The sequence below is a fragment of the Citrobacter sp. CK202 genome (assembly GCF_030333225.1).
Classification (GTDB): Bacteria; Pseudomonadota; Gammaproteobacteria; order Enterobacterales; family Enterobacteriaceae; genus Citrobacter_B; species Citrobacter_B koseri.
The window spans coordinates 512,158-627,500 of sequence record NZ_JAOWGI010000025.1; the positions used below are offsets into that span (position 1 = coordinate 512,158).

The 115,343-nt window shown below is 55.0% G+C and carries 108 protein-coding genes, 6 tRNA genes and 1 pseudogene (2 of these 115 only partly in view); 44 read left to right on the top strand and 71 right to left on the bottom strand.

The features are described from left to right. The 3 genes from OGX84_RS11905 to OGX84_RS22820 all read right to left on the bottom strand — a co-directional run. Positions 1-3, bottom strand: partial view of a BglG family transcription antiterminator gene (locus tag OGX84_RS11905; protein ID WP_112001791.1) — the start only. Its footprint begins 1,545 nt before the window's first position; 3 of the gene's 1,548 nt are visible here — the first part of the coding sequence; its start codon is at positions 1-3; the stop codon falls past the left edge of the window. 87 nt (positions 4-90) lie between these two features. Continuing rightward, complete coding sequence (locus OGX84_RS11910; RefSeq protein ID WP_024130137.1) at positions 91-1,329, bottom strand: Nramp family divalent metal transporter; 1,239 nt, start codon at positions 1,327-1,329, stop codon at positions 91-93. Then, entirely contained in the window at positions 1,310-1,399 is a 90-nt protein-coding gene (locus OGX84_RS22820) for a hypothetical protein (RefSeq protein ID WP_418222348.1), read from the bottom strand. The genes OGX84_RS11910 and OGX84_RS22820 overlap by 20 nt, the downstream gene beginning before the upstream one ends. 275 nt (positions 1,400-1,674) lie before the next feature. Between OGX84_RS22820 and nupC the strand changes: the two genes are divergently transcribed. Further along, on the top strand, positions 1,675-2,862 hold the full coding sequence (nupC, locus tag OGX84_RS11915; RefSeq protein WP_012131386.1) for a nucleoside permease NupC: 1,188 nt from the start codon (positions 1,675-1,677) through the stop codon (positions 2,860-2,862). Positions 2,863-2,939: 77 nt separating this feature from the next. On the opposite strand, the gene OGX84_RS11920 is transcribed toward nupC, so the two are convergent. The 3 genes from OGX84_RS11920 to OGX84_RS11930 all read right to left on the bottom strand — a co-directional run bounded on the left by OGX84_RS11920 (position 2,940) and on the right by OGX84_RS11930 (position 5,539). Continuing rightward, a complete protein-coding gene (locus OGX84_RS11920) occupies positions 2,940-5,138 on the bottom strand; it encodes a bifunctional diguanylate cyclase/phosphodiesterase (protein WP_112001790.1) in 2,199 nt (732 codons plus the stop codon). A 210-nt stretch (positions 5,139-5,348) separates the two neighbouring features. Next, a tRNA-Ala gene (locus OGX84_RS11925) sits at positions 5,349-5,424 on the bottom strand. A 39-nt stretch (positions 5,425-5,463) separates the two neighbouring features. Beyond that, a tRNA-Ala gene (locus tag OGX84_RS11930) sits at positions 5,464-5,539 on the bottom strand. 221 nt (positions 5,540-5,760) lie between these two features. Between OGX84_RS11930 and OGX84_RS11935 the strand changes: the two genes are divergently transcribed. Together OGX84_RS11935 and OGX84_RS11940 are read left to right on the top strand one after the other, a co-directional pair. Then, complete coding sequence (locus OGX84_RS11935; RefSeq protein ID WP_012131384.1) at positions 5,761-6,123, top strand: YfeC-like transcriptional regulator; 363 nt, start codon at positions 5,761-5,763, stop codon at positions 6,121-6,123. 1 nt (position 6,124) lies between these two features. Further along, positions 6,125-6,514 carry a MerR family transcriptional regulator gene (locus OGX84_RS11940; RefSeq protein WP_012131383.1) on the top strand — a complete coding sequence of 130 codons (390 nt, stop codon included), beginning with the start codon at positions 6,125-6,127 and terminating at the stop codon, positions 6,512-6,514. 76 nt (positions 6,515-6,590) lie between these two features. Here OGX84_RS11940 and gltX read toward each other — a convergent pair whose 3' ends face one another. After that, positions 6,591-8,006 (bottom strand): glutamate--tRNA ligase, encoded by a 1,416-nt coding sequence (gene gltX, locus OGX84_RS11945; protein ID WP_047462188.1) that lies wholly within the window; start codon positions 8,004-8,006, stop codon positions 6,591-6,593. A gap of 259 nt (positions 8,007-8,265) precedes the next feature. Between gltX and OGX84_RS11950 the strand changes: the two genes are divergently transcribed. From OGX84_RS11950 to OGX84_RS11965, 4 genes are all read left to right on the top strand, one after another. Further along, positions 8,266-8,341: transfer RNA gene (locus OGX84_RS11950), tRNA-Val, on the top strand. Positions 8,342-8,385: 44 nt separating this feature from the next. Further along, a tRNA-Val gene (locus OGX84_RS11955) sits at positions 8,386-8,461 on the top strand. 46 nt (positions 8,462-8,507) lie between these two features. Continuing rightward, positions 8,508-8,583, top strand: a tRNA-Val gene (locus OGX84_RS11960). 4 nt (positions 8,584-8,587) lie between these two features. Further along, a tRNA-Lys gene (locus OGX84_RS11965) sits at positions 8,588-8,663 on the top strand. A 71-nt stretch (positions 8,664-8,734) separates the two neighbouring features. Here the strand turns inward: OGX84_RS11965 and OGX84_RS11970 are convergent. The 3 genes from OGX84_RS11970 to xapA form a co-directional block, all read right to left on the bottom strand. Then, positions 8,735-9,619, bottom strand: a complete 885-nt coding sequence (locus tag OGX84_RS11970; protein WP_047462185.1) for a LysR family transcriptional regulator — start codon at positions 9,617-9,619, stop codon at positions 8,735-8,737. 97 nt (positions 9,620-9,716) lie between these two features. Then, a complete protein-coding gene (locus OGX84_RS11975) occupies positions 9,717-10,973 on the bottom strand; it encodes a nucleoside permease (RefSeq protein ID WP_110493977.1) in 1,257 nt (418 codons plus the stop codon). 59 nt (positions 10,974-11,032) lie between these two features. Further along, the gene (gene xapA, locus OGX84_RS11980; RefSeq protein WP_012131379.1) at positions 11,033-11,866 is read right to left on the bottom strand and encodes a xanthosine phosphorylase; all 834 of its coding nucleotides are present in this window, start codon (positions 11,864-11,866) and stop codon (positions 11,033-11,035) included. 235 nt (positions 11,867-12,101) lie between these two features. Here xapA and OGX84_RS11985 point away from each other — a divergent pair, with 235 nt between their 5' ends. Then, entirely contained in the window at positions 12,102-12,443 is a 342-nt protein-coding gene (locus OGX84_RS11985) for a FlxA-like family protein (RefSeq protein WP_024130136.1), read from the top strand. Here OGX84_RS11985 and OGX84_RS11990 read toward each other — a convergent pair. Further along, positions 12,434-13,360 carry a LysR family transcriptional regulator gene (locus tag OGX84_RS11990; RefSeq protein ID WP_012131376.1) on the bottom strand — a complete coding sequence of 309 codons (927 nt, stop codon included), beginning with the start codon at positions 13,358-13,360 and terminating at the stop codon, positions 12,434-12,436. The genes OGX84_RS11985 and OGX84_RS11990 overlap by 10 nt on opposite strands. A gap of 89 nt (positions 13,361-13,449) precedes the next feature. Between OGX84_RS11990 and OGX84_RS11995 the strand changes: the two genes are divergently transcribed. Beyond that, positions 13,450-14,448: a bile acid:sodium symporter family protein gene (locus tag OGX84_RS11995; RefSeq protein WP_058667834.1), complete on the top strand. Its 999-nt coding sequence runs from the start codon at positions 13,450-13,452 to the stop codon at positions 14,446-14,448. Here OGX84_RS11995 and OGX84_RS12000 read toward each other — a convergent pair. The 3 genes from OGX84_RS12000 to zipA form a co-directional block, all read right to left on the bottom strand. Beyond that, positions 14,445-14,663, bottom strand: coding sequence for a DUF3820 family protein (locus OGX84_RS12000; protein ID WP_012131373.1), 219 nt, complete (start codon positions 14,661-14,663; stop codon positions 14,445-14,447). The two genes, OGX84_RS11995 and OGX84_RS12000, sit on opposite strands and share 4 nt — an antisense overlap. A gap of 1 nt (position 14,664) precedes the next feature. After that, a complete protein-coding gene (ligA, locus tag OGX84_RS12005) occupies positions 14,665-16,680 on the bottom strand; it encodes an NAD-dependent DNA ligase LigA (protein WP_112001788.1) in 2,016 nt (671 codons plus the stop codon). A 70-nt stretch (positions 16,681-16,750) separates the two neighbouring features. Further along, positions 16,751-17,758: a cell division protein ZipA gene (gene zipA, locus OGX84_RS12010; protein WP_112001787.1), complete on the bottom strand. Its 1,008-nt coding sequence runs from the start codon at positions 17,756-17,758 to the stop codon at positions 16,751-16,753. 229 nt (positions 17,759-17,987) lie between these two features. Here zipA and cysZ point away from each other — a divergent pair, with 229 nt between their 5' ends. The 5 genes from cysZ (at position 17,988) to crr (ending at position 22,872) form a co-directional block, all read left to right on the top strand. Beyond that, entirely contained in the window at positions 17,988-18,749 is a 762-nt protein-coding gene (gene cysZ / locus OGX84_RS12015) for a sulfate transporter CysZ (RefSeq protein ID WP_112001786.1), read from the top strand. 188 nt (positions 18,750-18,937) lie between these two features. Continuing rightward, positions 18,938-19,909, top strand: a complete 972-nt coding sequence (gene cysK / locus OGX84_RS12020; RefSeq protein ID WP_112001785.1) for a cysteine synthase A — start codon at positions 18,938-18,940, stop codon at positions 19,907-19,909. 383 nt (positions 19,910-20,292) lie between these two features. Further along, on the top strand, positions 20,293-20,550 hold the full coding sequence (gene ptsH, locus OGX84_RS12025; protein ID WP_005971891.1) for a phosphocarrier protein Hpr: 258 nt from the start codon (positions 20,293-20,295) through the stop codon (positions 20,548-20,550). A gap of 44 nt (positions 20,551-20,594) precedes the next feature. Then, positions 20,595-22,322 carry a phosphoenolpyruvate-protein phosphotransferase PtsI gene (ptsI, locus tag OGX84_RS12030; RefSeq protein WP_012131367.1) on the top strand — a complete coding sequence of 576 codons (1,728 nt, stop codon included), beginning with the start codon at positions 20,595-20,597 and terminating at the stop codon, positions 22,320-22,322. A 40-nt stretch (positions 22,323-22,362) separates the two neighbouring features. Next, entirely contained in the window at positions 22,363-22,872 is a 510-nt protein-coding gene (gene crr, locus OGX84_RS12035) for a PTS glucose transporter subunit IIA (RefSeq protein ID WP_000522253.1), read from the top strand. A 411-nt stretch (positions 22,873-23,283) separates the two neighbouring features. On the opposite strand, the gene OGX84_RS12040 is transcribed toward crr, so the two are convergent. Both OGX84_RS12040 and pdxK read right to left on the bottom strand, forming a co-directional pair. Beyond that, complete coding sequence (locus tag OGX84_RS12040; RefSeq protein WP_012131365.1) at positions 23,284-23,523, bottom strand: hypothetical protein; 240 nt, start codon at positions 23,521-23,523, stop codon at positions 23,284-23,286. Further along, positions 23,520-24,386 (bottom strand): pyridoxine/pyridoxal/pyridoxamine kinase, encoded by an 867-nt coding sequence (gene pdxK / locus OGX84_RS12045; protein WP_112001784.1) that lies wholly within the window; start codon positions 24,384-24,386, stop codon positions 23,520-23,522. The genes OGX84_RS12040 and pdxK overlap by 4 nt, the downstream gene beginning before the upstream one ends. Before the next feature lie 82 nt (positions 24,387-24,468). Here pdxK and ptsJ point away from each other — a divergent pair, with 82 nt between their 5' ends. Continuing rightward, a complete protein-coding gene (gene ptsJ / locus OGX84_RS12050) occupies positions 24,469-25,761 on the top strand; it encodes a MocR-like B6 salvage transcription factor PtsJ (protein ID WP_112001783.1) in 1,293 nt (430 codons plus the stop codon). Between the two features lie 13 nt (positions 25,762-25,774). Next, entirely contained in the window at positions 25,775-26,491 is a 717-nt protein-coding gene (locus tag OGX84_RS12055; protein ID WP_012131362.1) for a type 1 glutamine amidotransferase, read from the top strand. A gap of 90 nt (positions 26,492-26,581) precedes the next feature. On the opposite strand, the gene cysM is transcribed toward OGX84_RS12055, so the two are convergent. The 7 genes from cysM to murR all read right to left on the bottom strand — a co-directional run bounded on the left by cysM (position 26,582) and on the right by murR (position 33,407). Then, on the bottom strand, positions 26,582-27,493 hold the full coding sequence (gene cysM / locus OGX84_RS12060) for a cysteine synthase CysM (RefSeq protein WP_112002092.1): 912 nt from the start codon (positions 27,491-27,493) through the stop codon (positions 26,582-26,584). 112 nt (positions 27,494-27,605) lie between these two features. After that, entirely contained in the window at positions 27,606-28,703 is a 1,098-nt protein-coding gene (gene cysA / locus OGX84_RS12065) for a sulfate/thiosulfate ABC transporter ATP-binding protein CysA (protein WP_012131360.1), read from the bottom strand. Continuing rightward, a complete protein-coding gene (gene cysW, locus OGX84_RS12070; RefSeq protein WP_012131359.1) occupies positions 28,693-29,568 on the bottom strand; it encodes a sulfate/thiosulfate ABC transporter permease CysW in 876 nt (291 codons plus the stop codon). The genes cysA and cysW overlap by 11 nt, the downstream gene beginning before the upstream one ends. Next, the gene (cysT, locus tag OGX84_RS12075; RefSeq protein WP_012131358.1) at positions 29,568-30,401 is read right to left on the bottom strand and encodes a sulfate/thiosulfate ABC transporter permease CysT; all 834 of its coding nucleotides are present in this window, start codon (positions 30,399-30,401) and stop codon (positions 29,568-29,570) included. Before cysT ends, cysW begins: the two co-directional genes overlap by 1 nt. Then, entirely contained in the window at positions 30,401-31,417 is a 1,017-nt protein-coding gene (cysP, locus tag OGX84_RS12080; RefSeq protein ID WP_049009733.1) for a thiosulfate/sulfate ABC transporter substrate-binding protein CysP, read from the bottom strand. Before cysP ends, cysT begins: the two co-directional genes overlap by 1 nt. A 157-nt stretch (positions 31,418-31,574) precedes the next feature. Beyond that, positions 31,575-32,366 (bottom strand): SDR family oxidoreductase UcpA, encoded by a 792-nt coding sequence (ucpA, locus tag OGX84_RS12085; protein WP_012131356.1) that lies wholly within the window; start codon positions 32,364-32,366, stop codon positions 31,575-31,577. A gap of 177 nt (positions 32,367-32,543) precedes the next feature. Further along, positions 32,544-33,407, bottom strand: coding sequence for an HTH-type transcriptional regulator MurR (gene murR, locus OGX84_RS12090; RefSeq protein ID WP_012131355.1), 864 nt, complete (start codon positions 33,405-33,407; stop codon positions 32,544-32,546). A 201-nt stretch (positions 33,408-33,608) separates the two neighbouring features. On the opposite strand from murR, the gene OGX84_RS12095 reads away from it, so the two are divergent. Genes OGX84_RS12095 through pbp4b form a run of 6 tightly spaced genes read left to right on the top strand, consistent with a single transcriptional unit; the run spans position 33,609 to position 38,974 of the window. Beyond that, complete coding sequence (locus tag OGX84_RS12095) at positions 33,609-34,277, top strand: porin (RefSeq protein WP_286458032.1); 669 nt, start codon at positions 33,609-33,611, stop codon at positions 34,275-34,277. Then, positions 34,237-34,704, top strand: coding sequence for a porin family protein (locus OGX84_RS12100; RefSeq protein ID WP_286458033.1), 468 nt, complete (start codon positions 34,237-34,239; stop codon positions 34,702-34,704). The genes OGX84_RS12095 and OGX84_RS12100 overlap by 41 nt, the downstream gene beginning before the upstream one ends. A 24-nt stretch (positions 34,705-34,728) precedes the next feature. Next, positions 34,729-35,319: a DUF2057 family protein gene (locus tag OGX84_RS12105; RefSeq protein ID WP_012131352.1), complete on the top strand. Its 591-nt coding sequence runs from the start codon at positions 34,729-34,731 to the stop codon at positions 35,317-35,319. Between the two features lie 13 nt (positions 35,320-35,332). After that, complete coding sequence (gene murQ / locus OGX84_RS12110) at positions 35,333-36,229, top strand: N-acetylmuramic acid 6-phosphate etherase (RefSeq protein ID WP_071258026.1); 897 nt, start codon at positions 35,333-35,335, stop codon at positions 36,227-36,229. A gap of 5 nt (positions 36,230-36,234) precedes the next feature. Then, on the top strand, positions 36,235-37,665 hold the full coding sequence (murP, locus tag OGX84_RS12115; RefSeq protein ID WP_286458034.1) for a PTS N-acetylmuramic acid transporter subunit IIBC: 1,431 nt from the start codon (positions 36,235-36,237) through the stop codon (positions 37,663-37,665). A 4-nt stretch (positions 37,666-37,669) separates the two neighbouring features. Beyond that, positions 37,670-38,974: a penicillin binding protein PBP4B gene (gene pbp4b / locus OGX84_RS12120; protein ID WP_058667847.1), complete on the top strand. Its 1,305-nt coding sequence runs from the start codon at positions 37,670-37,672 to the stop codon at positions 38,972-38,974. A gap of 96 nt (positions 38,975-39,070) precedes the next feature. Here the strand turns inward: pbp4b and yfeX are convergent, their stop codons facing one another. From yfeX to OGX84_RS12140, 4 genes are all read right to left on the bottom strand, one after another. Beyond that, on the bottom strand, positions 39,071-39,970 hold the full coding sequence (gene yfeX / locus OGX84_RS12125; RefSeq protein ID WP_049009816.1) for a porphyrinogen peroxidase: 900 nt from the start codon (positions 39,968-39,970) through the stop codon (positions 39,071-39,073). A gap of 94 nt (positions 39,971-40,064) precedes the next feature. Beyond that, positions 40,065-40,640 carry an RpoE-regulated lipoprotein gene (locus OGX84_RS12130; RefSeq protein WP_112001781.1) on the bottom strand — a complete coding sequence of 192 codons (576 nt, stop codon included), beginning with the start codon at positions 40,638-40,640 and terminating at the stop codon, positions 40,065-40,067. Between the two features lie 60 nt (positions 40,641-40,700). After that, complete coding sequence (locus OGX84_RS12135; RefSeq protein ID WP_112001780.1) at positions 40,701-41,150, bottom strand: DUF2919 domain-containing protein; 450 nt, start codon at positions 41,148-41,150, stop codon at positions 40,701-40,703. Beyond that, complete coding sequence (locus OGX84_RS12140) at positions 41,137-41,562, bottom strand: GNAT family acetyltransferase (RefSeq protein WP_012131345.1); 426 nt, start codon at positions 41,560-41,562, stop codon at positions 41,137-41,139. Before OGX84_RS12140 ends, OGX84_RS12135 begins: the two co-directional genes overlap by 14 nt. Before the next feature lie 211 nt (positions 41,563-41,773). On the opposite strand from OGX84_RS12140, the gene amiA reads away from it, so the two are divergent. Both amiA and hemF read left to right on the top strand, forming a co-directional pair. Continuing rightward, the gene (amiA, locus tag OGX84_RS12145) at positions 41,774-42,643 is read left to right on the top strand and encodes an N-acetylmuramoyl-L-alanine amidase AmiA (RefSeq protein WP_012131343.1); all 870 of its coding nucleotides are present in this window, start codon (positions 41,774-41,776) and stop codon (positions 42,641-42,643) included. Between the two features lie 2 nt (positions 42,644-42,645). Beyond that, entirely contained in the window at positions 42,646-43,545 is a 900-nt protein-coding gene (gene hemF, locus OGX84_RS12150; RefSeq protein WP_112001779.1) for an oxygen-dependent coproporphyrinogen oxidase, read from the top strand. Positions 43,546-43,662: 117 nt separating this feature from the next. Here hemF and eutR read toward each other — a convergent pair whose 3' ends face one another. From eutR to maeB, 18 genes are all read right to left on the bottom strand, one after another. Next, positions 43,663-44,715 carry an HTH-type transcriptional regulator EutR gene (eutR, locus tag OGX84_RS12155; RefSeq protein ID WP_012131341.1) on the bottom strand — a complete coding sequence of 351 codons (1,053 nt, stop codon included), beginning with the start codon at positions 44,713-44,715 and terminating at the stop codon, positions 43,663-43,665. 44 nt (positions 44,716-44,759) lie between these two features. Continuing rightward, entirely contained in the window at positions 44,760-45,257 is a 498-nt protein-coding gene (eutK, locus tag OGX84_RS12160; RefSeq protein ID WP_012131340.1) for an ethanolamine utilization microcompartment protein EutK, read from the bottom strand. 11 nt (positions 45,258-45,268) lie between these two features. Next, on the bottom strand, positions 45,269-45,928 hold the full coding sequence (gene eutL / locus OGX84_RS12165; protein ID WP_047462132.1) for an ethanolamine utilization microcompartment protein EutL: 660 nt from the start codon (positions 45,926-45,928) through the stop codon (positions 45,269-45,271). A gap of 9 nt (positions 45,929-45,937) precedes the next feature. After that, complete coding sequence (gene eutC, locus OGX84_RS12170) at positions 45,938-46,843, bottom strand: ethanolamine ammonia-lyase subunit EutC (protein ID WP_012131338.1); 906 nt, start codon at positions 46,841-46,843, stop codon at positions 45,938-45,940. Between the two features lie 20 nt (positions 46,844-46,863). Beyond that, on the bottom strand, positions 46,864-48,225 hold the full coding sequence (gene eutB / locus OGX84_RS12175) for an ethanolamine ammonia-lyase subunit alpha (RefSeq protein WP_112001778.1): 1,362 nt from the start codon (positions 48,223-48,225) through the stop codon (positions 46,864-46,866). Positions 48,226-48,236: 11 nt separating this feature from the next. Continuing rightward, positions 48,237-49,640: an ethanolamine ammonia-lyase reactivating factor EutA gene (eutA, locus tag OGX84_RS12180; protein WP_112001777.1), complete on the bottom strand. Its 1,404-nt coding sequence runs from the start codon at positions 49,638-49,640 to the stop codon at positions 48,237-48,239. After that, on the bottom strand, positions 49,637-50,863 hold the full coding sequence (gene eutH, locus OGX84_RS12185; RefSeq protein WP_047462122.1) for an ethanolamine utilization protein EutH: 1,227 nt from the start codon (positions 50,861-50,863) through the stop codon (positions 49,637-49,639). Before eutH ends, eutA begins: the two co-directional genes overlap by 4 nt. A gap of 123 nt (positions 50,864-50,986) precedes the next feature. Next, a complete protein-coding gene (gene eutG, locus OGX84_RS12190; protein ID WP_286458038.1) occupies positions 50,987-52,174 on the bottom strand; it encodes an ethanolamine utilization ethanol dehydrogenase EutG in 1,188 nt (395 codons plus the stop codon). Beyond that, positions 52,164-53,003, bottom strand: a complete 840-nt coding sequence (gene eutJ / locus OGX84_RS12195) for an ethanolamine utilization protein EutJ (RefSeq protein ID WP_012131333.1) — start codon at positions 53,001-53,003, stop codon at positions 52,164-52,166. The genes eutG and eutJ overlap by 11 nt, the downstream gene beginning before the upstream one ends. Positions 53,004-53,039: 36 nt before the next feature. After that, on the bottom strand, positions 53,040-54,443 hold the full coding sequence (locus OGX84_RS12200) for an aldehyde dehydrogenase family protein (protein WP_012131332.1): 1,404 nt from the start codon (positions 54,441-54,443) through the stop codon (positions 53,040-53,042). 11 nt (positions 54,444-54,454) lie between these two features. Next, positions 54,455-54,742, bottom strand: a complete 288-nt coding sequence (eutN, locus tag OGX84_RS12205) for an ethanolamine utilization microcompartment protein EutN (protein ID WP_024130131.1) — start codon at positions 54,740-54,742, stop codon at positions 54,455-54,457. A 144-nt stretch (positions 54,743-54,886) separates the two neighbouring features. Continuing rightward, on the bottom strand, positions 54,887-55,177 hold the full coding sequence (eutM, locus tag OGX84_RS12210) for an ethanolamine utilization microcompartment protein EutM (protein ID WP_000387720.1): 291 nt from the start codon (positions 55,175-55,177) through the stop codon (positions 54,887-54,889). Between the two features lie 39 nt (positions 55,178-55,216). Beyond that, positions 55,217-56,233 (bottom strand): phosphate acetyltransferase, encoded by a 1,017-nt coding sequence (pta, locus tag OGX84_RS12215; protein ID WP_012131330.1) that lies wholly within the window; start codon positions 56,231-56,233, stop codon positions 55,217-55,219. Then, positions 56,230-57,033, bottom strand: coding sequence for an ethanolamine utilization cob(I)yrinic acid a,c-diamide adenosyltransferase EutT (gene eutT, locus OGX84_RS12220; RefSeq protein WP_012131329.1), 804 nt, complete (start codon positions 57,031-57,033; stop codon positions 56,230-56,232). The genes pta and eutT overlap by 4 nt, the downstream gene beginning before the upstream one ends. Before the next feature lie 9 nt (positions 57,034-57,042). Continuing rightward, on the bottom strand, positions 57,043-57,732 hold the full coding sequence (gene eutQ, locus OGX84_RS12225) for an ethanolamine utilization acetate kinase EutQ (protein ID WP_012131328.1): 690 nt from the start codon (positions 57,730-57,732) through the stop codon (positions 57,043-57,045). Further along, complete coding sequence (gene eutP, locus OGX84_RS12230) at positions 57,710-58,189, bottom strand: ethanolamine utilization acetate kinase EutP (RefSeq protein ID WP_286458039.1); 480 nt, start codon at positions 58,187-58,189, stop codon at positions 57,710-57,712. The genes eutQ and eutP overlap by 23 nt, the downstream gene beginning before the upstream one ends. 13 nt (positions 58,190-58,202) lie before the next feature. Beyond that, on the bottom strand, positions 58,203-58,538 hold the full coding sequence (eutS, locus tag OGX84_RS12235; protein WP_047462111.1) for an ethanolamine utilization microcompartment protein EutS: 336 nt from the start codon (positions 58,536-58,538) through the stop codon (positions 58,203-58,205). A 159-nt stretch (positions 58,539-58,697) separates the two neighbouring features. Further along, on the bottom strand, positions 58,698-60,977 hold the full coding sequence (maeB, locus tag OGX84_RS12240) for an NADP-dependent oxaloacetate-decarboxylating malate dehydrogenase (RefSeq protein WP_012131325.1): 2,280 nt from the start codon (positions 60,975-60,977) through the stop codon (positions 58,698-58,700). A gap of 278 nt (positions 60,978-61,255) precedes the next feature. Here maeB and tal point away from each other — a divergent pair, with 278 nt between their 5' ends. Together tal and tkt are read left to right on the top strand one after the other, a co-directional pair. After that, on the top strand, positions 61,256-62,206 hold the full coding sequence (gene tal, locus OGX84_RS12245; RefSeq protein WP_112001776.1) for a transaldolase: 951 nt from the start codon (positions 61,256-61,258) through the stop codon (positions 62,204-62,206). Between the two features lie 20 nt (positions 62,207-62,226). Continuing rightward, entirely contained in the window at positions 62,227-64,221 is a 1,995-nt protein-coding gene (tkt, locus tag OGX84_RS12250; protein WP_058667858.1) for a transketolase, read from the top strand. A gap of 759 nt (positions 64,222-64,980) precedes the next feature. Here the strand turns inward: tkt and OGX84_RS12255 are convergent. The 3 genes from OGX84_RS12255 to aegA all read right to left on the bottom strand — a co-directional run bounded on the left by OGX84_RS12255 (position 64,981) and on the right by aegA (position 68,791). Beyond that, the gene (locus OGX84_RS12255; protein WP_058667861.1) at positions 64,981-66,024 is read right to left on the bottom strand and encodes a DUF1176 domain-containing protein; all 1,044 of its coding nucleotides are present in this window, start codon (positions 66,022-66,024) and stop codon (positions 64,981-64,983) included. Between the two features lie 126 nt (positions 66,025-66,150). Beyond that, positions 66,151-66,726 (bottom strand): GDP-mannose pyrophosphatase NudK, encoded by a 576-nt coding sequence (nudK, locus tag OGX84_RS12260; RefSeq protein ID WP_049009707.1) that lies wholly within the window; start codon positions 66,724-66,726, stop codon positions 66,151-66,153. A gap of 91 nt (positions 66,727-66,817) precedes the next feature. Continuing rightward, positions 66,818-68,791: a formate-dependent uric acid utilization protein AegA gene (gene aegA / locus OGX84_RS12265; RefSeq protein WP_104868365.1), complete on the bottom strand. Its 1,974-nt coding sequence runs from the start codon at positions 68,789-68,791 to the stop codon at positions 66,818-66,820. Between the two features lie 218 nt (positions 68,792-69,009). Here aegA and narQ point away from each other — a divergent pair, with 218 nt between their 5' ends. Together narQ and acrD are read left to right on the top strand one after the other, a co-directional pair. Further along, positions 69,010-70,710 (top strand): nitrate/nitrite two-component system sensor histidine kinase NarQ, encoded by a 1,701-nt coding sequence (gene narQ / locus OGX84_RS12270; RefSeq protein ID WP_104868364.1) that lies wholly within the window; start codon positions 69,010-69,012, stop codon positions 70,708-70,710. 185 nt (positions 70,711-70,895) lie between these two features. After that, a complete protein-coding gene (gene acrD, locus OGX84_RS12275) occupies positions 70,896-74,009 on the top strand; it encodes a multidrug efflux RND transporter permease AcrD (RefSeq protein ID WP_012131312.1) in 3,114 nt (1,037 codons plus the stop codon). Positions 74,010-74,082: 73 nt separating this feature from the next. Here acrD and ypfM read toward each other — a convergent pair whose 3' ends face one another. Then, entirely contained in the window at positions 74,083-74,142 is a 60-nt protein-coding gene (ypfM, locus tag OGX84_RS12280) for a protein YpfM (RefSeq protein WP_001386977.1), read from the bottom strand. Between the two features lie 410 nt (positions 74,143-74,552). On the opposite strand from ypfM, the gene OGX84_RS12285 reads away from it, so the two are divergent. Genes OGX84_RS12285 through OGX84_RS12295 form a run of 3 tightly spaced genes read left to right on the top strand, consistent with a single transcriptional unit; the run spans position 74,553 to position 76,268 of the window. Then, the gene (locus tag OGX84_RS12285) at positions 74,553-74,909 is read left to right on the top strand and encodes an ArsC family reductase (RefSeq protein ID WP_012131310.1); all 357 of its coding nucleotides are present in this window, start codon (positions 74,553-74,555) and stop codon (positions 74,907-74,909) included. 3 nt (positions 74,910-74,912) lie between these two features. Then, positions 74,913-76,040, top strand: coding sequence for a succinyl-diaminopimelate desuccinylase (gene dapE / locus OGX84_RS12290; protein WP_012131309.1), 1,128 nt, complete (start codon positions 74,913-74,915; stop codon positions 76,038-76,040). A 27-nt stretch (positions 76,041-76,067) separates the two neighbouring features. Further along, complete coding sequence (locus tag OGX84_RS12295; RefSeq protein ID WP_012131308.1) at positions 76,068-76,268, top strand: YpfN family protein; 201 nt, start codon at positions 76,068-76,070, stop codon at positions 76,266-76,268. Between the two features lie 104 nt (positions 76,269-76,372). Here OGX84_RS12295 and ypfH read toward each other — a convergent pair whose 3' ends face one another. The 6 genes from ypfH to dapA all read right to left on the bottom strand — a co-directional run bounded on the left by ypfH (position 76,373) and on the right by dapA (position 83,002). Further along, the gene (gene ypfH / locus OGX84_RS12300) at positions 76,373-77,071 is read right to left on the bottom strand and encodes an esterase (RefSeq protein ID WP_058667868.1); all 699 of its coding nucleotides are present in this window, start codon (positions 77,069-77,071) and stop codon (positions 76,373-76,375) included. Between the two features lie 73 nt (positions 77,072-77,144). After that, positions 77,145-79,160 carry a tRNA(Met) cytidine acetyltransferase TmcA gene (locus OGX84_RS12305; RefSeq protein WP_286458040.1) on the bottom strand — a complete coding sequence of 672 codons (2,016 nt, stop codon included), beginning with the start codon at positions 79,158-79,160 and terminating at the stop codon, positions 77,145-77,147. Between the two features lie 15 nt (positions 79,161-79,175). Then, complete coding sequence (gene ypfJ / locus OGX84_RS12310; protein WP_024130129.1) at positions 79,176-80,039, bottom strand: KPN_02809 family neutral zinc metallopeptidase; 864 nt, start codon at positions 80,037-80,039, stop codon at positions 79,176-79,178. 130 nt (positions 80,040-80,169) lie between these two features. After that, on the bottom strand, positions 80,170-80,883 hold the full coding sequence (gene purC / locus OGX84_RS12315) for a phosphoribosylaminoimidazolesuccinocarboxamide synthase (RefSeq protein ID WP_012131304.1): 714 nt from the start codon (positions 80,881-80,883) through the stop codon (positions 80,170-80,172). 189 nt (positions 80,884-81,072) lie between these two features. After that, complete coding sequence (gene bamC, locus OGX84_RS12320) at positions 81,073-82,107, bottom strand: outer membrane protein assembly factor BamC (RefSeq protein WP_012131303.1); 1,035 nt, start codon at positions 82,105-82,107, stop codon at positions 81,073-81,075. A 16-nt stretch (positions 82,108-82,123) separates the two neighbouring features. Next, entirely contained in the window at positions 82,124-83,002 is an 879-nt protein-coding gene (gene dapA / locus OGX84_RS12325; RefSeq protein WP_012131302.1) for a 4-hydroxy-tetrahydrodipicolinate synthase, read from the bottom strand. 145 nt (positions 83,003-83,147) lie between these two features. On the opposite strand from dapA, the gene OGX84_RS12330 reads away from it, so the two are divergent. After that, positions 83,148-83,720: a glycine cleavage system transcriptional repressor gene (locus OGX84_RS12330; RefSeq protein WP_024130128.1), complete on the top strand. Its 573-nt coding sequence runs from the start codon at positions 83,148-83,150 to the stop codon at positions 83,718-83,720. After that, complete coding sequence (gene bcp / locus OGX84_RS12335; protein ID WP_012131300.1) at positions 83,720-84,190, top strand: thioredoxin-dependent thiol peroxidase; 471 nt, start codon at positions 83,720-83,722, stop codon at positions 84,188-84,190. Before OGX84_RS12330 ends, bcp begins: the two co-directional genes overlap by 1 nt. A gap of 115 nt (positions 84,191-84,305) precedes the next feature. Here bcp and iadA read toward each other — a convergent pair whose 3' ends face one another. From iadA to OGX84_RS12355, 4 genes are all read right to left on the bottom strand, one after another. Beyond that, on the bottom strand, positions 84,306-85,469 hold the full coding sequence (gene iadA, locus OGX84_RS12340; RefSeq protein ID WP_112001774.1) for a beta-aspartyl-peptidase: 1,164 nt from the start codon (positions 85,467-85,469) through the stop codon (positions 84,306-84,308). Between the two features lie 11 nt (positions 85,470-85,480). After that, entirely contained in the window at positions 85,481-85,942 is a 462-nt protein-coding gene (locus tag OGX84_RS12345) for a YjiG family protein (RefSeq protein ID WP_047462074.1), read from the bottom strand. Between the two features lies 1 nt (position 85,943). Continuing rightward, the gene (locus OGX84_RS12350; RefSeq protein ID WP_024130126.1) at positions 85,944-86,603 is read right to left on the bottom strand and encodes a nucleoside recognition domain-containing protein; all 660 of its coding nucleotides are present in this window, start codon (positions 86,601-86,603) and stop codon (positions 85,944-85,946) included. Between the two features lie 175 nt (positions 86,604-86,778). Continuing rightward, entirely contained in the window at positions 86,779-87,840 is a 1,062-nt protein-coding gene (locus tag OGX84_RS12355) for an AI-2E family transporter (RefSeq protein ID WP_012131296.1), read from the bottom strand. 225 nt (positions 87,841-88,065) lie between these two features. Here OGX84_RS12355 and bepA point away from each other — a divergent pair, with 225 nt between their 5' ends. Next, positions 88,066-89,529: a beta-barrel assembly-enhancing protease gene (gene bepA, locus OGX84_RS12360; RefSeq protein WP_024130125.1), complete on the top strand. Its 1,464-nt coding sequence runs from the start codon at positions 88,066-88,068 to the stop codon at positions 89,527-89,529. Positions 89,530-89,601: 72 nt separating this feature from the next. Then, positions 89,602-89,961 (top strand): arsenate reductase (glutaredoxin), encoded by a 360-nt coding sequence (arsC, locus tag OGX84_RS12365; RefSeq protein WP_012131294.1) that lies wholly within the window; start codon positions 89,602-89,604, stop codon positions 89,959-89,961. On the opposite strand, the gene OGX84_RS12370 is transcribed toward arsC, so the two are convergent. Continuing rightward, positions 89,958-90,803: a helix-turn-helix domain-containing protein gene (locus tag OGX84_RS12370; protein ID WP_012131293.1), complete on the bottom strand. Its 846-nt coding sequence runs from the start codon at positions 90,801-90,803 to the stop codon at positions 89,958-89,960. The genes arsC and OGX84_RS12370 overlap by 4 nt on opposite strands. Before the next feature lie 159 nt (positions 90,804-90,962). Between OGX84_RS12370 and celB the strand changes: the two genes are divergently transcribed. Genes celB through OGX84_RS12385 form a run of 3 tightly spaced genes read left to right on the top strand, consistent with a single transcriptional unit; the run spans position 90,963 to position 94,672 of the window. After that, positions 90,963-92,282, top strand: coding sequence for a PTS cellobiose transporter subunit IIC (gene celB / locus OGX84_RS12375; protein ID WP_049009690.1), 1,320 nt, complete (start codon positions 90,963-90,965; stop codon positions 92,280-92,282). A 3-nt stretch (positions 92,283-92,285) separates the two neighbouring features. Next, complete coding sequence (locus OGX84_RS12380) at positions 92,286-93,245, top strand: glycosylasparaginase (protein ID WP_112001772.1); 960 nt, start codon at positions 92,286-92,288, stop codon at positions 93,243-93,245. Further along, the gene (locus OGX84_RS12385; RefSeq protein WP_286458043.1) at positions 93,242-94,672 is read left to right on the top strand and encodes a leucyl aminopeptidase family protein; all 1,431 of its coding nucleotides are present in this window, start codon (positions 93,242-93,244) and stop codon (positions 94,670-94,672) included. The genes OGX84_RS12380 and OGX84_RS12385 overlap by 4 nt, the downstream gene beginning before the upstream one ends. 35 nt (positions 94,673-94,707) lie before the next feature. On the opposite strand, the gene OGX84_RS12390 is transcribed toward OGX84_RS12385, so the two are convergent. From OGX84_RS12390 to OGX84_RS12405, 4 genes are all read right to left on the bottom strand, one after another. Beyond that, positions 94,708-95,409, bottom strand: coding sequence for a DnaA inactivator Hda (locus OGX84_RS12390; protein WP_213164963.1), 702 nt, complete (start codon positions 95,407-95,409; stop codon positions 94,708-94,710). 95 nt (positions 95,410-95,504) lie between these two features. Then, positions 95,505-96,794: a uracil permease gene (uraA, locus tag OGX84_RS12395; protein WP_012131287.1), complete on the bottom strand. Its 1,290-nt coding sequence runs from the start codon at positions 96,792-96,794 to the stop codon at positions 95,505-95,507. Between the two features lie 87 nt (positions 96,795-96,881). After that, the gene (upp, locus tag OGX84_RS12400; protein ID WP_012131286.1) at positions 96,882-97,508 is read right to left on the bottom strand and encodes a uracil phosphoribosyltransferase; all 627 of its coding nucleotides are present in this window, start codon (positions 97,506-97,508) and stop codon (positions 96,882-96,884) included. Positions 97,509-97,691: 183 nt separating this feature from the next. Then, positions 97,692-99,122: a 6-phospho-beta-glucosidase gene (locus OGX84_RS12405; protein ID WP_112001770.1), complete on the bottom strand. Its 1,431-nt coding sequence runs from the start codon at positions 99,120-99,122 to the stop codon at positions 97,692-97,694. Between the two features lie 292 nt (positions 99,123-99,414). On the opposite strand from OGX84_RS12405, the gene purM reads away from it, so the two are divergent. The 4 genes from purM to ppx all read left to right on the top strand — a co-directional run bounded on the left by purM (position 99,415) and on the right by ppx (position 104,930). After that, the gene (purM, locus tag OGX84_RS12410; RefSeq protein WP_024130122.1) at positions 99,415-100,452 is read left to right on the top strand and encodes a phosphoribosylformylglycinamidine cyclo-ligase; all 1,038 of its coding nucleotides are present in this window, start codon (positions 99,415-99,417) and stop codon (positions 100,450-100,452) included. Further along, complete coding sequence (purN, locus tag OGX84_RS12415; RefSeq protein WP_077956824.1) at positions 100,452-101,087, top strand: phosphoribosylglycinamide formyltransferase; 636 nt, start codon at positions 100,452-100,454, stop codon at positions 101,085-101,087. Before purM ends, purN begins: the two co-directional genes overlap by 1 nt. A 230-nt stretch (positions 101,088-101,317) precedes the next feature. Further along, positions 101,318-103,384 carry a polyphosphate kinase 1 gene (gene ppk1, locus OGX84_RS12420; protein WP_012131280.1) on the top strand — a complete coding sequence of 689 codons (2,067 nt, stop codon included), beginning with the start codon at positions 101,318-101,320 and terminating at the stop codon, positions 103,382-103,384. Positions 103,385-103,388: 4 nt separating this feature from the next. Beyond that, complete coding sequence (gene ppx / locus OGX84_RS12425; RefSeq protein WP_275165730.1) at positions 103,389-104,930, top strand: exopolyphosphatase; 1,542 nt, start codon at positions 103,389-103,391, stop codon at positions 104,928-104,930. Positions 104,931-104,937: 7 nt separating this feature from the next. On the opposite strand, the gene OGX84_RS12430 is transcribed toward ppx, so the two are convergent. Together OGX84_RS12430 and OGX84_RS22825 are read right to left on the bottom strand one after the other, a co-directional pair. Beyond that, the gene (locus OGX84_RS12430; RefSeq protein WP_199977477.1) at positions 104,938-107,187 is read right to left on the bottom strand and encodes a sensor domain-containing phosphodiesterase; all 2,250 of its coding nucleotides are present in this window, start codon (positions 107,185-107,187) and stop codon (positions 104,938-104,940) included. Positions 107,188-107,351: 164 nt separating this feature from the next. After that, positions 107,352-107,420: pseudogene (locus tag OGX84_RS22825) on the bottom strand (hypothetical protein); the annotation flags it as partial. A 119-nt stretch (positions 107,421-107,539) separates the two neighbouring features. Between OGX84_RS22825 and OGX84_RS12435 the strand changes: the two are divergent. Then, complete coding sequence (locus OGX84_RS12435) at positions 107,540-107,731, top strand: YfgG family protein (protein WP_012131276.1); 192 nt, start codon at positions 107,540-107,542, stop codon at positions 107,729-107,731. A gap of 150 nt (positions 107,732-107,881) precedes the next feature. Here the strand turns inward: OGX84_RS12435 and guaA are convergent, their stop codons facing one another. Beyond that, on the bottom strand, positions 107,882-109,459 hold the full coding sequence (gene guaA / locus OGX84_RS12440) for a glutamine-hydrolyzing GMP synthase (RefSeq protein WP_058667885.1): 1,578 nt from the start codon (positions 109,457-109,459) through the stop codon (positions 107,882-107,884). Positions 109,460-109,527: 68 nt separating this feature from the next. After that, positions 109,528-110,994 carry an IMP dehydrogenase gene (gene guaB / locus OGX84_RS12445; protein WP_012131273.1) on the bottom strand — a complete coding sequence of 489 codons (1,467 nt, stop codon included), beginning with the start codon at positions 110,992-110,994 and terminating at the stop codon, positions 109,528-109,530. A gap of 161 nt (positions 110,995-111,155) precedes the next feature. On the opposite strand from guaB, the gene xseA reads away from it, so the two are divergent. Next, positions 111,156-112,529 carry an exodeoxyribonuclease VII large subunit gene (gene xseA, locus OGX84_RS12450; protein WP_112001767.1) on the top strand — a complete coding sequence of 458 codons (1,374 nt, stop codon included), beginning with the start codon at positions 111,156-111,158 and terminating at the stop codon, positions 112,527-112,529. Here xseA and OGX84_RS12455 read toward each other — a convergent pair. From OGX84_RS12455 to der, 3 genes are all read right to left on the bottom strand, one after another. After that, positions 112,526-112,741 carry a zinc ribbon domain-containing protein gene (locus OGX84_RS12455; protein ID WP_058669111.1) on the bottom strand — a complete coding sequence of 72 codons (216 nt, stop codon included), beginning with the start codon at positions 112,739-112,741 and terminating at the stop codon, positions 112,526-112,528. The two genes, xseA and OGX84_RS12455, sit on opposite strands and share 4 nt — an antisense overlap. Before the next feature lie 130 nt (positions 112,742-112,871). Beyond that, entirely contained in the window at positions 112,872-114,425 is a 1,554-nt protein-coding gene (locus tag OGX84_RS12460; protein ID WP_112001766.1) for a peptide MFS transporter, read from the bottom strand. A gap of 300 nt (positions 114,426-114,725) precedes the next feature. After that, a protein-coding gene (der, locus tag OGX84_RS12465) for a ribosome biogenesis GTPase Der (protein ID WP_047462015.1) crosses the window boundary here: on the bottom strand, positions 114,726-115,343 show its final stretch. Its footprint extends 855 nt past the window's final position; only the last 618 of its 1,473 coding nucleotides appear in the window; its start codon lies off the right edge, out of view — the gene reads right to left on this strand; it ends in the stop codon at positions 114,726-114,728.

The window sequence follows — 115,343 nt, forward strand, 5'->3', positions numbered from 1 at the left end:
CATGAACGCTTGCCTGTTAATCATGCAAGATTCAGGATAGCGGAAAACATGAGATAAAACCGTGACCTGCTACGAGTCACGGTCTTCAAATCACAACCCCAGCGCGGTTCCTACCAGCAACCAGATATTCAGCGCCACCACCAGCACCACAATCATCCAGCCGATGTACTTAACCCATTGGGTATTCACCAGATCGCCCATCAATGTGCGATCGCTGGTAAAAATCAATAACGGCACCAGCGCCAGCGCAATGCCGAAACTCAGCAGGACCTGGCTCATCACCAGGATTCGGGTTGGATCGAGCCCCATAAGAATAACGATAAACGACGGCATCATCGTGATGGTGCGGCGTACCCACAGCGGAATGTGGAAGCGAACAAATCCCTGCATCACAACCTGCCCCGCCAGCGTACCGACCACGGTGGAAGAGAGCCCCGCCGCAACCAGGCTCAGGCCGAACACCGTCGCCGCAGCATGGCTAAGCAGCGGTTCCAGCGTCAGATACGCCTGATCAAGATCGGCAATACCGGTATGCCCGCTAAAATGGAACGCGGCGGCAGCGGTCGCCATCATCGCCAGGTTCACGAACCCTGCAATCGTCATCGCTATCGCCACATCCCATTTAGTGGCAGCATAGCGCTGCTGCCGGGAGCCGCCGTGCAGATGCTGTGTTAAAGAAGAGTGCAGATAGATAACGTGGGGCATGATGGTCGCGCCCAGCACCCCGGCGGCCAGAAATACCGCCTCAGAGTTCGGCAGGCTGGGGATGATCATCCCTTTGCTCAGCTGCGCCAGGCTTGGCTGCGAAAAAATCAGTTCCACAATATAGGCTGCGGCCACAAACAGCAGTAATCCGCCAATCACTTTTTCCAGCGGTTTTTGCCCACGACGCTGCAACATCAGAATCAGGAATGTGGCGATACCCGTCAGCACCGCCCCCTGCAACAGGGAGATACCGAGAATGAGCTTAAAGCCGATCGCTGCCCCGATAAATTCCGCTAAGTCGGTGGCCATCGCGATGATTTCCGCCTGAACCCAATAGAACCAGACGACAGGGCGCGGGTAATGATCGCGAATTTGCTCCGCCAGGTTTTTGCTTGTCGCAATCCCCAGTTTGGCCGACAGAACCTGGATGAGCATCGCCATCAGGTTCGCCCAGACAACCACCCACAGCAATTTATAGCCAAAGCTGGCTCCGGCCTGAATATTGGTCGCAAAGTTACCGGGATCGATGTATCCGATCGCGGCGATGAACGCCGGGCCCATCAATGCGAGCCTTAACTTGCGCGCCGCTCGTCCACTACTGCTTTCAACGCGATCGTTTGTCATCTTTTGCCTCAGAAACATAGCCTTTGCTATGTTTTATGCTATGTTTATTGAGAATGATTATCAAGTGCATTTTAATGGGTAACGTTGATATCTCTGATAGCGCCAGGCTATGGGCCAGCAAGGGAGGGTCGAAAAACAAAACCAGGTTGTTTGTTAATTGTATGAGATTAGCACAATGACATAACTTTTCACTTCCATACTAAACATAACAGAAACGTATTCCAGATCACTAATTTTGAATCTCATCACAGCTCCTTATTATAGTGTGTGTTTGATCTCGTTTTCTTTATTGTTGTTGCATAGAATGTGCACGGAAATTAAACCTGCCTCATATTTGGAGCAAATATGGACCGCGTCCTTCATTTTGTCCTGGCCCTCGCTGTTGTTGCGGTACTCGCACTGCTGGTAAGCCATGACCGTAAAAAAATTCGCATTCGTTACGTCATTCAGCTGCTTGTTATCGAAGTTTTACTGGCCTGGTTCTTCCTGAACTCAAACGTTGGCCTGGGCTTCGTGAAAGGTTTCTCCGAGATGTTTGAAAAACTGCTCGGTTTTGCCAACGAAGGGACCAACTTCGTTTTCGGCAGCATGAACGATCAGGGCCTGGCCTTCTTCTTCCTGAAAGTCCTTTGCCCCATCGTCTTTATTTCCGCGCTGATCGGTATTCTTCAGCACATCCGCGTTCTGCCGGTTGTGATTCGCGCGATTGGTTTCCTCTTATCCAAAGTCAACGGGATGGGTAAACTGGAATCATTTAACGCCGTCAGCTCCCTGATTCTGGGCCAGTCTGAGAACTTTATCGCGTATAAAGATATCCTCGGCAAAATGTCCCGCAATCGTATGTACACGATGGCGGCAACGGCAATGTCTACCGTATCCATGTCTATCGTGGGCGCGTACATGACCATGCTGGAGCCGAAATATGTCGTTGCGGCGCTGGTTCTGAACATGTTCAGCACCTTTATCGTTCTGTCAGTGATCAACCCGTATCGCGTCGAAGCCAGCGAAGAAAATATTCAGATGTCTAACCTGCACGAAGGTCAGAGCTTCTTCGAAATGCTGGGCGAATACATTCTGGCGGGCTTTAAGGTCGCGATTATCGTTGCGGCGATGCTGATTGGCTTTATTGCCCTGATCGCGGCGCTGAACGCCCTGTTCGCGGCCGTTCTGGGCATCTCCTTCCAGGGCATTCTGGGTTACATCTTCTACCCGGTGGCCTGGGTCATGGGGGTTCCGGCGAATGAAGCGCTTCAGGTAGGCAGTATCATGGCGACCAAACTGGTATCTAACGAATTCGTCGCCATGATGGATCTACAGAAAATCGCCTCTACGCTCTCTCCGCGCGCGGAAGGCATCATCTCTGTATTCCTGGTCTCCTTCGCTAACTTCTCTTCCATCGGGATTATCGCAGGCGCGATTAAAGGTCTGAACGAAGAGCAAGGCAACGTGGTTTCACGTTTTGGTCTGAAACTGGTGTACGGCTCAACGCTGGTGAGCGTACTGTCTGCGTCTATCGCAGCGCTGGTGCTGTAATTACGGTATCGCCAGGCGGCGCAAACGCCTTCATCTGGCCTTACGACGCGCAACCGGGGACATGTTCCCCGGTTTTTTTATAGCTGTGGCGCTTCCAGCGGGCGCGGTCGCCCAATCAGATAACCTTGCAGATAGTTCACGCCCAGGCTTAAGAGTAATTCCCGCTGCTCCGGCGTCTCGACAAATTCGGCAACCACGCATAAGGATTTCGCTTTCGCGAGATCGGTAATTGATTTCACGATCATCGCATCCAGAGAGTCCGTCATAATGTCTTTTATGAAGCAACCATCAATCTTGATGATGTCTGCCCGCAGGCGTTTAAGACGTTCATAGTTCGCGTATCCCGTACCAAAATCATCAATGGCTATCCTGAAACCGAAATTCCGCAGTTGCGCAATATTCTGCGTGCTGATTTCAGAATTGGAAAACGCCTGCTCCTCGGTGATTTCGATGATCACGCTTTCAGGCGTAATACCATAACGCCTGAACAGGCCGATAATGCGTGATGCGCTCTCTTTATTCAGTAACGTCAACGGCATTAAATTGACCGAGAAACGGGCGCCCGGCGCTGTCGTCGGGTGGGTGGCTATCCATCGCAGCAGGGCTTCCACAACCTGTAAATCAAAGCGGGCGCTGAGGTTAAATTGGGCAATCAGTGGAATAAACTGGTCCGGCGTCATGATGCCGTCATCACTTTTCAGTCGCGCCAGAACCTCCGCATACCCTTTCCCCTGCGCGTTGAGAATCGGTTGCGCGTACAAAACCAGATCGCCGTTCTCCAGCGCTTTGCGAACCTTTTGCAGCAGTAATACCCGTTCCGTCGTCTGATCGGAGACCGCCTCAAGACTTTGGGTCAGCGCCATAACCCGGTGGTTCGCGCAGGATTGCTCCGACAGCCAGCTAAGTTGCCCCAGCAGGGGTTGCAGCGTCTCCTGCCTGCCGTCGTAAGCGCCCCACGCGGCGCCGTATTCCATGTCCAGCCCGGTATTGTTCCAGTAAATTTTGCGGCTATTGAGGAGATTAACCATATGTTGCAGGCGGGCTTCCGTCTCAGGGCCGCGAAGCACTAACAACAATTCGCTGCCTGGCACCTGAAATACGCTCTCGTTTTCTTGCAGGAACGGTTGCAGCATTCGACACACCGAGCGTTTGCAATGAACGCGCATCAGCATGCCGTAATGTCGACTCAAAAATTCCAGGTTTTCCATCCGCAGGCAGCAAACCGTTTGTCCTGTTCCCTGCAACAAAAATTGCTCCAGCGCGCGAATGTTAGGAAGGCGCGTCAACGGGTCGGTTAACGCCTGACCATGCCACTGTCGGTTCAACCATTCGCTGCGTTGATAAATACACACCATATACAGCAAGCAAATACTAAAGGAGATGAGAACAGAGAGGATAAAGGCCAGTGAATATTCGGAGCCGACGCCCTGTAAGAAATTCCGGTTATACACCAGCAGGCACAGCGCAGAGATGGCCCAGCTGAGGTTCAGCAGCGGATAACTCAGCTTGCCCACGCCGAGCGTAAAAACAATAAAAAAGACGGGCACCAGATAACCGGCAATATAGTCGGCATCAAAAGGCGCGCACATCAGAACGATCAGCGCCACGACGACGGAGATCCAGGTCAGGGTAAACAGACGCTTCTCTTTGACCAGATACGGCGCAATGTCCCTGCGCCAGAAAATGCGGCAATAGCGCGGGTTGATTATCATCCGCAGAGGATAATAAAAGAGCATCGTGAAAATCAGGACCGCTGAAATCAGGCTCAGAATATCCACGATGGTATAAATAATGGTTGCTGTACCAAAGAATGTTGATATCGCAACAGGGTAGTCCAGACAATGCCCCGCGAGATACATGCTGGCTTTGATGCCCGCCGGCGCGACAAACCCGAGCCAGAAGATACGCAACCAGATATTCCTGTCAGGCAATCCATGACGCCAGCGCGCCCCCACTTGCCAGCGGACGATCCCGCAAATGCCCAATACGGAAAAGGTCTGACAAAATAACAGCACCGCTGCCTGCATTAACGGGAGATGAAGGTTCCAGTGATTGGTCGCCATCATCGCTAAAATGATGGGGACAATACCGCGTCGGCCAAATAAGAAAAGCACGGAAAACATGACGCATAGCGGCAGCCAGGCCAGGAAAATAGAGCTGTCATCGACAACGGCGAGCGGAGAAATAGAGCGGGAGAACTGTATGCCGACAATGGATAGCGTCAAAGAAACGATAAATATTCTTATATTTTTTAGCAAGTTATGCTTATCCTGCATAGATTCCCTGTTCTCATCAGTCACGCTATAAGGCACACAAATAATAAGTTTATTCGTGACGCGAAGCAAACCTGCACAGGCCTGATATCAGGCGCTCTTACACGTTCTTTCATTTGATACAAAGGTATTGACGCTTACTGAAACTGTATTACAAAAATGGCGGGAACGCAGATACAAAAAACCCCCGCTTTTCAGCGAGGGTTCAAATTTTGGTGGAGCTAAGCGGGATCGAACCGCTGACCTCTTGCATGCCATGCAAGCGCTCTCCCAGCTGAGCTATAGCCCCACGATGCTTTTACGTACCAGATTTGTTGGGATTCAAATTTGGTGGAGCTAAGCGGGATCGAACCGCTGACCTCTTGCATGCCATGCAAGCGCTCTCCCAGCTGAGCTATAGCCCCGTCACGTAAAGCTTGTCGAGTTGACGGGCGGCATCATATGAATTCCCTTCGCATGTGTCAACGGCAAAATGCCACCGGCAAATTCAATCGCTGAAAAAGCAGGCAAATGAAGAACATTGCGTAACAACTCGCATTTAGTAGTTAAACGCGTCACGGTTTCAACTAAAATGATGCTATAAAGTGAACCGCTAATTAACCATACGACTATTCAGGGAATCGTTATGTTCAAGGAACGGATGACACCAGAAGAACTCGCTAATCTGACCGGTTACAGCCGACAAACCATCAATAAATGGGTGCGCAAGGAAGGCTGGACGACGTCGCCCAAACCAGGCGTACAGGGAGGAAAAGCCCGGCTGGTACATGTTAATGAGCAGGTTCGCGAATATATCCGCAGCGCCGAACGTTCTGCGGAGGGAGCATCGGAATCCTTTTCGTTAACCAGCGATACCTCTCTTGAATCGCTGCTGGTCACGCTGGCCAAAGAGATGACGCCATCTGAACAGAAGCACTTTACGTCTTTGCTTTTGCGTGAAGGGATTACCGGTTTGTTACAACGCTTAGGGATTCGCGATAGCAAATAATATGAAAAAATTACGCAGCAAAATGACGACCGAAGAGCTGGCGGAGTGCCTTGGCGTCGCCAGACAAACCGTTAATCGGTGGATCAGAGAACAAGGATGGGAAACTGAAAAGTTTCCGGGCGTAAAAGGCGGTCGGGCAAGGCTCATTCACATTGATGCTCGCGTACAGGAATTTATTCTTAACATCCCTGCCTTCCGCAACCATTCTGCGTTTTATCAGGCGGAGGAGCCGCTTGCCGAATACAGCCACGTTGTGCGCAGCCACGCCTATCGCCAGATTATTGATGCCGTGGAAAACATGTCGTCCAAAGAGCAGGAAAAGCTGGCGCAGTTTCTGTCGCGAGAAGGCATACGCGGTTTTCTCGCCCGTTTGGGCCTTGATGAATCGTAGACCCAATAAGCGCAGCGCCATCGGGCAACAGGCCGGATGGCGGCGCAACCCCCATCCGGCCTACGGTTAATACACCTTACTGCTGATTTTCACGTTCCGCGATAAAAGCCAGCGCTTTATTGATGCGCTCAATGCTGCGGGATTTACCAATCGCATGCACCGTGACGTCCAGCGCCGGAGACTGGCCTGCGCCAGTGACGGCAACGCGCAGCGGCATACCGACTTTACCCATCCCCACTTCCAGCTCATCGGCTGTCGCCTGAATTGCATGGTGTACGTTTTCTGCGCTCCACTCTGTGATGGCCGCCAGCTTATCACGCACCACTTCCAGCGGCTGACGCGCGACCGGGCGCAGGTGTTTTTTCGCCGCATCCGCGTCGAACTCAGCAAAGTCCTCATAGAAATAGCGGCAGCTTTGCGCCATCTCTTTCAGTGTTTTGCAGCGTTCGCCCAGCAGTTTCACCAGTTCAGCCAGTTGCGGGCCGTTACGGGTATCGATATTCTCCTGCTCAATGTGCCATTGCAGGTGCGTTGCCACATATTCCGGCGCCAGAGAATTGATGTAGTGATGGTTCAGCCACAGCAGTTTGTCAGTGTTGAACGCACTGGCGGATTTGCTCACGGCATTCAACGAGAACAGCTTGATCATCTCTTCACGGGTGAAGATCTCCTGATCGCCGCTGGACCAGCCCAGACGCACCAGGTAGTTCAGCAGCGCTTCCGGCAGGTAGCCGTCGTCACGATACTGCATCACGCTGACCGCGCCATGACGCTTGGACAGTTTTTTTCCGTCGTCGCCGTTGATCATGGAAACGTGTGCGTACACCGGAACCGGCGCGTTCAGCGCTTTCAGGATGTTAATCTGGCGCGGCGTGTTGTTGATATGGTCTTCGCCACGAATCACATGGGTGATTTCCATATCCCAGTCATCCACAACCACGCAGAAGTTATAGGTCGGGGAACCGTCGGTACGACGAATGATCAGATCGTCCAGCTCCTGGTTGCTGAATTCGATCGGCCCACGGATCTGGTCGTCAAAAATAACGGAGCCGTCCTGCGGGTTGGCAAAACGCACAACGCAAGGCTCATCGTCAGAATGATGTTCGTGACCATGACGGCAGCGGCCGTCGTAACGCGGCTTCTCGCCTTTCGCCATTTGTTCTTCGCGCAGCGCTTCCAGACGCTCTTTGGAGCAGTAGCATTTATATGCCGTACCCGCTTCCAGCATCTCATCAATCACCGCGTTGTAACGATCAAAACGTTTGGTCTGGAAATACGGGCCTTCATCCCATTCCAGGCTCAGCCAGTTCATACCATCCATAATGGCTTCAATAGCTTCCGGCGTGGAGCGTTCGAGATCGGTGTCTTCAATACGCAGCACAAACTCACCGCCGTGGTTACGTGCAAAAAGCCAGGAGTAAAGAGCAGTACGCGCGCCGCCGACGTGCAGATAGCCTGTCGGGCTTGGCGCGAAGCGAGTTTTGATTTTCATGAAATGGCCTTACGTTTATTAAAGATGCCGACAACCGGCAAATCCGGGAAAGATTATCAGGCTGGTATTCTATCACCGTGGTCTGATTCCTCAATGTTGTTCGGGTTGGAACATCACGCTTTGCGATTTTCGTATACAAATCATGCTGAACGGAGTAATTCGCGATCGTTTTGTTTAAATTTACGACGAACGGACAATTTCTTTAGAAAATGCGTTGACTCATTTTCAACTCTCCCTATAATGCGACTCCACACAGCGGGGGTGATTAGCTCAGCTGGGAGAGCACCTCCCTTACAAGGAGGGGGTCGGCGGTTCGATCCCGTCATCACCCACCAACTACTTTATGTAGTCTCCGCCGTGTAGCAAGAAATTGAGAAGTGGGTGATTAGCTCAGCTGGGAGAGCACCTCCCTTACAAGGAGGGGGTCGGCGGTTCGATCCCGTCATCACCCACCACTTTCTCGCCAGCTGAATTTCTTGCAGTAAAATGAAGTACCGAAGTGGGTGATTAGCTCAGCTGGGAGAGCACCTCCCTTACAAGGAGGGGGTCGGCGGTTCGATCCCGTCATCACCCACCACTTCGGGTCGTTAGCTCAGTTGGTAGAGCAGTTGACTTTTAATCAATTGGTCGCAGGTTCGAATCCTGCACGACCCACCAATGTAAAAAAGCGCCCTAAAGGCGCCTTTTTGCTATGCGCGATATTTATCGCTTCGCTTATCAGGCAATGCTCAACGAATCAGCGCATCAATCAACTTCGTTAATGCCGGTGTTGCCTGCTGCGGCTCGTAAACAATATACAAATCTGCCGGAATACGTTCTTCCAGAGGGCGGAACACCACGCCCGGCCAGTTCATCTGCGCATAACTGTCCGCGATTAACGTAATGCCAATCCCCATGCTGATCATCGCCAGCACCGTTTGCGGCTCCATAACTTCACGCACTATCATCGGCGTAAATCCGGCCTTCTGACAAACACGTTGCAAAAATGCCCAGTCGGTATGAATCGAAGGCATGGTGACGAAATATTCGTTGCGTAACGCATCAAGAGGGATCGCCGGGCAGCAAGCCAGAGGGTGATCTTCCGGCATCGCCACCAGAAATGCGGATTCATGTAAGCGCAGGCTGGTAAATCCCTCCGTCGGTTCGATCGCCATTCTCCAGATGCCAGCATCCAGCTCGCGTCGCTCCAGTAACGCCATCTGCATCGCAGGCATTTTTTCGCGAAATAACACCTCGACATTGGGGTTCTCTTTCAAAAAACGGCGCATCACAGGACGCATTTTCCCCCACATCGCCGTGCCCACAACGCCCAGTTCAATGCGCCCTGCCTCACCGCGTCCGATCTGTTCCACGCGCGCAAATGCCTGATTCGCGCTGAACAACAAACGCCGCGACTCTTCCATGAGAATTTTCCCCGCATGCGTTAACGCCACGCTGCGGGAATGGCGAACAAACAACGGCGTGCCGAGCTGATTTTCCAGCTCTTTGACATGAAGACTAAGAGGAGGCTGAGACATATTCAGACGCGCCGCCGCCCGGCCAAAATGCAGCTCCTCAGCAACAGCGAGAAAATAGCGCAATAATTTAAGATCTATACGATGTACGCGTTCCATGATTATTGCGCTCCACAGATAAGGAATAATGCGCAACGTTAGCACATTTGTCTCAGGGACGTTGAAACGGCGGGCAGGCGCCCCGCCGTTTCAGCCGTTAGTGCGCCAGTGGTTTCGCCAGCCATTTTTCTGGCTCGTGTTTATATTTGAAAAACAGCGCAAAAATCACTGCCAGCGCCAGCGCATAAGCGGCGAATACCAGCCAGATGGTCTGCCAGTCTTTCACGCCGCCCACCGAGAAGTAGTCCACGGCGATACCGCTCAAAATTGACCCGACCCAGGCGCCTACACCATTGACCATAGTCATAAACAGCCCTTGCGCACTGGCGCGGATCGTCGAACTGACTTCCTGCTCAACAAATACCGATCCTGAAATATTGAAAAAGTCGAAAGCGCAACCGTAAACAATCATCGACATCAGCAGCAGCACAACGCCAAACGGGGATGGATCGCCAAACGCAAAAAAGCCAAAGCGCAGCGTCCATGCCAGCATACTCATCAGCATCACGGTTTTAATGCCAAAGCGTTTCAGAAAGAACGGGATAGTCAGAATGAAACCCACTTCAGCCATTTGGGAAACAGACAGCAGGATGGAGGGATATTTCACCACAACGCTGTCGGCAAACGCCGGATTGCGGGCAAAATCGTGCAGGAAGGGATTACCGAAAACATTCGTAATTTGCAGCACAGCCCCTAACATCATCGCAAACAAAAAGAAAATCGCCATTCGCGGATTTTTGAATAAGACAAACGCATCCAGCCCCAGTTTGCTGGCAAGCGTGGCGGACGTATTCTTCTTCGCCACCGGAATTTTCGGTAGCGTAAAGGCATACAGCGCCAGTAACAGCGAAGCGCCAGCGGCAATGTACAGCTGCGCGCTGCTTAGCTCCAGCCCCATCAGGCTGACCGTCCACATAGCGATAATAAAGCCCACGGTGCCAAAGACGCGAACGGGCGGGAATGCAGTAACCGGGTCCTGGCCGGACTGCGCCAGACAGGCGTAAGAAACGCTGTTGGATAAGGCAATAGTCGGCATATAGGCCATTGCATTAATTAACATTATCCAGAACATCGCATCCGGGTCGGTCACGGTCGTGGCATACAACAACGCGCCGGCGCACACCAGATGGCAGAGCATATATGCACGCTCGGCACGCAGCCATTTATCGGCGACGATCCCCATAATGCCCGGCATAATAATCGCCGCCAGCCCTTTTGAGCTGTAAATCATTCCAACGTTAGCGCCAGTAAAATGTAAGGTGTTAATCATGTAAGAACCCAGGGTCACCAGCCAGCTTCCCCAGATAAAATATTGTAAAAACGACATGACTTTTAAGCGGGACGTAATACCCATTTTTTCGTTCCTTGCCGTAAAGTACGGCCCTGCAAGCAGGGCCATTATTATTTTGTGTTTTAAGCCAGTTGGCGTAAGAAGCCGCAAATCAGATTGATGAAGTTCTGCCGGGAAAGCTCAGCCGCCGCCAGCGTTTGCGCATGGGACAGTTTCACATCACCCAGCCCTTCCGCCAGATTGGTGATAGCGGATACGGCCACCACCTTTAGTCCGCAATGGCGCGCGCTAATCACCTCCGGGACGACCGACATTCCCACCACGTCGCCACCGATGATCTGCATCATGCGAATTTCCGCTGCCGTCTCAAAGTTCGGCCCCGGATAAGAGACAAACACCCCTTCGTGAAGCGTGAAGCCCTCTTCCCCTGCAACGCGCTGGAGAATGGCGCGGTAATCCGCATCGTAGGCATTGGCCAGCGAGAAGAAGCGATCGCCAAAGCGTTCGTCGTTCATCCCCACCATCGGCGTGCCCGGCATCGTATTAATATGATCGCTCAACGCGACCAGGCTGCCTGGCCCGACTTCCGGGCGTAGGGAGCCGGCGGCGTTAGTGCAAAACAGCAGTTCACAGTCCAGCAGTTTCAGGGTACGGATCGCGTCAGTCATGATCGTCATGCCGCGACCTTCGTAAAAGTGCCCACGGCCTTTCATACATGCCACCGGGACTCCAGCCAGATTCCCCAGCACCAGTTCCCCCGCATGCCCGTGAACGGTACTGACCGGAAAACCAGGCAAACGCGCATAAGAAATTGCCACCGCGTCTTCAATTTGCTCCGCCAGCGCTCCCAGACCGGAGCCAAGAATGAAAGCAACACGCGGGGTAAAATCAGGCTTGTGCGCGCGAATGATGTCAGCGCTGTACCAGGGATTTTGCGAAAAAAGGGTGTGGGTCATAAGAGGTCCTTAAAAACGGAATAATCGATAAATACGTTGGGTACGTCGTTGTTATAACGAGAGTAACCAATCGATTACCAATACCGTTTTCCCGGACGATCGATATAAAATGTATATTGATACGTAAAATAAAATGGTCAGACTTTGCCTGATTTGCCCACCAGAAATGGCAGGGACTGCTGAAGGTCTGTTCACCTCTGCCGATATTAATGTTTTAAGGCAAGAGGAAATGGTAATGACGACGATCAACACTTCAGTCTCCGCCGTTCAGAGCGGCAGCACGGGCAGCAAAGCCGCTACCGGTAACGATCTGTCTGCGCAAATCTCACGCATCACGCAGCAAATTACAAAGCTTACACAGCAGCTCAAAGAGGTTGCTGACGGCAGTGGCAGCACAGAAGAGAAACAAAAGCAGCAGGAACTGATACAGACGCAAATTAAAATGTTGCAGGCGCAGCTGGCGCAATTACAGCGCCAGCAGGCAGAAGAAACGCAGCAGAAGCAGGAGCAGAAACAACTCAGGGCCGAAGGTGTCAACGCGCCTTCCGACGATCACCAAATTGATGTTTATATCTGATACAACGGATCGCGTGCACGGCCAGCGGTAAGTTCACTGGCCTGCATGCGCACGACGTCCCACAGCGCCTGAGCCGCCGTAGAGAGCGACCGGTTCTTGCGTCTCGCCAGCATCAACTGCCTTTCGACGACGGGCGTCAGCCGTTTCACCTGCAAATGACTTCCCTGAGGCAGCGGCAACGCCAGCGCGGGCAACACGCTGATGCCAATCCCCGCCTCCACCATCGGAAACAGCGTTGCGGGATGCCCAATCTCCTGCACGATCGTGGCATCAATGGCAAAATGCGCGAAAGCCGCGTCAATCAACGGGCGGCTGCCGGAGGCGTAATCCTGTAATACCAGCCGCTCATGTTTAAGATCCTGCCAGTTAACCCACTCCCGCTGCGCTAACGGACTATCCTGGCGACACAACAGCAAAAAGGGTTCAGACAGCACGGCTTCACATTGCAAATCCGAAACAGCCCCGGGATCGATGACAATGCCAAAATCCACATCCCCCTGACGAATGCTCTCCAGCACCCACTGCTGGGGACGATCGTGCAGTACAAAATCAATTTCCGGGTACAGCTGGTTACTCTGCGCGATACACTGCGGGATAAGATGCGCGGAAATCGTCTGGCTGGCCGCCACGCGCACGGTGCCGGTTAACTGCGTTCCCACTCTTCCGGCTTCCCGCAGAGTACTGTGCAGTTCATCGAGAACACGTTCCAGACGCCCCGCCAGCTGCTGACCCGCTTCCGTCAGCGTCACTTCTCGCGTGGTGCGATCCAACAGCTTAACTCCCGTCTGCCGTTCCAGCTCTTTTACGCTGTGGCTCACCGCAGACTGACTCAGACCAATGACGTCCCCTGCCCGACTAAAGCTTTTAGCCTGAGCGACGGTGACAAAGATACGAAGTTGACGCAGAGAATAATTCATCTGTTAAATTCATATATAGATGCAATAAATCAATTTTATTTCTCAAACGGAAAAAAGCAAAATACCTGCATCGACTTTCAGGAGTTTTTATGAAACTTTTTCGTATTCTTGATCCGTTCACGCTGACGCTTATCACCGTCGTTTTGCTGGCCTCCTTTTTTCCGGCCAAAGGGGATTTCGTTCCGTTTTTTGAAGGCTTAACCACCGCCGCGATTGCGCTGCTGTTTTTTATGCATGGCGCAAAACTCTCACGCGAAGCCATTATCGCGGGCGGCAGCCACTGGCGGCTGCACCTGTGGGTAATGTGCAGCACCTTCATCCTGTTTCCGGTTCTCGGGGTGTTATTTGCCTGGTGGGCGCCCGTCAATGTCGATCCCATGCTGTATACCGGTTTCCTGTACCTGTGTATTTTGCCCGCGACCGTACAGTCTGCCATCGCCTTTACCTCTCTGGCGGGAGGAAACGTCGCGGCGGCCGTCTGTTCGGCATCGGCCTCCAGCCTGCTGGGGATTTTTCTTTCGCCGCTGCTCGTCGGCCTGGTGATGAATATCCACGGAGCGGAAGGCAGCCTGGAACAGGTTGGCAAAATCATGCTGCAACTGCTGCTGCCGTTTGTGCTGGGGCACCTGTCGCGTCCGTGGATTGGCAACTGGGTCGCGCGTCATAAAAAGTGGATTGCAAAAACGGACCAGACCTCCATTCTGCTGGTCGTCTATTCCGCATTCAGCGAAGCCGTCGTTAACGGTATCTGGCACAAAGTGGGATGGGGCTCGTTGTTGTTTATTGTCGTCGTCAGCCTTGTGCTGCTGGCGATTGTCATTGGCGTTAACGTGTTTGCCGCCCGCAGGTTCGGATTCAGCAAAGCAGATGAGATAACCATTGTCTTCTGCGGGTCGAAAAAGAGTCTGGCGAACGGCATCCCGATGGCCAATATCCTGTTTCCCACCTCAGTGATTGGGATGATGGTGCTGCCGTTGATGATCTTCCATCAGATCCAGTTGATGGTCTGCGCGATGCTGGCGCGTCGCTACAAACGCCAGACCGATAAGTTGCAGGCGCAGCAAGAAGGCCGCGCCGCGAAGGCTTAAAGAGGTCGTTTCAGGGGCTGCACCAGTTGCGTCAGCCCCTCGGTTTTAATCAGCAGCGTGATTTGCATCAGCTCGCCCAGTCTTCCCGCCGGAAATTCATCCTTACGGGCAAACCACAGCAAATACTCCTCCGGCACATCAATGAGCCGACGCCCTTTGTACTTGCCGAACGGCATCACCGTGTTGGCTATCTCAATCAGCTGCTCTTTTTCCATGTCAGACACCCAGTAAGCGGAGCATCTCTGCTTCGTCGATCACGTCAATCCCCAGTTCCTGCGCTTTCGCCAGCTTAGATCCCGCCGCTTCGCCCGCAATCACCAGATCGGTTTTTTTCGATACGCTGCCCGCCACTTTTGCCCCCAGCGCCACGAGGCGCGCTTTCGCATCATCTCGCGACATCAGGCTGAGGCTGCCCGTCAGGACGATCGTTTTACCGGCAAACGGGCTGTCGATTTCGTCGGCGTTAACCACGATCGGCGCAGGCCAGTGAATGCCTTCCGCCAGTAACTGCCCGATCACGTCCCGGTTACTCTCTTCAGCAAAGAAGTTGAAAACGTGCGTAGCGACCACAATGCCGACATCCGGCACTTTTTGCAGTTCGTCGATAGAGGCCGCTTCCAGCGCCTCTAACGTACCGAAGTACGCCGCCAACCCTGCCGCCGTGGCTTCGCCCACTTCGCGGATACCGAGCGCATAGAGGAATCGCGCGAAGGTGGTCTCTTTCGCTTTTTCCAGCGCATTCACCACATTCTGCGCCGATTTCGGCCCCATACGATCCAAGCCCGTCAGTTTGCCTGCCGTCAGACGGAACAGATCTGCCGGGGTGTGGACATACTCTTTCTCGACAAGCTGGTCGATAATTTTATCGCCCATGCCGTCAACGTCCATTGCCCGGCGGGAAACAAGGTGCTTGAGCGACTCTTTGCGCTGCGCGCCGCAGATCAGGCCACCGGTACAGCGAGCGACCGCTTCGCCTTCCACGCGCTCGACATCAGAACCGCACACCGGGCAATGCGTCGGGAACTCGACCGGGCGCGTCTCTTCCGGGCGTTCGGAAAGCACCACGTTCACCACCTGCGGGATCACATCCCCCGCGCGGCGAATCACCACTTTGTCGCCAATGCGCAGGCCAAGACGCTCAATTTCATCCGCGTTGTGCAAGGTGGCGTTGCTGACCAGCACACCCGCAACATGCACCGGTTCGAGACGGGCGACGGGCGTGATCGCGCCAGTCCGCCCCACCTGGAACTCTACATCGCGTACAAACGTCATTTGCTCCTGCGCCGGGAACTTAAAGGCCACCGCCCAGCGCGGCGCGCGGGCGACAAATCCAAGCTGTTCCTGCAACGCCATCGAGTTGACTTTAATCACCACGCCGTCAATGTCAAAACCCAGCGTCGGGCGGTCTTCTTCCACTTTGTGGTAGAAGTCCAGCACCGCTTCGGGAGAGTCGCACAGCGTCACCCGGTCACTTACCGGAAGCCCCCAGGCTTTAAATTGCAGCAAGCGCCCCAGATGCGTATCGGGCAGTTCGCCACCTTCCAGAATGCCGACGCCGTAGCAAAAGAAAGTGAGCGGTCGCTTCGCGGTAATACGCGGATCAAGCTGGCGCAACGACCCCGCCGCAGCGTTACGCGGGTTGGCAAATACTTTATTACCGGTGCGGCGCGCCTCTTCATTAATTTTTTCAAACCCGGCCTGCGGCAGGAAAACTTCGCCACGAACCTCCAGACGCGCCGGAATGTTATCGCCACGCAGCTTCAGCGGAATAGCGCGAATGGTACGCACATTGGAGGTGATGTCCTCGCCGGTCGTTCCATCTCCACGCGTTGCCGCGCTGATCAGCACGCCGTTTTCATACAGGATGCTGACGGCCAGGCCGTCCAGCTTCAGCTCGCAGCACCAGGTCAGTTTATCGCCGCTTTTTAGCCGATCCTGCACGCGCTTGTTAAACGCCAGAAAACTCTCTTCATCAAACACGTTGTCCAGCGACAACATGGGCACTTCGTGGCGAATCTGGCTGAACGCCGCCAGCGGCGCCGCTCCGACGCGTTGGCTCGGGGAGTCCGGCGTAATTAAATCTGGATGCTGCGCTTCCAGCTCACGAAGTTCGCGCATCAGACGGTCATACTCAGCGTCCGGGATCTCCGGCGCATCCATCACATGGTAAAGATACTCATGATGGCGAAGCGTGGTTCGCAGTTCTGTCAGTTGTTGTTCGATTGATTCCATATCGCACCATCAATGATAAAAAACCCCCGACAGGCGGGGGTTCAGAAAGGGGGGATCACACCTGGGTTTCTCAGGCGTTGGATTCTTTCACTTCGCGAATGCGATCCTGATATTCACGCAGTTTCTGCGGCGTCATCATCCGGCGCTGGTCATCAAGCACCACGCCGCCGACTTCATCAGCGATATGCTGCGCAGACTGGAGCATCAGCTTAAAGTTTTGCAGTTCGTCGCCGTAAGAAGGCACCTGCATAAAGATAGTGACCCCCGGCGTGGAGAAATCACCGGTCATTTCAGGATCAAACGTTCCCGGGTTCACCATGTTGGCCAGGCTAAACAGCGCAGGGCCGCTACCATCCGGGCTCAGGTGGCGATGGAAAATATTCATATCGCCAAATTTGAAGCCCGCTTGCTGGATGCTGTTCAGCAGCACTTCGCCGCTAAGCTCGCTGCCATGATGAGCGGCGACGTTCATAATAATGACCGCTTCTTTACGCTGCGGTTTTTCCGCGACGGGCGCTTCTTCCACTACTGGTTCAGGCGCTGGCGCAGGCTCTGCGACAGGTTCCGCTGGCTGGAAAGTCTGCGGAGCAGGCTGAGGCGCAGGTTGCTGTGGCGCTGGCTGAACAGGCTGTTGCGGCGCAGACTGAACCTGCGGCGCTACCGGCTGTTGCTGTACTGGTTGCTGCACAGGCTGTGCCGGTTGTTGTGCCGGTTGCGGTTGCGGCCGTTGCTGCGGCTGCGCTGGCGCTTCAGGCGGCTGCTGGGCTGGTTGACGAGGCTGCGCAGACGCATAAGGCGGCTGGTATTGGTGTTGCGGCGACTGACGAGGCGCATCATGCTCCTGAGCGTTGCCGGGGGCATGATTCACGCGGTGAACACGAACTTCACCCACGCCTTCCTCTTCTTCGACGTCATCGTCGTAAGAATCGTCGTCACGTTTTGACTTCATGCGTTTCAGTGGACGATCGCGGAACATAGAAGATCGTTCTTTACGGCTGGTCCAGAAACCATGTACCAGTAAAGCGATTATGGCGATCGCGCCAACAATGATTAATATCAGACGCAAATCCTGCATCATTATATTCTCTGTTGTTCTAACACCTTGCCACCACGGCAAACATTTACTCACTAAGAGTATTTGCCGATTACGTCAAGTGCAAGTGCGCTCTTGGCTTTCACAGCATAAAGATGAACGAAATCGTGCTTTTTGCTGTTTTTTCGAACATTTCTTAACTGGCGAACGCGTCACAACCCGGTAAGATACGCAAAGTTTACCCGGGGCTTTATAAAAGGAGCATGTCCTGATTATGGTGTCATCATCCGCAACTGCACCTCGCAGCGGCTTTTACTATTTCTCACAGGGGTGGAAACTGGTCACGCAACCGGGGATCCGTCGCTTTGTTATTTTGCCGTTATTGGTAAACATTTTGCTGATGGGCGGCGCATTCTGGTGGCTGTTTACGCAACTGGACGTCTGGATCCCTTCGCTGATGAGCCACGTTCCCGACTGGTTGCAGTGGTTAAGCTATCTGCTGTGGCCCATTGCGGTCATCTCGGTTTTACTGGTCTTCGGCTATTTCTTTTCAACCATTGCCAACTGGATCGCCGCCCCTTTCAATGGGCTGCTGGCGGAACAGCTTGAGGCGCGCCTGACCGGCGCAACGCCGCCAGATACCGGCGTACTGGGTATTATGAAAGATGTGCCGCGCATTATGAAACGCGAATGGCAAAAGTTCATCTGGTATCTGCCGCGCGCCATTGTGCTGTTAATTCTCTATTTTATTCCAGGAGTCGGGCAAACCGTCGCCCCGGTGCTGTGGTTCCTGTTCAGCGCGTGGATGCTGGCGATTCAGTATTGCGACTATCCCTTCGACAACCACAAAGTCCCGTTCAAAGAGATGCGCACCGCCCTGCGCACGCAGAAAGTCGCCAATATGCAGTTCGGCGCGTTAACCAGTTTGTTCACCATGATCCCGGTGCTTAACCTGGTGATCATGCCCGTCGCCGTGTGTGGCGCAACGGCGATGTGGGTTGATTGCTACCGTTCCAGACATGGGTCATGGAAATGAATCACAGCGAACTCATAAACCTGTAAAATAGTTGTATAAAAAAGGAGGGGCTTATGCCGCTCCTTATTCCATCTCGGTAGCCATTATTTCCCTTCCGAATATAGATATGCTAAATCCTTACTTCCGCATATTCTCTGAGCAGGTATGCTAGCCCATGTATCCCAATTTCATACAGTTAAGGACAGGCCATGAGTAAGATTTTTGAAGATAACTCGCTGACTATCGGTCATACGCCGCTGGTTCGACTGAACCGTATCGGTAACGGACGCATTCTGGCGAAGGTGGAATCACGTAACCCGAGCTTCAGCGTTAAATGCCGTATCGGTGCCAATATGATTTGGGATGCCGAAAAACGCGGCGTGCTGAAACCGGGCGTCGAACTGGTGGAACCGACCAGCGGCAACACCGGTATCGCGCTGGCTTATGTTGCTGCCGCGCGTGGCTACAAGCTGACGCTGACCATGCCAGACACCATGAGCGTTGAGCGTCGCAAACTGCTCAAAGCACTGGGGGCGAACCTCGTACTGACCGAAGGCGCGAAAGGCATGAAAGGCGCTATCCAGAAAGCGGAAGAGATTGTCGCCAGCGATCCAGAAAAATACCTGCTGCTTCAGCAGTTCAGCAACCCGGCTAACCCGGAAATTCACGAAAAAACCACCGGCCCGGAAATCTGGGAAGATACCGATGGTCAGGTCGATGTCTTTATCTCCGGCGTCGGCACCGGCGGTACGCTGACAGGCGTCACCCGCTACATCAAAGGCACCAAAGGCAAAACGGACCTCATTACCGTAGCAGTAGAACCGACCGACTCTCCGGTTATCGCGCAGGCGCTGGCTGGTGAAGAACTGAAGCCCGGCCCGCACAAAATTCAGGGCATTGGCGCAGGCTTCATTCCGGGCAACCTCGATCTGAAACTGATTGATAAAGTTGTCAGCATCACAAATGAAGAAGCCATTTCCACCGCTCGTCGCCTGATGGAAGAAGAAGGTATTCTGGCGGGGATCTCTTCCGGCGCGGCCGTTGCGGCAGCGCTTAAGCTCCAGGAAGATGAAACCTTTACCAATAAGAATATTGTGGTTATCCTACCGTCATCGGGTGAGCGTTATCTGAGCACTGCTTTGTTTGCCGATCTCTTTACTGAAAAAGAACTGCAACAGTAATGCCAGCATGTTAAAAACGCGTAAAAAAGCACCCTTTTGGGTGCTTTTTTGTGGCCTGCTTCAAATTTTCAACCCTCCTGGCATTGATTCACCCTGCCGGGTCTGGTATTTAACCAGACTAATTATTTTGATGCCCGAAATTAATCGTTACAGGAAAAGCGCTAGCTGAATCGATTTAATGATTTGGTTCAAGTCTTCCTTTCACGGCATAATGTTTAATGACGAGCGAAACGTCAGCGGCCAGCAGTTGCCAGCAACGGATTGCGCATAACACCTGGTGTGTCGCGTCCCGTTTACGCCGACGCTAACAATACAGGCTAAAGTCAAACCGCCAGGCTAGACTTTAGTTCCACAACACTAAACCTATAAGTTGGGGAAATACAATGTTCCAGCAAGAAGTTACCATTACCGCTCCGAACGGTCTGCACACCCGCCCTGCTGCTCAGTTTGTTAAAGAAGCGAAAGGCTTCACTTCTGAGATTACTGTGACTTCCAACGGCAAAAGCGCCAGCGCAAAAAGCCTGTTCAAACTACAGACTCTGGGCCTGACTCAGGGCACCGTTGTCACCATCGCTGCTGAAGGCGAAGACGAACAAAAAGCGGTAGAGCATCTGGTCAAACTGATGGCGGAACTCGAGTAAGTTCCCGGGTTCTTTTAAAAATCAGTCACAAGTAAGGTAGGGTTATGATTTCAGGCATTTTAGCATCCCCGGGTATCGCTTTCGGCAAAGCACTGCTGCTGAAAGAAGACGAAATCGTCATTGACCGGAAAAAAATTTCTGCCGACAAGGTTGATCAGGAAGTTGAACGTTTTCTGAGCGGTCGTGCCAAGGCATCTGCGCAACTGGAAGCGATCAAAACGAAAGCTGGTGAAACGTTCGGTGAAGAAAAAGAAGCCATCTTTGAAGGGCATATCATGCTGCTCGAAGATGAGGAGCTGGAGCAGGAAATCATAGCCCTGATTAAAGATAAGAACATGACGGCTGACGCAGCTGCGCATGAAGTTATCGAAGGTCAGGCCACTGCCCTGGAAGAACTGGATGATGAATACCTGAAAGAACGCGCGGCTGACGTGCGTGACATTGGTAAGCGCCTGCTGCGCAACATCCTGGGTCTGGCAATCATCGACCTGAGCTCAATCAAGGACGAAGTCATCCTGGTTGCCGCTGACCTGACCCCATCAGAAACCGCACAGCTGAACCTGCAAAAGGTGCTGGGTTTCATCACTGACGCAGGTGGACGTACCTCCCACACCTCTATCATGGCGCGTTCTCTGGAACTGCCGGCCATCGTGGGCACCGGTAACGTCACCTCTCAGGTGAAAAACGACGACTATCTGATTCTGGATGCCGTAAACAATCAGGTTTACGTCAATCCAACCAACGAAGAAATTGAAAAACTGCGCGCCGTTCAGGAGCAGGTTGCAACCGAGAAAGCGGAACTCGCTAAACTGAAAGATCTGCCGGCTATCACGCTGGACGGTCATCAGGTAGAAGTTTGCGCCAACATCGGTACCGTTCGTGACGTTGAAGGCGCAGAGCGCAATGGCGCGGAAGGCGTTGGTCTGTATCGTACTGAATTCCTGTTCATGGACCGTGACGCGCTGCCGACTGAAGAAGAACAGTTTGCGGCGTACAAAGCCGTCGCTGAAGCCTGCGGCTCTCAGGCGGTTATCGTCCGTACTATGGATATCGGCGGCGACAAAGAACTGCCGTACATGAACTTCCCGAAAGAAGAGAACCCGTTCCTGGGCTGGCGTGCGGTACGTATCGCGATGGATCGCAAAGAGATCCTGCGTGATCAGGTTCGTGCCATTCTGCGCGCCTCTGCGTTCGGTAAACTGCGCATCATGTTCCCGATGATCATCTCTGTTGAAGAAGTTCGCGCGCTGCGCAAAGAGATTGAAATCTACAAACAGGAACTGCGCGACGAAGGTAAAGCATTTGATGAAAGCATTGAGATTGGCGTGATGGTGGAAACACCGGCAGCGGCAACTATTGCTCGTCATTTAGCCAAAGAAGTTGATTTCTTTAGTATCGGCACCAATGATTTAACGCAGTACACCCTGGCAGTTGACCGTGGTAATGATATGATTTCACATCTTTACCAGCCAATGTCACCGTCCGTGCTGAACTTGATCAAGCAAGTTATTGATGCTTCTCATGCTGAAGGTAAATGGACTGGCATGTGTGGTGAGCTTGCAGGCGACGAACGTGCTACACTTCTGTTGCTGGGGATGGGTCTGGACGAATTCTCTATGAGCGCCATTTCTATCCCGCGCATTAAGAAGATTATCCGTAACACGAACTTCGAAGATGCGAAGGTGTTAGCAGAGCAGGCTCTTGCTCAACCGACAACGGACGAGTTAATGACGCTGGTTAACAAGTTCATTGAAGAAAAAACAATCTGCTAATCCACGAGATGCGGCCCAATTTACTGCTTAGGAGAAGATCATGGGTTTGTTCGATAAACTAAAATCTCTGGTTTCTGATGATAAGAAAGACACCGGAACTATTGAGATTGTTGCTCCGCTCTCTGGCGAGATCGTCAACATCGAAGACGTGCCGGATGTAGTTTTTGCCGAGAAAATCGTTGGCGATGGCATTGCTATCAAACCAACCGGTAACAAAATGGTCGCGCCAGTAGACGGCACCATCGGCAAAATCTTTGAAACCAACCATGCGTTCTCTATCGAATCGGATAGCGGCATTGAGCTGTTCGTTCACTTCGGTATCGACACCGTTGAACTGAAAGGCGAAGGCTTCAAGCGTATTGCTGAAGAAGGTCAACGCGTTAAAGTTGGCGATCCGGTAATTGAGTTCGATCTGCCGCTGCTGGAAGAAAAAGCCAAGTCTACCCTGACTCCGGTTGTTATCTCCAACATGGACGAAATCAAAGAACTGATCAAACTGTCCGGTAGCGTGACTGTGGGTGAAACCCCGGTTATCCGCATCAAGAAGTAATTCTTGCCGCAGGGAAAAATGGCGCCGACTGGCGCCATTTTTTTATCCTGGTTAAGGTAAAACCGCGCCTGATGGCGCTGCGCTTATCAGGCCTACAACAAAATATCGCATGCCGGATAAGGCGATGTTTGCCTGATGGCGCTGCGCTTATCAGGCCTACAATAAAAGATCGTAAGCCGGATAAGGCGATGTTTGTTTGATGGCGCTGCGCTTATCAGGCCTACAATAAAAGATCGTAGGCCGGATAAGGCGATGATTGCCTGATGGCGCTGCGCTTATCAGGCCTACAACAAAATATCGTATGCCGGATAAGGCGATGTTTGCCTGATGGCGCTGCGCTTATCAGGCCTACAATAAAAGATCGTAGGCCGGATAAGGCGTTTTTCGCCGCCATCCGGCATAGTTACGCGCTCACAACAGCGAGGTGACTGGACGGTAGCACTTCTCGCGCATCAGGATCTTCATCCCTTCCGGCCCGCTTTCCAGCATCCGCTTCTCCGAGTCCGACACCAGCAATTCGCACTGATAGCCACCCGCAATGCCGAACATCGCGCGCGCCACGCAGATATCCTCCAGCGCATCAAGCCCGCTCGTTTCAAAGTGACCAACCACACGCCCCTGCTGGCGAACCACCAGCCGATAACTCTTCATCGCGCCTCCCCTGCCGGTGGCAGAATCAACTCATCACACCCGCAGCGCTGCGTCCAGGTCATCACCTCCAGCACACGCTCTGCGGCATGTCGCGTCGCCGCCGTCAGCGCTTTCCCCTGCACAATACCGCTCACCAGTTCGGCGCAGAACAGATCGCCCGTCCCTTTTAAATCGGTTTCCACACGCGGGTGTTCAATCACATCCACGCCGCCGCTCGTCACCACCGCCACATTGATGGTATCCGCCGTCTGGCCTGGCGCACTGGTGATCACAATCCACTTCAGCGTGTCGGAGAGCAGCGATTTCGCCGCTGCAACCGCTTCATCCAGCGTGCCGCACGGTTTGCCGCTGAGCATCTCCAGCTCGAACACATTCGGCGTCAGCCCCTGCGCCAGCGGCAGCAGATAATGACGATACGCCTGCGGGATTTCCGCTTTCACATACATTCCGCTGTCCGTGTCACCAATCACCGGATCGACCAGAATACATACTTCAGGATGCGCGATCCGCACCGTTTCCAGCCATTTCGCCAGCAGAACGATTTGTTCCGCACTGCCCATATAGCCCGTCGTGACCGCTTTAAGCTCACGCAGCGCATCCCGCTCATTTAAGGCCTGAAGATAACCGCTGAACCAGTCGACAGGAATAATGCCGCCGTAAAACGTTTCATAATGCGGCGTATTGCTGAACAGCACCGTGGGCACCGCCGTCACCCGCAAGCCCTGCGCTTTAATCGCCGGTACGGCAATACTGTTGCCTACGCTGCCGTACACCACCTGTGACTGAACGGCGACAATGTCGGTCTGTAAAGCCCGATGCTTATCGTCGAAGAGCACTGACTGTATTTCACTATCCTGCCCCATTTACCTCTCCTCTCACTGGACAGCGGGCTAACGCCTCACTATTATCGTCATATGCTAAAATTCATTTTGTCATAGGTCAATAATGATCGACGGAAAAACCGCCAGCGAAATCTTTGACAGTATTCGTCAGCATGTCACCACCGGCGCACTGGCGCCAGGGGAAACGCTGCCGCCGGTGCGGGAACTGGCATCGGAATTAAACGTGAACCGCAATACTGTCGCGGCGGCTTACAAACGGCTGGTGACATCCGGCCTGGCCCTGAGCCAGGGACGTAACGGTACGGTCATTAAAGGTGCGCCTTCTCCGCTCGCGCTGGAAGGAAGCAGTCCCGATACGCCGCTGACCGATCTTTCCGGCGGCAATCCCGATCCCCAACGGCTGCCCGATCTCAGCAGTTATTTTTCAACAATAAATAAGTCACCGCGTCTTTACGGCGATGCGGCCGTTTCTCCCGCCCTTCACGCGTGGGCGAAGCAGTGGATGCAGGATGCCATACCTGACGAAGGCGAGATTGATATCACCAGTGGGGCGATTGACGCCATCGAGCGTCTGCTGTGCGCCCATTTACTGCCGGGTGACAGCGTGGCGGTGGAAGATCCCTGCTTTTTAAGCAGCATCAGTATGCTGCGCTACGCCGGGTTTTCCGCCATCCCCGTCGGCGTCGATAGCGAAGGTATGCAGCCTGAGATGCTGGAACAGGCGCTGAAAAATGGCGCCCGCGCCGTCATTTTAACCCCGCGCGCCCACAATCCTACGGGGTGCAGTTTGAGCGCCTCCCGCGCCGCCGCGCTACAGAACATTGTGGCGAAATACCCACAAGCGCTGGTTATTATCGACGACCACTTTGCCCTGCTCTCTTCATCTCCCTGGCACCTGGTGATCGCCCCGGAGACGCTACACTGGTCAGTGGTTCGCTCGATGTCAAAGACGCTGGGGCCGGATCTGCGTCTCGCCATTGTCGCCAGCGATCCCGCCACCTCAGCCAGACTGCGCCTGCGCCTTAATTCCGGCAGTCAGTGGGTCAGTCATCTGTTGCAAGATTTAGTGCATGCCTGTCTGAGTGACAAAAACTATCAGCGAACGCTGGCGCAGACCCGGAAATTTTATGCTTCGCAGCAGCAGAAGCTGGCCTGCGCGCTCCAGCGAACCGGGCTTACACACGCCCCCGGCGATGGGCTGAATGCGTGGTTACCGTTGAAAAGCCACAGCCAGAGCATCGCGTTTATGCTGGCGAAAGCGGGCTGGCTGGTACGGGAAGGCGAAGCATTTGGCGTCAACGCGCCCGCCCACGGTCTGCGCATTACGCTGTCGACGCTGGGCGACGGCGATATCAACAAACTGGCGGCTGATATCCATCAGGCGTTAAAACGTTAACAGGAGAGAAAAAGTGCGAGTTCATTTTGTCGTTCATGAGTCTTTCGAATCTGCCGGAGCCTATCTGCAATGGGCTGAGGATCGCGGTTATCCCCTCTCCTGGTCCCGCGTGTATGCCGGTGAACCTGTCCCCGCCAATGCGGATGGTTTCGATATGCTGGTGGTGTTTGGCGGCCCGCAGTCACCGCGTACTACGCTCGAAGAGTGCCCGTATTTTGACTCTTTAGCAGAGCAGCGGCTTATTAATCAGGCGATCTCTGCGCGTCGTATTGTGATCGGCATCTGTCTTGGTTCCCAGTTGATTGGTGAGGCGCTGGGCGCAAAAGTACGCCAGAGCCCGGAAAAGGAGATCGGCCACTACCCGATTACGCTAACGGAAGCCGGGAAACAGAATCCGCTGCTCGCTCATTTCGGCTCCCCGCTTGTGGTCGGGCACTGGCACAACGATATGCCAGGGTTAACCGATCAGTCGGTCGTTCTCGCGACAAGCGAAGGATGTCCGCGCCAGATCGTGCAATACGGTAACGCCGTCTACGGTTTTCAGTGCCATATGGAGTTTACCGCCGAGGCGGTAGAAGGGCTGATCCAGCATTCAGAACAGGAACTGGCTGCGGCAAAAGGGAAGCGCTTTATTCGCTCGAACGCCGAAATGCGCGAGTGGAATTATCAGGAGATGAACGAGAAACTGTGGCGCTTCCTCGACCTGCTGGTTGAGAAACGTAACGCTTGACGTTGCAGGCCGGATGAGACGCTTTGCGTCGTCATCCGGCGATCGTACTTTACGGTTGCCGGATGGCGCTACGCTTATCAGGCCTACAGGCTAAATCCCTGCCCCCTGGCTGAAGTGTTCTTCGCCAAAGACGCCGGTCGAAAGATAGCGATCGCCGCGATCGCAGATGATCGCAACCACCACGGCCCCCGGCGTCGCGCGGGCGACGCGTAACGCACCGGCAACCGCGCCGCCGGAACTCACGCCGCAGAAAATACCTTCGCGTACCGCCAGTTCGCGCATGGTGTTTTCCGCCTCGCTCTGGTGAATATCCAGCACCTGATCCACAAGCTGAGCATTAAAAATACCCGGCATATATTCTGCGGGCCAGCGACGAATCCCCGGAATGCTGCTGCCCTCTTCCGGTTGCAGGCCAACAATCGTTACCGGTTTTTCCTGTTCGCGCAGGAAGCGCGACACACCGGTAATCGTGCCGGTTGTTCCCATACTGGAGACAAAGTGGGTGATGCGACCTGAGGTTTGCTGCCAGATTTCCGGCCCGGTCGTGGTGTAGTGCGCGTAAGGGTTGTCGGGATTGTTAAACTGATCGAGCAGCTTACCTTCTCCGCGTTCGGCCATTTCCAGCGCCAAATCGCGCGCGCCTTCCATCCCTTGCTCTTTAGACACCAGAATCAGATCCGCGCCATAGGCGCGCATCGCCGCGCGGCGCTCCTGGCTCATGTTGTCCGGCATCAGCAGTTTCATGCGATAGCCTTTCAGTGCGGCAATCATCGCCAGCGCAATACCGGTATTGCCGCTGGTCGCTTCAATCAGCACATCGCCGGGCTTAATTTCCCCGCGTTTTTCCGCCTGGACGATCATCGACAGCGCCGCCCGGTCTTTCACTGACCCGGCAGGGTTATTGCCTTCCAGCTTGACCCAAATTTCACTGCCGTTATCCGGCACCATCCGCTGCAATTTCACCAGAGGCGTATTGCCAATTGTTTGTTCTAATGTGTTCACTTCTCTGTCCAGTAAAAAGCCCGGTGGCGCTGCGCTTACCGGGCCGACGCAGATCATATTGTAGGCCGGGTCAGCGCAGCGCCACCCGGCAAAACTACGTGATATTAACCTATCAGGCCGATTCTGCCAGAGCAAGCTCCTCTTCGCGCGTCTCAATGCGCTGGTTGCCATTGTACAACCGCGCATTTTGCAGCCCGACAAACAGCCGCTCGCCGCGCTGTGGGGGATTATCCCCCTGCATCACCACCGTCAGCGGTTCGTTATACCACCCCAGAGGCTGCACGACTAATTGGGTGTAGTGACCTTTCGGACTGGCCTCCAGCACCTGTACCGGCAGCGGGGAATCCAGACTGGTGCGGCGGCTAACATCCACCTCCCACGGACGCAGGAACAGATCGACCGCTCCCTGGTACGCTGGCGTATACCCCAGCGGCCAGCGATGCGCGCCAACGTGGAACTGACCGCCGCGAATCGTTCCCTGCAAACGGTTCACTTCGCCCATAAACTCCAGCACAAAGCGGGTGGCGGGTTCACGCCACACCTGATCCGGCGCATCGGCCTGTTCAATGTTGCCCTGGCTCATCACCACCACGCGATCCGCCACTTCCGTAGCCTCTTCCTGATCGTGGGTGACAAACACGCTGGTGAATTTCAACTCTTCATGCAGCTGACGCAGCCAGCGGCGCAGCTCTTTACGCACCTGCGCATCAAGCGCGCCAAACGGTTCATCCAGCAGCAGGATCTGCGGCTCAACGGCTAACGCGCGCGCCAGCGCCACGCGCTGTTTCTGCCCGCCGGAAAGCTGTGCCGGAAAACGCTCCGCCAGATGGGCCAGTTGCACCATTTCCAGCAGTTTCGTCACTTTCGCTTTAATGGCCGCCGCATTCGGGCGTTCGCGACGCGGCAGCACCGTCAGGCCAAAGGCGATATTGTCGAACACCGTCATATGACGAAACAGCGCATAGTGCTGAAAAACAAAGCCGACTTTACGATCGCGCGCGTGCAGACGGCTTACGTCTGTACCGTGAAAACGAATGTGCCCGCTGGTCTGATGCTCCAGCCCGGCAATAATACGCAGCAGCGTGGTTTTACCGGAACCGGACGGCCCCAGCAAGGCAACCATCTGACCTGAAGGAATATCCAGCGAGATATCGTTCAGCACCTGGGTGCGACCAAAAGACTTCTTAATATTGGCAATCTCAATGCTCATGATTTTCCTCCTGTTGCGCACGTTTCTCCTGATTTTCCAGGCGCCATTGCAACATACTCTTCAAAAACAGGGTAATAATCGCCATCAGCGTCAGCAGCGCGGCGGCGGTAAAGGAACCGACGGTGTTGTAGTCCTGCTCCAGTAATTCAATCTGTAACGGCAGCGACAGGGTTTCGCCGCGAATCGAGCCGGAAACCACCGACACCGCGCCAAACTCGCCAATGGCGCGCGCGTTGGTCAGCACCACGCCGTACAGCAGCGCCCAGCGAATATTAGGCAACGTAACGCGACGGAACATCTGCCAGCCGGAAGCGCCAAGCAGAATCGCCGCTTCATCTTCCTGGCTGCCCTGACTCAGCATAACCGGCACCAGTTCACGCACCACAAACGGACAGGTGACGAAAATAGTGACCAGCACCATTCCCGGCCAGGCGAACATAATTTGCAGGTTGTGTTCATCCAGCCAGTCGCCCAACGGGCCGTTCGAGCCGTAAAACAGCAGGTAGACCAGACCGGCCACCACCGGCGAGACGGCAAACGGAATATCCAGCAGCGTCAGCAGCAGCTGGCGACCGGGAAAATTAAAGCGCGTTACCAGCCACGCCAGCAGTACGCCAAACACCAGGTTTACCGGTACGGCAATCAGCGCAATCAACACCGTCAGCCAGATCGCGTGCAGCATGTCCGGGTCGGCCAGATTCTGTAAGACCGGCATCAGCCCTTTGCTGAAGGCCTGTACGAAGATATAAATCATCGGCACCAGCAAAATAAACGCCGAAACCAGCATCCCGGTGCCAATCAGAAACCATTTTCCCCAGTTAATGCGGGGGGCGTCATAACGCTTCAATTGGGTAACTTCCGCCATTAGTGACCTACCACACGTCGACCAAAGCGACTTTGCAGGGTGTTAATCGAGAACAGCAGCAACAGCGACGCCGCGAGGATCACCGACGCAATCGCGCTAGCCGCCGGATAGTCAAACTCCTGCAAACGAACAAAAATCATCAGCGAGGTCACTTCGGTTTTCCACGCGATGTTCCCGGCAATAAAAATCACCGCGCCGAACTCGCCGAGGCTTCGGGTAAACGAGAGCGCGATACCCGCCACCAGCGCAGGTGACAGCTCCGGCAACACCACTTTGCGGAAACTTTGCAGGCGCGTTGCGCCGAGCGTTTCCGCCGCTTCTTCATATTCCGGGCCTAACTCTTCCAGTACCGGCTGCACCGTGCGCACCACAAACGGGATGCTGGTAAAAGCCATCGCTACCGCGATGCCAAGCCAGGTGTAAGTCACTTTGATATCAAACTTCGCCAGCCATTCGCCGTAAAAACCGTTCACGGAAAACAATGACGCCAGCGTCAGACCCGCCACCGCCGTCGGCAGGGCAAACGGCAGATCCATCAGCGCATCCAGCAGAGTACGTCCTGGAAAGCGATAGCGGGTTAAGATCCACGCCATCAGCAGGCCAAATACGCCGTTGAAGATTGATGCCACAAACGCCGACAACAGCGTGACTTTGTAGGCCGCCACCACCTGCGGGTTGGTGATAACCTCCCAGTATTGCGCCCAGCTCATTTGCGCCAGCTGCATCACCAGCGCGCTCAACGGAAGCAGCAATATCAGGCAGACGAACAACAGGCTGGTTCCGAGGCTTAAGGTAAAGCCGGGCAGCACACGTCTTGTCGATACTGCGAACATTACTTACGCCCCGCCGCCAACAGTTTGTCCAGCTCGCCGCCGCTGCCGAAGTGGGTTTTCATCACTTCCGGCCAGGAGCCAAACTGGTCTTCCACGCGGAACAGTTCGGTCTGCGGGAATTTATCTTTCAGTTTGTCCATCACTTCCGGGTTATTCACGCGGTAGTAGAAGTCGGTGATGATGGTCTGCGCCTGCGGGCTGTAGAGCCAGTTCAGGTAAGCCTTCGCCGCTTTTTCAGTACCGTTGGCCTGTACGTTTTTATCCACCCATGCCACCGGGAATTCGGCCAGAATATTGGTTTTCGGGATAACGACTTCAAATCCCTGCGCTTCATACTGTTTACGGATGTTATTCACTTCCGATTCAAAGCTAATCAGCACATCGCCCAGGCCGCGTTCCGCAAAGGTGGTGGTTGCACCGCGACCGCCGGTGTCAAACACTTCGACGTTCTTCAGGAACTGGGTCATAAACTGCTCGGTTTTGGCTTTGTCGCCACCGTCAGCTTTATCCGCCGCGCCCCATGCAGCCAGATACGTGTAACGGGCGTTGCCTGAGGTTTTCGGGTTCGGGAAAATCAGTTTTACATCGGAACGCACAAGGTCATTCCAGTCATGGATATTTTTCGGATTCCCTTTGCGCACCAGGAATCCCATCGTGGAATAGAACGGTGAGCTGTTATTCGGCAAACGGCTTTGCCAGTCGGCAGGGATCAGCTTGCCTTTGTCATGCAGGATCTGCACATCCGTGACCTGGTTATAGGTCACTACGTCAGCTTTCAGCCCTTGCAGGATCGCCAGCGCTTGTTTTGACGAACCGGCGTGAGACTGCTTGATGGTCAGCTTATCGCCGCCATTATCTTTCGCCCACTGCTGTTCAAACGGCGGATTAAGGGCGGCAAACAGTTCGCGAGAAACGTCGTATGAGCTGTTCAGCAGCTCTGTTGCCTGCGCCTGCGTGGCCAACAACAGCATCGCGCTCAGCGCCAGGTATCTTTTTTTCAGTAAGTTAACAGCCATTGCGCACCCTTATAAATTTGATGACTTTCTTATGGTCATAATATTTATAACGGGTACGAAAGGAGTAACGGTTTTATATACCGTTTGATGATTTGAAAGTCGAAAAGGGAATAAGAGAATCCCTCCCCACATGCGGTGAGGAGGAAAGCGGCGTTAATCAGACGCCCACGCTCACGCTTTCAGGCAGCGTGCTGCCGCCATCAATCACGTTTTGCGTCCCGGTCAAATAGCTGGACTCATCCGACGCCAGGAAGGCCGCCAGTTCACCCACTTCGAGCGGACAGGCCAGACGGCGCATCGGGATCGCTTTCGCCATTTCGGTGAGTACCGATTCAGGATCGTCAGGATTAGACTGACGGGCGATATTTTCCGCCATCGGCGTGCGGACATAACCCGGACAGATTGCGTTCACACGAACGCCGGACTGCGCATACTCCACGGCCAGGGACTTGGTGAGTCCGATAATCGCCGCTTTAGACAGGGCATAAGCCGTTTCGCCTGGATCGGCCACCATATCCCCGGTCACGGAGGACATCATGACGATACGCCCATCTTTGCGTTCAACCATTTCCGGCAGAACGGCTTTTGTGACGTTCCAGACGCCTTTGATATTAATATCGATATGGAAATCGCGATCTTCTTCGCTCATGTCGAGGAAGTTGCCCAACCGGCAAACACCCGCATTGTTGACCAGAATATCAATTTTACCTTCTATCTTTTTCGCGCGCGCCACTGCCGCCGCGACTGATGCAAAATCCCTGACATCCGCTTTGATGGCGGTACAACGATGACCGCGTCCGCCCAGCTCATCCGCCAGTTTTTCCGCCTCATCGGAGATATCCAGCAAAATTAAATTCGCGCCGTGGCGAGCAAACACTCTGGCGATCCCCTCGCCAATGCCCTGTGACGCGCCGGTAATCAATGCCGTTTTGCCCGTGAGTTTACCCATTTCAATGTTCTCCTTTTCAGTCTGTTGCAGCGCATAGGCGGTGCGTCTTATGCGCTACTCTCGTCTCCAGCGAAACTACGATGAAGCCTTACACTCCATTAACATTGAAAATACAGAAAAAACAAATAAGTGCTGCGGAACAGCTCACTAATTAGGGTAAATCTTACGTAAAAGTCCCTAGCTCCTGCCTAAAAGATTAATCAGTTCGCTGCTGCGCTCAATCATACGAAGCGACTCAACATCATTGAGCTGCACCATGCCAACAAACAGCAGATCGGTCACCGAGTTCTGCGCGGTTCGGGTGGACATGGACGAACTGCGCCATTCGGTCTCACCGGATACGGTATCCAGCGTGTAATCGGCCAGCCGCCGCAGCGGAGAGTCCGTCAAAGAGGTGATCGCAATCACCGTCGCCCCCTGCTTACGCGCCGCTTCAGCGCAAAGCACGATCTCCTTTTTCGACCCGCTGTAGGAAATGGCTATTTGCACGTCCCCTTCCTGCAAGGCCTGAGCAATGGTTGCCTGCACATGGGTATCGACCTCGCAGGCCACGCGATAACCAATTTTCATCAGCTTGAAGGATAAATCCCGTCCTACCAGCGCCGAACCGCCGACGCCCGTAATCTGAATAAGCCGGGCCTTGCTGATCAGGTTAATCACCTGCTTCAGGCGATCGAAATCCATCAGACTACAGGTTTCCTCCAGCGCGAACATTTTTTCTCTGTTCAGCTTACGGGCAATCACCTCCAGGCTGTCTTCACTGGTAATCGTACTGTGCAGATGCAGCGCCGTGTCATGTTTCTTTTCCCGGTTGACGCTGTACTCCTCAATGAGCGCCATTCTGAGCTCGGTGAATCCCTTCGCGCCAAGTTTCTGGGCAAATTTCACAATACTGGACTGGCTGACTTCCAGCTGCTTCGCCAGATTGCGGGAAGAAACGGTTTTTAGCTCGCTGACATGGGCCAAAAGAAAGCTGGCAATTTTCTGTTCATTTTCCGTTAACTCTCCCTCTGCATTACGCATTTTCGCCAGATACAACATCGCTCTTCCGCTCCCGTCATCATGGAATCATTAATTCCAACGCACTGTTCGCAGGATAACACAACGCGGGTGAGAATTTGATAGCCCTCACAATATTTGTATTACGATTCAATGATTCTATTGTAAATATTTTTATGGAATATATGATTCCTTGCATCTTTCATAGCAACAAAAAACTACACACAGAAAAGGATAATCATAATGAAACGTACTCTGAAGTCCCTGGCAATCTTTACTCTTCTCGCAACCAGCGCCAGCCATGCCGCCGTGATCTACCAGGCCAATGACGGATCGAATATCGATCTCTACGGGCGTCTCGGATTCAATATCTCTGACAAGAAATCAGGCGACACCTCGGGCGATTTTGACGCGCGTATCGGTTTCTCCGCCCGCCAGGCGATTAATGACAAGCTGGCCGTTATTGGTTTTACGCAGTATCAGGTAAATGCCGCAGAGTACGCGAACAACATCAGCGCGGAAAACCCGAATGACTTCACCGCGCGTTACGTCTGGGCAGGGATTGATTTTGCCGAATACGGCAAGCTGACCGGCGGGCGCGTGTCATCCGGCCTGATCATGTTCACGGATATCGGCGATGTGTTCGCCAGCTCCGATGTCGCAATGGCCCGCCAGGCAAACTTTGTTGACCCGACGGCGGTACAGGTTTTCCGTCAGGACGGCACCATTCAGTACCAGAACACATTCGGCAATTTTGATTTCTCTACCGCCTATATTCTGGGCAACAACACCTCCGATCTGGATTACGGTTATAATGCCGCCCTTCGCTATACGCTCGATATGGGCGATTTTGGCCGCCTCCAGCCGGTCATTGCCGGTCATTGCCGGTCAGACAGAGAAAGCGAGCCATGACGATACATCCACGCTGTCGGATAATAATGTCGATAAGTACACCTTTTATGGCATCGGCACCCGCTACTACCTGGGCGATTTCATGTTCGGCCTGCTCTATGCCCAGGATAAAGTGACCTACCTCGACGGTTCTGCGGACAGCACCGATAAAGATTACGAAGCAACGCTGGTCTGGAACGTCAGCCCGGACTGGGCGTTACGTACCGGCTATCGCCATCTGAAAAATGAGGACGGCGACGGGCTGAAACTTCGCGATACCACCTTTGAAGCGCAGTACAAACTCACCGTTCGCAGTTCCATATTTGCGTCTTACTCCTGGCGTAATGGTGAAGAAGGGAAAAAACGGACGAACGGCAATGATGTCTCCTTTGGCGGCAGCAACCCGGCTGATGACTATTTCCACCTTGGCTTACGTTACGAATTCTGATTCCCCTTTTCCGGGAGAGTAAAAATGAAGAAATATTTTGTGTCCGCCGCAGCACTGTTGTTTTGCAGCCAGGCTTTTGCCGCTCCGCATCTCTTTATTGGCGATAACGTCAGCGTGCTGGCGGCCCGTTCGGCAAAAGTCAGTATTTTTAGTAAAGACGTGGCGCTGCCAGACGGCGCTCAAAAAATGGTAGTGAAGTTCGACAGTCCGGCAAATCCTGAATCGGTGAACAATAACCGGGGTCGCGTAACGTCTAACCCGTATATCATCTCGTTTAACGCTTCCGGCAATGTGGATCTGCAACTGTCTGCGGGAAAACCGCTGGACGAAAAAGAAGCCAGCCAGATGGCGCAAAAACCGGTATTCACCCTGACGGCGGCCGGGAAACCCGTACCGTTTGATATCAAAATTCTCGACCGTGACAGCATCACCGTGTTCACCGACCTGAGCGCCATCGTCAACGATGACAGCACGATGATACCTTCTCCGGCGCGCTCCGCTTCCCCGGCGGCGCCCGCCACTTCGCATGACCAGCTCTCCCAGCTACAGCAACTGTATCTGAAAGCTGACGACACCCAGAAAAAAGCATTCCTGAAATGGGCGCTAAACCTGTAAGGCTGTAAGTAATATGCAACTTGAAAATATGATTACCGAAGGTGTTAACCGCGCCTCTTTTGAGATTGACCGGGCTTCCACCCTCGATATGTGCCGCATCATTAATGATGAAGATAAAACGGTTCCACTCGCCGTGGAGCAGGTTCTGCCCGAGATCGCCGCGGCTATCGACATCATTTATGCGCAGGTCAGCGCTGGCGGGCGGCTGATTTATACCGGCGCCGGAACGTCCGGTCGCCTGGGTATCCTTGACGCCAGCGAATGCCCCCCGACCTATGGCGTGGAATCAGGCCTGGTTATCGGTTTGATCGCCGGTGGCGAGCGCGCGATACAGCATGCGATTGAAGGCGCGGAAGACAACCGCGAGCTTGGGGTCAACGACCTGAAAGCCCTCGCACTCAATGAAAGAGATGTGGTTGTGGGCATTGCGGCCAGCGGTCGCACGCCGTATGTGATTGCCGGTCTGGAATATGCCCGTACGCTCGGCTGCCGGACGATCGGGATCTCCTGCAATCCGGGGAGCGCCGTAGCAAAGGCGGCGGAGCTTGCCATCACGCCCGTTGTCGGCGCCGAAGTGGTGAGCGGTTCTTCCCGTATGAAGGCGGGCACCGCGCAGAAGCTGATTCTCAACATGCTGTCCACCGGCCTGATGATTAAATCCGGCAAGGTGTTTGGCAACCTGATGGTGGATGTTGTCGCCACGAACGAAAAACTCAACGTGCGTCAGGTAAATATTGTGAAAAATGCGACAGGCTGCACCGGGCAACAGGCTGAAGCCGCGCTGATGGCCTGTGGCCGTCACTGCAAAACCGCTATCGTCATGCTACTGAAAAACCTCAACGCAACAGAAGCCAGTCTGCGTCTTGAGCAACATGGCGGCTTCATTCGCCAGGTACTGGAAGAGGAATAAAGCGAATGGCAAAAGAAATCAGTAATGATCTCCTGAATACGATTATCTCCCGGGTCGGCGGCCCGGGTAACATTGCCACCTGCGGGAACTGCATGACCCGTTTACGTCTGGCGGTACATGACAGCGATCGGGTCGATCCGGCGATTAAAACGCTCGAAGGCGTGAAAGGCGTGGTCCTCTCGAATAACCAGGTGCAGGTCATTTTTGGCCCCGGTAAAGCGCAGCGGGCAGCAGATGCCATGAATGCGCTACTGAGCGACAACAGCGGCACCGTCACGCAGGAGGCAGATATCGCCGCCAAAACCAAAAGCCAGCTAAAAGCGAAACAAACCTCAGGCATTCAGCAATTCCTGTCGAAGTTCGCCACTATTTTTACGCCGCTCATTCCCGGTTTTATTGCTGCGGGTCTGCTGCTGGGGATTGCCACACTGCTGGGTACGGTATTGCACGTTCCGACCGATGCGCAAGGTATGCTTCCCGACGCCCTGAACTTTATGAAAGTGTTCAGTAAAGGGCTGTTTACCTTTCTGGTTATTCTTATTGGCTATAACGCCGCGCAGGCTTTCGGCGGCACCGGCGTTAACGGGGCGATCATCGCCTCGCTGTTCCTGTTGGGATACAACCCCGCCGCCACCACGGGCTATTTCTCCGGTATTGAGGACTTCTTTGGCCTGCCGATCGACCCGCGCGGCAACATTATCGGCGTACTGATCGCCGCCTGGGCCAGCGCGCGTATTGAGGGCTTTATCCGACGCTTTATGCCCGACGATCTGGACATGCTGTTGACCTCCATGTTAACCCTGCTGGTCACCGCCGCACTGGCCTACCTGATCATCATGCCGCTGGGCGGCTGGCTGTTCGAAGGGATGTCATGGCTCTTTATCCACCTCAACAGCAACCCGCTGGGCTGTGCCGTTCTGGCGGGTCTGTTTCTTGTTTCGGTGGTGTTTGGCGTCCATCAGGGCTTCATTCCCGTCTATCTGGCATTAATGAGTAGCCAGGGATTCAACAGCCTGTTCCCTATTCTTTCTATGGCGGGCGCGGGTCAGGTCGGCGCCGCACTGGCGCTCTACTGGCGAGCAGAAAAACACAGCGTGTTACGCAGCCAGGTTCGCGGGGCGATTATTCCCGGCTTACTCGGTGTTGGCGAACCGCTGATTTACGGCGTTACGCTGCCACGAATGAAACCGTTTATCACCGCCTGCCTCGGCGGCGCTGCCGGGGGGCTTTTCATCGGCTTAGTGGCCTGGTCGGGTCTGCCGATGGGCTTAAACAGCGCCTTTGGCCCATCCGGTCTGGTGGCGCTGCCGTTAATGACGTCCGCGCAAGGTATTCTGCCCGCAATGGCGGTATATGCCGGAGGAATGCTGATTGCGTATCTTGGCGGATTTATTTTTACCGCTCTCTTTGGCTGCCGTAATGTGAATCTGGACTAATACCATGAAAATGACATTACTTTTTGCTTCCCTGCTGGCGCTCAGTTGCACTGCCAGCGCCGCGCCATTTCCGGTATTGACTGACGCCGCGCCGGAAAAAGCAGGATTTAATATTGAACGGCTTAACGCGCTGGATAACTGGATAGCGCAACAGGTTGATGCCGGTTATCCAAGCGTTAACCTGCTCATTATTAAAGACAGTCATATTGTTTATCGTAAGGCCTGGGGTCAGGCTAAAAAATATGACGGCAGCGTCCTGATGTCTCATCCCGTCAAGGCAACCACTGACACCCTGTACGACCTGGCATCAAATACAAAAATGTATGCCACGAACTTTGCCCTGCAAAAACTGATGTCAGAGGGCAAATTACAGCCGGACGATCTTATCTCGAAATATATTCCCGGTTTTGGCGATCGTCCGGGGGATGCGATTAAAGGGAAAAGCACGTTACGCATTGCGGATCTGCTGCATCATTCCGGCGGTTTCCCTGCTGACCCGCAATACCCGAACCAGGCCGTCGCGGGCGAGTTGTATTCGCAGGATAAAGCCACCACGCTGGAGATGATCAAACGCACGCCGCTGGCGTACCGCCCCGGCACGAAACACATCTACAGCGATGTGGATTATATGCTGCTTGGGTTTATCGTGGAGTCCGTGACGGGCCAGCCGCTCGATCGTTATGTTGAAGAGAACCTCTATCGCCCGCTCGGTTTAACGCATACGGTCTTTAACCCGCTACAGAAAGGCTTCCGCCAACAGCAGATCGCCGCGACGGAACTGAACGGCAATACCCGGGATGGCGTGATTCATTTCCCCAATATCCGCACAACCACCCTATGGGGCCAGGTGCATGATGAAAAAGCATTCTACTCGATGGGCGGTGTTTCAGGACATGCGGGACTGTTTTCGAATACCGGCGATATTGCGGTACTGATGCAGACCATGCTGAATGGCGGAGGGTACGGTAACGTGACGCTGTTCAGCCCGGAAACCGTGAAAATGTTCACGCAATCCTCGCCGGAGGATGCCACGTTTGGTCTCGGCTGGCGCGTTAACGGCAATGCGTCCATGACGCCGACATTCGGCACGCTGGCCAGCGCGCAGGCATACGGCCATACCGGATGGACAGGGACGCTGACCGTTATCGACCCGGCCAATCAGATGGCGATTGTGATGCTGAGCAACAAACCGCACTCACCCGTCGCCGACCCGCAAAAGAACCCGAATATGTTTAACAGCGGGCTGATGCCGATAGCCACATACGGTTGGGTGGTGGATCAGATATACGCGGCGCTAAAACATGAGTAACCGATAAGGCGGGACTGCCGGGGGCGTTTCGCTTGCCCGGCCTACAAAAAGTCTCTGTAGGCCGGGTAAAACGACGCCGCCATCCGGCAAAAGAAATTACAGCGCCATCAATCTGTCCAGAGACGGTGCGAAGTAATAGCCGCCCGTCACTGGCTTCGTGAAGCGCAGCATGGCGTCACGCTTCCCGTCGGTATCGCCAAACATGCTCAGCAACTGCTGCTCAATATTGTACAGACGCGCGCAGTAAGCGCAGAAATAGAGGCCGTGGGTGCCGCTGGCCGTACCGTATGGCAGGCTCTGGCGCACAATTTTCAGCCCTTTGCCGTCTTCTTTCAGATCCACGCGGGTCAGGTGAGACGTGACCGGACGGTCATCGCCATCGATCTCTTCGTTGGCTTCTTTAGTGCGACCAATCATCATCTCCTGGTCGTGAACGCTCATGCGGTTGAGTTGCGTCAGGTTGTGTTCCCAACGCTGAACGAACACGTAGCTGCCGCCCGCATCCACGCCGTCTTTGATGACCGCCACGTCGCGGCGAACCTCTTCTCCCGCCGGGTTTTCCGTCCCGTCAACGAAGCCGCTGAGATCGCGTTCTTCCACCCAGCGGAAACCGTGGATTTCTTCCTGCACCTCGATGCACTCGCCAAAAGCCGCCATTGCCGCCTGCGCGACAGAGAAGTTCACGTCGTGACGCAGTGAAAGAATGTGGATCAGCACATCGTACTGGGTTGCTGGCGCCAGACCTTTACCGTAAGGGATAAAATCTTTCAGCTCTTCAGCCCCAACGCCGCCGCTCAGGGCGCGCCAGGTGTTGTTGCCAAATGCGACAACCGCGCCCAGATGCGCGTCAGGGAATTTCGCTTCGAAGGTTGCCAGTTTATCGGCAAACGCTTTGCTGGCCGCACGCAGGGCATCGACATCCCCTTTTACATTGGCTTCAATCCAAATCGCCGCGCGGCAGTGTTCTGGCAAAATGCCACTTTGAACCTGAGACATTGTTCCTCCTGAAAAATAAGAATGCCACGGCTGCGTGGCATTGATGGGCGTATTGTACCCGTTTTTTCAGCGAGGCGGTTTGTTCAGACGCAAATTAACGGCGCCAGATGATTTTGCTCACTTTCCAGTTCTTCAGCGTGTCGTCAGGAGGCATTAACCCTTCCGGGCCGTTCCACTCGCCGGAGAACAGATAGCTAATATGTTGACTGTCTTGTGCTTTACACTCGACCGACGCGCTGTCATCGCCCATCGCTTTCTGGCAGTTACCAAAGGCTTTGCTGTAAAGGTCGCTAAACGGCGTACCGATTTCAACGCCTGCCTGCGATGGAATATCGCTGTCCAGCACATCAATACGGCTGATGGTTCCCTGATCGCCATTGATAACCAGCGCAACCTTGTCCTCTTTCATCACTTCAAAAAAACGCACCACGTTGCCGTTCTGGGTTTTCATTCCGCTACGCAGGCGATAGTCGCCATCCAGCGCGTCAGTAATCGCTTTTTCATCCAGCGGCGTGGAGGCAGTTAATGCCCCAACGCCCTGCTCAGTGACCTCTGTCGACGAGCCAAACCAGTTCCACGGATTCGCAGCAGACCAGTTCACCGACGAGAGGGTTGAACAGCCGCTCAGCACCAGCGGCATTGCGCATAAAATCAAACGCAGCGATTTCATCTCACTTCCTTTCTTTATTAATCAACGTTGTTTGGAGTCCGGTTTCGCCAAAAAGTGCCGTTATTCTTTTGCCGGCGCAAAGCAGGCGCGTACACGGCGGTTAGAGAGCAACCAGATAAGCGCGACAATATCGGCCACCACCAGCGCCAGCCCGATGCCGTTTACCGGTTCACCGTACAGCCACAGCACCGGTTGCCAGCAGAGCAGAACGCCCTGCGCCAGAATCAACAAGCCGCGCAGCCCGCGCCACAGTAACGGGAAAGCGTCGCGCCGCCCGCTCAGTAAAAACGCCAGTACCGCCGGGACGCCGGGCAACAACCCCAGCCAGAACGTATCGTGATCGGGATAAAACAGATTCAGCAGCGTATCGCCCTGCTCGCGGGAGGAGCCAGCAATCACAAACAGCACCCAGGTACGCGCCTGAAGCAGCAGCACGCACCAGAACAGAAAAGGCAGGCGCAAGCGCCCATGACCGTCGTAGTCAGCAGGATGAAACTCAGTACTCTTCATCTTCAATCAGACGCTTGCCCAGACTTAACGCGTCCGAATGTTCATAACCCAGGCGCTCGTACATGCCCAGTACAATGTCGTTGTCTTCCCGCACCATGATTTGGATTTTCGGGCAGCCGCGAGCAATGAGCTTTTTCTCCAGCCGGTTCAACAGCGCGTTGGCGATGCCACGACCGCGAAACTCCGGGTGTACGCCAAGATAATAGGCAGAACCCCGATGGCCGTCATAGCCGCCCATGACCGTACCGACCACCTCGCCATTCACCTCAGCGACCAGGAACAGACTGACGTCATGGTTCAGCTTACGTTCGATATCCATTTCAGGATCGTTCCACGGACGCAGCAAATCGCAGCGCTCCCAGAGGGTGATCACCTCTTCGAAATCTTCCTGGCGAAAAACGCGTATCTCCATGGTATTGAGACCCTTTTCAAGGTTAAAACTCCGATTATGGCGCGAACGACTGATTTAGCCAATATCTGACGCGAAACGGCGAAAAAAATGGCATAATGACGGATTGTCACGTATTGAAATGAAAAGTAAAACAATTCTCATCACGAACAGTCGTAACGGATTACGCGATACGATATAACATCTGGAACTCAATTTTCACAACTCAGGCTGTATGAGCACTTTTAAACCCTTAAAAACTCTCACATCGCGCCGCCAGGTGCTGAAAGCCGGGCTGGCGGCTCTGACGCTGTCGGGCATGTCGCACGCCATCGCTAAAGAAGAAGCGCTAAAGACCGGTAATGGTCACAGCAAACCGAAGGCCAAAAAAGCAGGCGCCAGACGCATTGTTGTTCTCGACCCCGGCCACGGCGGTATCGACACCGGCGCGATTGGTCGCAACGGCTCGAAGGAAAAACACGTCGTGCTGGAGATCGCCAAAAACGTGCGCGCGATTTTGCGCAACCAGGGGATTGATGCGCGCCTGACACGCACGGGCGACACCTTTATTCCCCTGTACGATCGCGTGGAAATCGCCCACAAGCACGGCGCGGATCTGTTTATGTCCATCCACGCAGATGGCTTTACCAACCCCAGCGCCGCAGGGGCCTCGGTGTTTGCGCTTTCTAATCGCGGCGCCAGTAGCGCCATGGCGAAATACCTCTCCGACCGTGAAAACCGCGCCGATGAAGTCGCGGGGAAAAAAGCGACCGATAAAGATCATCTGTTGCAGCAGGTATTGTTCGATCTGGTGCAAACCGACACCATCAAAAATAGCCTGACGCTGGGATCGCATATTCTTAAGAAGATCAAGCCAGTGCATCGTCTGCACAGTCGCAATACGGAACAGGCGGCGTTTGTGGTGCTAAAATCACCGTCAATTCCCTCCGTACTGGTAGAAACCTCATTTATCACCAACCCGGAAGAGGAGCGTCTGTTAGGCACCACCGCATTCCGGCAGAAAATCGCCACCGCGATAGCCAATGGCGTGATCAGTTATTTCCACTGGTTTGATAACCAGAAAGCACACTCGAAGAAACGGTAATCATGAAACCCGATGCACAACGCGTAAAACAGTTCCTGCTCAGCCTTCAGGATGATATTTGCCAGCAGTTAGCCGCCGTTGATGGCGCTGATTTTGTTGAAGATAGCTGGCAGCGCGACGCGGGTGGCGGCGGGCGCAGCCGGGTACTGCGTAACGGCGGTGTCTTTGAGCAGGCTGGGGTAAATTTCTCCCATGTTCACGGCGACGCGATGCCCGCCTCCGCGACGGCACACCGCCCGGAGCTGGCTGGGCGTAGTTTTGAAGCGATGGGCGTGTCGCTGGTGGTGCATCCGTTGAATCCGTACATTCCAACCAGCCATGCCAATGTTCGCTTTTTTATTGCGGAGAAGCCCGACACGGAGCCGGTCTGGTGGTTTGGCGGCGGTTTCGACCTGACGCCCTATTACGCGTTTGAAGAGGATGCCATTCACTGGCACCGCACGGCGCGGGATCTGTGCCAGCCCTACGGCGAGGACGTCTATCCGCGCTATAAAAAATGGTGCGACGATTACTTTTTCCTGAAGCATCGCGATGAGCAGCGCGGCATTGGCGGGCTTTTCTTCGACGATCTGAACACGCCGGATTTCGACAGCTGCTTTCGCTTTATGCAGGCGGTAGGCAAAGGCTATACCGATGCTTTTCTGCCAATTGTCGAGCGGCGTAAAGCAATGGCCTGGGGCGAGCGCGAGCGTCATTTCCAGCTTTATCGCCGGGGCCGCTATGTGGAGTTTAATCTGGTGTGGGATCGCGGCACGCTGTTTGGCCTGCAAACGGGCGGACGCACCGAGTCCATTTTGATGTCGATGCCGCCGCTGGTGCGCTGGGAGTACGACTGGCAGCCGGAAGAAGGCAGCCCGGAAGCGGCGCTGAGCGAATTTATCAAAGTCCGCGACTGGGTATAATTTACCTGGCCGCGTTTTGCCTGATGACGGCTAACGCCTTATCCGGCCTACAACTGCAACGGTAGCGCCCGTAGGCCGGATAAGACGCAAAGCGTCGCATCCGGCACAATAATGTCATCACATCCACTGACGCATACGCTGATGCAGCGTCAGCGACGGTTTTTCGGCAAACAGCTGCTGGTAATCGGTCGCGAACTGCCCCAGATGCCAGAACCCCCACTGCATTGCCGCCTCTTTGACCGTCGAACTTTGCGACCACGGGCTGATCAGCTCCCGCCGCACCGCGTTTAATCGAATCCGCTTCAGCCACGCGTTCGGGCCAATCCCCAGAATCGCGTGAAACGCGTTTTGCAACGTGCGGCGGCTGACGTGCAGCTGATTACACAGATCGAGCACCGTCAGCGGCTCCGACATATTCTCCAGCACGTATTCCCGCGCGCGGGACAGCAATTTTCGATAGCTCTGATGGCTGACGCTTTCTGCCGTTATAATCGGCTGCGCTTCTTCCAGCATCGTCCCCATCGCCAGCAGCAGGTTATCCCCCAGCACTTTACGCACCGCATGCTGATGCAGGTTTTCCGGGTTCTCGCTGAACGTCGCCAGCGCCTGCTGGACAAAGCCCCACAGCGCCGCTTTATGCTGCTCTTTCACCTCCAGCGCAGACTGGTTACGCAGCATATGCAGCACCCTTTCCGGGTGATGCAGGAAATTGGCCTGCCGGGTAAGCACCTCCTCCGAGATAACCACGCCGAGGATGGTGTAATCATCCGGCGTGCTCAGCTCAAACTCCGTCCCGCCCGGACGGGTGGCGATCTCCGCGCTGCCAATGCACTGCGTGCCGATAAAACCTTGCTCGCCGCGCGTTGCCGGAATACCGAACCAGAAGGAGTTCGGCCAGACCAGGCAAGACTGACGCAACGCCAGACCGGTGTACTCACGGAACACCTGAATTTCATCCAGCAGGATTTCCGTGAATTCCCCATGAAATTTGCCGGGATGCAGCTGATCGTAAATCTGCTGCCAGGCGGTTATCGTCAGGGCGTGTTCATAGACGTCCGTTGTCAGCCGCTGGTGAACATTATCCACCTCAACCAGAGGCGTAAGTTTAACGTCTTCGGGTAACGCTTCATGATAAAGATGGTGCAAGTTTGCTGTACGAGTCTTTTTCATGATCTTCAAAGCCGGGGCGCAACGTCCCCGGCACCTCCGACAGGTTATACTTTCTTCAGACGATAGCGACTACTGCGTTTACGCAACGCCCCGTCAGAAAAGAGTTGCTCCAGCGCATTTCTGGCGCGCTCCAGTGACCAGCCAAAATGCGCGGCCACCTCCCCTGCCGTCATTCCCTGACGTACTGATGCTAATAACGCCAACAGCGCTTCTGAGGATTCAGAGGTAACAGGCGCATCTGGCGTCTTTCCGACTTTCGTTGGCTGGCGCTTAAAGCCGCCGATCAGCCACTGGGTGTCGTCTTCCGGCCGCCCAATTTCTTTGCGGCTGATAACACGGCCCGTGCGTTGTGCTGCGGCGCTTCCGGCATCCAGCGCCGCGCGACACGCCGCCAGATCGCCCTCCACCACCAGCGTCAGCCGGCCGGGATCGAGCACTTCGTGGCTGAGCAATCGCACATTGGCGGCTTTCAGCATGGCGTCCGCCGCATCAACGGCGGCAACCATGCCATCCACTTCCAGTAATCCCAGTGCATTGATCATCGCTACCTCTCTTACGCGCGCTGGACGGGATTACGGGCAATATCCAGAACGGCATCGGTAAAGGCGTTGCAGGCGGCTTTACAGGCGGCCTGGCTCCCCGTTAAAAACGCCGCAGAGTAGTTGGTTTCTGACGGCGGCGGCACGTAGGTCACCAGTTGGACATCGGCGGATTTCATCGCCGCATCAATGCCAAACGTCGCTTCCAGCGGCGGTGCCACCAGATAGGCGATAGGATCGCCCAGCGCGATGCCTGAGGTTGATGAGAGATAAGACCCGGTACGCGAAACCACATGCGCCAGGAATGCAGTATCTTCCGCATCGTTGGCCCACTGGAACGCTGCGCCGCCTTCAATATGCGCCACCATCGCATCCAGACCCGCCCGCACTTCCGCCGGGTTCGGGCCGCCCAACATAATCAAAACTTCACCGGCCGTCGGCGACGGCCCGTGGGCCGCTCCGGCATACAGTGAACGGCCATACACCACTTCCACCATCGCCTGTTTTGTCGCTTCGTCTGCCGCAATATACGTTACGTCATCAGAGTCTGCCGTGATGAGACCGAGGCTACGTATATGTGACGGTAATTTAAGCTCACGCGCGAAACCGTCATTCACCGAGGCAATCACGCGCATTGCGGTGACCGACGGTCGAATCAAATCTAATGCTGGCATGTTGCCTCCTTAACGGGTCATATTGATGCCGGATGCTTTCTGCTCCAGCATACGTTTCGCCAAATCCACAATTACCGCTGCGGCTTCAACCGGCGGCGTGCCGCCCTGGTGAATATTCGAAATACAGGTACGATCCGCTTCAACGGTGGTTGCCACCCGTGGTGAGTAAACCGCATAGCAGGAGAGGCTTTCCGACTGACCTAAGCCAGGACGCTCGCCCACCAGCAGAATCACCACTTTCGCGCCAAGAATTTCGCCGATCTGATCTTCAATCTTCACGCGGCCATAACGTACAAAGAACGGCGTCCCGACTTTCAGCCCCGCCTGTTTCAGACCAGAGAGCAGCGGCGGCAGGATCTCTTCATAGTTGGCGGTAATCGCATCCGTCGATAAACCATCGGAAATCACCACCTGGACATCCGGGCTGGCGACACACTGCGCTTTCAGCGCGTCAATGGCCTCCTGGCTCAGACGACGCCCCATATCCGGGCGGGTCAGATAGAGGTTTTTGTCGCTGATTTCCGAACGCACTTCCAGCAGCCCCTGTGCTTTCACCCACTCTTCCGGCACCTCTTTCAGAACGGTATCTTTCGAACGAGAGTGATCCGCCAGGAAGCGCAACAGCGCCAGGGTGCGAGGACGTGGGCCAGCGCGACCGGTACACACGCGCGCAGCGGTGCTGCGGCGCAGTTCGGCCAAAACATCCGCGCGATGCGGATTCTCCACGCCTACCCAGGCTTTCGCCTCAGCCGAACCTAAATCCAGCGCGCAGCTTTCCGCCGCTGAAGGCGCTGAAGGCGCGGCACATTGTTTAGCGCTACAGGCTGGCGCGGATTCTGCGGGGGCCTGCGGCTGCGACTCGCCCATTGACGCCATTACACTGCGTACAATTTCTTCAATCTGTTTTTGATCCATCGTATGTCATCCCCGCGTCATCAGAAGAACAGTGACGGATCGCCCGCCCGCTTGGTCAGGCGACCGTTTTCCATAATGCCCATCGTTTCCAGCCAGCGCTCAAACTCCGGTGACGGACGCAGGTTGAGTAACTGACGTACCGTTGCGGTATCGTGGAATGCGGTGGTCTGGTAGTTGAGCATGATGTCGTCGCCGAGCGGCATGCCCATAATGTAGTTACAGCCTGCGGTGGCGAGCAGAATCATCAGGTTTTCGTTGAGGTTCTGATCGGCGTCGGCGTGGTTGGTGTAGCAGCAGTCGCAGCCCATTGAGATGCCGCTCAGCTTGCCCATAAAGTGATCTTCCAGACCGGCGCGAATAATCTGCCGGTCGTTGTAGAGATACTCCGGCCCGATAAAACCGACCACCGTATTCACCAGGAACGGATCGTAGTGCCGCGCCAGGCCGTAGTTACGCGCTTCCATCGTCACCTGGTCGGCGCCGAAGTTGGCTCCAGCCGAAAGCGCAGACCCCTGCCCGGTTTCAAAGTACAGGCAGTTTTCCCCGGCGATACGGTTGAACTCCGCGCCGACCGCACGCGCTTCATCCAGCATTGCCAGCTCCACGCCGAACTCTTTTAATCCTTTTTCGCTGCCGCAAATACTCTGGAAAATCAGCCCGCCCGGCGCGCCGCGACGAATGGCTTCAATCTGAGTGGTGACGTGCGCCAGCACGCAGCCCTGCGTCGGAATATTGAACTTGTCGATCACCCCGTACACGGTATCCAGCACGCGACTTAAGTTTTCCACGTCGTCCGTTACCGGGTTAACGCCAATCACCGCATCGCCTGCCCCGAAAGAGAGCCCTTCATAGATTTGCGCGGCGATACTCTGTACATCGTCACGGGTATCGTTCGGCTGCAAACGGCAGCTAAAGGTGCCCGGAATACCGATGGTGGTATTGGCCTTTTTGATCACCGGCATTTTCTTGCCACCGTAGATCAGGTCGGCGTTGGAGCAGATCTTCGCGACCGCCGCCACCACTTCCGAAGTCAGCCCTTTACGCGTAAACGCAATGTCATCCACGGACGTTTCATCACTCAGCACATATTCACGCAGCTCACTGATGCTCCAGTTTTTAATGCGGTTATAGGCCGTTTCATTGACGTCGTCCTGAATCAGACGCGTCACGCAGTCCTCTTCATAGGAAATCACCGGGTTGTTGCGAATATCCGCCACCGACATTTCCGACAACACCTGTTTCGCGGCAACGCGCTCCTGTGAGCTTTCAGCCGCAACACCTGCCAGCACATCCCCCGAACGCAGTTCGTTGGATTTTGCCAGCACCTCTTTTACATCCTTAAACTGATAAACATTGCCGAACAATGTGGTCTTTAGTTTCATAAGTCGTTCCCTCAGGAAGGAAATGCGAGTGATTTCACCGTCACCGGCACAACCGATCCGCCAAAAAGAGGCGTACCAATGTCGATATAGTCCCCCGCCCGGACGCTCACTTCGTCAATGACCGCCAGCGGGTGTTGCTGTAACTGTGGGCGCAATAACATGCCCAGGGCTTTGCCAAAGTCCTGCTCGGCCACCACCAGCAGGGGATGCGGATTGGGAAAACGCGCGGTAAACGCCAGCAGCGCGTCGATGACCGTGAGTAATACCGCGTAGCGCACCGGAAGCCGGGCGGGAAGCGCCAGCACGTATGCGTCAGTGCCAGGGTCGAGATCGAGCTGAGTCAGCGCCTGTTCCCAGGCGGCCACCAGTTCGTTTTCATCTTGTGGAATCGCCACCGGCAGGTTGCGCAGCGGAAGCGCCACCCCCTCCAGCCAGATGGTGCTGCCGGACAGCGACAGCGTGTGCGCCCCCGCGCCAATCACCGTGGCGCGCACGGTTTGCGTCGGGAACTGCACGTTCATCTCACGCAGGCGCGGGTGCTCATGCAGCGCCGTCGCCAGCAGCGGGCCGACATCAGAAAAGCAGAACGGATCGGCAGGCTGATTGCGGTAGCACTCCCCGACTCCGCCGGAAAGGGTGATCACTTCCGGTTTCACCCCTGCGGGCAATAATCCGGTTTGCATCAGCGCCTGCGCCAGCGGCGAAGGCTCGCCGTCAATGATTTCGACAATCAAATCCGCCATCCGCCGCACAACCTGCGCCAACTGTGTGGCATTGAGCGAGCGGGCGTCAGTGCCCGCGCCGAACACCGCCTCAACGATCATCTGCCCCGGTTTATGCGCATGCACCACCCGCCCCTGGCCGTCCGTTTCCAGCAATCTGCCGCCCACGTTCAGACAGGCGGAGCCGCTCACTTTTCCGGCGTCAAACAGAACATAGTTCGAAGTGCCGCCGCCGATGTCGATGTTGAGCACGCGACACAAACGCTGTTCAGACAGGGTCTGCGCCCCCGCGCCGTGCCCGGCAATCACCGATTCCAGATGCGGCCCGGCGCTGGCGACGACAAAATCGCCGAGAGACTGCGACAGCGCCATCACTGCCGGACGCGCATTGCGGGTTTTCGCGCTTTCGCCGGTAATGATGATCGCCCCGGAATCCACCGTCTCCGGCGCAATCCCCGCCGCCTGATACTGATCCAGAATCAGCGCCTTAAGTTCGGCCTCTTTCAACCCGCCCTGCTTATCCACAGGGGTAAAAAAGACCGGGCTTTGCCAGCTAATTTCACGTTTGATAAATTCGTAGCGCGGCACCTGCGACACTGCCGCACGGTTAACCAGCTCAAGGCGTGAGAAGATCACCTGAGTGGTGGTGGTGCCGATATCGATACCGACGCTCAGTAGCTGGCGAGTATTCACGACTGCGCCTCCACTTCCGTTTCTGCCGGAACGTCTTCATCTTTGGGCACCAGCATCATCGCCACGCCAATCGCCGTCACGCCGCCGATCAGCTTGCCGACAATCATCGGGAAGATCATCGCGTTCATGTTGGCGGCCGCAAAGCCTAAGTGGTCGCCCAGCGCAAAGGCAGCGGAGACCGCAAAGGCGCAGTTGATCACTTTGCCGCGGGTATCCATCTGTTTCATCATGCCGAACATCGGAATATTGTTCGCCAGCGTCGCGACCATGCCGCCTGCCGCCATATTGTTGATTTTTAACAGGCCGCCAACGCGCATCAGCGGTTTTTCAAACCAGCGGGTCAGCAGAAGCACCATCGGATAGGCGCCGAGCAGAACGCAGGAGATAGAGCCGATCACTTCAATGGCGCGCATCACTTCGCCAGGCTGGTCGCCAGGGGACATGAAGATCGGGTCGAGGCCTGGGATCAGCTCCCATCCCAGCAGGAATTTAATCACCGCAGCCGCCAGACCAATGGTGATCAACGCCACCAGGAATTTAGCGAAGATCTGGAAACCGCTGATCATTTTCTCCGGGATAAATTTCAGCCCCAGCGCAACCAGCACCGCGACGATGATCACCGGGATCATGTTCATCAGGATCAGCGCGAAGGTGAACTCCACCGGTTGCCCGTTGATCTCCACGCCGGAGTACATCGCCACTAAACCACCGGCGATACAGCCAATGGGAATGGTAACAATCCCCGCCAGCACGCCCAGCGCCAGGTAGCGGCGGTCAGACGGCTCGATAATGCCGAGCGCCACCGGAATGGAGAAGACAATCGTCGGCCCCATCATCGCCCCCAGGATCAGACCGGAGTACAGCCATGCCGCCACATCGCCGCCCGCCAGTTCTTTGGCGAGGAAGAAGCCGCCCATATCGCAGGCCAGCAGCGTTCCGGCGAACATCGACGGGTTCGCGCCGAGCATTTCATACAGCGGGATAATCACCGGCCCGAGCAGCTTCGCCAGCACCGGCGCCAGGGCGGTCATACCGACCATCGCCAGCCCCAGCGCGCCCATCGCCATAAAACCTTCTTCAAACTGACCGCCCGACCCCTCGATGCTCTTACCGAATTTACCGAGAAAACGCGCCGAACCGCCAAACTGCGACAGGATCCTGTCCACGGCGGCAATCAGCATAAAGAACATCATGATGTACATGATGATTTCGTTAATTCCCATAGCCCTATCTCCATTTGCCAGGTGTTTCATAGGCCTGATAAGCGCAGCGCCATCAGGCAATAGTGCCGCGTTTTTGCCGGATGGCGGCGCGAACGCCTTATCGGGCCTACATCCTGGTATGCTTTATTGTGCCGCCGCGTACAGGTCGATAATCTGTTCCTGTGTGGCGGTTCGTGGGTTACTGCGAATACAAATATCTTCCAGCGCGCCTTGCGCCCACGCGCTGTAATGCGCGGACGTCGCGCCAACATCGGCGAGGCGTTTTGTCAGCCCGGTTTCAATAATCAGTTCGCTAACTGCGCCGATCGCGTCGCGATCGTCCGCTTTCTTGTTGAGTAACGCCCGGCCAATATGGCTGAACCGTTCGCGACACACCATGCGGTTAAATCCCATCACCGTCGGCAGCAACATACTGTTCGCCTGGCCATGCGGAATATGCAGCGTCGCGCCCGGCTGGTGCGCCATCGCATGACACAGCCCCAGCCCCGCGCTGGAAAAGGCCATCCCCGCCATGCAGGACGCCAGCAGCATGTTTTCCCGCGCCGCCATGTCGTGCCCGTTCCCCACCGCTTTCGGCAGCGACTTGCCGATCATCGCAATAGCGCCAATCGCCAGGCTGTCGGTAAACGGCGTAGCATTCAGAGCGCTATACGCCTCAACCGCATGGGTCAACGCGTCAATCCCGGTCATCGCCGTTACGTGAGAAGGCACCCCTTCCGTCAGCGCCGCATCCAGAATGGCGACGTCCGGCATCAGCGAGGCATGCGCCAGAACCTGCTTGCGCCCGCTTACCGCATCAATAATCACCGTCACGTTGGTGGTTTCCGACCCCGTCCCCGCCGTCGTCGGCACGGCAATCAGCGGCAGACGCGGGCGCAGTACGCTCTGCGCCGTCATATCCGCCAGCGTCTGCCCTGGGTTGGTAAAGAGCAGCGCTACGGCTTTTGCCGCATCCAGCACCGAGCCGCCGCCAAACGCCACCACGCCGTCACATTTTGATTCGCGCAGCTGCGCGACCGCCGCGCAAACGTCAGTGATGGAAGATTCTCCCACCGGGCAGGGCCAGATGCTCATCGCCACGCCTTTCATCGCCAGACTCCGTTCAAGCCCGGCGGTCATCCCTGCCTGATGCAGAAAACTGTCAACCATGACAAACAGATGCGTCAGCCCGCGCGTTTGCGCTTCCTGCCCGCAGGCGCTAAGCGCCCCCAGGCCGCACAGCGTGACGGGCGGAACGCTGAACGTTTTTATCCGTTGCAGATTCAGGGTATCGAATGCCTGAAAGAGCGCGGTCTGCAATTCACTTTGCATAGATCCCCTCCGCTTTTTCTTTCCCGCTGTTGGCAATCGCCAGCGGCGTCATAAACAGGCTGTGTTCAGGTAAATGCACCCGCAGTTCCGGGAAGCGTTTACGGAATAGTTCATCCACGCCCGGTTGCATACAGGAGCCGCCCGCCAGCCACAGATCGGCTATACCTTGCCCTTCGATATGCCGGGCAACAATCTCCGCCATCTTTTCGTATACCGGTTTTACCACCGGCCAAATCTCCCGGGCGTTGCTGCGCTTGAACTGCTCAGCGTCTTCCAGTTCGATGCGGCGGTTTCCGGCCAGCGTCAGGGAAATGTGGTGTCCGCCGGTCGCTTCATCAGCGGAGTAAGTCACCTTGCCCTGCTTCACAATGGCGATCCCCGTCGTACCGCCGCCGATATCCACCACGCCCGCGTTATCCAGTCGCAGCAGATCCGCCACGGCGGTCGGCTCATCCAGCACATGGCTGACCTCCAGCCCGGCGGATTCCAGAACATTGATGGAGATACGCGGGTCGGTGCCTGGCGGAAATGAGGTCGCCGCGTGGGTGAACTGGCAGCCAAGCTGGCGTTCGAGCGTGTCGAGATGGCGACGCACGATGGTGACGGCGCCGAAGAAGTCCCAGACGATGCCGTCACGCACGACGTCAGCCCAGTCCAGACAAACGGCGACTGGCTGCGCGTCGCGGTCGACAACCATCGACACCACATCGCACGTCCCTAAATCAATACCCAGCCACAGCGGCGAATCGCTGGCGACGGGATGCTGATTACATAGCTCAGCGGCTTTCTGGAGTCTCGGCGTCAGCCAACGTTGTTCATCGTGCGCCATCTCTTTTCTCCTTATAGACAGTCTGCGGGGCCGGTATCAGACAATGCGAAACGCATCCACCAACACGCAGCGACGCAGACGCACGAAGGTGCGCGCGCTGGTCACCCCTTCCCCGGTTGGCGTAGTAATGGTCATGGTGGTCCAGCCTTCGCCGCCCAGACCCAGCCCGGCGATACACGGCCCGTTCTTGACGAAGATGCTGGTATCAATGGCGTTTGCCATCCGGTTCATGTTGTCGATGTTGCGCGAGTGCATCGCCGCCGTATGGTGGCAACCGCCTTCCAGCGTGACTGCCAGTTCAATGGCCTCTTCTACGTTGGCAACCCGCACCACCGGCAGTACCGGCATCATCAGTTCCGTGACCGCGAACGGGTGCGTGGCAGGCGTTTCCACAAACAGCAAGCGCGTTTGCTCCGGCACCGTCAGCCCAATCGCGGCGGCGATTTTGGCGGCATCACGCCCAACCCAGTCGCGGCTGACCGTTCCTTTGCCACGCTCGTCGATATTTTTCAGCAATACCGGCTGAAGCTGTTCGGCCTGTGCGGCGGTGAGTTTCACCGCATGCTGCCCTTCCATCAGGCGCATCAGTTCATCGGCAACGCTATCGACAACAATCAGCACCTTCTCGTCGGCGCAAATGATGTTGTTATCGAAGGATGCGCCTTTGACGATGGACTGCGCGGCACGCGCCAGGTCAGCGGTTTCATCCACCACCACCGGCGGGTTCCCGGCGCCTGCGGCAATCAGACGTTTGTTGGTGTGTTTACGCGCGGCCTCGACGACCGCTTCGCCGCCGGTCACCACCAGCAGACCGATACCGGGATATTTAAAGAGGCGCTGGGCGGTTTCGATATCCGGGTTCGCAACGGTCACCAGCAGGTTAGCCGGGCCGCCTGCGGCAACAACCGCCTGGTTAAGCAGCGTAATGGCGCGCTGAGAAACCTTTTTCGCCGCCGGATGCGGCGCAAAGACCACGCTGTTGCCTGCGGCAATCAGGCTAATGGCATTGTTAATCACGGTTGCCGCCGGATTGGTGGACGGCGTGACCGACGCCACAACCCCCCACGGCGCATTTTCAATTAAGGTCAGACCGTTATCGCCGGTCAGTACCTGCGGCGAGAGGCATTCCACGCCCGGCGTACCGCGCGCCTGCGCCACGTTTTTCGCTAATTTATCTTCGACGCGTCCCATGCCGGTTTCTGACACGGCAAGTTCCGCCAGTTCTCTGGCGTGCTTTTCACCCGCCTCACGTATCGCATGAATAGCGAGCTGGCGCATGGCCACGCTCTTCAGCCCCTGCTGAGCCACTTTCGCTGCGGCAACGGCGTCATCCAGGGAGGCAAAGACGCCCATTTCATGAACGGCGGCGGCAGGTTGACTGCTGTCTTTCATTTTCAGCAATACCGCTTTTACCACCTGTTCAATATCCTGTTGATTCATGATGTTCAGTCCTATTTATGGAAAACGACTTTCCCGCCAGCCACCACTTCATCGACAATACCAATCACGCACAGATCGACAGGTGAGGATTCGCTTCGATGCGCCTGGCGGGCAGAACTGCCGCTAACCAGCAGCACCCACTCCCCGGTTCCCGCCCCAATGCTGTCGATTGCAACGGCGCACTGCCCGTCGGGATTCCCTTCGGCATCAATCATTTTCACCATCAGCAATTTGTCATGCGCGAGTCCTTCATGGCGCACCGTACAAACAATTTGTCCTGTGACGACTGCCAGCTTCATACCCGCCTCCATGTGTTGTGTGTTGCGTGCCGAAACTGTAGGCCGGATAAGCGAGGCGCCATCCGGCATCGATGCCATCTCATTGCCGGATGGCGACGCGTTCGCGTCTTCTCCGGCCTACACGATCAGACGTAGCCATCCAGCTTAGATATTGCTGTCACCTTTGAAGCTGATCGGGAACACCTCTTCCAGATCGCCGTGCGGGCGCGGAATGACGTGTACGGAAACCAGTTCGCCAATACGCTGCGCCGCTGCGGCGCCGGCATCAGTAGCGGCTTTGCACGCTGCCACATCGCCACGCACCATCGCGGTGACCAGACCGCCGCCAATCTGCTTCACGCCAACCAGTTTCACGCGTGCTGCTTTAACCATCGCATCAGAGGCCTCAATCAGTGCAACCAGGCCCCGGGTTTCAATCATTCCTAATGCTTCCATTGTGTTTTCCTCTTCGGTAAGGGGGTCCAGACGGGACCTTTATACAACCAGTGTTTGCGAGTCGTGTTCACGACTCACGTCAGTCTGGCGCGGCACTGCTGCCACCAACGCCAGTTCGATAATTTCCTGTACGCTACAGCCTCGGGAGAGATCGTGAAGTGGTGCGGCAAGCCCCTGAATCAGCGGCCCAACGGCGCGATATCCTCCCAGACGCTGGGCGATTTTGTAGCCAATGTTGCCCGCTTCCAGTGACGGAAAGACCATCACATTGGCTTTGCCCTGTAACGGACTGGCGGGCGCTTTTTGCGCGGCGACGTCCGGGACAAAAGCGGCGTCGAACTGTAACTCGCCGTCAACAATCAAATCCGGCGCGCGCTCGCGAACGATCTCTGTCGCCTGCTGCACATTGGCGACATTGGGGTGACGCGCGCTGCCATGACTGGAGAACGACAGCATGGCGACCCGAGGCTCCTCTCCGGTAATGGTTCGCCAGGTCTGCGCGCTGGCGATGGCGATATCCGCCAGTTGCGCCGCCGTGGGTTGCGGCACCACGCTGCAATCGGCGAATCCCAGCGCCTGCCCGGTGTACTGCGGCAGCATCAGGAAGATCGACGACAGCGTTTTGCAGCCCGGCTGCAAACCGATCAGGCGTAGCCCTGCCCGCAGCACGTTCGCTGTCGAAGAGAGGTTGCCGGCAATGCACACATCGGCATGACCTGCGCTCACCATCGCGGCGGCGAACATCAGCGGGTCGTTCAGTTTTTCCAGCGCATCCGGCGGTGTTTTCTCTCCCGCCCGCGCCAGCCAGCGCCCGGCGAACACCTCACGCATAGACAGATTGCTCTGTGGGTCAATCACCTGAATGCCATCCATCGCGATACGGTGAGTGAGCGCAAACTGGCGTAGCGCAAACGGGCTGGTGACAAGAACCGGTCGCGCCAGACCATGCCGTTGCAGATAGTGCGCCGCCTTCAGGACACGGACATCCAGCGCATCCGGGAAGACCACTCTGGCGGGCGCACGTAAGGCCTGTTCGCGGCAACGTTCAATGATCATTGCTCCCCTCCCAGTCGCTGTTGAATCTGGCTGACGGTGAGCGGATGCTTCGTCACGCACAAAATCATCATCACGTAGACCGTACTGGAGAGGCGGTTCAACGCCTGTAGAAGATCCGGGCGCAGCACGTCAAAATTGCGGGTGATAAAGACCTGAGCGGCCACGACTTCCGTCTCACGCACTTTGGTACGCAGCAGATTCAGCAGCGCGGCATCGCGGCCGTGGCTGGCTTCCGGCACCAGATGATCGTGATCGAGATAGCGCAGCGGCTGATGGGACAGACGATGCAATTCGTCTTCGTTTAGCCCCACAATGGCCTGCGCGGCCAGCGGTTCATCCATCGCATCGGCACGCATGATGTTGCCCAGGCGGGAACGAATGTCGGCAAGCCAGGGCTGCCACTGCTCCGGCAACTCAATTTGCAGCCACACCACCAGCGCGATGGTGCTGTCCAGCGCGGCGCGAAATCCCAGGCGCGGATCGCTTTTCGCAACCATTTTGTCGGCGGTCAGGTGGGTCAGCGTATCGGGCTTTTTCGCCACCGGCTGGCGACACAGTTCGCAGCACGCCTTAGGGTGCGTATCGCTGCTGGTCAAACCGTGCACCGGCTGTAATTGCTGCTCATCGTCATCGACAAAAAGACGGCCTTGCTCATCCAGAAACTTGATGCGCAAATGGCGGCTTTCCAGCAATTCCCGGGCAGATGGCGTCAGGCGAGCGTCAGCGGGAAGATGGATCTCCGCTCCTTCGCTGAGCGTATGATTCGCTCTGAGCCATGCTTCGGTAATGAAATCCTTCATACATCCGCCTTAGCAGGACTGCCAGTTCGCAGGCCAGGCAACGTACAAGAAGCGCACGGTCGACGGTGTGCCAAACTCAATGCTGGAGCCTTTCGGGATAAACATCACGTCCCCGGCTTTCGCGATCATGGTTTCGCCTTCATGACGCACATGCAGTTCGCCCTCCAGTACCATATCGATCTCGTCGTAGTTCAGCGTCCACGGGAAAAACGCGTTATCCCACTGCATGAACCCGGCGGCCATGCTGCTGCCGTCCTTGTCGGTGACTAAATCCGTTAAGCCGACGCAGTGGGGCTGCGCGCCGTCGAAGCGACCAAACTTCACGCTGCTGCCGTCGATCACTTTTACGCCGCCCTTGCCAGTGACCGACTTAAAGCCCGGCTGCATGTCAGCCTGCTCCAGCGACTGTTTTTCCTTCATCACTTTGTCCATCAGTTGCGCGACCAGGCTTTCGGTAAATTGCCCTTCCGGCAGTTGCGCGATGATGGTTTCACGAATGCGCTGACTTTCGGTTTTCGCGTCTTCCACCGGCGCGACAGCCGGTGCCGATTCGTCGCATTCCACGATCGTGAAGTCCAGCAGTTCCGCAACTTCGCGGGCTTCCGGGGTAATGATGCTGGCGCGCAGAACAACCGACATTTCCTGTTCGCCGCGTGCGTGAGCCGCACGAATATCGTTAGCTGTGATGAGTTTCTTCACCTGCGCCTTCCTCCTGTTCGGTGAGTGCTGCCAGATAATCCACCAGGTGCTGCACACTTTGCGGGTCATGGCTGTTGAGCTCGAAAATCGGCTCCTGAAATCCCAACCCGCTCACTAGCTGTCGCGCGGCGGCGACGTCGGCATCCGGCATGTCCGTTTTGCTGATGACGGCGATGTGTCGTTTACTGGCGCCAATATCCAATAACCCGGCGGGTAAGCGACTTTCGCGGTCATTTGCCGCATGTACATAAATCAGCGTATCCACATCCTGTAGCGTGGTAATTAAGGCGTGATACCAGCGAGGATGGCTAAAATATTCTCCCGGCGTATCGATATCGCCGTTGTCATTAAATTCCACGGCTTGTGTTTTTCGGGCGAGGGAATAATTTCCCTGCAAGGCGTTAAAAAGCGTTGTTTTCCCCGCGCCAACGGTGCCGACAAACGCAATACGTTTCATTGCCGCCCCCCAATTAACTTTTTGTTAATTCGCACAACGTGAAATTTAATAAGCGTCCCAGCCCGTTGACCGTTTGCAATAAGGCTTCTTCGACGGCGCCAACGGAGCCATAAATCACCAGCGCGCCGCTGAATCTATCGAGAAAACCGATATGAACATCGGCGGCTTTCATGGCTAAATCGCCCGCGATCATCGCCGTTTCCCCTGGCGTTAGCGTCATGATGCCGATGGCGCCCGCTTCGGGAACGCCGATCTTTTTCGCCAGTTCTTCACCCGGGTGGGCAATCAGATGCGCCAGCGTGACCTGTTTCCCCGGCACAAATTCCTGAATAATGCGTTCTTTATCCATTGCTCACCGCCTCCGCTGAAACTGACCTCATCGTGGCAATTTTTTGTCAGAGTAAATAACAAAATTCGGCAAGCAGATTTAAAAGGTGAAGTAGATCACTAAGAAAGGAGGAAATAAAAAAGCGCGGGGAACCCCGCGCCGGAATGAATTAAAGTGAAATTACAGTGGCTGTGTTTGCGCTTCGACCACCGCCAGCGCCACCATATTAACGATACGGCGAACAGAAGCGATCGGCGTTAATACATGCACCGGTTTGGCAACGCCCATCAATACCGGCCCTACCGTCACGCCTTCCGAGCTGGAGACACGCAGTAAGTTGTAACTAATACGCGCGGCCTCCACGTTAGGCATAATTAAAATATTCGCCGCCCCTTTCAGCGGGCTGTCCGGCATCCTGTCGTTGCGAATACTTTCGACCAGCGCGGCATCACCGTGCATTTCGCCGTCGATCATCAGCTCAGGCGCGCGTTCGCGTACTAACTCCAGCGTCTGACGCATTTTGCAAGCAGCGACCGACTTAGACGAACCAAAGTTGGAGTGCGACAACAGCGCCACCTTCGGCTCAATACCAAAGCGGCGCACCGTTTCCGCAGCCATTAACGTAATTTCCGCCAGTTGCTCCGGCGTCGGGTCGTCATTGACATAGGTGTCGGCGATAAAGGTGTTGCCGCTCGGCAACAGCAAGGCGTTCATCGCCCCCGCCGCGTGGACGCCCTCACGGTAGCCAAACAGTTCCTGCACCACGCTGAAGTGTTCGTGGTATTCGCCGATGGTGCCGCAGATCATCGCATCCGCTTCACCGCGCAGAACCATGATCGCGCCAATCACCGTGGTATTGCTGATCACCGCCCGCTGCGCCTGTTCCTGCGTCACGCCACGGCGTTTCATGATCTTATAGTATTCACCCCAGTACTCTTTGAAGCGCGGATCGGATTCATTGTTAACGATCTCGAAATCCACACCCGATTTGATCTGTAGCCCCAGCTTCTGAATGCGCATTTCGATCACGCTCGGACGACCAATCAGGATCGGTTTCGCCAGACCTAACGTAATCAGCTCCTGCGTCGCATGCAGGACACGCGCCTCTTCCCCTTCCGCCAGCACCACGCGCTTCGGCGCTTTACGGGCCAGAGAGAAGATTGGCTTCATGAACAGGTTGGTTTTGTAGACAAATTCGGTCAGCTTATCGATGTAGGCATCGAAATCAGCGATCGGCCGCGTCGCCACGCCGGAGTCCATCGCCGCTTTCGCCACGGCAGGCGCAATCTTCACAATCAGGCGCGGGTCGAACGGTTTTGGAATGATGTATTCCGGGCCGAAGCTCAAGTCCTGATCGCCATAAGCGGAAGCGACCACTTCACTTTGTTCGGCGTGCGCCAGTTCAGCAATGGCGTGTACCGCCGCCAGTTTCATCTCTTCGTTGATCGCGGTTGCGCCGACATCCAGCGCGCCACGGAAGATGAACGGGAAGCAGAGCACGTTGTTAACCTGGTTCGGATAGTCGGAACGTCCGGTACAGATGATGGCGTCTGAACGCACCTCTTTCGCCAGCGGCGGCAGAATTTCCGGCTCCGGGTTCGCCAGCGCCAGGATCATCGGCGCACGCGCCATTTTTTTCACCATCTCCTGGGTCAGCACTTTCGGGCCGGAACAGCCCAGGAAAATGTCCGCCCCGTCGATCACGTCATCCAGCGTGCGTTTGCCGTCATCCACCACCGCATAGGCCGCTTTGGTCTCCACCATGTTGGGTTCACGATCTTTATAGATAACGCCTTTCGAGTCACAGACCACGATATTGTGTTTCTGCATCCCCAACGCCACCAGCAGGTTCATACAGGCGATTGCCGCCGCCCCTGCCCCGGAAACCACCATCCGCACGTCAGAGATATTTTTTTCCACCACGCGCAGGCCGTTAAGAATCGCGGCGGTGCTGATAATCGCCGTTCCGTGCTGGTCATCATGGAATACCGGAATATTCATGCGCTCACGCAGTTTCTGCTCGATATAGAAACATTCAGGCGCTTTAATATCTTCGAGGTTAATCCCGCCGAACGTCGGCTCCAGCGCGGCAACGACATCAATGAATTTATCCGGGTTATGTTCATCGACTTCAATATCAAACACGTCGATGCCCGCGAATTTCTTAAACAGAACGCCCTTACCTTCCATCACCGGTTTACCGGCCAGCGCGCCGATGTTGCCCAGGCCGAGCACCGCCGTTCCGTTAGAGACCACCGCGACCAGATTGCCGCGAGCGGTGTATTTGTAAGCCGCCAGCGGGTCTTTTTCAATTTCAAGACACGGCGCCGCTACGCCAGGCGAATAGGCCAGCGCTAGATCGCGCTGTGTGGCAAGGGGCTTGGTCGGGGAAACCTGGATTTTACCTGGAACGGGAAATTCGTGGAAATCGAGGGCGCTTTGTTTTAATTGGTCATCCATCTTGTTGTTCCTTTCACGTATCGATCAAAAAAGTGGCGCGGGTAACCTCTGGTGCGCCGCACATTATCACCTCCCTGCGCGGCATAAACTTTGAAGGTAGCCATACTCTCACTACTCAAAGAAAGAATTTGTTATCAATTTATAGCATCCATGTTACCCGCTTAAACCCGCATTACCATGCCTGTCTGCTATGCTTTTTTGTTGTGTACTGCATGAATTTCTCAGAAGTGTGAATCAACGCACTCACCTAACGCTTTACTTTTCAAGGAGTATTTCCTATGAACCAGTTAGACGGCATCAAACAATTCACCACTGTCGTGGCAGACAGCGGCGATATCGAATCCATTCGCCATTATCAGCCTCAGGACGCCACCACCAATCCCTCGCTGCTGCTAAAAGCGGCTGGCCTTGCGCAATACAGCCATTTGATTGATGACGCGATCGCCTGGGGCAAGAAACGCGGTAAAACCCAGGAGCAGCAGGTCGCCGAGGCCAGCGATAAACTGGCCGTCAATTTCGGTGCGGAAATTCTGAAAATCGTCCCCGGACGGGTCTCTACGGAAGTGGACGCGCGCTTATCCTTCGATAAAGAAAAAAGTATACAGAAGGCCCGCCACCTGGTTGACCTCTACCAGCAGCAGGGCGTGGAAAAATCGCGCATTTTAATTAAGCTCGCGTCAACCTGGGAAGGGATACGGGCGGCGGAAGAGCTGGAGAAAGAAGGCATCAACTGTAACCTGACGCTGCTGTTCTCTTTTGCACAGGCGCGCGCCTGCGCGGAAGCGGGCGTTTTTCTGGTTTCGCCGTTTGTCGGGCGTATCTATGACTGGTATCAGGCGCACAGCCCGATGGACCCCTACGTCGTGGAAGAAGATCCGGGGGTGAAATCGGTACGTAATATCTATGACTACTTCAAACGTCACCGCTACGAAACCATCGTCATGGGGGCCAGTTTCCGTCGCACCGAGCAAATCCTGGCGCTGACAGGCTGCGACCGCCTGACCATTTCTCCCAACCTACTGAAAGCGCTACAAGAAAAAGAAGAGCTGGTGATCCGCAAACTGGTGCCGTCATCGCAGACGTTCCATCGCCCGACCCCGATGACCGAAGCGGAATTCCGCTGGGAACATAATCAGGACGCGATGGCCGTTGAGAAACTGTCGGAAGGTATCCGCCTGTTCGCCGTTGACCAACGCAAACTGGAAGACCTGCTCGCCGCCAAACTGTAAACCTTGCCACGGAGTGATTTATGTCCCGAAAAGACCTTGCCAATGCCATTCGTGCGCTCAGTATGGATGCCGTACAAAAAGCCAATTCCGGTCATCCCGGCGCGCCGATGGGCATGGCGGATATTGCTGAAGTGCTGTGGAATGATTTTCTCCGCCACAACCCGACCGACCCCACCTGGTATGACCGCGATCGCTTTATTCTTTCCAACGGCCACGCGTCAATGCTGCTCTACAGCCTGCTGCACCTGACCGGCTACGATCTGCCAATCGAGGAGCTGAAAAACTTCCGTCAGCTCCATTCAAAAACGCCGGGACACCCGGAAATCGGCTATACGCCAGGCGTTGAAACCACCACCGGGCCATTAGGTCAGGGACTGGCGAATGCCGTCGGTCTGGCGATTGCCGAACGCACGCTGGCCGCGCAGTTTAATCAGCCCGATCATGACATCGTCGATCACTACACGTATGTCTTTATGGGCGATGGCTGCCTGATGGAGGGGATTTCGCACGAAGTCTGCTCGCTGGCGGGTACGCTGGGGTTGGGCAAGCTAATCGGCTTCTACGATCACAACGGCATCTCAATTGATGGCGAAACCGAAGGCTGGTTTACCGACGATACCGCCAAACGGTTCGAAGCGTATCACTGGCATGTAGTGCATGAGATCGACGGACACGATCCCGAAGCCGTGAAGAAAGCGATTCTTGAAGCGCAGAGTGTAAAAGACAAACCGTCGTTGATTATTTGCCGGACGGTAATCGGCTTCGGCTCACCGAATAAAGCCGGGAAAGAGGAGTCTCACGGCGCGGCGCTGGGAGAAGAAGAGGTGGCGCTGACCCGCCAGAAACTGGGCTGGCATCACCCTGCTTTTGAGATCCCGAAAGAGATTTACCGTGCCTGGGATGCGCGTGAAAAAGGTGAAAAAGCGCAGCAGGCATGGCAGGAGAAGTTCGCGGCGTATCAGAAAGCGTATCCCGATCTGGCAAGAACGTTTACCCGACGAATGCGCGGCGAGTTGCCAGAGTCCTGGGAAACCACGACGCGAAAATACATTGCTGAATTGCAGGCCAACCCGGCCAAAATCGCCACCCGCAAGGCATCGCAAAATACGCTGAACGCCTACGGCCCAATACTGCCGGAACTGCTCGGCGGCTCGGCGGATCTCGCGCCCAGTAACCTGACTATCTGGAAAGGTTCGACGTCGCTGAAAGAAGATCCGGCCGGGAATTACATTCACTACGGCGTGCGCGAATTTGGTATGACGGCCATTGCTAACGGCATTGCCCACCACGGCGGATTCGTGCCATACACCGCGACCTTCCTGATGTTTGTGGAATACGCCCGTAACGCGGCGCGAATGGCGGCGTTGATGAAAGCCCGGCAGATCATGGTTTATACCCACGACTCCATCGGGCTGGGTGAAGATGGGCCGACGCACCAGGCCGTGGAGCAACTGGCCAGCCTGCGTCTGACGCCAAATTTCAGCACCTGGCGTCCGTGCGATCAGGTTGAGGCGGCAGTCGGCTGGAAGCTGGCGGTTGAGCGCCATACCGGCCCGACGGCGCTGATTCTCTCAAGGCAGAATCTGGCGCAGGTGGAGCGTACCCCGGAGCAGGTGAAGGAGATCGCCCGTGGTGGTTATGTGCTGAAAGACAGCGGCGGTAAGCCGGATGTGATCCTGATTGCCACCGGGTCTGAAATGGAAATCACTCTGCTGGCGGCGGAAAAGCTAACCGGAGAAGGCCATAACGTCCGGGTGGTGTCCCTGCCTTCGACGGATATTTTTGATGCTCAGGATGAGGCGTATCGTGAATCGGTGCTGCCGTCGAACGTTGCCGCTCGCGTGGCGATTGAGGCAGGCATTGCCGACTACTGGTACAAATATGTCGGGCTGAAAGGCGCGATTGTCGGGATGACGGGATATGGCGAATCGGCCCCGGCCGAAAAACTGTTCCCTTATTTCGGCTTTACGGTCGAGAATATCGTCGAAAAAGCGCATAAGGTGCTTAAAGCGTAAAAATGGATGAGAGTGTCGGAAGCCGGATGGCGACGCAATGCGTCTTATCCGGCCTACAAAATGGACCGTAGGCCCGGTAAGCGTTAGCGCCTCCGGGCGCTTTGCCGGATGGCAACGCAATGTGCCTTATCCGGCCAACAAAACGGTCCGTAGGCCCGGTAAGCGTTAGCGCCTCCGGGCGCCCTGCCGGATGGCGACGCGATGCGTCTTATCCGGCCTACAAAATGGCCCGTAGGCCCGGTAAGCGTTAGCGCCACCGGGCGCTCTGCCGGATGACGACGCGATGCGTCTTATCCGGCCTACAAAACGGCCCGTAGGCCCGGTAAGCGTTAGCGCCACCGGGCGCCCTGCCGGATGGCGACGCGATGCGCCTTATCCGGCCTACAAAATGGCCCGTAGGCCCGGTAAGCGTTAGCGCCACCGGGCGCCCTGCCGGATGGCGACGCGATGCGTCTTATCGGGCCTACAAAACAGCCCGTAGGCCCGGTAAGCGTTAGCGCCTCCGGGCGCTCTGCCGGATGGCGACGCGATGGCGTCTTATCCGGCCTACAAAACGGCCCGTAGGCCCGGTAAGCGTTAGCGCCACCGGGCGCTTTGCCGGATGACGACGCGATGCGTCTTATCCGGCCGACAAAACAGTCCGTAGGCCCGGTAAGCGTTAGCGCCACCGGGCGCTTTGCCGGATGACGACGCAATGCGTCTTATCCGGCCTACAAAATGGCCCGTAGGCCCGGTAAGCGTTAGCGCTACCGGGCGCCCCTAACGTGTGATCCACAACGTGGGCCAGGCATCTGGCCCATGCCAGTTATCGCAGCTTGGCTCTTCGGCATAACGCACCAGACGAAAACGCTGGCCGTCAAAACGCCAGCGCGTCTGGATACCGCAATCGGCCAACCCACGCCCTTTTGCCAGCGTGATTAATTCCCGGGATTTCTCGTCAAAAACCGCGTTCATCAGCTCCATATCATTGCTTTCAGCCCCGGAGTTAAAGGGCAAACGCAACCGTACGGCGCGGGAGGCGAATGGTTTTTTGCGTGAGACAATCCACGCGAGATCGACCGTATTATAGGCTCCGGCTTCGCAACCGGTCATCAGCAGGGCTTTGTCATCGGTCAGGGCCGCGACACGCACTTCCCGGCGCATCGGGTCAAGCGAGCAGTGAATACTGTTCATCCGCCAGTTACCGTAATCCAGCAGATCGTTGCGTTCATCATAAGAAAGCGGCGTCGGCGTTGGGTTGACGATAGCCACGCCTTTCAGCGCTGGCGCGGGCGGCACGCTGAGCGGTGGATCATTCCCTTTATCAATCCACGCCGTTTCGCTGCCAACGCGTTTTTGCTGTGCGTCGATAAACAACAGCGCAGCTTTAAGCCCCACCAGAGAAATCGTCTGTTTTCCCTTTTTCAGGGTAATCGCCTGGGCTTCCTGAATGGTCTGTAAAAACGCGGCAATGGTGGCGGTGTCGTCCGTCATCAGATGCCAGGGAGTGATACGCCATTGCCCGGCATTTAGCGGCAGCGGTTTTTCATCCAGCAGCAGACGCGGCGCAATCTCCGCCTCTTTCGCACCGGGCGAGGTCAGCCCCCCCAAATCAATGCGAAGTACCGCATCGGTATGCGCCCCGGCGCTGCGGCTTAACGTCATCACCAGCCCGCGATGTTCGCCGGTATTACGCGCCACGCAAAAGTTCTGATTGTTACAGGTGACCTGCCAGTCAGAAAAAGTCTGCTGCGCTGGCGCCGCCCACGTCAGCGACGTCGGCAGCAGGCCGAGCAGGAAAACGAAAATAACGCGATTGCGCATGGACGGTACAACCCCAGAAGAAAAACGAAACGGCTTTAGGCGGTATCTTCCTTGCGCGACTCCTGTGGCTCAATCAGATTTGTCGGATAGCGGCATCATTATGTAAAGAAATATAAACCTTATTTATCAATCCATTAGCGAGGAAGAATGCAAATAATTGAGCAATAACACGGTCTTACCGTCTCGTATCTCACCGGTTTTGATCATCGCCAGCGCCTGTGTTAATGGCAGTTCCAGTACCTCAATATCTTCATCTTCCACACCGCCGCCTGCGTTTGCCCGCTGGCTGTCGCTGTATTCTGCAATGAAGAAGTGAATCAGTTCCGTCACGCCGCCAGGCGACATGTATAACTCAAACAGTTTACGCACCTCACCCACTTCATAGCCGGTCTCTTCAATCGCTTCTTTGCGAATGCACGCTTCCGGCTCGTCGTTATCCAGCAGCCCGGCGCAGGTTTCTATCAACTGGCCGCTTTCATTGCCGTTCACCCAGGTGGCAACGCGAAACTGGCGGATGAGCACCACGGTTTGTTTTTCGCGGTTATACAGCAGGATCGTTGCGCCATTGCCGCGATCGTAAACCTCGCGCTTATGGCGAATCACATCGCCATTTTTACGGGTCAGATCGTAGGTAATATTGCGCAGGATGAAGTAGTTATCAGAGAGAACTTTGTCTTTGATGAGAGTAATTTTTTGCGACATACCGGCTCCACAGCGTAAGAAGACAGGTAATCTTACGCCGCAAGGTCGGTTTTGTCTGCGCGCTATCATGCTGCTCGCGCCGAATGGAGACTTATCCGGTTTGCATGATCCCCAGCCACTGAATAATCCCCTGCGCGGCGTGACGCCCTTCCGCCATCGCCGTCACCACCAGATCGGCGCCGCGCACGGCGTCACCGCCCGCGAAGATTTTAGGATTACTGGTCTGGTAACGGAACGCGCTTTCGACATTTGCCGCAATGCGCCCCCAGTCGTCCACTTTCACACCGTGCGCCTCCAGCCACGGCATACCATGCGGATGAAAACCAAACGCCATAATTACCGCATCAGCGGGCATGACAAACTCGCTGCCCGCGATGGGCATCGGGCGGCGACGCCCCTGCGCATCGGGTTCGCCAAGCTGAGTACGTAAAAAACGCACGCCGCTGACGCAACCGTCGGCATTCAGCACCAGCTCAACCGGCTGTACGTTAAATTCAAAGTTCGCCCCCTCTTCCCGCGCGTTTTTTACCTCTTTTTTCGACCCCGGCATATTTGCCTCGTCGCGACGATATGCGCAGGTCACCTGGCTTGCGCCATGACGCAGCGCGGTACGCACGCAGTCCATCGCGGTATCGCCGCCGCCCAGCACCACAACATTAAGCCCGGCGGTGTCGATAAAAGGTTCGTCAGGCAATTCATCCAGCCCCATAACCTGTTTCGTGTTGGCAATCAGGAACGGCAGCGCATCATATACGCCCGGCGCATCTTCGTTTGGCAGGTCGGCTTTCATGGAACGGTATGTGCCGACGCCGACAAAAACCGCATCGTACTCATCCAGCAGCGACGCCAGCCTGACGTCTTTGCCGACTTCGCAGTTCAGTTCAAAATGAATTCCCATCGCGCTGAAGATTTCGCGACGGCGCGCCAGCAGTGATTTATCCAGCTTAAAAGAGGGAATGCCAAAGGTCAGCAGGCCGCCAATTTCAGGGTGGCGATCGAACACGGTCGTGCTCACGCCATGACGCGCCAGCACATCTGCGCAGGCCAGCCCGGCCGGGCCCGCGCCAATAATCGCCACACGTTTATCCTGCTGCTGAACGCCGCTCAGGTCTGGCCGCCAGCCTTTGTCCAGCGCCCGGTCGGAAATGTAGCGTTCAATATTGCCGATCGTCACCGCGCCATACTCATCGCGCACCGTACAGGCGCCTTCGCACAGCCTGTCCTGCGGGCATACGCGCCCGGTAATTTCCGGCAGGCAGTTAGTCTGGTGCGACAGCGCCACCGCATCGTCAATGTTTCCCGCTTTTACCAGCTCAATCCACTGCGGAATATGGTTGTGCAGCGGACACGTCCACTCGCAGATACTGTGTTCACCGCACTTCAGGCAACGGGCCGCTTCGCGTTCAGCCTGCGCGGTACGAAACGGCAGGTAGATTTCATCAAAGCTGGTTTTTCGCGCGTCAATCGCCAGCTTATCCGGCTCGCCGCGTGGGGGCGTCGCCCGCATCTGTTCGACTTTATTGAGCGCACCAGGAGTGACTCCCGTCGCACAGGCATGCCAGGGCTGATTTTCCTGACGCGCGGTGCGCAGACGCCGCGCTTTCGACAGCCGGGTCAGCGACGCTTCCGTTACCAATTGCAACGCATCTGCCGGGCAGTTTTCAACACAGGCCGGGCCGCCTTCGCGATCCAGACACAAATCGCATTTGTGCGCCGTGGCTTTGACCTGATCCTGGCCTGTTGGCGTGAGGATTATCTGCATTGTGCCGAAGGGACAGGCAACCACGCAGGATTTACAGCCGATACATTTTTGCTGGTTGACCTGAACGCTGTCTTTGACATGACGGATTGCGCCATTTGGGCAACTCCTGGCACAAGGCGCATCCTCGCAGTGGTGGCAGGTTACCGCGCTGCGCTGATGCTGATGTTTGATCACCGTAATTCGGGGCTGAAAATGCCGCTGGTGCAGTACGTGTTGCTCATCATTGTGGGCCATTACGCAAGCGACCTCACAGGCATGGCATCCCAGGCACTGTTGGCTATTGGCCATAATAAAACGATTCATGGCGTCCTTCTGTTTTGGTGGCAAAAACCTTATTCTTTATATGAATGTTATTAACCGACGCCGAAGGGGTCGGCAATGTTCATTTGCCCAGGACGCACAACTATTTATCCAGAACCTGTGGCAGATCAATTTATTTCATCGCTGGTGAAATTGCGTTTCAGTTACACTTGCCAATATTTATCCGTTCACTGTGAGCATATTTTTCGGGGATTACGCGCGTGGTCGTCAAACGCCCTGTCTCGGCCAGCCTGGCCCGGGCCTTTTTTTACATTGTGCTGCTGTCGATTCTCTCAACCGGTATCGCCCTGCTGACGCTGGCGAGCAGTTTGCGGGATGCCGAGGCCATTAACGTGGCCGGTTCACTGCGTATGCAGAGCTACCGGCTGGGTTACGATCTGCAAAGCGGCAGTCCGCAATTGAACGCGCACCGTCAGCTTTTTCAGCAAGCGCTCAACTCTCCCGCGTTAAGTAACCTGAACGCCTGGTACGTCCCGCAGACGGTTAAAAGCCGTTATGGGCAACTGCATGCGAACTGGCTGGAGATGAACACGAGACTGGTGGATGCGGATATAAAGTGGTATCGCGCCAATATTAATAACTATGTCGATCAGATTGATCTCTTCGTTCTGGCGCTGCAACACTATGCCGAGCGTAAGGTGATGCTGGTGGTCGGCATATCGCTGGCGGGCGGTATCGGGATCTTCACGCTGGTCTTTTTCACCCTGCGGCGTATTCGCCAGCAGGTAGTCCAGCCGCTTAACCAACTGGTCGCCGCCAGCCAGCACATTGAACATGGTCAGTTCGACATCCCGCCGCTGAATACCCACTTGCCGAATGAGCTGGGGCTGCTGGCCAAAACGTTTAGCCAGATGTCGAGCGAGTTGCATAAGCTGTACCGCTCTCTCGAGGCTTCGGTAGAAGAAAAAACCCACGATCTGCACGAAGCCAACCGCCGTCTGGAAGTGCTGTACCAGTGCTCACAGGCGCTCAATACCAGCCAAATCGACGTTCACTGTTTCCGCCATATTTTACAGATCGTCCGCGAACATGACGCCGCTTACTATCTGGAATTAACCGTGGGCGATAACTGGCGGATCAGCGAAGGAGCGGAAAGCGCTGATTTGCCCATGCAGATTCTGCCGGTCACGATGCAGGAAACGGTCTACGGCGAACTGCACTGGCAAAGCCCCAACGTCAGCGCCTCCACCCCGCTGCTGCACAGCGTATCGACCATGCTGGGGCGCGGTTTGTACTTTAATCAGGCGCAAAAACATTTCCAGCAACTGCTGCTGATGGAAGAACGCGCGACTATCGCCCGCGAGCTGCATGACTCACTGGCGCAGGTGCTCTCCTATTTGCGCATTCAGTTGACGCTGCTGAAGCGCTCAATTCCAGAAGATAATCTCCCCGCGCAAAGCATCATGGCGGATTTCTCCCGGGCGCTGAACGACGCTTATCGTCAGTTGCGCGAGCTGCTGACCACCTTCCGCCTGACGTTACAGCAGGCCGACTTACCTTCTGCGCTGCATGAAATGCTGGATACCCTGCAAAGCCAGACCTCCGCGAAACTGACGCTGGATTGCCGTTTACCGACGCTGGCGCTGGATGCGCAAATGCAGGTGCACCTGTTACAAATCGTTCGCGAGGCGGTGCTGAATGCGATTAAACACGCCAGCGCCACGGAGATCGCCGTTAGCTGCGTCACCGCCCCCGATGGCAACCATACGGTCTATATTCGGGATAACGGCGTTGGCATTGGCGAACCGAACGAACCAACGGGACACTACGGTCTGAACATTATGCGCGAGCGTGCGGAAAGACTTAGCGGCACGCTGAATTTCTCGCAACCGTCAGGGGGTGGGACGCTGGTCAGCATCAGTTTTCGCTCATCGGAAGATGAAGAGGGTCAATTAGCGTAAAGAACGGCAAAGCACCGCACGGCGGGAATACAGACAGGGCGGCACTGGCACAAAATGTATGCTGTAAACGTGCATGATAATTTACATTATCTTCTTTTTTTCTCCACGTTTGACACGTACCTTGCCGCTACAGTGAAGCAGGTCATACCCAATAATTATACGCAGAAACACGAGGTCCTCCTTTAATGGCGAATTTCTTTATCGATCGCCCCATTTTTGCCTGGGTGCTGGCAATCCTGTTGTGTCTGACGGGAACCCTGGCCATTCTCTCTTTGCCCGTAGAGCAATACCCCGACCTGGCGCCGCCAAACGTCCGCATTACCGCGAATTATCCGGGGGCATCCGCGCAGACGCTGGAGAATACCGTCACTCAGGTTATCGAACAGAATATGACCGGCCTCGATAATCTGATGTATATGTCGTCGCAAAGCAGTGGGACGGGCCAGGCAACGGTGACGCTCAGTTTTGTGGCCGGAACCGACCCCGATGAAGCCGTCCAGCAGGTACAAAACCAGCTGCAATCGGCAATGCGTAAATTGCCGCAGGCGGTACAGAACCAGGGCGTCACGGTCCGTAAAACCGGGGACACCAACATCCTGACCATTGCGTTTGTCTCCACCGACGGTTCAATGGATAAACAGGACATCGCCGACTATGTCGCCAGTAATATCCAGGACCCGCTCAGCCGCGTAAACGGCGTGGGGGATATCGACGCCTACGGTTCGCAATATTCGATGCGTATCTGGCTGGACCCGGCCAAACTCAACAGCTACCAGATGACCGCGAAAGATGTCACGGATGCCATCGAATCACAGAACGCGCAAATTGCCGTCGGGCAGCTTGGCGGCACGCCTTCGGTCGACAGGCAGGCGCTCAATGCGACAATCAACGCCCAGTCGCTGCTGCAAACGCCCGAGCAGTTCCGTGATATCACGCTGCGCGTCAACCAGGATGGTTCAGAGGTCAAGCTGGGCGATGTGGCGACCGTCGAAATGGGCGCTGAAAAATATGATTATCTCAGCCGCTTCAACGGTAATCCGGCCTCCGGTCTGGGGGTAAAACTGGCCTCTGGCGCCAACGAAATGGAAACCGCCAAACTGGTGCTTAACCGCCTGGACGAGCTGGCCGAATACTTCCCGCACGGTCTGGAGTATAAGGTGGCGTATGAAACCACCTCCTTCGTCAAAGCCTCGATTATCGATGTGGTGAAAACCCTGCTGGAAGCCATCGCGCTGGTGTTCCTGGTGATGTACCTGTTCCTGCAAAACTTCCGCGCCACGTTGATCCCCACTATCGCCGTACCGGTGGTATTGATGGGGACGTTCTCCGTCCTGTATGCCTTCGACTACAGCATTAACACGCTGACGATGTTCGCGATGGTGCTGGCGATCGGCCTGCTGGTCGATGACGCCATCGTGGTGGTGGAAAACGTCGAGCGCATCATGAGCGAGGAAGGTCTTTCGCCGCGCGAAGCCACCAGAAAATCGATGGGGCAGATACAAGGGGCGCTGGTTGGTATCGCGATGGTGCTGTCAGCCGTATTTGTGCCGATGGCTTTCTTTGGCGGTACGACCGGGGCTATCTATCGCCAGTTCTCCATCACGATTGTCGCCGCGATGGTGCTCTCCGTGCTGGTGGCGATGATCCTGACGCCCGCCCTGTGCGCCACGCTGCTAAAACCCCTGCACAAAGGCGAGCATCACGGACAGAAAGGCTTCTTCGGCTGGTTTAACCGGACGTTCAACCGCAACGCTGAACGCTACGAGAAAGGCGTTGCGAAGATCCTGCATCGCAGCCTGCGCTGGATACTGATCTACGTTCTGTTGCTCGGCGCGATGGTGGTGCTGTTCCTGCGTCTGCCGACCTCCTTCTTGCCGCAGGAAGACCGTGGGATGTTTATTACCTCGGTACAGTTGCCAAGCGGCTCCACGCAGCAGCAGACCTTAAAAGTGGTGCAGGAAGTTGAAAAATATTACTTCACCCAGGAGAAAGACAACGTCATGTCCGTCTTCTCGACGGTGGGATCGGGGCCTGGCGGGAACGGTCAAAACGTGGCGCGCATGTTTGTCCGCTTAAAAGACTGGGACGAACGCAACGCCACGACCGGCACCTCGTTTGCCATTATTGAACGCGCCACGAAAGCCTTTAACAAGATTAAAGAAGCGCGCGTTTACGCCAGCAGTCCACCGGCAATCAGCGGTCTGGGCAGTTCCGCAGGGTTTGATATGGAACTTCAGGACCACGCGGGCGCCGGTCACGATGCCTTAATGGCCGCACGCGATCGGTTGATTGAGCTGGCGGCGCAGGACAGTGCGCTGACCCGCGTGCGTCACAATGGTCTGGACGACAGTCCGCAGTTGCAAATTGATATCGATCAGCGCAAAGCCCAGGCGCTGGGCGTCTCTATCGACGACATCAATGACACGCTGCAAACCGCATGGGGCTCCAGTTACGTCAATGACTTTATGGACCGGGGTCGCGTGAAGAAGGTCTATGTACAGGCGGCGGCGAAATACCGCATGCTGCCGGACGATATCAATCTCTGGTATGTGCGTAATAAAGACGGCGGCATGGTGCCTTTCTCCGCCTTTGCGACGTCACGCTGGGAAACGGGCTCTCCGCGTCTGGAGCGCTATAACGGCTACTCGGCGGTCGAGATTGTCGGCGAAGCGGCGCCTGGCGTCAGTACCGGTACGGCAATGGATGTAATGGAGTCGCTGGTTCGCCAGTTGCCAACGGGATTTGGGCTTGAATGGACGGCGATGTCTTATCAGGAACGCCTCTCTGGCGCGCAGGCACCTGCGCTGTACGCCATTTCGCTGCTGGTCGTTTTCCTGTGCCTGGCCGCGCTGTATGAAAGCTGGTCGGTTCCGTTCTCGGTTATGCTGGTGGTGCCGCTGGGCGTCATTGGCGCGCTGCTCGCCACCTGGATGCGCGGCCTGGAAAATGACGTTTACTTCCAGGTCGGGTTGCTAACGGTGATCGGCCTTTCCGCGAAAAACGCAATCCTGATTGTCGAATTCGCCAATGAGATGAACGAGAAAGGCCACGATCTGCTGGATGCCACGCTGCATGCCTGCCGCCAGCGTTTACGCCCAATTCTGATGACCTCTCTGGCCTTTATTTTCGGGGTGCTGCCGATGGCGATTAGCAACGGGGCGGGTTCCGGGAGCCAGCATGCCGTCGGGACAGGCGTCATGGGCGGGATGATCTCCGCCACCATCCTGGCGATTTACTTCGTACCGCTGTTCTTTGTGCTGGTGCGTCGCCGCTTCCCGCTGAAACCGAAGCCGGAATAAGACACAAAAAAGGCGACTTACTTTGAGTCGCCTTTTTCTTATCCTTTTCAGGATCAGGATATCTTCCAGAAATTTATTTGCGAAGCATAACTTCGATAAAATCTTTCCAGTTCCCCAGTTCACGTTCAATCATAACAACCTCTCTTATTATTATGGCTATTCTACGAAAACATTATCCTCAAGAGAAGATAATTTAACCGATTGCAGTGATTACATCCTCCGGTGAATGGGGTTCATGGCATTACTATGACCCTGTAACCATAAATTTTATGTGACTTACTGCAATATTTTGAAACATTAATCCACTTCTGAAAACCGCGCTCATTTCAGTTAAGAAACAGCCTATTGCAGCTCGCTGGATTTATACTTCCCGATGAGATGCTTATTAAGCAACATTTCAGAATTATTATTCACAAGAGTTCAACAATGTTATATTTACCGTTTATTATGTCATGATAAATAACCGGTATATGGCAGTTCCGCACTGACGGATACCACGATAATATTGCTTAATTATTCGTAATTCGCGTAAAAGGATTCAACATGATCACCGTCTACGGCATCAAAAATTGTGACACGATTAAAAAGGCGCGACGCTGGCTGGAGGCTCACGGTATTGACTACCGCTTTCACGATTACCGCGCAGACGGAATCGATGCCGCGTTATTGAATACGTTTATTGCGGAGTCAGGCTGGCAGCCCTTGCTGAATACGCGCGGAACGACATGGCGTAAACTTGATGAAGCCACGCGTAACGGCATCACGGATGCGGCGTCCGCCGCAGCATTAATGACTGAAATGCCAGCAATTATCAAACGCCCATTGCTCTGTGCGACCGGGAAGCCTATGCTGCTGGGTTTTAGCGAATCCAGTTATCAGCAGTTTTTTGATGAGGTGTAGTCTATGTCGTGCCCGGTTATTGAGCTGACACAGCAGCTTATTCGCCGCCCTTCCCTGAGTCCAGATGACGCAGGATGCCAGGCGTTAATGATTGAACGCCTGCGTGCAATCGGTTTTACCGTTGAGCATATGGATTTTGGCGATACACAGAATTTTTGGGCATGGCGCGGACAAGGCGAAACGCTGGCTTTTGCCGGGCATACCGATGTCGTACCTGCGGGTGATGTCGATCGCTGGATCAACCCGCCTTTTGAACCGACAATCCGCGACGGAATGCTGTTTGGCCGTGGTGCGGCAGACATGAAAGGCTCTCTGGCGGCGATGGTCGTTGCGGCTGAACGTTTTGTCGCCCAGCATCCAGATCATCAGGGGCGTCTGGCGTTCCTTATCACCTCGGATGAAGAAGCCAGCGCGAAAAACGGCACCGTGAAGGTGGTCGAAACGCTGATGGCGCGTAACGAACGTCTGGATTATTGCCTGGTCGGCGAACCGTCCAGCACTGAAATCGTCGGTGATGTGGTCAAGAATGGCCGTCGCGGGTCGCTGACCTGTAACCTGACGATCCACGGTGTGCAGGGGCACGTCGCTTATCCCCATCTGGCGGATAACCCGGTGCATCGCGCAGCGCCGATGTTGAATGAACTGGTGGCGATCGAGTGGGATCAGGGAAATGAATTTTTCCCGGCGACCAGTATGCAGATTGCCAACATTCAGGCTGGCACCGGCAGCAATAACGTCATTCCGGGCGAGCTGTTTATTCAGTTCAATTTCCGCTTCAGCACCGAACTGACCGATGAGACTCTCAAAGAGCGCGTTCACGCGCTGCTGGATAAACATCAATTACGCTACACGGTGGACTGGTGGCTTTCCGGCCAGCCGTTCCTGACGGCGCGCGGCAAGCTGGTGGATGCGGTGGTGAACGCCATTGAGCACTATAATGAGATAAAACCGCAGTTACTCACTACGGGTGGAACGTCCGACGGGCGTTTTATTGCGCGTATGGGGGCGCAGGTAGTCGAACTCGGGCCGGTCAACGCCACCATTCATAAAATTAATGAATGTGTTAATGCAGCCGATCTGCAACTGCTTGCCCGCATGTATCAACGTATTATGGAACAACTCGTCGCCTGACGCGTGTTCCTGTAAGAGGAAATAAGCATGGACTGGCTGGCAAAATATTGGTGGATTCTGGTGCTGGTGTTTTTGGTGGGCGTACTGATCAATGTGATCAAAGACCTCAAGCGGGTCGATCACAAAAAATTCCTCGCCAATAAACCGGAGCTGCCCCCGCATCGTGATTTTAACGATAAGTGGGACGATGACGACGACTGGCCGAAGAAAGATCAGCCAAAGAAATAGTCAGATAAACCTGTAGGCCTGATAAGCGTGTCGCCATCAGGCAACATACAGTCTGAATGCCGGATGGCGGCTTTGCCCTATCCGGCCTACGGTTCAGTTCCGGCTTATATCATTTCAATAATATCATCATCATTCGGCTTACCGCCGCTCAACGCTTCATCAAAGTAGTGTTTCGGCACGGTATAGCGCAAATGGTCAAGCGCAAACTGCATACTGCGATCGTCAATCGCATGGCCTAAATCCTCGACGATATCCAGCGTCACATCGCCTCCGGCACGGACTAACGCTTCCTGTGCGGCAACCGCATGAGATAACTCAATCACCCGGTCTTCACCGCCGTGAATCAAATGTACCGTTGTGGCGGTCGTGGCGGTTTCCGGCAAGCTGGCGTAGCGTCCGTTGAAAGCAATCACGCGCGATGCCAGACCCGGCTCGGCCTTGATGCTTTCAAGAGACATAATCGCCCCCTGCGAAAACCCAATCAGCGCGGTAGCCTCCGGCCCAACGCCGCTCTGTTTCTGCCAGTAGCGAACCGTCTCGATAAACACCGGCATAATCGCATCAACCCGCGCCTGGCGGTTCTCTTCCGTCACATCCTGAACCGAAAACCACTGACGCCCAGGCGCCGGGCCACAAGGTTCCGCGCCGCCAATGCTGACCACCAGCGCCTCTGGAAATAACGGTGCGAACCAGGAGCCAATTTCTCCCATTGAGACCGGGTTATCGCCCACGCCATGAAACAGCAACAGCAGTTGTTTCGCGGGTTTATCGGGGCTTTGAACAACAAAATGGTCATGTTTCATGGCGATCTCCTTAACTGATAGAACAGATTCTACGCCGCTTAATCACAATGACCATGCCAGGAAATTGAAGGAGTTAGTGAAAAAATTGCCATTGCAAAACGCGTTCGCGTAACCGCTGCGCCCGTTCGTCATCCAGCGCGGTAAGCGCATGGGCGACTTCCCGACGCTGAGCGACAAGCAGCGCTTTACGCCCAGGCAAACCCAGCCGGATACAAAGATTCGCGTCGCTGCACTTCTCCTCCAGGCGTCCACGCAGCGCGGGGAGCGCCAGCTCGCAGCACTCAAGCAGTCGACTCAGACAGCCTAACGACGTGAGCAACGGTCGATGGGCAAACGCAAAGCCCGCCAGTTCATCCCAGTCATCATCATTAAGCGTAGACGCTTTCAGCGGGATAACCGGGATCGCTTCGCCGTTCCAGCGAGCAAGGATCTCCGCATCCCGGCGCAGACGCTGGTGCTCGCGGTGCGCCAGCCGCGCGCCGGCCTCGCTGATGGGCAGCAAAGCCATCGCCGTATAACAGCCGCTGCTCGCCTCCTTGTGGTTCCCCATCCGCACCAGTACAAAACCGCAACGCTGCCAGAATCGCCAGAGTTCGGCGGTATAACCAAAACTGACGGAGAGATAGTCGCACTGGCTGGCGCCGTCGTATGCTTCAGCGATCAGCTGCTGCCCAATCCCTTCCCGCTGGCGGGCCGGGTGGATGGCAATACGGCTCACCCGACGCCCGGTCAGCGTCGCCGCCAGCGGATCGCCGCCATGAGCGGCCAACGACTGCGCGACAAGATTTCCGCGCGGGCGACGATAGCCCGCCCACACGGCCTGGCTCATCGCGGCCGATAGTCCGCCCTCTTCCACCAGCCAGGCGGCCCCCGCCACTCGTTCAGCCGTAAAAGCGCCGAGAAAATGCTGCCCCGGCGCATCCATCATACGGCGCAGATCGAGCGGAGAGGTGCGGTAGTGCGCGCCGGAAAGCAGCTGATACACCGCCAGCGGCTGCGTCGGCCCGGTATGCCAGAGCGCCTGCGTAAAAGCGGAGAACCGAATCGCCCCCTGCGGCGCATGGGCAAACGTCTCGTCGTCGAATATCAGCGCTTCGCCGACCCATTGTTCCAGCGGGCACCCCTGCGCCCAGCGAACAGGCTGTCGCAGTTCAAAACGCCGGAGATGAGGAAAACGGGCGCAGAACTTCAGCAGAAAACCGCGTCCCGTCCCTTCATAGCCCTGAACGGTGGTGGTCAACAATATGCGTGAAAAACGCGACGCCAGGCGATGCAGCAGCGGCGCAGGGATTGCCGCCGCTTCATCGACAATCAGCCAGTCGGCCGTCTCCGTACCCGCCAACAGCGCATCAGGAGCGAGAAAGCGAAATTTCTCACCGGCAAACTGCGCCAGCACGTCCGTCGCCGCTTTCGACGGCGCAGTTACAATGGCCGTCCCGCTCATCCGCGAAATTAACTGCCCGGCCAGCGCCGATTTACCCCGCCCACGCGCCGCCGTAACGACGGCCACGCCGGGCGGCATCCGCAGCAGATGCTGCAAAATCGCGGCCTGCTCAGGCTGTGGTTCACCCGTAGCGGGTCGCCAGTGGGGACGGGCAGGAAAGCGCGGCCATGAAAACGGTTGAGACTGCTGCCAGTGCAGCGTCTGCTCGTCACGGGACATCACGCGTTTGAGGTGCTGGATAAAATGTGGCGTTGCAACAGGTTGCGGGCAGTCGCTCCAGCGCAGCGAATCCGCATCGGGACGGGATTCCCATGCAGAATACGGCGGCGTCAGCAGCACCAGCCAGCTTCCGGCTCGCAGCGTGCCGCTCAGCGCCGCAAATGCCGAGGCATCAAACCCCAACTGCGCATCAAAAACCGCGTGGCGGAACTCGCGTCCCAGTAGCGTTTGTAACGCCTGCGGCGTACAGTGCGGCGCGGCGGGCGCATCAGTTGCCACCCACAGCCAGTCACCAGCCAATGCTTCTCGCAGCGCCAGCGCCCGTTCACGACACCAGGACGCATCGCCGCTGAGCACCAGCAGCCGACGAATCCCTTCCTGCGCCATTTGTGCGGTTAGCGCCCGCAATGCGTCATTGTCAGACATCCCTGCCCCGGTATGTTAAAAACCTTTGCCGAAGGTATTACATTGCGCCGGATCGCCGCTATCAAAACCGCGTTTAAACCAGGTATAGCGCTGCTCGGAAGTGCCGTGAGTGAAGCTGTCCGGCACCACGCGTCCCTGACTTTGTTGTTGCAGACGATCGTCGCCAATCGCCTGCGCCGCATTCAACGCTTCTTCCAGATCGCCGGATTCCAGCACGCCCTGTTGCTGCATGTTGTGCCCCCAGACGCCCGCGAAGCAATCCGCCTGTAGCTCCATACGTACGGAGAGTCGGTTCACTTCCGCTTGCGATGCGGTCTGTTGCAGCTGACGGACCTTCGGTTCGATGCCCAGCAGTTTTTGCACATGGTGCCCCACTTCGTGGGCGATAACGTAACCCTGGGCAAAATCGCCATCCGCGCCCAGTTTGTTTTTCATGTCATCGTAGAAGGAAAGATCGATGTAGACCGTGCCATCCGCCGGGCAATAGAACGGCCCCATTACGGACTGACCCGCACCGCATCCTGTGCGCGTCGCGCCACGGTACATCACCAGCTTAGGCTGCTGATATGTGCGCCCCATTTTCTCAAACTGCTGACCCCAGGTATCTTCTGTGGTCGCCAGAATGACGGAGGTAAACTTCGCGGCCTCGTCGTCATTTGGACTGATCGAACGCGTCGTTTCCTGCTGAGAAATCGGCTGCCCGGTCATTAAACCGGTAAGATCCACCCCGTAATAGCCCGCCACCAGCACGACAATCAGCAGAATGATTCCGCCTTTGCCGCTGGGCAAACGAAAACCCGGCCCGCCCATTGACGGGCCGCCGGAGCTATTGCGTCTGTCTTCTACATTGTCACTTTCACGACGCCCTTGCCAGCGCATAATCACCTCAACATACTATTCATTATGATGATGATCGTAGGCGGTTCAGCGCAAGATTACCATTAGAATAATGGTGGTAGATAAAAACCGGAGAGCGTTGACTCTCCGGTTGATGCTGACGGGGGAAGAATTAATCTAACTGCACGCCCAGGCGACGTGCGACGGTTTCATAGGCTTCGATCAGGCCGCCCAGACTCTGGCGGAAACGGTCTTTGTCCATTTTATCCAGCGTCTCTTTGTCCCACAGGCGGCTGCCGTCCGGGGAAAATTCATCGCCCAGCACTACTTCGCCTTTGTACAGACCAAACTCCAGTTTGAAATCGACCAGGATCAGACCGGCATCGTCAAACAGCTTTTTCAGCACGTCGTTGGCTTTGTAGGTCAGCTCTTTCATGCGCGCCAGATTCTCTTTGCTCACCCAGCCGAAGGTTTCGCAGTAAGAATCGTTGACCATCGGATCGTGCATCGCATCGTTTTTCAGGAACAGGTCGAACAGCGGCGGGTTCAGTTCGATGCCTTCTTCAATGCCCAGACGCTTGACCAGAGAACCAGCCGCACGGTTACGCACCACGCACTCGACCGGCACCATATCCAGCTTTTTCACCAGACACTCGGTATCGGACAGCAGCTGCTCCATCTGGGTCGGGATGCCCGCTTCTGCCAGTTTGGTCATGATGAAATGGTTAAACTTGTTGTTCACCATCCCTTTGCGATCAAACTGTTCAATGCGCGCGCCATCCCCTGCTGACGTATCATTGCGGAATTCGAGCACCAACAGGTCCGGGTTTTCCGTGCTGTATACGGTCTTCGCTTTACCACGATACAACTCAGCTTGCTTTTGCATCTTTATTACTCCTGGTGTGAATTAACGATAAAAATTCATTTTCTGCCACACTTTGCCGGATGGCGGCGTTGCCTTATCCGACCTACAGCCTGGGGGCGAAATTACGGTAAAAATTGCGTTTTTCTGCTGACGCACACGTTTGCGTATCATATCAGAAAAAAGGGCTGGATTGCTCCAGCCCCTCAATTTTTACTTGCTGAACGCTGCCTGGAAGACGGCAACCAGCGCGTCGTTCTGGCTCTGCGTCAGGGTATGCCCCTTCGGATCGATAAACTGTAGGCTACTGCGGTTGTCTAAATCGCCCACCTGCAATTTATAGTCGCCGGACGACAGCCCCGGATCGGTTGCGCCCAGATCCTGCCAGCCGCTGTCAGACAGCGGTTTGTAGGTCACTGCCAGGCTGCCCTGAGAACGCGTGCTGTCGGTCACTTTCATGCCCACTTTTTCAAGCGCGGCTGGCAGACGCTGCCACACCACGTTGAACGGCCCACGGACGACCAGCATTGGCAAACCGGTGTCATCTGCGGCGCTCTGCACATCCATCGTGGCGGCAGAACGGTTTTGCGCGGCGTTCGCAGCGTCGGTGGCGGTTTTATCCAGACCCGCCGAGATTACGTTCATCATCTCAGCACTATAACGCTGTAGCGAAGCGGCATCTGCGGCAGGCTTGCCAGCCTGTTCCAGATTCACCAGTTTCACCGTTACAGCCTGCTGATAACCCTGCGGTTTCACCGAGATTTGATAACGTCCACGGTACTGCTGGTCTTCATCCAGACGGTTCCATTCAACCCAATCGGTCGTCAGGGTCTGGCTGGCGTCATCACGTTTTTCAATCGTGTAGTTTTTGGACTGAATCACACTGACAACCTGCGGCCACAGGTTGGTATTGCGACCATTTTCCACCAGCAAGGTTGCGGTATCGCCCGTAAACTGGGTACGCGCGCCGGTCACCAGCGCTAACGGCTGAGCAGGCGGACGAATGTCCAGCGCTTTGCCGACAGCGCCGCTGCCGTTGGTCACCGGAATGTTATAGTCGCCCGTCGTTACCGGCAGAATCATCCCTGCTGGCGCATGAAGTTCAGCAAGCGGCGCGGCTTCCAGATAGGATTCATCACCGCTCACCTGGCGCTTGTAGCGCGAGTCAGAGCTACAGGCCGCGAGCAGCATAATGAGCGAAACACCCGCAACCCTGGCCAGGCGCGACTTTTGTACTGAGTAAGCCATCAAATCTCCCTAAACTTTACAGCAAACCGGCATGCTTGAGCGCCGCTTTGACAATCTCACGACCCGTATCGGTGATCGGCGTCATCGGCAAGCGCAGCGTATCGGTCGCCACAAGTCCCAACTCCTTACATGCCCATTTCACCGGGATCGGATTGGGTTCGACAAATAGTTTGTTATGTAACGGCATCAGACGCTGATTAATCACCCGCGCGTCGGCAAAACGACCTTCCGCCGCCAGTTTGCACATTTCCGCCATATCACGCGCCGCAACGTTCGCGGTAACGGAAATCACGCCATGACCGCCGAGCTGTATGAAGTCCAACCCGGTCGCATCATCACCGCTGAGCAGAATAAAATCGTCTGAAACCAGCTCTTTGATCTGGTGAACCCGACTTAAGTTCCCTGTCGCCTCTTTGATTGCGACAATATTTTTTACTTTCGCCAGACGGCCGACGGTTTCCGGCAGCATATCGCAGCCTGTACGGGACGGCACATTATACAGAATTTGCGGCAGGTCAGTATGTTCAGCGATGGCTTTGAAATGCTGGAACAGACCTTCCTGAGTCGGGCGGTTGTAGTAAGGCGTCACTGTCAGGCAACCGACAACGCCGCTGTCGTTGAAACGCTGCGTCAGGCTAATGGCCTCCGCCGTCGCGTTCGCGCCCGTTCCGGCGATAACCGGAATACGCCCGTCCGCCAGCTCCAGCGTCATCATGACCACATCGCCATGCTCGTCATGGCTCAGCGTGGCGGATTCGCCGGTGGTGCCAACAGAAACAATCGCCGAGGTACCGCTGGCGACATGATAATCAATCAGTTTTTTCAGGCTTGACCGGCAGACATTACCTTTTTCATCCATCGGTGTAACAAGCGCGACAATACTTCCCGTGAACATGGGCCATCCTCTGTGCAAACAAGTTTCTCAATGGTACGTTTGGTACGACAATAAAAGCAAGAGACCATAGCCCTTCTGATTATTGTATGCAGGTTTTTTTTATGCTTTCCTTATGATTACCTCACCTCTCAAAGGAAGAACCGGTTTGACATCGTCATCACAACATTACCTGGTTATCACTGCGCTGGGTGCCGATCGCCCGGGAATTGTGAATACTATCACCCGCCATGTCAGCAGCTGCGGCTGTAATATCGAAGACAGCCGACTGGCCATGTTGGGCGATGAATTCACGTTTATCATGCTGCTGTCTGGCTCCTGGAACGCCATCACCCTGATTGAATCAACCTTGCCGTTGAAAGGCGCAGAGCTGGATTTATTGATTGTGATGAAGCGCACCACTGCTCGCCCCCGTCCGGCCATGCCCGCAACGGTATGGGTACAGGTCGAGGTGGAAGATTCTCCGCATTTAATTGAACGTTTTACCGCGCTTTTCGACAGCCATCAGATGAACATCGCTGAGCTGGTCTCCCGCACGCAACCTGCTGAAAATGAAAAGGCTGCACAGCTGTTTGTTCAAATCACCGCGCACAGTCCGGCATCCCATGATGCCGTAAATATTGAGCATGCCTTTAAAGCACTATGTACAGAACTCAATGCGCAAGGCAGTATTAACGTTGTTAATTACTCACAACATGATGAACAGGATGGAGTTAAGTAATGAATCCACTGAAAGCCGGTGACATCGCACCGAAATTTAGCTTGCCGGATCAAGACGGAGAACAAGTAAATTTGACCGACTTCCAGGGACAGCGCGTACTGGTGTATTTCTACCCTAAAGCCATGACGCCCGGCTGTACCGTACAGGCCTGTGGTTTACGCGATAACATGGACGATCTGAAAAAAGCAGGCGTAGACGTGTTGGGGATCAGCACCGATAAACCTGAAAAACTGTCTCGTTTCGCCGAAAAAGAGCTGCTTAACTTTACGCTCCTGTCCGATGAGGATCATCAGGTCTGCGAGCAATTCGGCGTCTGGGGGGAAAAATCCTTTATGGGGAAAACCTACGACGGCATCCATCGCATCAGCTTCCTGATCGACGCTGACGGCAAGATCGAACACGTATTTGACGACTTTAAAACCAGTAACCACCACGATGTGGTGCTGAACTGGCTGAAAGAAAACGCCTGATTTACGTTTTGCCGGATAAAGCCTGATGCGGCGCTAACGCGTCTTATCAGGCCTGGATTCGACAACCCCGTAGGCCGGATAAGGCGTTTACGCCGCCATCCGGCATACGCGTCGTTTATTCAAACGTTCCTTTCACGCACGCTTTACCGTCTTTCACCACCGCTTTGCCTTTCGCCCACAGATGGCTGACTTCCAGCGCCTGATTCAGCACCAGAATGTCGGCGTCACAACCTGCTGCCAGACGTCCTTTATGCTCAAAGCCAAGAAATTCCGCGACGGTGCGGGTAAGCGGGCGCAGCGCCTGCTCCAGCGGCAGTTTATGCTGCGTAACTAACTGACGCAGCGTGCCGATCAGCGACTCAAAACCCGCCACGCCAATGCCCGTCAAATTTCCATGCTCATCAAATTCCGGCTGGCTGCCGTTGCCATCAGAACTCAGGGTAATGCACGACAGCGGAACCTCATGGCGCAAGGCTGTCACGATGGCCGTCGCCGGATCGATCGGTTCATCAATGCTGCTGGTAATATCGATGTAGCCGCCATCAAGCGCGTATTCCAGCGCCGCCTGGAACAGCGGTTCGGCACGGTTAACATGCGTCGGCAGCAGTTTCGTGATAGGGACATCGGCGTTGGCGAGAATATCGTACAGCGGTTCCAGCATGTGTGGGCTGTCGCCCATATGAAAGACGCTGATTCCCGGCTTCTGGCCCAGTAATCCCCCCACGCGGGACTGCGCCGCCATTGTCGCCAGCGCGGCGGAATTCGGCGCCGAAGAACGATGATCGGAGACGGCACATTTCACGCCAATCACTTTATCGATCAACGCCACATCGCGATCGACGCTCCCGGTGATGGTTGGCGAGGGCAGAGAATACGCCCCCGTTAACATCCATGCGCTGATCCCTTCATATTCCAGCGCGCGCGTTTTCGCCAGCAGAGATTCAGGATGGCGGGTGATGCCGTCCGTTCCCAGCAGCCCGACAACGGAGGTGATACCGGCTTCAACCAACCGTGACAGCCGCACCTCTGGCGTACGGGTATGCGGCCCGGCTTCGCCGCCACCGCCGATGAGATGAACATGCTGATCGATAAATCCCGGGCAGACGATATCACCGTGAAGATCGATCTGCTGGCAACCGGGGAAGTCTTTCGCAGCGATAGTCGGCGCAATAGCGACAATTTTGCCGTTGGCAACCAGAATGTCCTGCTGGCCCAGATCGTCCGGGGCATATACGTGTCCGCGCTGAAAAAGCGTCAGATTAAGAATGGAACAGTCCATGATAGTCCTTTTTAAACAATAGCCTGCATTACCCAAATAGAGACCAGGGCATTAATCACGCACACCGCAATAATATGCGGGTAATAACGCGGATGAACGCCCGCCGTTCCCAGGCAGCGCCCTACATTTTGAACCGGGTTGCCCATCAGGTAAATGGCGGGTAACAGCACAGTGGCATCGTGACCGGACAGCGCGCCAGTAACCACCAGGCTGGCGCAGACGCCCACGCCGCCGCCCATACTCATCACCGCAGCCAGCAAAACGGTCGCCGATTCTCCCGGCAAACCCCATAGCGCCATTACCGGTTCACACACTCGCCCGACGATATCCAGCAACCCCGTCACCTTCAGCGCCTGAATAATGACAAAGGCCATGACGACGTTGGGCAACAGGCTGGTGGTGGCAATGGTAAAACCGCGCCGCGCGCCGTCGATAAACAGATCCATGACGTTTTTACGTACCTGTGCGCTCATTTCAGGCCTCCTGTTTCATACGACGATGTTCAAGCTGCGCGATCCACACCCGCAACAGGTTCGCACCGATAAATTTGAAGACTAAAATGACCGCCAGCGGCGTAATAACCGGTACGGTTATCGTGGCAAATAGCGCGGCGCCTGATGAGAAGTAGTTCGTCAGAATCGCGCTGCCGCTTGTCTGCCAGCAGGCGAAAATCGCCCGTTCCTGTTCGGTAATCACGCCCTCTTCCGCCAGCTCTTTGGTCATCCCGGCGGCGGCATCCGTATTTTGCAAATTGGCGATAAGCGCCAGGGAGCAAATGCCGGGGATGCCCAGGATCGGCCTGAGTATCGGCGTCATCAACTGCTGTGCGGCGCGCAGTCCGCCCAGCCCTTCCGTCACGGAAATAATGCCGAGCGATAAAATAACCGATGGCGCCAGCTCCAGTGCGAATAAAAAGCCGTCTCTCGCCCCTGTACCGCCAGTGCCGCGAAATGAAACCGCCGTGTCGCCTGCCGCGTTAACCAGGCCAAACGCGCCATTGAGCACGGTAAAATCAAACACTCGCCACCATTCTGTACTTTTCGCGAACATGCCTGAAAAAAGGATAATGGTAATAAAAAAGGCGAGATAACCGCCCCATCCCACTTTTTGCTGCGTGTGCATCTGATGACCCATTTTTTTCTCCGGTTGGTCTTGTCCTTGTGAGATTAAAAAACCATCTATACCGGTAAGTTGAAAGCAAAAAAGGAGGGCGGGACAGCACATTCGGAAAACGTTCAGGAAAGGAGAAAGCGGATAAAACGTAGAACGCCCGATGACGTTGCGCCACCGGGCAGAGTGAAAATCGTGCTTAACCGTCGCTGACCTGTCCGTCCGGCCAGGCATGTACCACGGCTTTAATTAACGTCGCCAGCGGGATGGCGAAGAACACGCCCCAGAAACCCCACAGACCGCCGAAAATCACCACCGACAGAATAATCACCAGCGGGTGCAGGTTGACGGCTTCTGAAAACAGTACCGGCACCAGCAGGTTTCCATCCAGCGCCTGAATGATCAGATACACGGCGAAGCAGCTCCAGAACTCCGTTCCGAGGCCAAACTGGAATAACGCCACGCCAATCACCGGAATGGTCACCACGAACGCGCCGATGTAGGGGATTAATACCGAGAATCCAACCAGAACCGCCAGCAGCAGCGAGTAGTTGAGACCAAAGAGCAGGAAGCCAAGCCAGGTCGCCACACCAACCACCACCATCTCCAGCACTTTGCCACGAATATAGTTGGTGATCTGCTGGTTCATCTCCATCCAGACCTGCCCGGCCAGACCGCGATTGCGCGGCAGAACCCGGCGCACGGCATTCAGCATCTGCTCTTTATCTTTGATCAGGAAGAAGACCATCAGCGGCACCAGCACCAGATACACCGCCAGCGTCAACAACCCGACCAGAGAGGCCAGGGAGTATTTCACGACCGAATCACCTAACGTCAGCATCCGGGTGCGCATGTTTTCCGCCATAGCATCAATGATCCCGGCATCCATCAGCGCCGGATAACGGCGGGGTAACGTGGCGGCATAATCAGAGAGCTTATTGAGCATACCCGGCATATCGCGAATCAAATAGATCCCCTGCTGCCAGGCCACCGGCATCACGACAAACGCCATCAGCAGTAAAATGCCGACAAACACAATCAGTACGATTGAGGTGGCCCAACGCCGGGAGCAGCCAATCGCCTCCAGACGGACCGTAGGCCACTCCAGCAGGTAAGCGAGGACAATAGCCACCAGCAACGGCGCCAGAAGCCCACTGAAAAAGAAAAGGATGCCAAAACCGGCAACCAGGATAACCAGCAAGGCGATCGCCTCCGGGTCGCTAAAACGACGGCGATACCACTGCATCAACATCTCAAGCATAGAAACCGTTCCCTGAACCTCAATAGCGGGATTGCGATCCCGAATTGTATCTAAATGTCACAAAAAAGACTTCGCTTTTTGTTGCTGATTCAGGAAACTGAAAAGTCATTTGAGCGGGGTATTCACCACCGGGTTTCGCAGTTACACTCCCTGTGCTGGCGTGGCGGAACGATACGTCGCGGCATCGGTCAAATGGCTATATTAAAGAAAACAGGACAGAGGTCTATGTTCAGGCTGTTGAAGAAAAACCTGGTTGCTACCCTCATCGCTGCGCTGACTATCGGTCAGGTAGCCCCCGCGTTTGCAGATTCCGCAGACACGCTACCGGATATGGGGACCTCAGCAGGAAGCACGCTTTCTATCGGTCAGGAAATGCAAATGGGCGACTATTACGTTCGCCAGTTGCGCGGCAGCGCGCCGTTGATCAACGATCCGCTGTTGAGTCAGTACATCAACGCGCTGGGGATGCGTTTAGTCTCTCATGCGGACTCCGTGAAAACGCCGTTCCATTTCTTTTTGATTAACAACGACGAAATCAACGCCTTCGCCTTTTTCGGCGGCAACGTTGTGCTGCATTCCGCGCTCTTTCGCTATTCCGATAACGAAAGTCAGTTAGCCTCGGTGATGGCGCACGAAATTTCCCACGTAACCCAACGCCATCTGGCGCGCGCGATGGAAGATCAAAAGCGCAGCGCTCCGCTGACCTGGGTCGGCGCCTTAGGCTCTATTCTTCTGGCGATGGCCAGCCCACAGGCCGGTATGGCGGCGCTGACCGGTACGCTGGCGGGAACGCGTCAGGGGATGATCAGCTTCACCCAACAAAACGAGCAGGAAGCAGACCGAATCGGTATTCAGGTGCTGCAACGTTCAGGGTTCGATCCGCAAGCGATGCCGACGTTCCTGGAAAAACTGCTCGACCAGGCGCGCTACTCCACGCGTCCTCCCGAAATTTTGCTGACGCACCCCCTGCCGGAAAGCCGTCTGGCGGATGCCCGCAACCGTGCAAACCAGATGCGCCCGGTGGTAGTGGAGTCGTCTGAAGATTTTTATCTGGCGAAGGCGCGTACGCTGGGGATGTACAATTCTGGCCGTAATCAGCTTACCAGCGACCTGCTCGACGCATGGGAAAAAGGAAACGTGCGCCAACAGCGTGCGGCGCAATATGGCCGGGCGCTACAGGCGATGGAAGCCAGCAAGTACGACGAAGCTCGCAAAGCGCTGCAACCGTTGCTGACGGCTGAACCGAATAACGCGTGGTATCTCGACCTGGCGACCGATATCGATCTGGGGCAGAAGAAAACCAGCGAAGCGATTAACCGTCTGAAAAATGCCCGCGATCTGCGCGCAAACCCGGTATTGCAGCTAAACCTGGCGAATGCTTATTTACAGGGCGGGCAAGCCCGAGAAGCCACGACCATCCTCAATCGCTACACTTTCAACAATAAAGACGACGGCAACGGCTGGGATCTCCTGGCGCAGGCTGAAGCGGCGCTCAATAACCGCGATCAGGAGCTGGCGGCACGCGCCGAAGGCTATGCGCTGGCCGGGCGACTGGATCAGGCGATCTCTATGCTCAGCAGCGCAAGTTCTCAGGTCAAGCTGGGCAGCCAGCAACAGGCGCGTTACGATGCCCGTATCGACCAGCTTCGCCAGTTGCAGGAACGCTTTAAGCCATACACCAAAATGTAGTATTCGTTCTGTTGCCGAGTGGCGACGCTATCGCGTCTTATCCGGCCTACAGTTCGCGCGAAAGGAGAAATCATGTCTGATGCAGTAAAAATCTACCACAACCCGCGTTGTTCAAAGAGCCGCGACACGCTGAGCCTGCTGAAATCCAACGGCGTTGAACCGGAAGTGGTGCTTTACCTGGAAACACCTGCCGACGCGGCAACGCTGCGTGAACTGCTGCGTATGTTAGGGATGTCCAGCGCACGCGAACTGATGCGCCAGAAAGAAGATCTCTACAAGTCTCTCAATCTGGCCGACAGCCACCTGAGCGAAGAGGCGCTGATTCAGGCGATGGTGGAAAACCCGAAACTGATGGAGCGACCGATTGTCGTCGCCAACGGTCAGGCGCGTATTGGCCGCCCGCCGGAGCAGGTGCTGGAAATAGTGAGCTAATCCATGCGCCGCAGCGCTTCCAGAAAGTCCTGCGGCGTACAATCCCCCAGTTTTTTCTGTGTCTTACCACGGTTGTAGCATTCACATAAGCGGATAAGCAGCTCGCTGGCAGATTCACTATTTAGCCGGGGAACAATCTCATTCAGCGGTATTGTCACCGGCACCCAACCGGGAATCGTACCGGTTATTTGGCATGACATGCCGCGCGTCGCCAGGTGCGTTTTTAGCTGCGGGCATATGCGATCAGAAATATTTGTCTCAATAGATTGTATATCAGCCGGGCAGGTTTCCAGCAATTCATCCAGCCAGACCACGACCCGCTGCGGTGAAATACCCGCATACAGTCGGGCAAAGCACCAGCCGCTCATCGGCTCGCGCGCCCAGAACAAATGATGTTCGCCACCGTCGTCCATATGTAACGAGAGTGGAAGGTGATACAGCGCCAGATGATTCGGCAGCATCCCGGATTTTAACGCTTTTTTCCCTTGTAACGACGCCCGCTGTCGCTGAGGTGTCGCCGGTTTAAGATAACGATTCAACGTCGCGCGCGACACAACAATGCCCAGCACCTCGTTCACCAACAATAAGAGGTCATCCAGCGGCGCACCTGTTGCGTCACGCAAGGCGTTCACCAGAATAACCTGCTCTTGTCTCATCGCTTTGTATATCGTCTTCGGCGTAGTTTGCCCATCACTAACCCGATCACGATGTCGCCATCGCCTCACTGTCGTAACAGAAATCCCAAGCTCGGCGGCAAGCTCTCTGTCGCTTTTTTCAGACTGCTGAAGATAACGACGAATACGCGGTGTGGTAGTGGCATTGGCGTGCAATTTTATTTCCATCGCAAGAATCCCTGTCGATTTTCAGATAATTAATCTTATGAGATTTATATGTTAATCGCGATCACATTGTGAGCTATTTCACCTTTCGTTCACACGCCTTCGCAGATAATCCTCATGCATAGCACACACAACGTGAGTTAATCTTGTACGGAGTTCACAATGAACAATGTTCTGGGATTTCTTGAAGCAAAACTGATGCCTCTGGCGGCGAAAACCGCTCAGCAGCGGCATCTCGGCGCGATTCGTGGCGCATACGTTTCGTTTATGCCGTTTATTATCGTCGGCTCTATTCTGCTGGTGATCTCTTCGTTTCCGAATCAAAACTATCAGCAGTTTATGTCTCAGGCTTTTGGCGAGAGCTGGAGTGCAATTATTGAGATCCCGTTTAACGCGGTGTTCTCAACGATGTCGCTGTTTATCAGTTTCCTGGTCGCATTTCGTCTGGCGGAACACTACGGCGAAGATCGCATCTCCTGCGGCATTCTGGCGCTGGTCTGTTTTCTGATCCTTACACCGTTTATCAAAGTGGCGGAAAACGGCGGTATTACCGTGATCCCCGTAGAATGGATTGGCACAAAAGGATTGTTCGTCGCGATGATCGGTTCACTGCTATGGACTGAACTTTTCTGCTGGCTAAAGCGTAAAAATCTGGTGATCAAAATGCCAGAAGGTGTGCCACCGGCGGTGCAAGAATCTTTTGCCGCGCTGATCCCCGCTTTACTGGTCATGATACTGGTACTGAGCATTCGCATCTTGTTTGAAAACACCCATTACCAGACCATCCATCAGTTTATTTACGAAGTGGTCGCCACACCGGTTCGTCATTACGGCACCTCTTACTTTGGCGCGCTGATGACAGTGTTCAGCATCACTATTTTGTGGTCGGTCGGTATTAACTCCGGCTCAATGGTTAACGGCATCATCCGCCCGCTGTGGATGGAAAACCAGACCGACAACATTGCGGCTATTCAGGCTGGCACCACACCCCCACACATCATTACGGAACAGTTTTTTGACATGATTTGGATGGGCGGCGCGGGCGCAACGTTGTCGCTGGTGTTAGCCATGCTTTTCTTTGCGCGCAGTAAAAACATGCGGGAAGTGGCGCGGCTCGGTGCCGGAGCGTCTGTGTTCAACATCAACGAACCGATTCTGTTCGGTCTGCCGGTGATAATGAATCCGATAATGCTGATCCCCTTCAACCTGGTGCCGCTGGTGCTGGTCACCGTGCAGTATACCGCGATGAAGCTCGGCGCAGTCGCCGTCACCACGGGCGTCTTTATTCCGTGGACGCTGCCGCCAGTCATTAGTGGTTTTATCGTTACCGGACATATTAGCGGCAGCGTCATGCAGCTCATTAACCTGCTGATTGGCGCAATGCTGTATCTGCCCTTTATGCGGATCGTCGATAAACAGTACCGCGCGGCGGAACGGGCTGCCGTAACACAGCCCGATGCACCACTTGCAAAACAGGAGTAAACCATGTGGGGAATTATCGCAACCTGGCGAATGGCGCTTGAAGGTGTGGCGGAATCCGCGTCTGTACTGGCTGCGGGAAACCCGGTCGCAATGGCGGTGGTAGACGCCGTCGCAACCGTTGAGGACTTTCCGTTTTATAAATCCGTGGGCTATGGCGGACTGCCTACTGAAAATGGCGAGGTCGAACTGGATGCCGCCTATATGGACGGCGATACTCTCGCGTTTGGGGCGGTCGGGAATCTGGTGGATATTGCCAACCCGGTGCGCGTCGCACATGCGTTAAGCCGTCAGCGCTATAACTGTCTGCTGGTTGGCCAGGGTGCGCGTGAATGGGCACTGAGCCAGGGATTTGCGGATAAAACCATGCTCACCGACAGAGCCATCCAGCACTATCAAAAACGCTGCCGGGAGACGCTGGATAAAGGCTTAAGTCCATATAACGGCCACGATACGGTTGGCATTATTGGTCTGGATAAACTGGGGTCGATGAGCGTTGCCACCTCCACCAGCGGCCTGTTTATGAAAAAACGCGGACGCATTGGCGACTCTCCGGTTATTGGTTCCGGCTTCTATTGCGACAGTGAAGTCGGCGCGGCGACGGCAACGGGCGTCGGTGAAGATCTGATGAAAGGCTGCGCCAGCTATGAAATTGTTCGTCGCATGGCGCAGGGAATGACACCGCAACAAGCGGCTGATTCTGTCGTGTTTGAGCTGGAAGATAAATTGATGTCGCGATTTGGTCGCACAGGCGACCTCTCGGTGGTCTGCATGAACCGTAAAGGCGAGTTTGGCGCAGCCACTAACATCAAAACATTCTCGTTCGTTGTCGCTACCGCACGCCAACCGCTCACCGTATTTCGCACCGAACGCCAGCACGAGAAAACCCATTATCACCCCGTCGATGAAGAATGGATGCAAGACTATGCCGCACGGATACGTGCTCCAGTCGAGGAAGAGAAATGATTTCATACCAACTGATTTGCTCACCCGCAGAGGTTCAACCACAAGGCCATCTTATCGCGCCTCCTGGCTGTTCTTTATTGCGGGATTCCGCTCTGCTCGCGGAAATGCGCGTACTGGCGCAAGATAAAGTAGCGGATACCCGCTTCGGCTGCGCGCCTTTTACGCGAATTACCCTGTTGCCTGATGCGCTCTGGCAGGACAGCCTGACCGAAGGTTTACTCAATGCGATACGACCGCTGCTGGCCTCGCCAGTCAGCGAAAATGTGCTGATTGATGTCACCGAAATAAACGACACTGTACTGGCGCTGCTGCTGCGTTTTCTGTTTAATCAGGCGTATACGCTCAATGATTTACAATTGAAAAAAACGGATGCCACCGCCACTCGCATCCGCCATATCACCGCGTTCTGCCTGCCAGAACAACACGAGAAACGTGAAAAAGTGTTCAGGCAGCAGCAGGCCATTGCCAACGGCATGGTCGCTGCGAGGCGGCTGGCGGATACCCCCTCCGATTGCTGTACGCCGCAGTTCGTGGTCAACGAAGCACAAACCCTGTGCGCCTCTTTTCCTGCGTTGCACTGTGAAGTCCTTGATGAACAACAAATTGTTGAACAAGGTCTCGGACTGCTCCATGCGGTTGGCAAAGGAGCGACCTGTCCACCGCGTTTGCTTGCCATTCATTACAACGGCATAAGTGACGGCCCGGTACGTTGCTACATAGGTAAAGGGATAACGTTTGATACCGGTGGCCTGTGGCTGAAAGAGGGCGCGGGTATGTACACCATGAAATATGACATGTGTGGCGCAGCCAACGTGTTGGGACTGCTCCTGACGGTTGCGGAGTTAAAACTGCCCGTACGCATAATGGGCGTACTGGCGCTGGCCGAAAACGCGATCGGCCCGAACGCAATGCAGCCTGGCAGCGTTGCTCGCGCCTGCAACGGTATGACAGTGGAAATCAATAACACCGACGCCGAAGGACGACTGGTGCTGGCCGACGCCATTGCATGGACGAGCCAACGACAACCGCAGGCCCGTTATATCATCGACATGGCAACCTTGACCGGTGCGGTGGTGAAAGCGCTTGGCTACGAACTCAGCGGGCTGATGACTCAGGACGATGCGTTAAGACAGGCGCTAACAGAGGCTGGACGGCAGAGCGGAGATGAAGTCTGGTCTTTACCTCTGGATGCACGACTGAAAAAGCAGACCGAAAGCGCCATAGCCGATCTCTGTAATACGCCGACGAACAATGCGGCAATCAGCGCTTCCGCAGCCTGGTTACTGCATCATTTTTGCCCGTCGGATATCCCGTGGGCACATCTGGATATTAGCGGTACAGCGCTATGGCGAGAAAACGGCAGAAGCGTCGCGTCCGGCAGGCCGATTCCACTGCTGGTTGAGCACTTACTGGAAGATATTGCCTGAGTTTTTTGCCCGGTCACCGGGCAAAAACGGCAGCGTTACAGCGTCAGAATCTCTTTAACGAACGGAATGGTGAGTTTACGCTGTGCGGTGATTGAGGCGTGATCGAGCTGATCCAGCGTAATAAATAGCGTACGCATCTCGCGATCCAGCCGCTTCAACAGAAAACGCCCGACATCTTCCGGCAGTTCAAACCCACGCAGTCTGGCGCGCAGTTGTAACGCCTGGAGTTTGTCTTCATCAGAGAGAGGTTGCAGCTTGTAGATTTGCCCCCAGTCCAGACGAGAAGCCAGATCGGGTAATCCCAGCTTTAACTGACGTGGAGGACGATCGCCGGTGATCAGCAGGCGCGTTTTTCCCGACTCAAGGATGCGGTTATAGAGATCAAAGATCGCCATTTCCCACAGTTCATCTCCGGCGACACATTCAATATTGTCAATACACACCAGCGACAAATGTTCCATGCCGTCAAGCACTTCCGGTACAAACCAGGTGCGCTTATCCAGCGGCACATAGCCTACCGCGTCGCCGCGTTGCGACAGTTCAGCACACGCCGCGTGCAGCAGATGGCTACGGCCCGCGCCTTCACGCGACCAGAGATAAATATATCCGCTATGTTCCTGACGCAGCACGTTTTGCAGTGCAGCCAGTAAAGAGGCGTTATCCCCCGGCCAGAAACTTGCGAAAGTTTCGTCGTCAGGAAGATAAAGTGGCAGAGAGAGCTGTGCCGGAGTGTTCAGAGATACCTCAATCCAGGATTCCATAAAATCGCGATGAGTTTACCACAGAATTCCATCACGATAGAACCGGGCAGCAGCACTGCCCGGTTTCAGGATTATTGCTGCGGCGTATCCGCGTCTTTCGCATCCAGCACCACTTCTTCCGGGCGCAGAACGCTGATCAGTTTGAAGATCAGGCTCAGGCCGATCCCAACGATGGTCGCCAGCGCCATTCCTTTCAGTTCAGCCGCGCCAATATGCACTTTCGCGCCGCTGACGCCGATGATCAAAATCACCGAGGTCAGGATCAGGTTCTGCGCTTTGTTGTAATCGACTTTTGATTCAATCAATACGCGAATACCGGATGCGCCGATCACGCCGTACAACAGCAGCGATACGCCGCCCATTACCGGCAGCGGGATTATCTGAATCGCAGCGGCCAGTTTACCCACGCAGGAGAGCAGAATGGCAAAAATCGCCGCGCCGCCGATAACCCAGGTGCTGTACACGCGGGTGATCGCCATAACACCGATGTTTTCACCGTAGGTGGTGTTCGGCGTAGAACCGAAGAACCCGGAAATCATCGTTGATAACCCGTTGGCAAACATCGAACGATGCAGGCCAGGGTCACGAACCAGATCCTTTTTAACGATGTTCGCCGTCACGACCAGGTGGCCTACGTGTTCGGCAATCACCACCAGCGCCGCTGGCAGGATTGTCAGAATGGCAAACCATTCAAAGCGCGGCGTATAGAACGTCGGCAGCGCGAACCAGTGCGCTTCGGCAATTGGCGCGGTATCCACCACTCCCATTGCAAATGACAGCGCATAGCCTGCCAGCACGCCGATCAGGATCGGGATAATGGCCAGGAAACCCCGGAACAGCACGGAGCCAAAGACCGTCACCGCCAGGGTCACAAGGGAGATGGTAATGGTTTTGGTATCCGGGGATTGCCCTTCAGCAGGCAGCAACCCGGCCATACCCGCAGCCACGCCCGCCAGTTCCAGACCGATAACAGCAACGATTGCGCCCATCGCCGCAGGCGGGAACATCACGTCCAGCCAGCCGGTTCCGGCTTTCTTCACGATAAAAGAGACCAGGCAGAACAGCACGCCGCACATGATAAAACCACCCAGCGCCACTTCATACCCCAGCGGCAACAGCAGCAGAACCGGCGAAATAAAGGCAAAGCTCGACCCTAAATATGCAGGGATTTTACCTTTACAAATAAAGAGATACAGCAACGTACCGATGCCGTTAAACAGCAGAACGGTAGCCGGGTTAATATGAAACAGGACTGGCACCAGCACGGTTGCGCCAAACATGGCGAACAAATGCTGCAAACTAAGCGGGATTGTCTGTAAAAGCGGCGGTCTTTCACTTACCCCGATAGCACGGCGCGTCATAGTGTTTTCCTCTGAGTGTTGTATGTTATGGGTGTTTTATTCAAAAAAAAGCCGACTCTTAAAGTCGGCTCTTTATTATTCATTCACTTACTTCGTACCAAAGATCTTATCGCCGGCATCGCCGAGGCCCGGAATAATGTATCCGTGCTCGTTAAGTCCCTTATCAATCGATGCGGTGTACAGCTCAACATCCGGGTGCGCTTTCTCCAGCGCCGCAATGCCTTCCGGCGCAGCAACCAGCACCAGCACTTTAATGCTGTGGCAGCCTGCGTTTTTCAGCAGATCGATCGTCGCAATCATTGAACCGCCGGTTGCCAGCATCGGGTCAACCACCAGCGCCATACGCTCATCGATGTTGGATACCAGTTTCTGGAAGTACGGAACGGGCTCCAGCGTTTCTTCGTTACGGTAGATGCCCACCACGCTGATACGCGCGCTCGGCACATGCTCCAGGACGCCTTCCATCATGCCCAGACCGGCACGCAGGATAGGAACCACGGTGATTTTTTTACCTTTGATTTGTTCGATTTCAACCGGGCCATTCCAGCCGTCGATGGTTACCGTTTCGGTTTCCAGGTCTGCGGTCGCTTCATAGGTCAGCAGGCTGCCTACTTCCGAGGCGAGTTCACGAAAGCGTTTGGTGCTAATGTCGTTTTCACGCATCAGACCCAGCTTGTGTTTGACGAGTGGGTGTTTGACTTCCACGATCTTCATACTCTTCTCCTTTCCTCAGACGAGTGGCAACCACAAAAAAAATCGCCGGATTATACCGCTTTTCCTCTCTGGCGCAACACAACGTATGCTTGACATGGATCAACCAAAGTGACATACGTCTGGAGAATGAGTATAAAACACGCCCCGCACAGATGGCGGGGCTGAATAACAACGCATTGAATTTTAAATGTTTTCTCCGTTGTTTTTAATCACATTTTGATACCAGGCAAAAGATCTCTTCGGATGGCGCGCTAGCGTCCCGCTGCCGTCATTATTTTTATCGACATAGATAAAGCCATAACGTTTTTTCATCTCGCCCGTCCCCGCCGACACCAAATCAATGCAGCCCCACGGGGTGTAGCCCATCAAATCAACGCCATCTTCCACAACGGCTTTTTTCATTTCACGAATGTGCGCTGCGAGATAGTCGATACGGTACCGATCGTCAACGGAACCATCTGCCTGCTGAATATCTATCGCCCCAAAGCCGTTCTCGACAATAAACAACGGTAGCTGGTAGTGATCCCAGAACCAGTTGAGCGAGTAGCGTAACCCCACAGGATCGATCTGCCAGCCCCAGTCCGACTTCTGCACATACGGATTGGAGACCAGACTTTTCGTTTCGTCGTAATCGAGCTGTGGGTTATCTGCGGTCGCTTTCGTGGCAAAAGACATGTAATAGCTGAAACCGATATAGTCCACACAGCCCTGTAACAGGGCTGCGCGATCTTCATCGGTGATATCCAGCGCAAAGCCCCGACGCGCAAAGTAGTTGAGGATATGCTGCGGATATTTCCCGCGCACATGCACATCCGTAAACCAGTAGCGACGGTGCATCGCGTTCATCGCCATCATCATATCGTCCGGCGCGCAGGTCAGCGGATAGATCGGACACATGGCGATCATGCAGCCAACCTGCAATGCCGGGTTGATCTCCCGCGCCGCTTTCACCGCCAGCGCGCTGGCGACCAGCTCATAGTGCGCCGCCTGATACATCACCGGTTCACGATCTTCGCCCGGCAGGTATTTCAGCCCCGAGTTGGTGAACGGCGCGAAATCTTCGTGATAATTGGCCTGGTTGTTGATCTCATTGAAGGTCATCCAGTATTTCACTTTGTGCTGATAGCGGGTAAATACCACTTTCGCGAAGCGCACGAAGAAATCGATCAGCTTACGGTTACGCCAGCCGCCATATTCCGTGACCAGATGGTAAGGCATTTCAAAATGCGACAGCGTAATCACCGGCTCAATACCGTACTTCAGGCATTCATCAAACAGGGCGTCGTAAAACTGCAAACCCACTTCATTCGGCTGTAGTTCATCCCCCTGCGGGAAAATGCGCGTCCAGGCGATAGAGGTGCGAAAACATTTAAAGCCCATCTCGGCAAAGAGCTTAATATCGTCTTTGTAGCGGTGATAGAAATCGATAGCCTCATGGTTAGGATAATTTTTCCCGGCGATCACGCCGTCGGTAATTTCCCGCGGAACGCCATGCGCACCGGCGGTCATCACATCCGCCACGCTAATCCCCTTTCCGCCTTCCTGCCAGCCGCCTTCTAACTGGTGAGCGGCAACGGCGCCGCCCCACATGAAATTCGCTTTAAATCCAGACATACGTTTCCCTCATTGTAATTGCAATGTTAACGCCGCTACGCTGACAACCCGAAGCAAAACAGAAACCGGTTTCAGTACGATACTGTGCATAACTGGCGCAGGTTTCAAGCACGGTAATGAACCCGGTTTCATTTTCGTGGAGCAGTTCAAACAAATGGGTACACAACGGTAAAACGCTGAAAAATTCGGCAGATAAAAACGGATGCAGAGCAGGCTCGCAAACGTTTGCTTTCCCTGTTAGAATTGCGCCGAATTTAATTTTCACCGCAAGTAACGCGTGGGGACCTAAGCAGTGACCGACAAAACCTCTCTTAGCTATAAAGATGCCGGTGTTGATATTGACGCTGGTAATGCTCTGGTTGATCGAATCAAAGGCGTAGTGAAGAAAACTCGCCGCCCGGAAGTCATGGGTGGTTTGGGTGGCTTCGGCGCGCTGTGCGCATTGCCGCAAAAATATCGTGAGCCTGTACTGGTTTCCGGCACTGATGGCGTAGGGACAAAACTGCGTCTGGCGATGGATCTGAAACGCCACGACACCATCGGGATCGACCTGGTAGCGATGTGCGTCAACGATCTGGTCGTTCAGGGCGCGGAGCCGCTGTTCTTCCTGGATTACTACGCGACCGGCAAGCTGGACGTCGATACCGCCGCCAGCGTGATCAACGGTATTGCCGAAGGTTGTCTGCAATCAGGCTGCGCGCTGGTCGGCGGCGAAACCGCTGAAATGCCAGGGATGTATCATGGCGAAGATTACGATGTCGCCGGTTTCTGCGTCGGCGTGGTGGAAAAATCAGAAATTATCGACGGTTCCAAAGTGGCCGATGGCGATGTGCTGATTGCCCTTGGCTCCAGCGGCCCGCACTCCAACGGCTATTCTCTGGTACGCAAGATCGTTGAAGTCAGCGGCTGCGACCCGGAAAACACCGAGTTGGAAGGCAAACCGTTAGCCGATCACCTGCTGGCGCCAACCCGCATTTATGTGAAGTCCATTCTGGAACTGATTGAAAAAGTCGATGTGCACGCCATCGCCCACCTGACCGGCGGCGGTTTCTGGGAAAATATTCCTCGCGTATTGCCGGACAACACCCAGGCGGTGATTGACGAATCTTCCTGGCAATGGCCAGCCGTCTTCAACTGGCTGCAAACCGCAGGCAACGTCAGCCAGCATGAAATGTATCGCACCTTCAACTGCGGCGTCGGGATGGTGATCGCCCTGCCGGAAGCGGAAGTGGATAACGCCCTCGCCCTGCTGAAAGCAAAAGGTGAAAACGCCTGGAAAATCGGTATCATTAAAGCCTCTGATTCCGAACAGCGCGTGGTTATTCAATGATGAATCTTGTGGTGCTTATTTCCGGCAACGGAAGCAATTTGCAGGCGATTATCGATGCCTGCAAAGAGAAAAAAATCAAAGGCACCCTTCGGGCAGTATTCAGCAACAAGGCCGACGCGTTCGGCCTTGAACGCGCGCGTGAGGCCGGAATTCCGGCACATGCGTTAACGGCCGATCAATTCGCCAGCCGTGAAGCGTTTGACCGCGAACTGATGCGTGAAATAGACGCTTACGCCCCCGATCTCGTGGTGCTGGCGGGCTATATGCGCATCCTGAGCCCCGCGTTCGTCGCCCACTATGAGGGGCGTCTACTCAATATTCACCCTTCCCTGCTGCCAAAATACCCGGGGTTGCATACGCACCGTCAGGCGCTGGAAAACGGCGATGAAGAACACGGAACCTCTGTCCATTTTGTTACCGATGAACTCGACGGCGGCCCGGTTATTCTGCAAGCGAAGATTCCGGTCTTTGAAGGCGACAGCGAAGATGAAATTACGGCCCGCGTTCAGACGCAGGAACACGCTATCTATCCGCTGGTCGTCAGTTGGTTTGTGGATGGCCGTCTGGAAATGCGTGATAACGCCGCCTGGCTGGATGGCAATCGCCTGCCGCCGCAAGGCTATGCCGCCGAGTAATAACATTCCCTCGCAGGACGGGTAAGCGAAGCGCCATCAGGCAATCCAACGTTTCAATACCGGGTGGCGCGTCAACGCTTTATCCGGTCTACGCCTCAGGAATTCTCCTCATCTCTTTGCTTATCTGACGGTTTATTGTCATATTTTTCTGGCACAGTTGGACATCTGAGCGCAATGCTCGCCATAATAATCAGGCAGTGTCCCGTGAATAAAACGGAGTGTGAGTTGTAATGGGTCAGGAAAAACTATACATCGAGAAAGAGCTAAGTTGGTTAGCGTTCAACGAACGCGTGCTCCAGGAAGCTGCGGATAAATCAAATCCGCTTATTGAACGCATGCGCTTTCTGGGCATCTATTCCAATAACCTTGACGAGTTCTATAAAGTTCGTTTCGCCGAACTGAAACGTCGCATCATAATCAGCGAAGAACAGGGTTCTAATTCTCATTCTCGCCATCTGCTAGGTAAGATCCAGTCCCGGGTACTAAAAGCCGACCAGGAATTCGACAGCCTGTACAACGAATTGCTGCTGGAAATGGCGCGTAATCAGATCTTCTTAATCAACGAACGCCAACTGTCGGCCAACCAGCAAAGCTGGTTGCGGCATTATTTTAAACACTACTTACGCCAACACATCACGCCAATTCTGATCAATCGCGAAACGGATTTAGTTCAGTTTCTGAAAGATGATTACACCTATCTGGCCGTAGAGATTATTCGTGGCGATGCTATCCGCTACGCGCTGCTGGAAATTCCATCCGACAAAGTGCCGCGTTTTGTGAATCTGCCGCCGGAAGCGCCGCGCCGCCGTAAGCCGATGATCCTGCTGGATAACATTTTGCGCTACTGCCTGGACGACATCTTCAAAGGCTTCTTTGACTACGACGCGCTGAATGCCTACTCAATGAAGATGACCCGTGATGCCGAATACGATTTGGTGCACGAGATGGAATCGAGCCTGATGGAGCTGATGTCCTCCAGCCTGAAACAACGCCTGACCGCCGAGCCGGTGCGTTTTGTTTATCAGCGCGATATGCCAAACGCGCTGGTGGAAGTGCTGCGTGAAAAGCTGACCATCTCCCGCTACGACTCCATCGTACCCGGCGGCCGGTATCACAACTTCAAAGACTTCATTAGCTTCCCCAACGTGGGCAAAGCCAATCTGGTGAACAAGCCGCTGCCGCGACTGCGCCATCTCTGGTTCGATAAAGAGAAGTTCCGCAACGGGTTCGACGCCATTCGCGAGCGCGACGTTCTGCTCTATTATCCGTACCACACTTTCGAACATGTGCTGGAATTGCTGCGCCAGGCCTCCTTTGACCCCAGCGTGCTGGCGATCAAAATCAACATCTACCGTGTGGCGAAGGATTCACGCATCATCGACTCGATGATTCACGCCGCCCATAACGGCAAGAAAGTCACCGTGGTGGTAGAATTGCAGGCGCGATTCGATGAAGAGGCGAATATCCACTGGGCGAAGCGGCTGACCGAAGCAGGCGTGCATGTGATCTTCTCGGCGCCAGGCCTGAAAATTCACGCCAAACTGTTCCTCATCTCGCGTAAAGAAGGCGATGAGGTAGTGCGTTATGCGCACATCGGCACAGGGAACTTCAACGAAAAAACGGCACGCCTGTACACCGACTATTCCTTACTGACCGCCGATGCGCGTATCACGAACGAAGTCCGTCGCGTGTTCAACTTTATCGAGAACCCTTACCGCCCGGTGACGTTCGACTATTTGCTGGTCTCTCCGCAGAACTCACGACGTCTGCTGTACGAGATGATCGATAAAGAAATCGCCAACGCCCAGCAAGGTCTCCCCTCCGGCATTACGCTGAAGCTGAATAATCTGGTGGATAAGGGGCTGGTCGACCGTCTGTACGCCGCATCCAGCTCGGGTGTGCCGGTCAATCTGCTGGTTCGTGGGATGTGTTCGCTGATTCCAAATCTGGAAGGCATTAGCGACAATATCCGCGTGATCAGTATCGTGGATCGTTATCTCGAACATGACCGGGTTTATATTTTTACCAACGGCGGCGACAAGCAGGTGTATCTTTCCTCCGCTGACTGGATGACGAGAAATATCGATTACCGTATCGAAGTTGCTGCGCCGCTGCTCGACCCGTGTCTTAAGCAACGCGTGCTGGATATTATTGACATCCTGTTTAGCGACACGGTAAAAGCCCGCTACATAGATAAAGAACTGAGTAATCGCTACGTGCCGCGCGGAAATCGTCGCAAGGTGCAGTCGCAACTGGCGATTTACGACTACATCAAATCACTCGAGCAACCTGACTAACGCTATGCCAATACATGACAAGACACCCCGGCCGCAGGAGTTCGCGGCGGTCGACCTCGGTTCGAACAGTTTTCATATGGTCATTGCCCGCGTGGTGGATGGCGCCATGCAGATCATCGGTCGGCTGAAACAGCGCGTACATCTGGCGGATGGTCTCGGCGAAGACAATATGTTAAGTGAAGAAGCGATAGAACGCGGGTTAAGCTGCTTATCGTTATTCGCCGAACGCCTACAGGGATTCTCCCCGTCAAGCGTGTGTATCGTAGGCACCCATACCCTGCGCCAGGCGCTGAACGCCACCGATTTTCTGAAGCGCGCGGAGAAGGTCATCCCCTACCCGATCGAAATCATTTCCGGTAACGAAGAAGCCCGCCTGATTTTTATGGGCGTGGAGCATACGCAGCCGGAAAAAGGCCGCAAGCTGGTGATCGATATCGGCGGGGGTTCGACGGAGTTAGTCATCGGTGAAAACTTCGAGCCCAAACTGGTCGAAAGCCGTCGCATGGGGTGCGTCAGTTTCGCACAAATCTATTTTCCTGGCGGCGCCATCAGCCCGGAAAATTTCCAGCGCGCCCGAATGGCCGCTGCGCAAAAACTGGAGACGTTAACCTGGCAGTTCCGCATTCAGGGCTGGAACGTCGCGCTGGGCGCGTCCGGCACCATCAAAGCCGCCCATGAAGTGCTGCTGGAAATGGGTGAGAAGGACGGCTTCATTACGCCAGAACGGCTGGATAAACTGATGGCTGAAGTGCTCAGGCACCGCTCCTTTGAAGCGCTGAGCCTGCCGGGTCTGTCTGAAGAGCGAAAAGCGGTCTTTGTACCGGGTCTGGCCATTCTGTGCGGCGTTTTTGATGCGCTGGCGATCCGCGAACTCCGCCTTTCCGACGGGGCGCTGCGCGAAGGCGTGCTGTACGAAATGGAAGGCCGCTTCCGTCATCAGGATGTGCGCAGCCGTACGGCCAAAAGCCTGGCGAATCAGTATAACATCGACAGCGATCAGGCCCGGCGCGTACTGGAAACAACCATGCAGATGTATGAACAGTGGCAGACGCAACAGCCAAAGCTGGCGCATCCGCAGCTGGAAGCGTTACTGAAGTGGGCTGCAATGCTGCATGAGGTGGGGCTGAACATCAACCACAGCGGCCTGCACCGCCACTCTGCCTATATTCTGCAAAACAGCGATTTGCCGGGTTTTAACCAGGAACAGCAACTGATGATGGCGACATTAGTCCGTTATCATCGTAAAGCCGTTAAACTGGATGACTTGCCCCGCTTTACGCTGTTCAAGAAAAAACAATTCCTGCCGTTGATTCAGCTATTGCGCCTGGGCGTTCTGCTGAATAATCAGCGCCAGGCCACCACAACGCCGCCAACGCTACGGCTTAAAACTGACGACAATCACTGGACGTTGCGCTTCCCGAATGACTGGTTTAGCCAAAACGCGCTCGTCCTGCTCGATCTGGAAAAAGAGCAGCAATACTGGGAAGCGGTCACGGGCTGGCGTCTCAAAATCGAAGAAGAGAGTTCGCCCACTATCGCGGCGTAATTTCGCCTCAGGCACCAGACAATGGTGCCTGCACCTCTTCCAGCGTCGCCGCCAGCGGCCTGGGTTCGCCAAGCAAATAGCCCTGAAGGTAATCGATCCCCAACGCGCTCACCGCGCTACGAATTTCTTCGCTTTCCACATATTCCGCCACCACTTGCATATTCTTCATTCGCGCCAGATGGCAAATGGACGCCACAATCTGGTAATCGAGACTGTTAGAGACGATATTGCGAATAAAGCTGCCATCGATCTTGAGAATATTCGCACTCACATTTTTCAGCCGCGCATAACTGGCATAACCGGTTCCAAAATCATCAATCGCTATCTGGCAACCTAACTGTTGCAACTGTGACAACGTTGCCTGACCCTGTTCGGCATTGGAGAACGCATTGCTTTCGGTCACTTCAAAGATCAGTTGCCACGCTTCAACTTCGTACTGGCTCAGCAGGTTACTGACATCAATCGGAAACTGGGCGCGGCATACCGACGTTGGTGACAGATTGATGGCAAACCGGTGGGCTGGCAGCTTATCCCGGTTTTCCGCCATAAAGCGCAGGGTATTTTCAATCACCCACAGATCGATGCTGGACGACAGGCCAAATTCGTGAGCAACGGGCAGAAAACCATCGGGATTGATCATGCCGCCATTATCGTCTTTCAGTCGCAGCAGTATTTCATGGTAAACATCGCCGCGAATACCTGAAATCGGCTGCGCCATCAGGCAAAAATGATCGTGCTCCAGCGCATACTGCAAGCGGTTCATCATCGCCACTTTATCTTTCAGGTCCCGCTGCAAATGCATTGCGCCACGCCGCTGCATATTCTCCGGTTTGTTGGTCATCAGAGAAAGATCGGCGATGGTACTTAATTCGCCTAATAACAGATAGATATGGCTGACCGGAGAGCGCACATAGCAGTAGCTGACCCCAACCTGCGGCTGGAGCGGCATATCATCCCACATGAAACGGAATTGCTTGATATGGTTGTCCAGCGCTTCAATGCGCTGTTGATGCGACTCCATATTCAGACGCAGAATCAAATCATGCCCCGACAGCTGATACACGCATTCACCGGGCACCAGCAAGGTGTTTATCCAGTGGGAGAGCTTTTGCTTGTACTGAATTCTCAGCATAACGCCATAGTTCTTCCCCAGTAATTCCAGGCCGGGCACGCGTAAAAAACAGAGTGCTGACCAGGGCGAATTTTTCAGCGCGCGATTTAGCGCCCGCAGGTTAGGCAGATGCACGACGGGATCAAGATACGCGAGCCGACGCGCCCGACCGCTGACGATTCTCTGGCGCGTCGCCAGCACCGCCATATAGCTCACAATAAAAGAGAAAACCAGGTAGCTTGAAGACGTAATAGTGAGTTGTGTGTCATACCCGGAATAATAAGGCATGTAGCTCTGGTAATAATGAATTGCGGTAATGAGAACAGCCGACCATATCAGCGAAATAAATCGATAACCGTAGCGCATCGCTCCCCATAGCATTACCGGCAATAATAATGACAAGGTATAGTTAGTGCTAAATATTGAACTATTTTCATTCAATGGCATGCAAAGCATTGTCATGAGCAATGTCAGCACGAGTAACCAGATAACAACCTCTTTCTTTGTGACTTTCTTATCAAACTGTTGTTTCAGCTGCGCATAATATCCACGCAGGTACAGAGGATTGCGGACAGTGCGAATAATAAAATAACACAGCGGAACGCCGATAAGATTTCCCACCAGTAAAGCCTGATAGTTAATCAATGTATTGATATTAAAAGGCATTACGCCCATCATGCTTGATTTGCTCGCATACATTCCTAGGAAGGCGGCAAATTGAAAAAGCACCAGAAATAACGTCGCCGGGCAAAACACCTGCCAGAACATCCGCTGAAACATCAGGTGAGCATCGCCATGAGACACCTGATTACGCCGGGGAGTAAACACGCGATACCCGCCCCAGCAGAGCACGACCGGGATAATGAAATGTCCGATAATGGAGAGCGTCTCATACAATCCCACTATCGGATAGCGGTTCCAGAAGATTGCGACCGCAATGCCCGGTAATGCCGCCCAGTCAAAAAATGACATCAGGCTGATGGTGAATGCCAGAGGAAGATAAAAAAGCGTGACATTGCCGGAACCCGTATTGGTATGCGCGTAGGTATTGGCAATGCTTAATATGGGCAACAGCAAAGAGGGTAAAATGAGAGGCAGCACCCACCATTTATCTCTGATTTTGATATAGGTCTGATTTAGTTTCATAGATGCTCAGCAAAAACCCTCGCTTCCTGCAAGGTGCTTCAGACAGGCATCCCACCTGACTTTAAAATAATAATAAAAACAACGTCACAATATGTGTCTTGATTCTAGTTATCAACGGGAAGCAACATTTGATATATATCAATCAATTTCCTTCTCATTAACTAATAATTACGTTTTTTCTGCTTCGTTATCATTAATTTATTATTAACGTAAATACTAAAATTATCTTTCATAACAATAAGAGATAAATCAACTGACGTATTTTTACATAATCGACAATTGACCATTCCTTTACAATGTGCCTTAATGTACTCATCGCCCACTATGCTGGGCATACCCTAAGGAACCTTTTGTGAGTCAGGCAACCAGTATGCGAAAACGACATCGATTTAACAGTCGAATGACCCGTATCGTACTGTTTATCAGTTTTCTCTTCTTCTTCGGACGCTTCGTCTACTCTTCTATCGGTGCCTGGCATCATCATCAGGATAAAAAAGAAGCTCAACAGTCCACTCTCTCAGTCGAGACGCCTGCTCAACGCTAAACTTTTCCTGCTCACATAAACATACTGTTTTCTGGATTGCATATGCATTCGCCGGACAGATAGCGCTGTGCCTCAGTCTGGTAAAGAAAAACCCCCTGCACAGGCAGAGGGTCTTTATTCATTACAACGCAGTGGTCATGAAGCGGGAGGTTATTCCCACTCAATCGTTGCTGGCGGCTTACCGCTGATGTCATACACCACGCGGGAGATGCCGTTGACTTCGTTGATGATGCGGTTAGAGACGCGGCCGAGGAAATCATACGGCAGGTGCGCCCAGTGCGCGGTCATAAAGTCGATGGTTTCTACCGCACGCAGGGAGACAACCCAGTCGTATTTACGGCCATCGCCCATTACGCCAACGGAACGAACCGGCAGGAACACGGTGAACGCCTGGCTCACTTTGTTGTACAGATCCGCTTTGTGCAACTCTTCGATGAAGATTGCATCCGCACGACGCAGCAGGTCGCAGTACTCTTTCTTCACTTCACCCAGCACGCGTACGCCCAGACCCGGCCCCGGGAACGGGTGACGGTACAGCATGTCGTACGGCAGGCCCAGTTCCAGACCAATCTTGCGCACTTCGTCTTTGAACAGCTCTTTCAGCGGCTCAACCAGACCCATCTTCATCTCTTTCGGCAGGCCGCCCACATTGTGGTGAGATTTGATGACGTGCGCTTTACCGGTGGCGGAAGCGGCGGACTCGATAACGTCAGGATAGATAGTGCCCTGCGCCAGCCATTTCACGTCTTCCAGTCTGAACGCTTCTTCGTCGAAGACTTCAACGAATACGCGACCGATGATCTTACGTTTCGCTTCAGGATCGTTTTCGCCTTTCAGCGCGGTCAGGAAACGTTCTTCCGCCGGAACGTGAACAATGTTGAGGCCAAAATGATCGCCGAACATGTCCATTACCTGCTCGGCTTCGTTCAGACGCAGCAGGCCGTTATCAACAAATACGCAGGTCAGGTTTTTACCGATGGCACGGTGCAGCAGCATCGCGGTAACGGAAGAGTCAACGCCGCCAGACAGGCCGAGGATCACTTTGTCGTCGCCAACCTGTTCACGAATGCGATTTACCGCATCGTCGATAATCTTCGCCGGAGTCCACAGCGCTTCACACTGGCAGATATCACGCACAAAGCGTTCCAGCATGCGCATACCCTGGCGGGTATGCGTGACTTCCGGGTGGAACTGCACGCCGTAAAAACGTTTTTCCTCGTTAGCCATAATAGCGAACGGGCAGGTTTCGGTGCTGGCAACGGTGACAAAGTCAGACGGGATAGCGGTAACTTTATCGCCGTGGCTCATCCACACGTCCAGCAGCGGCTTGCCGTCTGCGGTCAGGGAGTCTTCAATGCCGCGAATCAGCGCGCTGTCGGTTCTCACTTCCACCTGCGCGTAACCGAATTCACGTTCATTAGATGCTTCAACATGGCCGCCCAGTTGCATCGCCATCGTCTGCATGCCGTAGCACACGCCGAATACCGGCACGCCAGCTTCAAACACATACTCCGGCGCGCGCGGGCTGTTTTCTTCAGTGGTGCTTTCCGGGCCGCCGGAAAGAATAATACCGCTTGGGTTGAATTCGCGAATTTGTGCTTCCGTAACATCCCACGCCCACAGTTCGCAGTAAACGCCGAGTTCACGCACGCGACGCGCAACCAGCTGAGTGTACTGAGAACCAAAATCCAGGATGAGAATGCGATGTTTATGAATATTTTCCGTCATTGACGCTAATTCCGAGGCAAGTGAAACAGATTAAATAAATCGCCCGACACGAGGTCGGGCGAAGAAAATCAGGAGCCCAGACGGTAGTTCGGGGACTCTTTGGTGATGGTCACGTCATGAACGTGGCTTTCCTGAATACCCGCACCGCTGATGCGTACAAACTCCGCTTTGGTACGCAGCGCGTCGATAGTACCACAGCCAGTCAGACCCATACAGGAGCGCAGGCCGCCCATCTGCTGGTGAATGATCTCTTTCAGGCGGCCTTTATACGCTACGCGGCCTTCGATACCTTCCGGCACCAGTTTGTCTGCCGCGTTATCGCTCTGGAAGTAACGGTCAGAGGAGCCTTTGGACATCGCGCCCAGAGAACCCATACCACGGTAGGATTTGTAAGAACGGCCCTGGTACAGTTCGATTTCGCCCGGGGATTCTTCAGTACCCGCCAGCATGGAACCGACCATTACCGCGCTTGCGCCTGCGGCGATCGCTTTGGCGATATCGCCGGAGAAACGAATACCACCATCGGCGATAACCGGAATGCCCAGGCCTTCCAGCGCTTCAACCGCGTCAGAAACCGCGGTGATCTGCGGAACGCCTACGCCAGTGACGATACGGGTCGTACAGATAGAGCCAGGACCGATACCCACTTTCACCGCGCTGACGCCAGCGTCTGCCAGCGCGCGCGCGCCTGCGCCGGTTGCTACGTTGCCGCCGATGATTTGCAGATCCGGGTATTTGGCGCGGGTTTCACGAATGCGTTGCAGAACGCCTTCGGAGTGGCCGTGAGAGGAGTCGATCAGCAGTACGTCAACGCCAGCGGCAACCAGTGCGTCAACGCGCTCTTCGTTGCCCGCGCCCGCGCCGACTGCCGCGCCAACGCGCAGACGACCCTGCTCATCTTTACAGGCGTTCGGTTTACGTTCCGCTTTCTGGAAATCTTTTACGGTGATCATGCCGATCAGATGGAAGCTGTCATCCACAACCAGCGCTTTCTCAACGCGTTTTTCGTGCATTTTGGCAAAAACCACTTCACGCGCTTCACCTTCGCGCACCGTGACCAGGCGCTCTTTCGGCGTCATATACACGCTGACAGGCTGGCTCAGGTCGGTGACAAAACGCACGTCACGACCGGTAATGATACCGACCAGCTCGTTATCTTCGGTGACAACCGGATAGCCAGCAAAACCGTTACGTTCGGTCAGTTCTTTCACTTCACGCAGCGTGGTGGTTGGCAGAACGGTTTGCGGGTCGGTGACCACGCCGGATTCATGTTTCTTCACGCGGCGAACTTCTTCCGCCTGACGCTCGATAGACATATTTTTGTGGATAAAACCGATGCCACCTTCCTGTGCCAGGGCGATTGCAAGGCGCGCTTCCGTCACGGTATCCATTGCTGCGGAGAGCATAGGGATGTTCAGACGAATGGTTTTCGTCAACTGCGTGCTGAGGTCGGCAGTATTCGGCAGAACGGTGGAGTGAGCGGGAACGAGGAGGACGTCGTCAAACGTCAGAGCTTCTTTAGCAATACGTAGCATGGGCAATATCTCTAACCTGGGGGTGGATAAATATTGCCGTGGCATTATACAGAGCGAAACCGATTGCATCCACACTTTTTTGCAAATAATGCTTGCGATCCCCTGTGGGCGGGTTACTATCGACTGAATAACTTGCTGATTTAGAATTTGATCCCGCTCACATGTTATCCTCTCAGACCTCCTCAATCTTTACCGTAAGCCGCCTTAATCAGACGGTTCGTCTGCTGCTTGAGCAGGAAATGGGGCAAGTATGGATCAGCGGTGAAATCTCTAATTTCACGCAGCCCGCCTCCGGCCACTGGTACTTTACGCTAAAGGATGACACCGCCCAGGTACGCTGCGCGATGTTCCGTAACAGCAACCGCCGCGTCACTTTTCGCCCGCAGCACGGGCAACAGGTGCTGGTTCGCGCCAATATCACCCTGTATGAGCCGCGCGGCGACTATCAGATCATCGTTGAAAGCATGCAGCCTGCGGGTGAGGGCCTGCTCCAGCAGAAATATGAGCTGCTGAAAGCAAAATTGCAGGCTGAAGGGCTGTTCGATCAGCAGTATAAACAACCGCTCCCCTCGCCCGCTCACTGCGTCGGGGTGATCACCTCAAAAACCGGTGCCGCCTTACATGACATTCTTCATGTCCTGAAACGCCGCGATCCCTCCTTGCCGGTTATCATCTACCCGACCGCTGTTCAGGGTGATGACGCGCCGGGCCAGATTGTTCGCGCCATTGAACGGGCTAACGCCCGAAATGAATGCGACGTGCTGATCGTCGGGCGCGGCGGCGGTTCACTGGAAGATCTGTGGAGCTTTAACGATGAGCGCGTGGCGCGGGCGATTTTCGCCAGCCGCATTCCGGTCGTTAGCGCCGTCGGCCATGAAACCGACGTCACCATCACCGATTTTGTTGCCGACCTGCGCGCGCCGACGCCTTCCGCAGCCGCCGAGATAGTCAGCCGTAATCAGCAGGAGTTGCTGCGCCAGATTCAGTCCGCGCAACAACGCCTCGGGATGGCGATGGATTACTATCTGGCAAACCGCAACCGCCGTTTTACGCAGCTTTTCCATCGGTTACAGCAGCAACACCCGCAACTGCGCCTGGCGCGCCAGCAGACAATGCTGGAAAGATTGCGCCAGCGGATGAACTTCGCGCTGGATAATCAACTCAAGCGCGCGGCCTCGCGCCAGCAACGTGTCCTTCAGCGTTTAAACCAGCAAAACCCGCAGCCGCGAATTTATCGCGCGCAAACGCGTATTCAGCAACTGGAGTATCGTCTGGCCGAGAACGTGCGCGCACGTCTGAGCGCTACACGCGAACGCTTTGGCAATGCGGTAACGCATCTTGAAGCCGTCAGCCCGCTCTCCACGCTGGCGCGCGGTTATAGCGTAACCACGGCGACGGACGGCAAAGTGCTGAAGCAAACCAGACAGGTGAAAGCCGGTGATGTACTCACCACCCGGCTGTCAGACGGCTGGGTGGAAAGCGAAGTGAAAGGCGTGACGACCGCGAAGAAAACGCGCAGGAAAAAGACGGATTAAAGCGGCACAAACTCCACGCGCTTTTTAGAGATCAGCCCATGACCATTCTGGCAGAAATAATCCACCGCGCCGCAGGCTTTTAACACCTGGAGCGGCTTATGGCACTCCGGGCAGCGCGCTTCAAGTTCAATATCTTTATTGCAGCTGTCGCAGTGCGCCGCACCGTTTTGCGGTTCCAGCTCTGTATGGCAATCCGGGCAGGTAATCGACACGGTAACTCCTTTGATATGTTGCGAGCTGAGCATCAAAACCCATGACCAATAAATCCCTGAACGCCTGTTCCCGTCTCATTCGTTGAACTGCCGGGGCGTCACTCACGCCCCGGCCAGGTCGAATGTTGCATCAGGCGTTAGTGACCGGCTTCTGCTCATTTTTAGTCTGTGTATTTTCCAGCATACGACGAACCGGAACAATAAGCACGATCAGCACCGCAGCGCAAATCAGCAGGGCGACGGAGCAACGCGCGAAGAGGTCCGGCAGCATATCGAGCTGATCGGCCTTCACATGGCCGCCAATCAGGCCCGCAGCCAGGTTACCCAGCGCGCTCGCACAGAACCACAGCCCCATCATCTGACCGCGCATTCTTTCCGGCGCCAGCAGCGTCATGGTCGCCAGACCGATCGGACTCAGGCACAGCTCGCCCAGCGTCAGCATCAGAATGCTGCCTACCAGCCAGAACGGCGATACGCCCGCCCCGCCGTTATTCAGCACGTTCTGCGCCGCCAGCATCATCAGGCCAAAGCCCGCCGCCGCACACAGAATACCGATAACAAACTTGGTGATGCTGCTCGGGCGAATGTTCATGCTCGCCAGCTTTGGCCATGCCCAGCTGAACACCGGCGCCAGCAGGATGATAAACAGGGCGTTGATCGACTGGAACCATACGGCCGGGATCTCAAAATCGCCGATCATGCGGTTAGTGTAGTCGTTGGCGAACAGGTTGAATGAGGTTGGCTTTTGCTCAAACGCAGACCAGAAGAATGCGGCTGAAACCAGCAGGATAAAGCAGACCAGCAGTCGTGCGCGCTCTTTACGGTTCAGGCCCGCAAAAACAAACAGGTAGATAAAGTAGAGCGCAACAGACGCCGCAATCACGTACACCAGCATGCTGGCTACCGCGACCGGGTTAATCACAATCACGCCCTGAGCGATCAGCGCAACGATAACCACCACGCCTACTGCCAGCGCCAGCAGCCATGCGCCCACGCCGTTTCTCTTCACTACCGGGCTGTTCCAGGTGGAGTCCAGCCCCACTTCGCTGTCGTAGCGTTTCATTGCCGGAACGGCAAACACGCGGAAGATGATCAACGCCACCAGCATCCCGATGCCGCCGATACCAAAGCCCCAGTGCCAGCCGTGGCTTTTAATCAGCCAGCCGGAGATCAGCGGTGCAATGAACGACCCCATATTGATGCCCATATAGAACAGCGAGAAACCGCCGTCACGACGCGCATCGCCTTTTTTATACAGCGTCCCCACCATGACCGAGATACAGGTCTTGAACAGGCCAGAACCGAGCACGATAAACATCAGGCCGATAAAGAACAGGTTGTCGCCCATCACGGCAGAGAGCGCAATCGACAGGTGGCCGAGCGCAATCAGAATCGAGCCGTACCAGACCGCTTTCTGCTGGCCGAGCCAGTTATCCGCCAGCCAGCCGCCAGGCAACGCCGCGAGATACATCGTACCGGCAAAGATACCGACAATCGCGGAGGCGTTTTCACGCGCCAGTCCCATGCCCCCGTCATAGACGGTCGCAGCCATAAACAGGATCAGTAACGGACGGATGCCGTAAAACGAGAAACGTTCCCACATCTCGGTGAAGAACAGCGAACCGAGCGGATAAGGATGGCCGAAGAACGTTCGGCTTTCTTTTTGATGAACAGAGGATTGCATAATTCTCCCGAAAAGGTATGTCGTTGTGCTTATAAACACCGCAATGCACGCCGACCAGTTACGTATCTGGCCGATTTTTTTACATGCGGCGAAGGGTTATTTAACCATTTGATAACCTGGAGCCAGTTTTGTCTAGAACCAACCCCTGGACTTTAAGATGAAAATTCGACAATTGTCTACTTTCTTAGATTTAAAGTTGGAAGAAAACGAATAGTCATTGACATCACACAGGGAAACCATCAGCTGGAACAAAACAAAAAAACCCGCGACAGGCGCGGGTTTTATCAACGTCAGCGACGATTATTTGCTTTTCTTAATGTGCTTAATCAGACGTTTACGCTTACGCATCTGGGTCGGGGTCAGCGTATTGCGCTTATTCGCATACGGGTTTTCCCCTTCTTTAAACTGAATACGGATAGGCGTTCCCATCACGTCCAGCGATTTGCGGAAGTAGTTCATCAGATAGCGCTTGTAAGAGTCCGGCAGGTCTTTCACCTGGTTGCCGTGAATCACCACGATTGGCGGGTTATATCCCCCGGCGTGGGCATATTTAAGCTTCACGCGGCGACCGCGAACCAGCGGTGGCTGGTGATCTTCAACCGCCATAGTCATGATGCGGGTCAGCATGGCGGTGCTGACGCGACGGGTTGAACTGTCATACGCTTCACGTACGGATTCAAACAGGTTGCCCACGCCGCTGCCATGCAGCGCAGAGATAAAGTGTACGCGCGCAAAGTCGATAAAGCCCAGACGGAAGTCCAGCGTCTCTTTCACCTGCTCTTTCACTTCCTGGGTCAGGCCGTCCCATTTGTTCACGACGATGACAAGTGAGCGCCCACTATTAAGGATAAAGCCCAGCAGCGACAGATCCTGATCGGAAATCCCTTCGCGCGCATCAATAACCAGCATCACCACGTT

What these genes read in the sequence shown, in the direction of transcription:
- xapA (WP_012131379.1), bottom strand. Translation starts at nt 11,866, where the DNA reads ATGACCCACACCCTTTTTTCGCAAAATCCCTGGTACAGCGCTGACATC.
- cysP (WP_049009733.1), bottom strand. Translation starts at nt 31,417, where the DNA reads ATGGCTGTTAACTTACTGAAAAAAAGATACCTGGCGCTGAGCGCGATG.
- OGX84_RS12430 (WP_199977477.1), bottom strand. Translation starts at nt 107,187, where the DNA reads ATGAAACTAAATCAGACCTATATCAAAATCAGAGATAAATGGTGGGTG.
- eutG (WP_286458038.1), bottom strand. Translation starts at nt 52,174, where the DNA reads ATGCAAAGTGAATTGCAGACCGCGCTCTTTCAGGCATTCGATACCCTG.
- xseA (WP_112001767.1), top strand. Translation starts at nt 111,156, where the DNA reads ATGTTATCCTCTCAGACCTCCTCAATCTTTACCGTAAGCCGCCTTAAT.
- eutL (WP_047462132.1), bottom strand. Translation starts at nt 45,928, where the DNA reads ATGCCAGCATTAGATTTGATTCGACCGTCGGTCACCGCAATGCGCGTG.
- uraA (WP_012131287.1), bottom strand. Translation starts at nt 96,794, where the DNA reads ATGACGCGCCGTGCTATCGGGGTAAGTGAAAGACCGCCGCTTTTACAG.
- upp (WP_012131286.1), bottom strand. Translation starts at nt 97,508, where the DNA reads ATGAAGATCGTGGAAGTCAAACACCCACTCGTCAAACACAAGCTGGGT.
- arsC (WP_012131294.1), top strand. Translation starts at nt 89,602, where the DNA reads ATGTCTGATGCAGTAAAAATCTACCACAACCCGCGTTGTTCAAAGAGC.
- ppk1 (WP_012131280.1), top strand. Translation starts at nt 101,318, where the DNA reads ATGGGTCAGGAAAAACTATACATCGAGAAAGAGCTAAGTTGGTTAGCG.
- amiA (WP_012131343.1), top strand. Translation starts at nt 41,774, where the DNA reads ATGAGCACTTTTAAACCCTTAAAAACTCTCACATCGCGCCGCCAGGTG.
- bamC (WP_012131303.1), bottom strand. Translation starts at nt 82,107, where the DNA reads ATGGCTTACTCAGTACAAAAGTCGCGCCTGGCCAGGGTTGCGGGTGTT.
- bcp (WP_012131300.1), top strand. Translation starts at nt 83,720, where the DNA reads ATGAATCCACTGAAAGCCGGTGACATCGCACCGAAATTTAGCTTGCCG.
- ligA (WP_112001788.1), bottom strand. Translation starts at nt 16,680, where the DNA reads ATGGAATCAATCGAACAACAACTGACAGAACTGCGAACCACGCTTCGC.
- OGX84_RS12370 (WP_012131293.1), bottom strand. Translation starts at nt 90,803, where the DNA reads ATGGAAATAAAATTGCACGCCAATGCCACTACCACACCGCGTATTCGT.
- dapE (WP_012131309.1), top strand. Translation starts at nt 74,913, where the DNA reads ATGTCGTGCCCGGTTATTGAGCTGACACAGCAGCTTATTCGCCGCCCT.
- OGX84_RS11975 (WP_110493977.1), bottom strand. Translation starts at nt 10,973, where the DNA reads ATGGGTATTACGTCCCGCTTAAAAGTCATGTCGTTTTTACAATATTTT.
- eutN (WP_024130131.1), bottom strand. Translation starts at nt 54,742, where the DNA reads ATGAAGCTGGCAGTCGTCACAGGACAAATTGTTTGTACGGTGCGCCAT.
- OGX84_RS12285 (WP_012131310.1), top strand. Translation starts at nt 74,553, where the DNA reads ATGATCACCGTCTACGGCATCAAAAATTGTGACACGATTAAAAAGGCG.
- eutT (WP_012131329.1), bottom strand. Translation starts at nt 57,033, where the DNA reads ATGAAGGATTTCATTACCGAAGCATGGCTCAGAGCGAATCATACGCTC.
- OGX84_RS12000 (WP_012131373.1), bottom strand. Translation starts at nt 14,663, where the DNA reads ATGGAAAAAGAGCAGCTGATTGAGATAGCCAACACGGTGATGCCGTTC.
- OGX84_RS11920 (WP_112001790.1), bottom strand. Translation starts at nt 5,138, where the DNA reads ATGCAGGATAAGCATAACTTGCTAAAAAATATAAGAATATTTATCGTT.
- cysK (WP_112001785.1), top strand. Translation starts at nt 18,938, where the DNA reads ATGAGTAAGATTTTTGAAGATAACTCGCTGACTATCGGTCATACGCCG.
- OGX84_RS12135 (WP_112001780.1), bottom strand. Translation starts at nt 41,150, where the DNA reads ATGAAGAGTACTGAGTTTCATCCTGCTGACTACGACGGTCATGGGCGC.
- yfeX (WP_049009816.1), bottom strand. Translation starts at nt 39,970, where the DNA reads ATGTCTCAGGTTCAAAGTGGCATTTTGCCAGAACACTGCCGCGCGGCG.
- eutK (WP_012131340.1), bottom strand. Translation starts at nt 45,257, where the DNA reads ATGATCAATGCACTGGGATTACTGGAAGTGGATGGCATGGTTGCCGCC.
- tal (WP_112001776.1), top strand. Translation starts at nt 61,256, where the DNA reads ATGAACCAGTTAGACGGCATCAAACAATTCACCACTGTCGTGGCAGAC.
- ypfH (WP_058667868.1), bottom strand. Translation starts at nt 77,071, where the DNA reads ATGAAACATGACCATTTTGTTGTTCAAAGCCCCGATAAACCCGCGAAA.
- guaB (WP_012131273.1), bottom strand. Translation starts at nt 110,994, where the DNA reads ATGCTACGTATTGCTAAAGAAGCTCTGACGTTTGACGACGTCCTCCTC.
- OGX84_RS12295 (WP_012131308.1), top strand. Translation starts at nt 76,068, where the DNA reads ATGGACTGGCTGGCAAAATATTGGTGGATTCTGGTGCTGGTGTTTTTG.
- murR (WP_012131355.1), bottom strand. Translation starts at nt 33,407, where the DNA reads ATGTTGTATCTGGCGAAAATGCGTAATGCAGAGGGAGAGTTAACGGAA.
- eutH (WP_047462122.1), bottom strand. Translation starts at nt 50,863, where the DNA reads ATGGGAATTAACGAAATCATCATGTACATCATGATGTTCTTTATGCTG.
- ptsI (WP_012131367.1), top strand. Translation starts at nt 20,595, where the DNA reads ATGATTTCAGGCATTTTAGCATCCCCGGGTATCGCTTTCGGCAAAGCA.
- OGX84_RS12380 (WP_112001772.1), top strand. Translation starts at nt 92,286, where the DNA reads ATGTGGGGAATTATCGCAACCTGGCGAATGGCGCTTGAAGGTGTGGCG.
- crr (WP_000522253.1), top strand. Translation starts at nt 22,363, where the DNA reads ATGGGTTTGTTCGATAAACTAAAATCTCTGGTTTCTGATGATAAGAAA.
- murQ (WP_071258026.1), top strand. Translation starts at nt 35,333, where the DNA reads ATGCAACTTGAAAATATGATTACCGAAGGTGTTAACCGCGCCTCTTTT.
- OGX84_RS12405 (WP_112001770.1), bottom strand. Translation starts at nt 99,122, where the DNA reads ATGTCTGGATTTAAAGCGAATTTCATGTGGGGCGGCGCCGTTGCCGCT.
- eutS (WP_047462111.1), bottom strand. Translation starts at nt 58,538, where the DNA reads ATGGATAAAGAACGCATTATTCAGGAATTTGTGCCGGGGAAACAGGTC.
- purN (WP_077956824.1), top strand. Translation starts at nt 100,452, where the DNA reads ATGAATCTTGTGGTGCTTATTTCCGGCAACGGAAGCAATTTGCAGGCG.
- cysZ (WP_112001786.1), top strand. Translation starts at nt 17,988, where the DNA reads ATGGTGTCATCATCCGCAACTGCACCTCGCAGCGGCTTTTACTATTTC.
- OGX84_RS12040 (WP_012131365.1), bottom strand. Translation starts at nt 23,523, where the DNA reads ATGAAGAGTTATCGGCTGGTGGTTCGCCAGCAGGGGCGTGTGGTTGGT.
- tkt (WP_058667858.1), top strand. Translation starts at nt 62,227, where the DNA reads ATGTCCCGAAAAGACCTTGCCAATGCCATTCGTGCGCTCAGTATGGAT.
- iadA (WP_112001774.1), bottom strand. Translation starts at nt 85,469, where the DNA reads ATGGACTGTTCCATTCTTAATCTGACGCTTTTTCAGCGCGGACACGTA.
- eutJ (WP_012131333.1), bottom strand. Translation starts at nt 53,003, where the DNA reads ATGGCGCACGATGAACAACGTTGGCTGACGCCGAGACTCCAGAAAGCC.
- OGX84_RS12200 (WP_012131332.1), bottom strand. Translation starts at nt 54,443, where the DNA reads ATGAATCAACAGGATATTGAACAGGTGGTAAAAGCGGTATTGCTGAAA.
- OGX84_RS12140 (WP_012131345.1), bottom strand. Translation starts at nt 41,562, where the DNA reads ATGGAGATACGCGTTTTTCGCCAGGAAGATTTCGAAGAGGTGATCACC.
- dapA (WP_012131302.1), bottom strand. Translation starts at nt 83,002, where the DNA reads ATGTTCACGGGAAGTATTGTCGCGCTTGTTACACCGATGGATGAAAAA.
- OGX84_RS12345 (WP_047462074.1), bottom strand. Translation starts at nt 85,942, where the DNA reads ATGAGCGCACAGGTACGTAAAAACGTCATGGATCTGTTTATCGACGGC.
- maeB (WP_012131325.1), bottom strand. Translation starts at nt 60,977, where the DNA reads ATGGATGACCAATTAAAACAAAGCGCCCTCGATTTCCACGAATTTCCC.
- pbp4b (WP_058667847.1), top strand. Translation starts at nt 37,670, where the DNA reads ATGAAAATGACATTACTTTTTGCTTCCCTGCTGGCGCTCAGTTGCACT.
- ypfJ (WP_024130129.1), bottom strand. Translation starts at nt 80,039, where the DNA reads ATGCGCTGGCAAGGGCGTCGTGAAAGTGACAATGTAGAAGACAGACGC.
- OGX84_RS12255 (WP_058667861.1), bottom strand. Translation starts at nt 66,024, where the DNA reads ATGCGCAATCGCGTTATTTTCGTTTTCCTGCTCGGCCTGCTGCCGACG.
- ptsH (WP_005971891.1), top strand. Translation starts at nt 20,293, where the DNA reads ATGTTCCAGCAAGAAGTTACCATTACCGCTCCGAACGGTCTGCACACC.
- nudK (WP_049009707.1), bottom strand. Translation starts at nt 66,726, where the DNA reads ATGTCGCAAAAAATTACTCTCATCAAAGACAAAGTTCTCTCTGATAAC.
- pta (WP_012131330.1), bottom strand. Translation starts at nt 56,233, where the DNA reads ATGATCATTGAACGTTGCCGCGAACAGGCCTTACGTGCGCCCGCCAGA.
- nupC (WP_012131386.1), top strand. Translation starts at nt 1,675, where the DNA reads ATGGACCGCGTCCTTCATTTTGTCCTGGCCCTCGCTGTTGTTGCGGTA.
- cysT (WP_012131358.1), bottom strand. Translation starts at nt 30,401, where the DNA reads ATGTTCGCAGTATCGACAAGACGTGTGCTGCCCGGCTTTACCTTAAGC.
- guaA (WP_058667885.1), bottom strand. Translation starts at nt 109,459, where the DNA reads ATGACGGAAAATATTCATAAACATCGCATTCTCATCCTGGATTTTGGT.
- cysW (WP_012131359.1), bottom strand. Translation starts at nt 29,568, where the DNA reads ATGGCGGAAGTTACCCAATTGAAGCGTTATGACGCCCCCCGCATTAAC.
- ptsJ (WP_112001783.1), top strand. Translation starts at nt 24,469, where the DNA reads ATGATCGACGGAAAAACCGCCAGCGAAATCTTTGACAGTATTCGTCAG.
- murP (WP_286458034.1), top strand. Translation starts at nt 36,235, where the DNA reads ATGGCAAAAGAAATCAGTAATGATCTCCTGAATACGATTATCTCCCGG.
- OGX84_RS12385 (WP_286458043.1), top strand. Translation starts at nt 93,242, where the DNA reads ATGATTTCATACCAACTGATTTGCTCACCCGCAGAGGTTCAACCACAA.
- OGX84_RS12105 (WP_012131352.1), top strand. Translation starts at nt 34,729, where the DNA reads ATGAAGAAATATTTTGTGTCCGCCGCAGCACTGTTGTTTTGCAGCCAG.
- bepA (WP_024130125.1), top strand. Translation starts at nt 88,066, where the DNA reads ATGTTCAGGCTGTTGAAGAAAAACCTGGTTGCTACCCTCATCGCTGCG.
- OGX84_RS11995 (WP_058667834.1), top strand. Translation starts at nt 13,450, where the DNA reads ATGAAACTTTTTCGTATTCTTGATCCGTTCACGCTGACGCTTATCACC.
- celB (WP_049009690.1), top strand. Translation starts at nt 90,963, where the DNA reads ATGAACAATGTTCTGGGATTTCTTGAAGCAAAACTGATGCCTCTGGCG.
- OGX84_RS12460 (WP_112001766.1), bottom strand. Translation starts at nt 114,425, where the DNA reads ATGCAATCCTCTGTTCATCAAAAAGAAAGCCGAACGTTCTTCGGCCAT.
- OGX84_RS12350 (WP_024130126.1), bottom strand. Translation starts at nt 86,603, where the DNA reads ATGGGTCATCAGATGCACACGCAGCAAAAAGTGGGATGGGGCGGTTAT.
- OGX84_RS12095 (WP_286458032.1), top strand. Translation starts at nt 33,609, where the DNA reads ATGAAACGTACTCTGAAGTCCCTGGCAATCTTTACTCTTCTCGCAACC.
- OGX84_RS12305 (WP_286458040.1), bottom strand. Translation starts at nt 79,160, where the DNA reads ATGTCTGACAATGACGCATTGCGGGCGCTAACCGCACAAATGGCGCAG.
- OGX84_RS22820 (WP_418222348.1), bottom strand. Translation starts at nt 1,399, where the DNA reads ATGCACTTGATAATCATTCTCAATAAACATAGCATAAAACATAGCAAA.
- eutM (WP_000387720.1), bottom strand. Translation starts at nt 55,177, where the DNA reads ATGGAAGCATTAGGAATGATTGAAACCCGGGGCCTGGTTGCACTGATT.
- cysA (WP_012131360.1), bottom strand. Translation starts at nt 28,703, where the DNA reads ATGAGCATTGAGATTGCCAATATTAAGAAGTCTTTTGGTCGCACCCAG.
- ppx (WP_275165730.1), top strand. Translation starts at nt 103,389, where the DNA reads ATGCCAATACATGACAAGACACCCCGGCCGCAGGAGTTCGCGGCGGTC.
- purC (WP_012131304.1), bottom strand. Translation starts at nt 80,883, where the DNA reads ATGCAAAAGCAAGCTGAGTTGTATCGTGGTAAAGCGAAGACCGTATAC.
- OGX84_RS11985 (WP_024130136.1), top strand. Translation starts at nt 12,102, where the DNA reads ATGACGACGATCAACACTTCAGTCTCCGCCGTTCAGAGCGGCAGCACG.
- OGX84_RS12130 (WP_112001781.1), bottom strand. Translation starts at nt 40,640, where the DNA reads ATGAAATCGCTGCGTTTGATTTTATGCGCAATGCCGCTGGTGCTGAGC.
- OGX84_RS11910 (WP_024130137.1), bottom strand. Translation starts at nt 1,329, where the DNA reads ATGACAAACGATCGCGTTGAAAGCAGTAGTGGACGAGCGGCGCGCAAG.
- ucpA (WP_012131356.1), bottom strand. Translation starts at nt 32,366, where the DNA reads ATGGGTAAACTCACGGGCAAAACGGCATTGATTACCGGCGCGTCACAG.
- OGX84_RS11935 (WP_012131384.1), top strand. Translation starts at nt 5,761, where the DNA reads ATGTTCAAGGAACGGATGACACCAGAAGAACTCGCTAATCTGACCGGT.
- zipA (WP_112001787.1), bottom strand. Translation starts at nt 17,758, where the DNA reads ATGATGCAGGATTTGCGTCTGATATTAATCATTGTTGGCGCGATCGCC.
- eutP (WP_286458039.1), bottom strand. Translation starts at nt 58,189, where the DNA reads ATGAAACGTATTGCGTTTGTCGGCACCGTTGGCGCGGGGAAAACAACG.
- eutC (WP_012131338.1), bottom strand. Translation starts at nt 46,843, where the DNA reads ATGGATCAAAAACAGATTGAAGAAATTGTACGCAGTGTAATGGCGTCA.
- hemF (WP_112001779.1), top strand. Translation starts at nt 42,646, where the DNA reads ATGAAACCCGATGCACAACGCGTAAAACAGTTCCTGCTCAGCCTTCAG.
- pdxK (WP_112001784.1), bottom strand. Translation starts at nt 24,386, where the DNA reads ATGGGGCAGGATAGTGAAATACAGTCAGTGCTCTTCGACGATAAGCAT.
- acrD (WP_012131312.1), top strand. Translation starts at nt 70,896, where the DNA reads ATGGCGAATTTCTTTATCGATCGCCCCATTTTTGCCTGGGTGCTGGCA.
- OGX84_RS11990 (WP_012131376.1), bottom strand. Translation starts at nt 13,360, where the DNA reads ATGAATTATTCTCTGCGTCAACTTCGTATCTTTGTCACCGTCGCTCAG.
- aegA (WP_104868365.1), bottom strand. Translation starts at nt 68,791, where the DNA reads ATGAATCGTTTTATTATGGCCAATAGCCAACAGTGCCTGGGATGCCAT.
- OGX84_RS11940 (WP_012131383.1), top strand. Translation starts at nt 6,125, where the DNA reads ATGAAAAAATTACGCAGCAAAATGACGACCGAAGAGCTGGCGGAGTGC.
- eutR (WP_012131341.1), bottom strand. Translation starts at nt 44,715, where the DNA reads ATGAAAAAGACTCGTACAGCAAACTTGCACCATCTTTATCATGAAGCG.
- OGX84_RS12355 (WP_012131296.1), bottom strand. Translation starts at nt 87,840, where the DNA reads ATGCTTGAGATGTTGATGCAGTGGTATCGCCGTCGTTTTAGCGACCCG.
- OGX84_RS11970 (WP_047462185.1), bottom strand. Translation starts at nt 9,619, where the DNA reads ATGGAACGCGTACATCGTATAGATCTTAAATTATTGCGCTATTTTCTC.
- eutB (WP_112001778.1), bottom strand. Translation starts at nt 48,225, where the DNA reads ATGAAACTAAAGACCACATTGTTCGGCAATGTTTATCAGTTTAAGGAT.
- gltX (WP_047462188.1), bottom strand. Translation starts at nt 8,006, where the DNA reads ATGAAAATCAAAACTCGCTTCGCGCCAAGCCCGACAGGCTATCTGCAC.